113 protein-coding genes, 1 other RNA gene and 1 pseudogene (2 of these 115 cut by a window edge) are annotated in these 115,343 nt (G+C 33.4%); 78 read left to right on the forward strand and 37 right to left on the reverse strand.

What is annotated here, in order from left to right:
• From ACM39_RS10855 to ACM39_RS10910, 12 genes are all read left to right on the forward strand, one after another.
• Window positions 1-265: the 3' portion of a Fur family transcriptional regulator gene (locus ACM39_RS10855; RefSeq protein ID WP_048511068.1), read on the forward strand. 209 nt of this gene lie to the left of the window's left edge; only the last 265 of its 474 coding nucleotides appear in the window; its start codon lies off the left edge, out of view; the stop codon is at window positions 263-265.
• Window positions 266-268: 3 nt separating this feature from the next.
• Window positions 269-2,014: an OstA-like protein gene (locus ACM39_RS10860; RefSeq protein ID WP_048511069.1), complete on the forward strand. Its 1,746-nt coding sequence runs from the start codon at window positions 269-271 to the stop codon at window positions 2,012-2,014.
• 355 nt (window positions 2,015-2,369) lie between these two features.
• Complete coding sequence (locus ACM39_RS10865; RefSeq protein ID WP_048511070.1) at window positions 2,370-3,272, forward strand: hypothetical protein; 903 nt, start codon at window positions 2,370-2,372, stop codon at window positions 3,270-3,272.
• On the forward strand, window positions 3,272-4,102 hold the full coding sequence (locus tag ACM39_RS10870) for a hypothetical protein (RefSeq protein ID WP_048511071.1): 831 nt from the start codon (window positions 3,272-3,274) through the stop codon (window positions 4,100-4,102). Before ACM39_RS10865 ends, ACM39_RS10870 begins: the two co-directional genes overlap by 1 nt.
• Window positions 4,103-4,104: 2 nt before the next feature.
• Window positions 4,105-4,881, forward strand: a complete 777-nt coding sequence (locus tag ACM39_RS10875) for a hypothetical protein (protein WP_131701445.1) — start codon at window positions 4,105-4,107, stop codon at window positions 4,879-4,881.
• A 610-nt stretch (window positions 4,882-5,491) separates the two neighbouring features.
• Window positions 5,492-5,734, forward strand: coding sequence for a hypothetical protein (locus ACM39_RS10880; protein ID WP_131701446.1), 243 nt, complete (start codon window positions 5,492-5,494; stop codon window positions 5,732-5,734).
• A gap of 90 nt (window positions 5,735-5,824) precedes the next feature.
• Window positions 5,825-6,088 carry a hypothetical protein gene (locus tag ACM39_RS10885; RefSeq protein WP_228377102.1) on the forward strand — a complete coding sequence of 88 codons (264 nt, stop codon included), beginning with the start codon at window positions 5,825-5,827 and terminating at the stop codon, window positions 6,086-6,088.
• A 54-nt stretch (window positions 6,089-6,142) separates the two neighbouring features.
• The gene (locus tag ACM39_RS10890) at window positions 6,143-6,913 is read left to right on the forward strand and encodes a GLPGLI family protein (RefSeq protein WP_048511075.1); all 771 of its coding nucleotides are present in this window, start codon (window positions 6,143-6,145) and stop codon (window positions 6,911-6,913) included.
• Window positions 6,914-6,918: 5 nt separating this feature from the next.
• Window positions 6,919-9,549, forward strand: a complete 2,631-nt coding sequence (locus tag ACM39_RS10895; RefSeq protein ID WP_048511076.1) for a hypothetical protein — start codon at window positions 6,919-6,921, stop codon at window positions 9,547-9,549.
• A gap of 105 nt (window positions 9,550-9,654) precedes the next feature.
• Window positions 9,655-10,830 carry an aspartate aminotransferase family protein gene (locus ACM39_RS10900; RefSeq protein WP_048511225.1) on the forward strand — a complete coding sequence of 392 codons (1,176 nt, stop codon included), beginning with the start codon at window positions 9,655-9,657 and terminating at the stop codon, window positions 10,828-10,830.
• A 188-nt stretch (window positions 10,831-11,018) separates the two neighbouring features.
• On the forward strand, window positions 11,019-11,405 hold the full coding sequence (locus tag ACM39_RS10905; protein WP_048511077.1) for an START-like domain-containing protein: 387 nt from the start codon (window positions 11,019-11,021) through the stop codon (window positions 11,403-11,405).
• 78 nt (window positions 11,406-11,483) lie between these two features.
• Complete coding sequence (locus tag ACM39_RS10910; protein WP_048511078.1) at window positions 11,484-12,293, forward strand: aminotransferase class IV; 810 nt, start codon at window positions 11,484-11,486, stop codon at window positions 12,291-12,293.
• A gap of 331 nt (window positions 12,294-12,624) precedes the next feature.
• On the opposite strand, the gene ACM39_RS10920 is transcribed toward ACM39_RS10910, so the two are convergent.
• Window positions 12,625-13,173 (reverse strand): YqgE/AlgH family protein, encoded by a 549-nt coding sequence (locus tag ACM39_RS10920; protein WP_048511080.1) that lies wholly within the window; start codon window positions 13,171-13,173, stop codon window positions 12,625-12,627.
• A 24-nt stretch (window positions 13,174-13,197) separates the two neighbouring features.
• On the opposite strand from ACM39_RS10920, the gene pdxH reads away from it, so the two are divergent.
• Complete coding sequence (pdxH, locus tag ACM39_RS10925) at window positions 13,198-13,839, forward strand: pyridoxamine 5'-phosphate oxidase (RefSeq protein ID WP_048511081.1); 642 nt, start codon at window positions 13,198-13,200, stop codon at window positions 13,837-13,839.
• 70 nt (window positions 13,840-13,909) lie between these two features.
• On the opposite strand, the gene ACM39_RS10930 is transcribed toward pdxH, so the two are convergent.
• Entirely contained in the window at window positions 13,910-14,221 is a 312-nt protein-coding gene (locus tag ACM39_RS10930) for an HU family DNA-binding protein (RefSeq protein ID WP_048511082.1), read from the reverse strand.
• A 399-nt stretch (window positions 14,222-14,620) separates the two neighbouring features.
• Here ACM39_RS10930 and panD point away from each other — a divergent pair, with 399 nt between their 5' ends.
• The gene (gene panD / locus ACM39_RS10935; protein WP_048511083.1) at window positions 14,621-14,971 is read left to right on the forward strand and encodes an aspartate 1-decarboxylase; all 351 of its coding nucleotides are present in this window, start codon (window positions 14,621-14,623) and stop codon (window positions 14,969-14,971) included.
• A 3-nt stretch (window positions 14,972-14,974) separates the two neighbouring features.
• Complete coding sequence (locus ACM39_RS10940) at window positions 14,975-16,057, forward strand: lysylphosphatidylglycerol synthase transmembrane domain-containing protein (RefSeq protein WP_048511084.1); 1,083 nt, start codon at window positions 14,975-14,977, stop codon at window positions 16,055-16,057.
• A 111-nt stretch (window positions 16,058-16,168) separates the two neighbouring features.
• Here ACM39_RS10940 and ACM39_RS10945 read toward each other — a convergent pair whose 3' ends face one another.
• The 5 genes from ACM39_RS10945 to ACM39_RS10965 form a co-directional block, all read right to left on the reverse strand.
• Window positions 16,169-16,786 (reverse strand): hypothetical protein, encoded by a 618-nt coding sequence (locus ACM39_RS10945; RefSeq protein WP_048511085.1) that lies wholly within the window; start codon window positions 16,784-16,786, stop codon window positions 16,169-16,171.
• Window positions 16,787-17,100: 314 nt separating this feature from the next.
• The gene (locus ACM39_RS10950) at window positions 17,101-18,063 is read right to left on the reverse strand and encodes a helix-turn-helix domain-containing GNAT family N-acetyltransferase (RefSeq protein ID WP_048511086.1); all 963 of its coding nucleotides are present in this window, start codon (window positions 18,061-18,063) and stop codon (window positions 17,101-17,103) included.
• Between the two features lie 588 nt (window positions 18,064-18,651).
• The gene (locus ACM39_RS10955; RefSeq protein ID WP_048511087.1) at window positions 18,652-18,852 is read right to left on the reverse strand and encodes a YqaE/Pmp3 family membrane protein; all 201 of its coding nucleotides are present in this window, start codon (window positions 18,850-18,852) and stop codon (window positions 18,652-18,654) included.
• Window positions 18,853-18,890: 38 nt separating this feature from the next.
• Complete coding sequence (locus ACM39_RS10960) at window positions 18,891-19,274, reverse strand: tetratricopeptide repeat protein (protein ID WP_048511088.1); 384 nt, start codon at window positions 19,272-19,274, stop codon at window positions 18,891-18,893.
• A 125-nt stretch (window positions 19,275-19,399) separates the two neighbouring features.
• Window positions 19,400-21,418, reverse strand: coding sequence for a M3 family metallopeptidase (locus ACM39_RS10965; protein WP_048511089.1), 2,019 nt, complete (start codon window positions 21,416-21,418; stop codon window positions 19,400-19,402).
• A gap of 218 nt (window positions 21,419-21,636) precedes the next feature.
• On the opposite strand from ACM39_RS10965, the gene ACM39_RS10970 reads away from it, so the two are divergent.
• The 5 genes from ACM39_RS10970 (at window position 21,637) to rimM (ending at window position 24,678) form a co-directional block, all read left to right on the forward strand.
• Window positions 21,637-22,170: an SRPBCC family protein gene (locus ACM39_RS10970; protein WP_228377103.1), complete on the forward strand. Its 534-nt coding sequence runs from the start codon at window positions 21,637-21,639 to the stop codon at window positions 22,168-22,170.
• A 144-nt stretch (window positions 22,171-22,314) separates the two neighbouring features.
• Entirely contained in the window at window positions 22,315-22,764 is a 450-nt protein-coding gene (locus ACM39_RS10975; RefSeq protein WP_048511090.1) for a hypothetical protein, read from the forward strand.
• 116 nt (window positions 22,765-22,880) lie between these two features.
• Entirely contained in the window at window positions 22,881-23,396 is a 516-nt protein-coding gene (locus ACM39_RS10980) for a nitroreductase (protein WP_048511091.1), read from the forward strand.
• Window positions 23,397-23,557: 161 nt separating this feature from the next.
• Window positions 23,558-24,121, forward strand: coding sequence for a 30S ribosomal protein S16 (locus ACM39_RS10985; protein WP_048511092.1), 564 nt, complete (start codon window positions 23,558-23,560; stop codon window positions 24,119-24,121).
• Window positions 24,122-24,135: 14 nt separating this feature from the next.
• Window positions 24,136-24,678: a ribosome maturation factor RimM gene (gene rimM / locus ACM39_RS10990; RefSeq protein ID WP_048511093.1), complete on the forward strand. Its 543-nt coding sequence runs from the start codon at window positions 24,136-24,138 to the stop codon at window positions 24,676-24,678.
• A gap of 30 nt (window positions 24,679-24,708) precedes the next feature.
• Here rimM and ACM39_RS10995 read toward each other — a convergent pair whose 3' ends face one another.
• Window positions 24,709-25,635, reverse strand: coding sequence for a hypothetical protein (locus tag ACM39_RS10995; protein WP_048511094.1), 927 nt, complete (start codon window positions 25,633-25,635; stop codon window positions 24,709-24,711).
• Window positions 25,636-25,741: 106 nt separating this feature from the next.
• Between ACM39_RS10995 and ACM39_RS11000 the strand changes: the two genes are divergently transcribed.
• From ACM39_RS11000 to rpoN, 4 genes are all read left to right on the forward strand, one after another.
• Complete coding sequence (locus tag ACM39_RS11000; RefSeq protein ID WP_131701447.1) at window positions 25,742-26,296, forward strand: hypothetical protein; 555 nt, start codon at window positions 25,742-25,744, stop codon at window positions 26,294-26,296.
• On the forward strand, window positions 26,293-26,892 hold the full coding sequence (locus ACM39_RS11005) for a CDP-alcohol phosphatidyltransferase family protein (RefSeq protein ID WP_048511096.1): 600 nt from the start codon (window positions 26,293-26,295) through the stop codon (window positions 26,890-26,892). Before ACM39_RS11000 ends, ACM39_RS11005 begins: the two co-directional genes overlap by 4 nt.
• A 135-nt stretch (window positions 26,893-27,027) precedes the next feature.
• Entirely contained in the window at window positions 27,028-28,476 is a 1,449-nt protein-coding gene (gene asnS / locus ACM39_RS11010) for an asparagine--tRNA ligase (RefSeq protein ID WP_048511227.1), read from the forward strand.
• 157 nt (window positions 28,477-28,633) lie between these two features.
• Complete coding sequence (gene rpoN / locus ACM39_RS11015; protein WP_048511097.1) at window positions 28,634-30,097, forward strand: RNA polymerase factor sigma-54; 1,464 nt, start codon at window positions 28,634-28,636, stop codon at window positions 30,095-30,097.
• A 57-nt stretch (window positions 30,098-30,154) separates the two neighbouring features.
• Here the strand turns inward: rpoN and ACM39_RS11020 are convergent, their stop codons facing one another.
• From ACM39_RS11020 to ACM39_RS11030, 3 genes are all read right to left on the reverse strand, one after another.
• On the reverse strand, window positions 30,155-31,780 hold the full coding sequence (locus ACM39_RS11020) for an AMP-binding protein (protein WP_048511098.1): 1,626 nt from the start codon (window positions 31,778-31,780) through the stop codon (window positions 30,155-30,157).
• Window positions 31,781-31,841: 61 nt separating this feature from the next.
• The gene (locus ACM39_RS11025) at window positions 31,842-32,516 is read right to left on the reverse strand and encodes a hypothetical protein (protein WP_048511099.1); all 675 of its coding nucleotides are present in this window, start codon (window positions 32,514-32,516) and stop codon (window positions 31,842-31,844) included.
• On the reverse strand, window positions 32,509-33,000 hold the full coding sequence (locus ACM39_RS11030) for an RNA polymerase sigma factor (RefSeq protein WP_048511100.1): 492 nt from the start codon (window positions 32,998-33,000) through the stop codon (window positions 32,509-32,511). Before ACM39_RS11030 ends, ACM39_RS11025 begins: the two co-directional genes overlap by 8 nt.
• A gap of 159 nt (window positions 33,001-33,159) precedes the next feature.
• Here ACM39_RS11030 and rnpB point away from each other — a divergent pair.
• An RNA gene (rnpB, locus tag ACM39_RS18725) (RNase P RNA component class A) lies at window positions 33,160-33,482 on the forward strand.
• An 85-nt stretch (window positions 33,483-33,567) separates the two neighbouring features.
• Here the strand turns inward: rnpB and ACM39_RS11035 are convergent.
• The 6 genes from ACM39_RS11035 to ACM39_RS11060 form a co-directional block, all read right to left on the reverse strand.
• Window positions 33,568-34,110, reverse strand: coding sequence for a hypothetical protein (locus ACM39_RS11035; RefSeq protein WP_048511101.1), 543 nt, complete (start codon window positions 34,108-34,110; stop codon window positions 33,568-33,570).
• Window positions 34,111-34,146: 36 nt separating this feature from the next.
• Window positions 34,147-34,521, reverse strand: coding sequence for a hypothetical protein (locus ACM39_RS11040; RefSeq protein ID WP_048511102.1), 375 nt, complete (start codon window positions 34,519-34,521; stop codon window positions 34,147-34,149).
• Between the two features lie 27 nt (window positions 34,522-34,548).
• Complete coding sequence (locus tag ACM39_RS11045) at window positions 34,549-35,094, reverse strand: hypothetical protein (protein WP_048511103.1); 546 nt, start codon at window positions 35,092-35,094, stop codon at window positions 34,549-34,551.
• Window positions 35,095-35,134: 40 nt separating this feature from the next.
• Entirely contained in the window at window positions 35,135-35,509 is a 375-nt protein-coding gene (locus tag ACM39_RS11050) for a hypothetical protein (RefSeq protein WP_048511104.1), read from the reverse strand.
• Window positions 35,510-35,657: 148 nt separating this feature from the next.
• On the reverse strand, window positions 35,658-36,527 hold the full coding sequence (locus tag ACM39_RS11055) for a PPK2 family polyphosphate kinase (RefSeq protein ID WP_048511105.1): 870 nt from the start codon (window positions 36,525-36,527) through the stop codon (window positions 35,658-35,660).
• Between the two features lie 133 nt (window positions 36,528-36,660).
• Window positions 36,661-37,122: a DUF1573 domain-containing protein gene (locus tag ACM39_RS11060; protein WP_048511106.1), complete on the reverse strand. Its 462-nt coding sequence runs from the start codon at window positions 37,120-37,122 to the stop codon at window positions 36,661-36,663.
• A gap of 128 nt (window positions 37,123-37,250) precedes the next feature.
• On the opposite strand from ACM39_RS11060, the gene ACM39_RS11065 reads away from it, so the two are divergent.
• The 6 genes from ACM39_RS11065 (at window position 37,251) to ACM39_RS11090 (ending at window position 43,745) form a co-directional block, all read left to right on the forward strand.
• Window positions 37,251-39,863 (forward strand): valine--tRNA ligase, encoded by a 2,613-nt coding sequence (locus ACM39_RS11065; protein WP_048511107.1) that lies wholly within the window; start codon window positions 37,251-37,253, stop codon window positions 39,861-39,863.
• A gap of 57 nt (window positions 39,864-39,920) precedes the next feature.
• Window positions 39,921-40,556, forward strand: a complete 636-nt coding sequence (locus tag ACM39_RS11070) for a DUF4241 domain-containing protein (protein WP_048511108.1) — start codon at window positions 39,921-39,923, stop codon at window positions 40,554-40,556.
• A gap of 90 nt (window positions 40,557-40,646) precedes the next feature.
• Window positions 40,647-41,537: a ribokinase gene (locus ACM39_RS11075; protein WP_048511109.1), complete on the forward strand. Its 891-nt coding sequence runs from the start codon at window positions 40,647-40,649 to the stop codon at window positions 41,535-41,537.
• Between the two features lie 89 nt (window positions 41,538-41,626).
• A complete protein-coding gene (locus tag ACM39_RS11080) occupies window positions 41,627-42,466 on the forward strand; it encodes an alpha/beta fold hydrolase (RefSeq protein ID WP_048511110.1) in 840 nt (279 codons plus the stop codon).
• Between the two features lies 1 nt (window position 42,467).
• Entirely contained in the window at window positions 42,468-43,112 is a 645-nt protein-coding gene (locus ACM39_RS11085) for an HD domain-containing protein (protein ID WP_048511111.1), read from the forward strand.
• Window positions 43,113-43,211: 99 nt separating this feature from the next.
• On the forward strand, window positions 43,212-43,745 hold the full coding sequence (locus ACM39_RS11090) for a hypothetical protein (protein WP_048511228.1): 534 nt from the start codon (window positions 43,212-43,214) through the stop codon (window positions 43,743-43,745).
• Between the two features lie 44 nt (window positions 43,746-43,789).
• On the opposite strand, the gene ACM39_RS11095 is transcribed toward ACM39_RS11090, so the two are convergent.
• The 7 genes from ACM39_RS11095 to ACM39_RS11125 form a co-directional block, all read right to left on the reverse strand.
• Window positions 43,790-44,680, reverse strand: a complete 891-nt coding sequence (locus ACM39_RS11095; protein WP_048511112.1) for a DUF72 domain-containing protein — start codon at window positions 44,678-44,680, stop codon at window positions 43,790-43,792.
• A 93-nt stretch (window positions 44,681-44,773) separates the two neighbouring features.
• Window positions 44,774-46,342 (reverse strand): hypothetical protein, encoded by a 1,569-nt coding sequence (locus tag ACM39_RS11100; protein ID WP_048511113.1) that lies wholly within the window; start codon window positions 46,340-46,342, stop codon window positions 44,774-44,776.
• A gap of 10 nt (window positions 46,343-46,352) precedes the next feature.
• The gene (locus ACM39_RS11105; RefSeq protein ID WP_048511114.1) at window positions 46,353-46,925 is read right to left on the reverse strand and encodes a hypothetical protein; all 573 of its coding nucleotides are present in this window, start codon (window positions 46,923-46,925) and stop codon (window positions 46,353-46,355) included.
• Window positions 46,926-47,108: 183 nt separating this feature from the next.
• Window positions 47,109-47,315 carry a hypothetical protein gene (locus ACM39_RS11110; RefSeq protein WP_048511115.1) on the reverse strand — a complete coding sequence of 69 codons (207 nt, stop codon included), beginning with the start codon at window positions 47,313-47,315 and terminating at the stop codon, window positions 47,109-47,111.
• Window positions 47,316-47,569: 254 nt separating this feature from the next.
• The gene (locus ACM39_RS11115; protein WP_048511116.1) at window positions 47,570-49,228 is read right to left on the reverse strand and encodes a ribonucleoside-diphosphate reductase subunit alpha; all 1,659 of its coding nucleotides are present in this window, start codon (window positions 49,226-49,228) and stop codon (window positions 47,570-47,572) included.
• A 54-nt stretch (window positions 49,229-49,282) separates the two neighbouring features.
• On the reverse strand, window positions 49,283-49,570 hold the full coding sequence (locus ACM39_RS11120) for a hypothetical protein (RefSeq protein WP_048511117.1): 288 nt from the start codon (window positions 49,568-49,570) through the stop codon (window positions 49,283-49,285).
• Between the two features lie 167 nt (window positions 49,571-49,737).
• Window positions 49,738-50,712, reverse strand: a complete 975-nt coding sequence (locus tag ACM39_RS11125) for a ribonucleotide-diphosphate reductase subunit beta (RefSeq protein WP_048511118.1) — start codon at window positions 50,710-50,712, stop codon at window positions 49,738-49,740.
• A gap of 427 nt (window positions 50,713-51,139) precedes the next feature.
• Here ACM39_RS11125 and ACM39_RS11130 point away from each other — a divergent pair, with 427 nt between their 5' ends.
• The 5 genes from ACM39_RS11130 (at window position 51,140) to bla (ending at window position 57,037) form a co-directional block, all read left to right on the forward strand.
• A complete protein-coding gene (locus ACM39_RS11130) occupies window positions 51,140-51,829 on the forward strand; it encodes an ABC transporter ATP-binding protein (RefSeq protein ID WP_048511119.1) in 690 nt (229 codons plus the stop codon).
• Window positions 51,830-51,918: 89 nt separating this feature from the next.
• The gene (locus tag ACM39_RS11135; protein ID WP_048511120.1) at window positions 51,919-53,148 is read left to right on the forward strand and encodes an ABC transporter permease; all 1,230 of its coding nucleotides are present in this window, start codon (window positions 51,919-51,921) and stop codon (window positions 53,146-53,148) included.
• A 92-nt stretch (window positions 53,149-53,240) separates the two neighbouring features.
• Window positions 53,241-54,512: an ABC transporter permease gene (locus tag ACM39_RS11140; RefSeq protein WP_048511121.1), complete on the forward strand. Its 1,272-nt coding sequence runs from the start codon at window positions 53,241-53,243 to the stop codon at window positions 54,510-54,512.
• Window positions 54,513-54,608: 96 nt separating this feature from the next.
• Window positions 54,609-55,805 carry an efflux RND transporter periplasmic adaptor subunit gene (locus ACM39_RS11145; RefSeq protein ID WP_048511122.1) on the forward strand — a complete coding sequence of 399 codons (1,197 nt, stop codon included), beginning with the start codon at window positions 54,609-54,611 and terminating at the stop codon, window positions 55,803-55,805.
• Between the two features lie 476 nt (window positions 55,806-56,281).
• The gene (bla, locus tag ACM39_RS11150) at window positions 56,282-57,037 is read left to right on the forward strand and encodes a subclass B1 metallo-beta-lactamase (RefSeq protein WP_048511123.1); all 756 of its coding nucleotides are present in this window, start codon (window positions 56,282-56,284) and stop codon (window positions 57,035-57,037) included.
• Here the strand turns inward: bla and ACM39_RS11155 are convergent, their stop codons facing one another.
• Window positions 57,038-57,412, reverse strand: coding sequence for a Fur family transcriptional regulator (locus tag ACM39_RS11155; protein WP_048511124.1), 375 nt, complete (start codon window positions 57,410-57,412; stop codon window positions 57,038-57,040).
• 89 nt (window positions 57,413-57,501) lie between these two features.
• Between ACM39_RS11155 and ACM39_RS11160 the strand changes: the two genes are divergently transcribed.
• From ACM39_RS11160 to ACM39_RS11260, 21 genes are all read left to right on the forward strand, one after another.
• On the forward strand, window positions 57,502-58,401 hold the full coding sequence (locus ACM39_RS11160; RefSeq protein ID WP_048511125.1) for an NAD(P)/FAD-dependent oxidoreductase: 900 nt from the start codon (window positions 57,502-57,504) through the stop codon (window positions 58,399-58,401).
• 153 nt (window positions 58,402-58,554) lie between these two features.
• Window positions 58,555-59,820 carry a serine hydroxymethyltransferase gene (gene glyA, locus ACM39_RS11165; protein ID WP_048511126.1) on the forward strand — a complete coding sequence of 422 codons (1,266 nt, stop codon included), beginning with the start codon at window positions 58,555-58,557 and terminating at the stop codon, window positions 59,818-59,820.
• 58 nt (window positions 59,821-59,878) lie between these two features.
• Entirely contained in the window at window positions 59,879-60,337 is a 459-nt protein-coding gene (locus tag ACM39_RS11170; RefSeq protein ID WP_082140572.1) for a regulatory protein RecX, read from the forward strand.
• Between the two features lie 29 nt (window positions 60,338-60,366).
• Complete coding sequence (locus ACM39_RS11175) at window positions 60,367-61,497, forward strand: DegT/DnrJ/EryC1/StrS family aminotransferase (protein ID WP_316932891.1); 1,131 nt, start codon at window positions 60,367-60,369, stop codon at window positions 61,495-61,497.
• Window positions 61,498-61,619: 122 nt separating this feature from the next.
• Complete coding sequence (locus ACM39_RS11180) at window positions 61,620-63,548, forward strand: polysaccharide biosynthesis protein (RefSeq protein ID WP_048511127.1); 1,929 nt, start codon at window positions 61,620-61,622, stop codon at window positions 63,546-63,548.
• Window positions 63,549-63,584: 36 nt separating this feature from the next.
• Window positions 63,585-64,403 (forward strand): polysaccharide biosynthesis/export family protein, encoded by an 819-nt coding sequence (locus ACM39_RS11185; RefSeq protein ID WP_048511128.1) that lies wholly within the window; start codon window positions 63,585-63,587, stop codon window positions 64,401-64,403.
• A gap of 55 nt (window positions 64,404-64,458) precedes the next feature.
• A complete protein-coding gene (locus tag ACM39_RS11190; RefSeq protein WP_048511129.1) occupies window positions 64,459-65,751 on the forward strand; it encodes a nucleotide sugar dehydrogenase in 1,293 nt (430 codons plus the stop codon).
• Between the two features lie 63 nt (window positions 65,752-65,814).
• A complete protein-coding gene (locus ACM39_RS11195; RefSeq protein WP_048511130.1) occupies window positions 65,815-68,181 on the forward strand; it encodes a GumC family protein in 2,367 nt (788 codons plus the stop codon).
• Between the two features lie 152 nt (window positions 68,182-68,333).
• Complete coding sequence (locus tag ACM39_RS11200; protein ID WP_165585114.1) at window positions 68,334-69,626, forward strand: oligosaccharide flippase family protein; 1,293 nt, start codon at window positions 68,334-68,336, stop codon at window positions 69,624-69,626.
• Between the two features lie 2 nt (window positions 69,627-69,628).
• Window positions 69,629-70,789, forward strand: coding sequence for a non-hydrolyzing UDP-N-acetylglucosamine 2-epimerase (gene wecB, locus ACM39_RS11205; RefSeq protein WP_048511132.1), 1,161 nt, complete (start codon window positions 69,629-69,631; stop codon window positions 70,787-70,789).
• Between the two features lie 92 nt (window positions 70,790-70,881).
• Window positions 70,882-72,144, forward strand: coding sequence for a hypothetical protein (locus ACM39_RS11210; RefSeq protein WP_131701448.1), 1,263 nt, complete (start codon window positions 70,882-70,884; stop codon window positions 72,142-72,144).
• An 88-nt stretch (window positions 72,145-72,232) separates the two neighbouring features.
• Window positions 72,233-73,354, forward strand: coding sequence for a glycosyltransferase family 1 protein (locus ACM39_RS11215; protein ID WP_048511134.1), 1,122 nt, complete (start codon window positions 72,233-72,235; stop codon window positions 73,352-73,354).
• A 40-nt stretch (window positions 73,355-73,394) separates the two neighbouring features.
• Window positions 73,395-74,522 (forward strand): glycosyltransferase, encoded by a 1,128-nt coding sequence (locus ACM39_RS11220; RefSeq protein ID WP_048511135.1) that lies wholly within the window; start codon window positions 73,395-73,397, stop codon window positions 74,520-74,522.
• A gap of 16 nt (window positions 74,523-74,538) precedes the next feature.
• Window positions 74,539-75,363, forward strand: a complete 825-nt coding sequence (locus tag ACM39_RS11225) for a glycosyltransferase family 2 protein (RefSeq protein ID WP_048511136.1) — start codon at window positions 74,539-74,541, stop codon at window positions 75,361-75,363.
• Window positions 75,360-76,265, forward strand: coding sequence for an NAD-dependent epimerase/dehydratase family protein (locus tag ACM39_RS11230; protein ID WP_048511137.1), 906 nt, complete (start codon window positions 75,360-75,362; stop codon window positions 76,263-76,265). Before ACM39_RS11225 ends, ACM39_RS11230 begins: the two co-directional genes overlap by 4 nt.
• Window positions 76,265-77,227, forward strand: coding sequence for an MraY family glycosyltransferase (locus ACM39_RS11235; RefSeq protein ID WP_048511138.1), 963 nt, complete (start codon window positions 76,265-76,267; stop codon window positions 77,225-77,227). The genes ACM39_RS11230 and ACM39_RS11235 overlap by 1 nt, the downstream gene beginning before the upstream one ends.
• Before the next feature lie 19 nt (window positions 77,228-77,246).
• Window positions 77,247-77,792, forward strand: a complete 546-nt coding sequence (gene rfbC / locus ACM39_RS11240) for a dTDP-4-dehydrorhamnose 3,5-epimerase (RefSeq protein WP_048511139.1) — start codon at window positions 77,247-77,249, stop codon at window positions 77,790-77,792.
• Between the two features lie 93 nt (window positions 77,793-77,885).
• Window positions 77,886-79,187 (forward strand): 30S ribosomal protein S12 methylthiotransferase RimO, encoded by a 1,302-nt coding sequence (rimO, locus tag ACM39_RS11245; RefSeq protein ID WP_048511140.1) that lies wholly within the window; start codon window positions 77,886-77,888, stop codon window positions 79,185-79,187.
• Between the two features lie 410 nt (window positions 79,188-79,597).
• The gene (locus tag ACM39_RS11250; RefSeq protein ID WP_048511141.1) at window positions 79,598-80,245 is read left to right on the forward strand and encodes a hypothetical protein; all 648 of its coding nucleotides are present in this window, start codon (window positions 79,598-79,600) and stop codon (window positions 80,243-80,245) included.
• 36 nt (window positions 80,246-80,281) lie between these two features.
• Window positions 80,282-81,016, forward strand: coding sequence for a hypothetical protein (locus ACM39_RS11255; RefSeq protein ID WP_048511142.1), 735 nt, complete (start codon window positions 80,282-80,284; stop codon window positions 81,014-81,016).
• A 354-nt stretch (window positions 81,017-81,370) separates the two neighbouring features.
• Entirely contained in the window at window positions 81,371-81,742 is a 372-nt protein-coding gene (locus ACM39_RS11260; RefSeq protein ID WP_048511143.1) for a septal ring lytic transglycosylase RlpA family protein, read from the forward strand.
• 48 nt (window positions 81,743-81,790) lie between these two features.
• On the opposite strand, the gene ACM39_RS11265 is transcribed toward ACM39_RS11260, so the two are convergent.
• The 3 genes from ACM39_RS11265 to ACM39_RS11275 all read right to left on the reverse strand — a co-directional run bounded on the left by ACM39_RS11265 (window position 81,791) and on the right by ACM39_RS11275 (window position 85,956).
• Window positions 81,791-82,555 (reverse strand): exodeoxyribonuclease III, encoded by a 765-nt coding sequence (locus ACM39_RS11265; protein WP_048511144.1) that lies wholly within the window; start codon window positions 82,553-82,555, stop codon window positions 81,791-81,793.
• A gap of 82 nt (window positions 82,556-82,637) precedes the next feature.
• Window positions 82,638-84,182 (reverse strand): PglZ domain-containing protein, encoded by a 1,545-nt coding sequence (locus ACM39_RS11270; RefSeq protein WP_048511145.1) that lies wholly within the window; start codon window positions 84,180-84,182, stop codon window positions 82,638-82,640.
• A 133-nt stretch (window positions 84,183-84,315) separates the two neighbouring features.
• The gene (locus ACM39_RS11275) at window positions 84,316-85,956 is read right to left on the reverse strand and encodes a S41 family peptidase (RefSeq protein WP_048511146.1); all 1,641 of its coding nucleotides are present in this window, start codon (window positions 85,954-85,956) and stop codon (window positions 84,316-84,318) included.
• Window positions 85,957-86,248: 292 nt separating this feature from the next.
• Between ACM39_RS11275 and ACM39_RS11280 the strand changes: the two genes are divergently transcribed.
• From ACM39_RS11280 to ACM39_RS11320, 9 genes are all read left to right on the forward strand, one after another.
• Complete coding sequence (locus ACM39_RS11280; protein ID WP_048511147.1) at window positions 86,249-87,475, forward strand: HD domain-containing protein; 1,227 nt, start codon at window positions 86,249-86,251, stop codon at window positions 87,473-87,475.
• Between the two features lie 72 nt (window positions 87,476-87,547).
• Window positions 87,548-88,579, forward strand: coding sequence for a UDP-3-O-(3-hydroxymyristoyl)glucosamine N-acyltransferase (lpxD, locus tag ACM39_RS11285; RefSeq protein WP_048511148.1), 1,032 nt, complete (start codon window positions 87,548-87,550; stop codon window positions 88,577-88,579).
• On the forward strand, window positions 88,572-89,969 hold the full coding sequence (locus ACM39_RS11290) for a bifunctional UDP-3-O-[3-hydroxymyristoyl] N-acetylglucosamine deacetylase/3-hydroxyacyl-ACP dehydratase (RefSeq protein WP_048511149.1): 1,398 nt from the start codon (window positions 88,572-88,574) through the stop codon (window positions 89,967-89,969). The genes lpxD and ACM39_RS11290 overlap by 8 nt, the downstream gene beginning before the upstream one ends.
• Window positions 89,970-90,758, forward strand: coding sequence for an acyl-ACP--UDP-N-acetylglucosamine O-acyltransferase (gene lpxA / locus ACM39_RS11295; protein ID WP_048511150.1), 789 nt, complete (start codon window positions 89,970-89,972; stop codon window positions 90,756-90,758).
• 17 nt (window positions 90,759-90,775) lie between these two features.
• Window positions 90,776-91,102, forward strand: a complete 327-nt coding sequence (locus ACM39_RS11300) for a hypothetical protein (RefSeq protein WP_228377104.1) — start codon at window positions 90,776-90,778, stop codon at window positions 91,100-91,102.
• Between the two features lie 9 nt (window positions 91,103-91,111).
• Window positions 91,112-91,675, forward strand: coding sequence for an elongation factor P (gene efp, locus ACM39_RS11305; protein WP_048511152.1), 564 nt, complete (start codon window positions 91,112-91,114; stop codon window positions 91,673-91,675).
• A gap of 69 nt (window positions 91,676-91,744) precedes the next feature.
• Window positions 91,745-92,647 (forward strand): LpxD N-terminal domain-containing protein, encoded by a 903-nt coding sequence (locus ACM39_RS11310; RefSeq protein WP_048511153.1) that lies wholly within the window; start codon window positions 91,745-91,747, stop codon window positions 92,645-92,647.
• 90 nt (window positions 92,648-92,737) lie between these two features.
• The gene (gene sucD / locus ACM39_RS11315) at window positions 92,738-93,610 is read left to right on the forward strand and encodes a succinate--CoA ligase subunit alpha (RefSeq protein WP_048511154.1); all 873 of its coding nucleotides are present in this window, start codon (window positions 92,738-92,740) and stop codon (window positions 93,608-93,610) included.
• Window positions 93,611-93,625: 15 nt separating this feature from the next.
• Window positions 93,626-94,294, forward strand: a complete 669-nt coding sequence (locus ACM39_RS11320) for a porin family protein (protein WP_048511155.1) — start codon at window positions 93,626-93,628, stop codon at window positions 94,292-94,294.
• Window positions 94,295-94,373: 79 nt separating this feature from the next.
• Here ACM39_RS11320 and ACM39_RS11325 read toward each other — a convergent pair whose 3' ends face one another.
• The 3 genes from ACM39_RS11325 to ACM39_RS11335 form a co-directional block, all read right to left on the reverse strand.
• Window positions 94,374-95,684, reverse strand: coding sequence for an ABC transporter permease (locus tag ACM39_RS11325; RefSeq protein ID WP_048511156.1), 1,311 nt, complete (start codon window positions 95,682-95,684; stop codon window positions 94,374-94,376).
• Between the two features lie 2 nt (window positions 95,685-95,686).
• A complete protein-coding gene (locus ACM39_RS11330) occupies window positions 95,687-96,598 on the reverse strand; it encodes an ABC transporter ATP-binding protein (RefSeq protein WP_048511157.1) in 912 nt (303 codons plus the stop codon).
• A gap of 104 nt (window positions 96,599-96,702) precedes the next feature.
• Window positions 96,703-97,053 (reverse strand): T9SS type A sorting domain-containing protein, encoded by a 351-nt coding sequence (locus ACM39_RS11335; RefSeq protein WP_048511158.1) that lies wholly within the window; start codon window positions 97,051-97,053, stop codon window positions 96,703-96,705.
• 118 nt (window positions 97,054-97,171) lie between these two features.
• Between ACM39_RS11335 and hemB the strand changes: the two genes are divergently transcribed.
• Window positions 97,172-98,161 carry a porphobilinogen synthase gene (gene hemB / locus ACM39_RS11340; RefSeq protein WP_048511159.1) on the forward strand — a complete coding sequence of 330 codons (990 nt, stop codon included), beginning with the start codon at window positions 97,172-97,174 and terminating at the stop codon, window positions 98,159-98,161.
• 87 nt (window positions 98,162-98,248) lie between these two features.
• Here the strand turns inward: hemB and ACM39_RS11345 are convergent, their stop codons facing one another.
• Window positions 98,249-98,977, reverse strand: a complete 729-nt coding sequence (locus tag ACM39_RS11345) for a hypothetical protein (RefSeq protein ID WP_048511160.1) — start codon at window positions 98,975-98,977, stop codon at window positions 98,249-98,251.
• A 77-nt stretch (window positions 98,978-99,054) separates the two neighbouring features.
• Window positions 99,055-99,348 (reverse strand): TM2 domain-containing protein, encoded by a 294-nt coding sequence (locus tag ACM39_RS11350; protein ID WP_048511161.1) that lies wholly within the window; start codon window positions 99,346-99,348, stop codon window positions 99,055-99,057.
• A gap of 199 nt (window positions 99,349-99,547) precedes the next feature.
• Between ACM39_RS11350 and lptB the strand changes: the two are divergent.
• The 3 genes and pseudogenes from lptB to ACM39_RS11365 form a co-directional block, all read left to right on the forward strand.
• A pseudogene (gene lptB / locus ACM39_RS11355) lies at window positions 99,548-100,273 on the forward strand (LPS export ABC transporter ATP-binding protein); the annotation flags it as partial.
• Window positions 100,274-100,781: 508 nt separating this feature from the next.
• Complete coding sequence (locus tag ACM39_RS11360) at window positions 100,782-102,509, forward strand: ABC transporter ATP-binding protein (RefSeq protein ID WP_048511232.1); 1,728 nt, start codon at window positions 100,782-100,784, stop codon at window positions 102,507-102,509.
• Window positions 102,510-102,551: 42 nt separating this feature from the next.
• Window positions 102,552-103,502 (forward strand): helix-turn-helix transcriptional regulator, encoded by a 951-nt coding sequence (locus ACM39_RS11365; protein WP_048511162.1) that lies wholly within the window; start codon window positions 102,552-102,554, stop codon window positions 103,500-103,502.
• 128 nt (window positions 103,503-103,630) lie between these two features.
• Here the strand turns inward: ACM39_RS11365 and ACM39_RS11370 are convergent, their stop codons facing one another.
• On the reverse strand, window positions 103,631-104,122 hold the full coding sequence (locus tag ACM39_RS11370; protein ID WP_048511163.1) for a DinB family protein: 492 nt from the start codon (window positions 104,120-104,122) through the stop codon (window positions 103,631-103,633).
• 183 nt (window positions 104,123-104,305) lie between these two features.
• Between ACM39_RS11370 and ACM39_RS11375 the strand changes: the two genes are divergently transcribed.
• The 5 genes from ACM39_RS11375 to ACM39_RS11395 all read left to right on the forward strand — a co-directional run bounded on the left by ACM39_RS11375 (window position 104,306) and on the right by ACM39_RS11395 (window position 108,667).
• Window positions 104,306-104,890 carry a hypothetical protein gene (locus ACM39_RS11375; RefSeq protein WP_048511164.1) on the forward strand — a complete coding sequence of 195 codons (585 nt, stop codon included), beginning with the start codon at window positions 104,306-104,308 and terminating at the stop codon, window positions 104,888-104,890.
• 135 nt (window positions 104,891-105,025) lie between these two features.
• Window positions 105,026-105,595 carry a cob(I)yrinic acid a,c-diamide adenosyltransferase gene (locus ACM39_RS11380; RefSeq protein ID WP_048511165.1) on the forward strand — a complete coding sequence of 190 codons (570 nt, stop codon included), beginning with the start codon at window positions 105,026-105,028 and terminating at the stop codon, window positions 105,593-105,595.
• Window positions 105,585-106,214, forward strand: a complete 630-nt coding sequence (locus ACM39_RS11385; RefSeq protein ID WP_048511166.1) for a thiamine diphosphokinase — start codon at window positions 105,585-105,587, stop codon at window positions 106,212-106,214. Before ACM39_RS11380 ends, ACM39_RS11385 begins: the two co-directional genes overlap by 11 nt.
• 73 nt (window positions 106,215-106,287) lie before the next feature.
• Window positions 106,288-107,163, forward strand: a complete 876-nt coding sequence (locus tag ACM39_RS11390) for a tyrosine-protein phosphatase (protein WP_117590744.1) — start codon at window positions 106,288-106,290, stop codon at window positions 107,161-107,163.
• Between the two features lie 109 nt (window positions 107,164-107,272).
• Entirely contained in the window at window positions 107,273-108,667 is a 1,395-nt protein-coding gene (locus tag ACM39_RS11395; protein ID WP_048511168.1) for a decarboxylase, read from the forward strand.
• A 125-nt stretch (window positions 108,668-108,792) separates the two neighbouring features.
• Here ACM39_RS11395 and ACM39_RS11400 read toward each other — a convergent pair whose 3' ends face one another.
• Window positions 108,793-109,452, reverse strand: a complete 660-nt coding sequence (locus tag ACM39_RS11400; RefSeq protein ID WP_048511169.1) for an HAD family hydrolase — start codon at window positions 109,450-109,452, stop codon at window positions 108,793-108,795.
• A 126-nt stretch (window positions 109,453-109,578) separates the two neighbouring features.
• On the opposite strand from ACM39_RS11400, the gene speB reads away from it, so the two are divergent.
• From speB to ACM39_RS11415, 3 genes are all read left to right on the forward strand, one after another.
• The gene (speB, locus tag ACM39_RS11405; RefSeq protein ID WP_048511170.1) at window positions 109,579-110,433 is read left to right on the forward strand and encodes an agmatinase; all 855 of its coding nucleotides are present in this window, start codon (window positions 109,579-109,581) and stop codon (window positions 110,431-110,433) included.
• Window positions 110,434-110,501: 68 nt separating this feature from the next.
• A complete protein-coding gene (locus tag ACM39_RS11410) occupies window positions 110,502-111,362 on the forward strand; it encodes a bifunctional helix-turn-helix domain-containing protein/methylated-DNA--[protein]-cysteine S-methyltransferase (protein ID WP_048511171.1) in 861 nt (286 codons plus the stop codon).
• A gap of 62 nt (window positions 111,363-111,424) precedes the next feature.
• Window positions 111,425-112,033: an alpha-ketoglutarate-dependent dioxygenase AlkB family protein gene (locus ACM39_RS11415; protein WP_048511172.1), complete on the forward strand. Its 609-nt coding sequence runs from the start codon at window positions 111,425-111,427 to the stop codon at window positions 112,031-112,033.
• A 221-nt stretch (window positions 112,034-112,254) separates the two neighbouring features.
• Here ACM39_RS11415 and ACM39_RS11420 read toward each other — a convergent pair whose 3' ends face one another.
• Complete coding sequence (locus tag ACM39_RS11420) at window positions 112,255-114,117, reverse strand: CocE/NonD family hydrolase (RefSeq protein WP_048511173.1); 1,863 nt, start codon at window positions 114,115-114,117, stop codon at window positions 112,255-112,257.
• A gap of 185 nt (window positions 114,118-114,302) precedes the next feature.
• Window positions 114,303-115,343, reverse strand: the end of a protein-coding gene (locus ACM39_RS11425) for an outer membrane beta-barrel protein (RefSeq protein WP_048511174.1). It continues 1,668 nt past the right edge of the window; 1,041 of the gene's 2,709 nt are visible here — the last part of the coding sequence; its start codon lies off the right edge, out of view; its stop codon occupies window positions 114,303-114,305.

Consider the following 115,343-nt stretch of genomic DNA (forward strand, 5'->3'; position numbering starts at 1 on the left):
TATTGAAATTTTCCTTGATGCAGGTCTGATTCGTAAGCATCAGTTTGGTGAGAAAACATTGACTTCTTCATCATATGAAAAATCTTATTTTGATAAACAGCATGATCATTTGGTGATTTACAAAAAAGATTCGGACAAAGAGATTGAAGAGATTATTGAGTTTTGTGATCCAAGAATTCAAGGAATTAAGGAAGCAATTGAAGACGCATTTGGCGTAAAAATTGATTCTCATTCGCTATATTTTTATGGCACTAAGAATGACTAATCAATGAGACTAATTTTTTTCCTATTAGTTTTTATTTCAACGATTACTTTTGCGCAAGACAGACAAAAACCTGCGCAAAGGGATCCTTATTTGCAGAATCCGGTTAAAAATGTTCAGCCGCAGAAAGCAAAACCTGGTGATAGAGTGAAGATTCTGAATGCTGATGAAATCATCAAAGATCCTCTTAAATATGAAGGAAACCGCTATTTGACAGGCAATGTAAAAATTGAGCATCAAGGTTCTATTCTTACTGCGGATGAAGTGGTATTGTATGATGAGGAAAACTTTGTAAAAGCAATTGGAAATACAAAACTTCAAAATGCAGACGGTTCGGTTATCACAGCAGCTGAAATGGAGTATGACGGGAATACTCAAAAAGGGGTTGCCAGAAAAAATGTAGTTCTTACAGATCCCAAGCAGACTATCAGGACAGATATTATGTATTATGACAGGCTTGCCAATCAGGCTTACTTTAATACAGGAGGAACAATTACTGACGGTCAGAATACTATGTATACTAAATCTGCAACCTATTTTCTGGATACAAAAATGATAGATTTTGTTGGAGATGTAAAAATCGACAGTCCGGATTATATCATCCAGGGAAAAAATATTAAGCAAAATCAGAATACAAAAGTTGCTGATTTCTTTGGCCCCACAACAATTACGAACAGAAAAAATCCTAAAAATTATGTATATACCGAAAGAGGAACATACAAAATGAATACAAAGGAGGCTTTTCTTAATAAAAATTCCAGCATATATTATAATGATAAGATTCTGACCGGAGATGATATGTATTTTAATCAGTTATCTGGTTTTGGAAAAGCAACTGGAAACGTAACTTTAGATGATCCCAAAGAAAAGAGATATATGAAGGGAGGTTATGGTGAGATTTTTGAAAAACAGGATTCTTCTATGATGACTAAAAGCCCGTATGCTGTGAAAATTCTTGAAAAGGATTCTATTTATTTCGCTTCTGAAAAAATTATTTCTTATCAAAAACCTGATTCCCTTGATCCTACCAAGAAGAAAAGCTTTATGAGAGCTTTCAGAAAAGGAAGGTTTTACAAATCGAATGCGCAGGGCAGAGCAGATTCCCTGGCTTTCAATGAAACAGACGGGATATTGCATATGTACAGAGAACCTATTCTTTGGAGTGGCGAAAAGCAGGTGACCGGCGATAAGGTTGAGGCATATTTTAATACGGAAACTGAAGATTTAGACTCGGTACGGGTAATAGGCAATGCTTTTGCGATCAGTAAGGTAGATTCATTAAATCTGAAAGATGAATTCAATCAAGTTAAAGGAAAACTGATGAATGCTTATTACGAAAATAATGATATCAAAGAAGTCAAAGTCATTGGAAATGCACAGGCAATCACCTATGCAGATGATTTTAATGAAAAGACAAAAGAAAATGAAAGAATTGGTATTTCCCTTTCTTCTTGCGGGATTATAGGCTCATTATTTGACAATAAAACATTACAAATTATTTCTTGTAGCATTGGTGCGACTTCTGATACCTATCCTATGAGTAAAATAGAGCCTTCAAAAAGAAAATTTCCTGATTTTAACTGGAATACAAAAGACAGAATCCGGAAATGGCAGGATATACTTGTTGATTCTCCGAATAATGAGGAAATAAAGTATGAACCGGATGATGCACTGTATAATCAGGCTCAGGATGCGGTGGAAAAGGAGAGAGCAAAAGAAGAGGCTAAAAGACCAAAACGGACAAGAAAATAACTTTAATTTAAATAGTAATTTAGCTTAAAAAATTACTTAAAAGTTAAAGAAAATATAAAATTCGCTGTTTTCAATGGAGAAAACAGTGAATTTTTTTTGTTTAGGACGTTAGAAATTCTGTTTTTCTTGTCCTTTTTAAGTCCTTTTTGTGACTAAAAAGTGAAATCTTTTTTCAAATAATAGTGAAAGTATTTTGTTTACTACAAAAGGGTTTAAATTATTAGTTTGGTATCTCACTTCAATTTGATTTAAATTATTTTCAATAAATTAAATGTTTTTTTAATAATTATATATTTTTATTGGTGGTATTTTATATATTTAACACACCAAGAAACACATTATTAAAAAATAAGGGATGAACACAAAAATTATTTTCTTGATTTTTTTGATCTACGGTCTTAAAATCAGCGCTCAAGCTGGGATTTCAAAAAATCCGTCTTTTGAGCTTGACTCCAGAGCACTATTGCATGTAAAGCAGGATAATTTTGCTGCCCGAATGCCCAGAGCTGACTTGACATCTTTGTTGCCGGCTTCGGCTTCGGGAACAACAGGAAACGGGACACAGGGTTCTATTATTTTTAACAGAGAAACAGGAAGTATCGTTCAAAATGATGGCACAGCGTGGAAAATTTCAGATCCAATAGTAACAACAATGAAAAGTAACAAAATGGCTCGTTTCATAAGAACTGGTACGGTTACTTCTTCTTGCGGAACCTGCGGGATTGCGTGTGGTCTTACGGTAAGAACCTGCTCTACAACCAATATCACTTTTACCAACAGCAGTCCGGTACTTAATGATATTTCTTCAAGCGTTTCGTTAGCTGCTGCAAACAGTAATGTGATTAATATTAATCAAAAAGGATTGTATAAAGTTTCTTTTAAAAGTGGTGCAATTGATATAAGCAGTCCGCTTTGTTTAGGAGTCGTTATTAATCTCCAATCCAGGCTTAATCTTGAACTAAGCACTTCTTCTGATGCAACGTGGAGACCTATCAATAATACGGCGAGTAATTCTACAGCAGGAGCTTTGTCTGTCAGTACTTTGGCACCGGGTTCGATTGATGTTGGGCAGTCTTTGACGTTTACTTATGTAGGAGTTTTCAATGTTGGGGATAAATTGAGATTAACATTGAATGGAACCCAGAATATAGGAACAGGAGCCTGTACGGGGCTATTGGGCGGAAATGATATGTATTTCGCAATGAATAAGACGGGAAATGCCGTTTCTGAAATAATAATCGAAAAAATAAATATGTAATGATGAAAAAAAATTTATTAATTGCAATGTTGTTTTTTCAATATTGCGGTTACAGTCAGGTTGTTATAGGGAGTAGTGCAGCCAGTTCAAAAAATATTTTGAAAATACAGGACGGGACTAAAGGAGTGTTGCTTTCATATGCAAATATCTATACTTCTTTTCCTAAATATAATGCTTCCGCTCCGGATGTTTTTGATGATTACCCGAATCTTATCGGTGGACTTATTTATAATAAAAATGATGATCAATATTATAAGTATGATGGTTATTCCTGGAATCCTTCAAGACAAATTCAGGGGATTTATCAGCCTAAAGCTTCAAGATTGGGTGTTTCTTCAGGAATTACAATTCCCTGTATCTCATTCGGGATAGGTTTTTGTTTTGCAGGCAGTACTCCTACTTATCTTGCAGCGGATAACAGAAGCCAGGTGCTTGTAGATAACTTAGCCCTTAAAAACACAAGTAATGTAACGATAAAACAATCAGGAATTTATGATGTAGGTGTTGCGTTAGGCTTTACGGGGGGCAGTTTGGGCTTCCAGGTAGGAATTACTGAGTTTAAATTGACCTTACAGGTGAAATATACTTCATCTTCAGATTGGGAAACAGTGGTTTCGAAAACCAATTACTCTATTGTTTTTGTTGTTGATACGCAGGGGAATAAAACATCAAGTTTTTCACAGACTATTTCTCTACCGGCAGGAGCAGAGCTGAGGGTAGTTCCGGAAATCAGCTCAAATGCTATCTCTGGTGGTGCTTTGGCTGCCTATGGAACAGATACGAATTCTATCAATTCTTATATCGCAGCACGTTTAATTAAAAATTATTAATGATGAAAAAATATATATTCTGTCTGTTTTTGTTTTTAATAAACATTTACAGCGCTCAGGTAAATTTTACCGGTATTCCCAATCCTGATTCAAATGCCAGCGGAGCTGATCAGGTGATGATGTATATTACAAATACAAGTGAAGCGACGGGAGTAAAAGGTTTCGGTCTTCCTGCGGTAGAAACAGATTCTGATTTACCTTATACAGGAGCAAGCGCACCGTCGACTAGGATTGAGGCTTTGCGGGGGATGCTTTTATTTGTGAAAAATACAGGTCAGACAATGGTTTTTGATGGCTTGGTTTGGAGTAAAGCTTTTGAGGTGGAATCTGATAATATCTCAAGATTTCAGATAAATTCTGTGGCTACCACCTCGGGTTCTGCTGTATTGCCGATAAATTCATTGATTGATAAACCTAATTTTTTGGCTGATCCTTTACGGCTTAAAACAAATGTAGCAACTACGGGAGCAAATCTCAACAGATTATATATCCGGCAAAGCGGATTGTATAGAATTAATTTAAATCTCAACTTCACGGGACCTGCGGGGTCATTTAGTAACAGATTGGGCGCAAGTTTATATGTAAATGATGTTCTGAGATGTCAGTTGTTGGAAAATACTGTGAATTATGACGGAACCAATAGGAAAATTAATCTTGATTTTTCGGTATATGCAGTTCAGGGGCAGTATATTTCTTTAGAAACAATTTCTGAAATAGGGGGAACAACATCTTATACGGTGACTAATAACAGTTATGTAACGGTAGAAAAAGTTTTGTAAAAACACAAAGTAAATATATATTTTATGATTTGGTGATGTCGCTCTCATTTTTATTGAGAGCGATTTTTTATTTGGCATTAATATCTAAGATTTAATGGATTTTTTTAACCATATGATTATAAACGAAAATTTTTATTAAAACATTTGTACAAAGTAGATGAATTCATTCATCTGCGGCTAAAATTATTTAAAAAAATCTTTTTATTGTGAAAAAAAATATTTAACATTGTCTCATAAAAATAGATACTAATTTTATTTATTAAAATATAAAGCATTAGCTTTTTCTTGTCTCGGTAAAACTGGTAATTTTCAAAAGTAACAAGAAATATGCGATGCTCACGCTTCGGCGTGGGCTATTGTTTATTTGTTGCTTGGGTATACCAGTACCTCCGAGACAGTAAACATAGTTCCACGCTGTTTTTTTTCACAAAATAGAACAGCTTGGGAATAAATTACAATTTAAACATTAAGTATTTTGTAGTACGTAATGCAAAAAAAAGATGTATAAATATGCTTGCAAGCAAACACCAATAGGAATTTAATGTGTTTTAAACTTTAATTCGTTGTTTAATAATAATTTATACACAACATGAAAAAATTAATTTTCGGTATGTTCCTTTTTGCAGGAACTACTTTGGGATTCGCAAACAATACAGAAAGCACAAACATTTTAACTGTTAATAATAATGTGGCTGAGATCACTGCTGTCAATTATTCTGAAGACGGAGAAAAATGTACTGTAACAGCAACATACGACAATGGTAATGGCAACTATGGTACAATAACAGTAACAGCCTCCACCTGTATGAAGGCGGCTGCATTTATTACTAGTATGCTTGCTGCGGGAGAATAATATTATTCAACCCTGACAAGAACTGAGAAGTTTCCACTTCTTTCAATAATAATTAAAATTTTACACAACATGAAAAAACTAATTATTGGTATGTTCCTTTTTACCGGAACATTCATATTTGCAAATAATGCAAACTGCTCTACTACAGCACTCAATAAAATCTCATTTGAAAAGTTACTAAAGCTTAATGGAGTAAACATAAGGTCTATAAGCTATGATGACAATGGTAAATGTACCGTAAAAGCTAGTTATCATGACACCAATGGTAATCATGGTACAATTACTGTAACATCAGGAACTTGTGCTCAAGCTATGGCGAATATTACTATAATATTAGGAGAAGGAGGATTGTAATAGAATGAGTTTGCTCTATCCCGTATAGAGCAAACTTTTATTAATTTTATTAAAATGAGAAAAAAAATTATACTTCTACTTCTTCTATGTAGCCTATCACTTTTTGGACAAAACAAGGGGATAATTATTGAATATGACTTTTACGAATCATATAATTTGGAATTACATCTACATTCATCATTAAAAAATGATGGAAATAATTCATTATTTGAAATCAGTGATACAAAGGGTACAGAAGATTCAAATACAACAAGTTATGATAGTAATGGTAATGCCATTTACTCTTCACAAAAAAAGAGAAAAGAAAACAGAAATGTTTACAAGGATTTTTCAAATAACACCATAATTTCTTTAATGAATGGCTATAACCCTCATAATTACTTTATTGTGGAGGAACAATTTCCTGCTTTCAATTGGAAAATAGAAAACGAAATTAGAGAAATTTTAGGGTATAGTTGCAAAAAAGCCAGTATGAGTTTCAAAGGGAGGAATTATACAGCTTGGTTTACAACTAAAATACCCATTTCCGATGGCCCATGGAAATTTGGAGGTTTGCCTGGTCTTATTTTAGAACTTGTCGATGATCATTCACTAATAAAGATTGAAGCAATTAAAATAATTTTAAATGCTGAAAATGTAAATATTTCATTAAAAAAAGATGAGAAATACCCTAAAGTTAGTTGGGATAAATATATAGAAAGTATAGATAAAGACTTTGAAAACAGATTAAAGTATCTTAAATCCAAAGGGACAGAAATGGGAGCTGAAGTTGAATTTGATTCTTTTTATGACTCAATAGAATATTCTAAACATATAAAAATGTGATGTAGGTGATAAAATATTTTTGTGCTATATTCTCTATTTTTATTTTCCATTTTAGTTTTTCCCAAATAATTACAGGAAGTGTAAAAGAATCAGTATCTAAAAGAAATATATTTGCTAATATCATCATCAAACAAGCAGATAAGCCAGATGATATTAGTGAATATGCTATTGCTAAAAACGGTGATTATACGGTTAGTCTTTCAGGAACTTATAAAAAAATTATCATTGAAGCTAGTGCTTTAAACTATAATACGGTAACACAAACTATCGAAAATCCTCAAAAAAACACTACCTATCATATAGATTTTATATTATCAAAAGAACAGGTAAAAGATATTAAAGAAGTTATTATCACTTCGCCTAAAAAACCTTTTGTAATAGAAAAAGACACTGTTAAATATAATGTTTTAGCATATCGTGACGGTTCCGAAAGAAAAATAGAAGATATTATAAAAAAATTACCCGGCATAGAAGTAAATGAAAAATCAGGTGAAATAAAATATAAGGGTAAATCTGTTGAAACTGTACAATTGGAGGGAGATGATTTGTTTGGTTCAAATTATTCTTTAGGAACAAAAAATATTAACGTTGATATGGTAGAACAAGTTCAAGCGATTGAAAATTATTCTGCCAATCCTTTACTTAAAGGAATAGAAAATGGAGATAAAGTGGCTTTAAATCTGAAATTGAAAAAGGGGAAAATAGATTTTTCGGGAAATTTAGATTATGGGAGCGGGTTTTTCTCGGATAATAGGCAGGTATACAATATAGGAACTAATATTTTAGGGATTTCTAAAAATTACAAATCTTTCGGATCATTATCCTACAATAATGTGGGGGTAAATAATACCCCTTTTGATTATTTTGGATTTAATCTTAGTAATGAGCAAATAAAAGAGGGAAATTTTCTTGCAAAAAAACTTATTCCCGAAACGATATTCACTAGCTCCTTAGATGATAGCCGGGCAAATATTAATAATTCTATTTTTGGGAATTATAATAGCATTTTCAAGTTAGGAAAAAAAATAAGCGTAAAAACAAATCTCTACTATATTCAAGATAAAATATTACAGACACAAGCTTCAGAAAACAATATTCTTACTGAAGAAAATTCTTTTACAACGTCAGATTTATATGAAACGAAAAAGAAACCTGTTTTATATAGGGCAGATATTGAGTCTAAAATAAACACTTCTAAACAGTCACTTTTAGAATACAAAATAAAAGTAAGTCAAGAAAATATAAATACACTTTCTTCTGTATTACAAAATAATTCTACACCTTTTGACACCGAATTGAATTCTGAGTCATTCTTATTGCGCCAGGATTTGACGTACACTCAAAAGATTTCTGAGAAAAAAGCCATTCAAATACAGCTTTTTCAAAGTTATAACAGAACACCAGAAAATTTATCTATTTCACCTTTCTTTCAAATAGATTCGATAACTAATTTTAACAGGCAGTACAGCACATATACAAAAAATATAATCTCTGCTCAAAGTATTTTTTTAGGCAGTACAGCTAAAACAAAGTATGCTTTTTCTTTAGGTGCTGATATAGAGAAGAATCCTTTTATTTCATATTTGAATAATAATTCTGATAACAATTTTTATAACGACTTTCTCTATAATAAAAACAGCTTTTGGTTTAAGGGAGCTTATCATTTACAATATGGTAATTTTAAAATATCGCCATCTTTTAATGTAAGTTTTCTGAATCAGAATTTAAATAGTATTTCAGAGAAGAGCAGTGATCTCCTTATAGAGCCAGAATTAGCTTTAAAATATAAGCTAGGTGAAATTTCCTCATTGTTTTCATCTTTAAGTCTTACTCAAAAATCTTTTTCAGAAGAATATTTTATTATAAAGCCAATTTTTATATCACCTCGAAATGTAATTAGCAGTATACCGTCATTAGAGATAAAAAAAACATTGTCATATAGCTTATATTATTCTGTTAACGACTTCTATCGGCAAATTCAATGTAGATTAGGTTTTCTGTATAATAAAGATAATGGCAGTTATTTTTCTAATTTCAACATTTCGGAAAATTCAACGGTTCTAAATTACTTTTATCTTCCAAGGTCTAATGAAAGCATGACCTTTAGTTTTTTTGCACAAAAATATCTCCCAATTATAGAAAGTACTGTAAGACTATCTTCTGATTTGTCAATCTCAAACTATAAAAACATTGTAAATAATTCTGATTTAAGAAACAACAGATTTCAAAATCTTACATCTGAATTTTTCTTTAAAACAGCTTTTGATATAAAGGTCAATTTTGAAAATCAATTTAAAATTTTTCAAAATGTTTCTAAAAGTGAAGGAGTTGAACAATTCCGAAATAATTCGCTTCAAAATACTTTTAAGATTACATTGAAACCTCGCAGGAAGTGGTTTGTTTTACTTTCGTCGGATTACTATATTCCAAATTTAGATAAGAAAGACAGTTATTTATTTTTAGATGCTGCTATTAGATTTACACCGAATAAGATTTATGAGGTTAACTTTTACGCTAAAAATATTTTGAATAAAAAAATGTTCTCACAAGTCGAAACTACTGATTTTATTACAACAATATTTCAAAGTAATCTTATTCAACGATATTATATGTTGAATATTTCATATATTTTTTAATAATAACCATGTATGAAATTAATGATATGAATTATTATGAGCTAAATAATTCTATAATTTGGCTAATGTTTTTTAGTTTTGCTAAAATTTTTCACGAAAATGGAAATGCAAAAAGATTTTTTTATATATCAGGCGCAGACGACAAAATTTGCGGCAGGTTTTGAAGTTGAAAAAGCGGAAGGAAGCTATATTTATGGCACGGACGGAAGAAAGTATCTGGATTTTGTAGCAGGAGTTTCTGCCAACACGTTAGGGCACTCACATCCGAAAATTGTTAATGCAATCAAAGAACAGGCAGAAAAATATCTTCATGTGATGGTTTATGGTGAATATGCTCAGGAAAAACCTATTGCTTTATGTAAATTATTAGCCGAAGCTACGCCGGATCCTTTAGAAATTACTTATTTGGTTAACAGTGGAGCGGAAGCAATTGATGGAAGCTTAAAACTAGCAAAAAGATACACGGGAAGAGAGGAAATTGTCTCTTTTAAAAACTCTTATCACGGAAATACACACGGAGCATTAAGTGTTTCCGGAAATGAAACTCACAAAAGAGAATTTCGCCCATTGTTACCCATGGTAAGTTTTATTGAATTTAATAATGAAAATGATTTCGATAAAATCACGGAAAAAACAGCCTGCGTTATCCTGGAAACGATTCAGGGGGCCGCGGGGTTTTTAGTTCCTGATGATGATTACTTGATTAAACTTAAAAAAAGATGCGAAGACGTTGGAGCTTTATTGATTCTTGATGAAATTCAACCCGGATTTGGAAGAACCGGAAAATTATTTTCTTTTGAGCATTTTGGGATTGTTCCCGATATTTTGGTGATGGGTAAAGGAATGGGAGGCGGTGTTCCGGTAGGAGCTTTCATGAGCTCAAGAAAAATTATGGAAACACTGGCTCATTCTCCAAAATTAGGCCACATTACCACTTTTGGAGGAAATCCTTTAATTGCAGCCTCCAGCCATGCTACATTAAAAGAAGTATTGGAAAGTGGTTTGATGAATGAAGTAGATGAAAAAGAAAAATTATTCAGAGAATTATTGGTGCATCCGAAAATAAAAAATATTAACGGGAGAGGTTTAATGCTGGCTGTCAACCTGGATTCACCGGAATATACTTTGGACGTTGCGAAAAGATGTATGGAAAAAGGCTTAATTGTTTTCTGGCAGTTATACAGGAATGAATACCTTAGAATTTCACCACCATTGACGCTTTCTCTTGATGAAATTCGAGAAGGATGTCAGATAATTCTGGATGTTTTAAATGAAAAATAAAGTATAAAGCTCTTCAATTTGGAGAGTTTTTTTATGCTTAAATTGGAGTTATTTTGTTAAAATTAATATTAAACGCTTATTTAAAAATCTCTGACAAATATCATGAAGATTATGTAAAAAAGTAAACACAATTTTGTGTAATAAAAAAATTAATTTATATATTGCGGGACGATTAAAACAAAGATTATATGGCGAAACATAAAGTCCATTACGAATTTCCAATGCACTGTTTATCAGAGATTTTGTATGAATATCTGGCAACTGCAGAGGGATTATCTGAATGGTTTGCGGATGAGGTAACAGAGAAAGGCGACGACTTCTTTTTTAGTTGGGGTGGAGGTCCTGCGGAAAGAGCGACTTTGATTAGATATAAGCCTGAAGGTTTCGTACGTTTTAGATGGGAAGAGGATGAAGGAACTAAGCACTTCTTCGAAATGACTATTACAATTGACGATATTACAGAAGATTTAGCATTAAATATTACAGATTTCTGCGAAGAAGGAGATGAGGAGGAAAATGCAATGTATTGGGAGAATCTTATTGAAAACCTTAGAATAAAATTAGGTGCGGCATAATGTCGGCTATACTAAAGTGGTAAAACTGATGAACGATTTATCGTTCATTATTTTTTTATAAATAAATCAAATCAAAAATTGGAAAATCAATATTTCACATCAGAAGGGTTGAATGTTAAGAACAGGGCATTTCTTTTTGGAGATGCGGTAAAGGTTTCTTTCTTTATCAGGGAGGGAGAGCTTATCATGGATGAAGAATGTTATTTTTTCCTGATGGCTTCCATGAGAAAGATGAGGATGAATATTCCGTTAGCTTATACATTGGAATTTTTTCAGTTGCTTTTTCAGAAAGAAATTATCGAAGGGAAAGATATCAAAAACGGAATCATCAATTTCCAGGTTTACAGAAATCAGGATGAATTGACGTTGGCTAAATCATCAATTTCTTATTTTTATGAGGTACAGGAAATGGATGATGTCCTTGCAGTTCACCAAAGACCTTTAGAGTTGGATTTAATTAAGGAAATTAATGTAAATAATAACCTTTTAAGCAATATCCGGGTACATAGCCCGGAAAATATTTACGGGGGGATTTACGCACAGGAAAATGATTTGGATGATGTTATTCTGTTGAATCCAAATAAGAGGATTGCCCGGACAACTTCTGGAAACCTTTTGTTTTTAGAGGGAGGCATAATCAAAGTTCCGAAACAAACCGAAGGTTCATATATTTCACCTTTAATGGAAAACTTTGTAACTTTTTTACATAAAAATAACCTTGCAGATATCCAGGAACACGAGATTATTGCATTTGAATCTCAAAAATCTGAAGAGATATTATTAATTTCAGACGAGAAAGGCATATTTTCTGTAGGTAAAATAAGAAATAAGACTTTTGAAAATTCCCGTTTTCTGGAAATGGTGGAAAGTTGGAAAAAAAGTTTTTAAATTGACAAACCCGGTAAACAACAAGTTCCAGAGTCCTTTACCGGGTTTTATTCTGAATACATCAGAAATTGTATTTTTATTCGCAGAACCTGTCCACGAAAGTATACGCAATTTTATTTTTATCGCTTTTTGTAATTGTTACGGTAAATATAAACAGGCTGTAAAGTTGAAAATGATGTCGGAAAGAATTGTAAAATAAATAATCTAAGCCCTTTCATTTTTTATTGATTTTGGTTTAACAAATAACGTGAATTCTTCCTTAAAAATTGGTTAAGAAAATCTTAAAGTTTGTTAATTTTTTAAATCACTTTCAATTGAATAAGAATGTGATTTAATTCAATGAAATATCTTCAGGAGAATTTGCCCAAAGAAGATATTCACCACCAAGATTTTGCATGATAGATTTCCAGAGCGTCTGATCATTCGGCAGTGTATAATCCAGATTATAGACATCAACTACAGTCCACACTTTTCGTTGAATCTCACTATCGAGCTGCATCGCAGTCCATCCGGAATAACCCGAGAAAATTTTAATGTCTTCAATGCCCAGTTCATTATTAAGGACGGCACTGATAATATTTTCAATGTCTTCAGTTAAGTAAAATTCATTTGTGATTTCAGTGAAGTTTTCCGTCACTTTTTTACCTTTCACAATAAAAAATACTTTGTCATTTTCCACAGGGCCGCCATCATAGACTTCAATTTTAAAATCAAAGAAATTTTTGAACTTACTACTCATCTGGCTGTTTTTCTTATTTAATATTAAACCAAATGCCCCCTGCTCGTTATGCTCAATAATAAGCACTACCGATCTGGAAAAAATATCACCGGAAATGTCTGGTGTGGAAATTAATATTTTACCTTTGTATGAGTAATTCATACTCAAATTTAATAAAAAATATTTATGGAAAACCTGCACGACAAAAGAAAAGTGTATGAGAAATCCCAACTTATTGAAAGTGAGATAAAACAAAATCCTATCGAACAATTCAGAGATTGGTTTCTGGAAGCAAGCGAAAATCCGAATATTTCTGAGGCGAATGCGATGGCAATTTCTACAGTGGAAGACGACGGCTGTCCGCGCACGAGAATGGTTTTACTGAAAGCATATACACATGAGGGTTTTATTTTTTATACTAATTATGACAGTAGAAAAGGAAAAGCCATAGAAAAAAATCACAAAGCCTGTCTGCATTTCTTCTGGCCAAATTTAGAAAGACAGATTATCATTAAAGCAGATTTGGAGTATATTGCTGAAAATTTGAGTGATGGCTATTTTCATTCAAGACCAAAGGGAAGTCAGCTTGGCGCGGTAGTTTCTCCGCAAAGTCAGATAATCCCAAATAGGGGATTTTTAGAGGAAAAATTAAAAGAGCTGGAAAGAGAATATGAAAACTCTGAAATTCCCAGACCGAAAAATTGGGGTGGATATCTTGCGAAACCTTATGAAATTGAATTTTGGCAGGGAAGGCCAAACCGGCTTCATGACAGAATTATCTATACCTTAGAGGGGGTAGACTGGAAAATTTTTCGATTAGCTCCATAAAATATTATAATTGTAAAATAAAAAAACCTCATCAACTGATGAGGTTTGATTTTTTCTATAATCTGAATGATTATTTTTTCTTTTTACCGGCAGCAGGTGCATTAGCAGTAGCAACAGCAGTAGATAAATCAGCACCAGCTTTAAACTTAGCAACAGTTTTAGCTTCAATGTTGATTGGCTTTTTAGTTGCAGGGTTGATACCTTGTCTAGCTGCTCTCTCAGCAACTGAGAAAGTACCGAATCCTACTAGAGAAACTTTACCGTCTTTTTTCTTCAAAGTAGAAGTTACGTTAGAAATGAAAGATTCTAGAGCCGCTTTAGCTGCAACTTTAGTGATACCTGCATCTTTTGCGATCGCGTCGATTAATTCAGACTTGTTCATAATTTTTAATATTAAAGTTAGTTCGTAATTATAGCAAATATAATACTATTTTCTAATTGTGCAATTTTTTTATAAAAATATATATAATTTTTTTACTTTTTAGTGAAAATGGTTAAAATATGATAATTTAAGTTTTCACGTAAAAACTACGTTACGGGCTGCTAAAATCATGCCAAATGCTTATGTGTATTGACTTTAGCAAAAATGGTAAATTATTTCCTGTATTTATTAAATCCTGAATTCTATATAAAGTATTAATAGTTTTCAGGATATGATTGTAGATTTTGTAAGTAAAAATCAAAAAAAATGCTTATAATAAAATTAATGAGCTGTGTATCTGTTAGTTTTAAAATCATTTTAAAAGCCCATTTTATAAATTTTTATTAATAAATTTGCACCATGTTAATAGAAGTTTTTAAGTCTAAGATTCACAGGGTGAGAGTTACGGCTTCTGACCTGAATTATATTGGAAGTATTACAATAGATGAAGACCTTATTGAGGCTGCCGGTTTGGTGGTTGGCGAAAGGGTTTATATTGTGAATGTGAATAACGGTGAGCGCTTTGATACCTATGTTATCAAAGGAAAAAGAAAGTCTGGAGAAGTATGTCTGAACGGGCCTGCTGCGAGAAAAGTACAGAGAGATGATATCATTATTATCATTGCCTATGCACAGATGACTCCTGAAGAAGCACAAAATTTCCAGCCGAAAATCGTTTTCCCTGACGAAAAAACAAACCTTTTGACATAATTCATGGAGAAAAAATCATCAAATCCTATAAAATCAATTCTTACAATAGTAATCTCGCTTGCTTTTGCAGGCTTTTTTTTGTGGTTTGCTCTTAAAGGTCTGGATTTTAATGTAATACAGAAGTCTTTGGCAAGAGCCAATTACTGGTGGGTTTTATTTGCTGCATGTTTTGGGATTTCCGCCTATTGGTTCAGGGCGATTCGTTGGAACCTGATGCTGGAACCAATGGGACATTCTATTTCAAACTCAAATTCACTTTGGTCAATTTCTTTTGGATACCTGATGAATCTTACGATTCCCAGAAGTGGGGAAGTGGCGAGAGCAACGGCTTTGTATGGAGTAGAAAAAGTGCCTGTTGACCAGTCTTTCGGAACAATTATTCTGGAAAGGGTAGTAGATTTGGTTTGTATGCTTGGATTTCTGCTTCTCACGCTGATATTTAAATTCAATGCAATTCTTTCTTTCTATGATTTTGTAGTAAATAAGAAAGATGAAAAAGAGCAATTTGTACCTAATTTTTTTGAGCGTCAGATGATGAAACTGGGTGTAAATGATTTTGATTCATTTTATTTTTATTTTAAAGCGGGCATCTGTTTATTGATAGTATTAGGTTTAGCTCTTTTCTATAAATATAAAAAAGAAATGCTTATTAACTTTGGGAAAGGTATTCTTCAGGGACTGACTTCCATATTTAAATTAAAGCAAAAAGGGAAATTCATTTTTTATACGATCGGGATCTGGGTTTCCTATTATTTTGCGGCCTATCTGGTGTGTTTTGCTTTGCCGGAAACATCCACCTTTACTGTTGCTGACGGTTTCTTTATTATTGTTGTGGGAACTTTAGGGATGATGATTCCAGCGAGTGGGGGAATTGGAGCGTTTAATTTAGCAATGAAATATGGCTTTATGGCGTTATTTCTCTCAGTTGGAAAAAGTGCTGAATTGGGCGGTGAAATGGGGCTTACCTATTCTTTCATCTCTTTACCTCTGCAAATTGTGATTATGCTTATAATGGGACTTATTTCAATTCCTATGTTGGCAAAAGCCAGAAATAATATTGGTTTTGATCAGGAAGTTCAAAAATAAATTTCACAGGCTTTTATTTAAAAATTTAAAAGGCGAATGTTATTTTGATCAATAGTTTCAAAAATTTATAAAATTACATCTTCCGGCTTAAAACCGTTACATTAAATAACATTATTTATCAAGCTTTATAATCGTTCCTTTATAAAATTTTGTTGCGTCGTATAAATCAGAAAAATATTTACTTAAAGCAGGATCGGCTTCAAAGGTTTTTGCATTAAACTGATTTTCAGCAAGAGAATATAGTGTTTTATTATCAGATTTAAGATAATCAGAGAGGATGGTTTCTTCTCTTTTTTCTTTTTGGATTAAGCTTGTGTAAAATATTCCATAAATGAGAAATTGATTAAAACTTTCGGCATTTAAAATGTAATTCAAATTCTTTTGTGAAATTTTTTCGTAGTCTGAAAGTATTTGTTGAAATTTTTTAACATCAGCATTTGCAGGAATTTCATAAAAAAGATCCAAACCATTAATGAAAAGCTGGTTTTTAATTTCTTCATTATTGGGCTGATACTGATTATTAAACCAAGAAAAAAGGCATAATAATTCTTCTTTAGTCAGGCTTTCAATTGAGGATTCCTGCACTTTTTTTTTGATGAGTTCCAGACTGGTTTTTTGATCATCATTCATAAAAGTGAGTGCACTTTGTTCTTCACGGCAAAGCTTATTGTACAAGTTGATTTTGGCAATTACTGGATTGGTTTTTAAGAAATAAAGTTCTTCTGCCATGTCTGTATACGCTTGTTTTTAATTCTTAAACTAAGGTAAAGAAAAATCTATCATTATGGATGAAATTTTTAATGAGTTCTGTCAAGAATAGGATAATTATTTACTTTAAATTAAGTGTTTCATTCAATTATTCTCTATTGTTTTTTATTGCGGGCGTTTATCATACTTATCGCAACTCCTGCATAAGAGAATCCGTAGATCATCCGAGAAATCGCGCGTAATTTTTACTTCTCTTTTCTGCACTTATGAGTTCTGCACCTAAAATTTTAATTAAATCTTGTCTGTCAACACTTTGCGGTATTTTCTCTCGCATTTCATTTGTTTTTTAAGTTAAGTTCCATTTGGATATTGCAGCGTTTGTAAGGCGTAGAATGTCCTGCAACTTTTTCAAAACCAAGCTTATAGTAAAGACTGACAGCAGGTTTTAAAATGGTATTGCTTTCGAGATATAAGGTAGAAGCTCCCAGCTTTTTTGCCTCTTTTACAATGGTCTGACCAAGAAGCCAACCGATACTTTTTCCCTGAACCTTTGGTGAAACTGCCATTTTTGCCATTTCATATTCATAATGGGGATCATTCATTTTTATCAAAGCGCAAACTCCAACCGGCTCATTATTATAAAGTGCAACAAAAATTTTCCCTCCCTTATCGAGAATATATTCTTTTGGGTTGTTTAGTGCTTTATAATCGGCTTCTTCCATTTCGAAATAAGTTGAAATCCATTCTTCGTTTAAAGATTTAAAAGCTTCCTGATATTTTCCGTCATATTCTACGATTTCTACATCTTTGCTTTCACGGTTTTTTTTCTGATCCTGAACTCTTTTAAACAAAGATTTCTTTTCCAGCAAATGTTCCCATTCTCTGATGGCTTCCCAAATGTCATGGCTTGCTTCGTTGAGCATAAGTTCCACTGCGTTGTCAATATCGTTACATTGAGTTTTTATAGTAGCCGAAAGAGCCATTCCTTTTTGGGAAAGTGCTACAATATTTCTGCGTTTGTCCTGGGATTGGATGGTATCGTTAATCAATCCTGCAACCACCATTTCTTTAACAATCTTGGTAACAGAAGGTTGGGAATGACCGATTTCTTCTGCGATTTCCGTGATGGTTTTCTCTCCTTCTTCAGATAATAAAAAGTATACAGGAAACCATTTCGGAACAAACCCTTCTACATTATACATTTCATATATTTTGGCTGCATCTTCAGTCATTTTGGCTGTTAGGGCTCTCATTCTGCTTCCTAAAGCCATTTTTCCGGTTTTCTCAAAAACATTCATTGTTTTATAATTTATTATATAACTAATTATGTAAATATATATAGTTTAAATCTTATGACAAAATCTTTTACGAAATTTATTTTTCGTAATTATAAAAATGTTGCATTCTGATCATCTGAAATGTTTTGAAAGAATTTTGAAACGGATTACATATCACCATAATCACCATTAAACCCGTAAATGATAATAAATTCATCATATTACTTATACCTTTTCTGATTTTTTAAAATCAAATTTTTATATTAAGTCAATCGCTGAACTACATGTACGGATAGCACTGTTGCAGTTTTGACGGCGGATATTATTCAAATTATAAACAGGGTGTCGTTTAGCATTTTTGCTGAGATATTTTGAGCATGAGGAATACCTCCACAACAATCACCTTTCCAATATCCAAGCCTTAAAATAGCAGTATCTCCCTTTTTTTTGCCAACTATTTTGTCGTTGTTTTCAGACCAATTATTTTTTGATATTTCAAAATAAAAGTCAAATTTATCTTTTCGTGCAGTTTGAGATTTGCAGGTGATTGAGAATAATAAAAATGTAAATATGGTAAAAAACTTTATTTCATAAAAGCATTAATTTTGATTACTTTTGACTTTCTTTCACTGCTCGAATCAATTTTTTGTTTCTTTTCTCTGCTCTTTCATTGTTTAAAGATAAAGCCGCCCAAATTGCCGCAGGAAGCCACCCGATTAATGTAATTTGTAAAATCAGGCAAATAATTCCCGTGATAATTTTTCCGCGAAGAATGAAAGATAAAAAGGGGAGTAAAATTGCTATTAACATGGCTGTAGAATTTTAATATTATATTGGGAAATAGTTTTTTAATGAGATTGAGGATCGAAATAAGCTTTAAAAGTGAGGGAATTTTCAGTTTTATCTTCTGCTTCTTCAAGGTATTCTAAATACTCTTCCTGATGTTTTTCCATATAAATCATGACGATTGCCAGATTTATAAAGAGATTCTTATCATCCGACCCAAGGCTCAGAGCTGTTTTTAAATAACGCAAAGCTGTTTCATTTTCTCCCATATCAGAATAAATCGCTCCGATATTGATTAAAGCCGAAGTATTTTCAGGCTCAATAAGAAGAATCTCATCTAATTCTTTGATCAACAGATCGTTTAAAGTATCCCAATGATCTTCATTTTCCCATCTTTTTGCCTGGAGTTTTTTTACATTTTCTAATCTTTGTGTGATAGTATTCATGGGTTGAATTTATTTGAAAAGTTTGGGATAATGATAATCTGCCAGCTCGGAGTAACAGTCAACCAATCCAAATTTCCATTAGGTTTTATGATAGAGCAGTTGATATTTTTAGAATTTTTTTTATTTTACCCAAACGCTCTCTTCAACAAACTCTCCACTTTCGGTTCACTACCTCTGAAATTCTTATACAATTCCATCGGATCTGTTGTTCCTCCTGAAGAAAGAAGGATTTTATATTTTGCAGCAATTTCAGGATTGAAAATTCCGTTTTCTTTAAAATATTGGAAAGCATCAGCATCCAGAACTTCCGCCCATTTGTAAGAATAATATCCCGCAGAATATCCACCCTGAAAAATATGGGAAAAACTTGGACTCATTGCTGTTTCAGGATTTACCGGATATAGTTGAGTCGCTTTAGTATAAGAATCCTCAAACTCCTTTACGCTCTTATTCTCCAACTCTCCAACTCTCGTATGGTAATTCATATCCAACAATCCGAAACCTAGTTGTCTCAACGTCTGATAACCTTCCATAAAGTTTTTAGACTGAGCTATTTTCTCAATTTTTTCGTTCGGAAGAACTTCTCCTGTTTTATAATGTCTGGCGAAAGTTTTTAGGAATTCCGGTTCATAACAGAAATTTTCCAAAAACTGGGAAGGTAATTCCACAAAATCCCATTTCACAGAAGTTCCTGAAAGAGTAGGGTATTGTGTGTTCGCCAGCATTCCGTGAAGAGCGTGGCCAAATTCGTGGAACAAAGTTGTCACTTCCTGAAACGTTAATAAACTCGGTGTATCTTTTGTCGGTTTGCTGAAATTGCAAACAATAGAAATATGCGGACGGGAATTTTCGCCATCTTTTTTATACTGATTTTTGTAGCTCGTCATCCAGGCTCCGGCTCTTTTGCCTTTTCTCGGAAAATAATCAACATAAAGTAAAGATTTATACTCACCGTTTTCTTTAACTTCATAAACTTTTACGTCTTCATGATATTTCGGAATGTCATCTCTTTCTTCAAAAGTCAATCCGAATAATGTATCTGCTAATCCGAAAACAGCATCCTGGACCTGACTCAAAGGGAAGTAAGGTTTTAATTCTTCATCATTTAAATCATATTTTGCTTTACGAAGTTTTTCTGCATAAAATGCGTGGTCATAACCCTGTATTTCATCTATTCCGTCGGCTTTTGCCAAAGATTTCAATTCTTCGATTTCTTTTTCTGCATAAGGTTTTGCTTTAGTTAAAAGTTCATTCAAAAAGTCAATAACCTTTGTTGGAGATTTTGCCATTCTTTCCTCCAAAACATAGTCTGCATAATCTTTATAACCTAATAGTTCCGCTTTTTGTTGTTTTAAAGTAAGAAGTTCTTTGATCAAATTCTGATTGTCAAATTCACCACCATCAAAAGATTTTTTACCGTTTGCCAATGCAAGCTCTCTTCTTAATTCCCGATTTTCAGCATACGTCATGAACGGAATGTAGCTTGGATATTGCAATGTCACAACCCAGCCTTCCAGGTTTCTTTCTTTCGCTTCTTCGGCATATTGTTCCAAAATAGCATCAGGAATTCCTGCCAAATCTTCTTTATTGGTGATGTGTTTAAAATAATTATTCGTTGAAGCCAATACATTTTGCCCGAACTGAAGTGACTTTAAAGATAAATCCATGCTGATTTTCTTTAGTTTTTCCTTGTCTTCTTCATTCAATAAAGCGCCGCTTCTCACAAAACCTTTATATGTTTCATTCAGAAGCATTTGTTGCTCTTCATTCAGATTATATTTCTCTTTTTCATCATATACTTTTTTGATTTTGTTGAAAAGAGCTTCGTTTTGAGAAATTTTTGAAGAATATTCCGTCAAAATCGGGGAAACTTCCTGAGCAAGTTGTTGTAGTTCGTCGCTTGTTTCTGCCGAATTTAAGTTGAAAAATATATTAGAAACCACATCAAGTTGCTCTCCTGAGTATGCCAGTGCCTCAATCACATTTTCGAAAGTCGGTTCTTCCGGATTGTTGACGATGGCATCTATTTCTTCTTCAGATTTTTGAATTAATTCCTTAAAAGCAGGAAGGTAATCTTCATTTTTAATATTGTTAAATGGTGCAGAATGATATGGTGTATTAAATTTTTCAGTTAAAATATTCATATTCTAATTTTTAATTAATGTAAATTTAATGATTCTGATGAACCGACAGCGAAAATGCTCAAAAATAATGCCTGAATGAGAAGCTGTGACAAAAATGCTTTATCTTTAATATCTTGTCATATGCAAAGTTGAAATGTGGAGGGAATGACTAATTTTGACAACAAGTTTTACACTTATAATGTATAATGTTAAAAATTAAAACTCTAAATATTTAAACTATGAAAACAATTTTGAAGATTCTTGGCGTAATTATTCTCTTAATTATTGCTTACGTTGTGATTGCAATGCTGGTTTTCGGTAAAGATTATCATTATGAAAAATCAATGGTAATCAATGCTCCTAAAGAAAAAGTTTGGCAGCAGATAAGCTCAATGAAAGCTTTTAACCAATGGAACCCCTGGATGAAACTAGATAAAACGATGAAAATTACCTATACCGGAAATTCAGGAGAAGTAGGTGATAAATATTGTTGGGATAGCAAAAATAATGATGCAGGAGCTGGCTGTCAGGAAATTAAAGAATTAATTTTAAATGAAAAGCAAAAAACAGAAATGATCTTTATAAAACCTTTTGAAGGACAGGCAACTTCTGAAATCGTTTTGTCTCCTGAAGGAAATTCTACAAAAGTAACCTGGACTATGGATACCGAGCAAGATGCTATGATGAAAATAATGAGGCCAATGATGGATTTCCAAATGGGAAAATCGTACGAAGAAGGTCTTAATAATCTGAAAACACTGGTTGAAAAATAAAATAAAAGCCTTGTAAATTTTACAGGGCTTTTTTATTAAAGTCCTTTTTACCTGTTTCATTAAAAAGCATTTTGGACAATTATTTTATATTGAGTCGGATGAAAATTATTTAAAAAATATTATCTTTATGTAAAGATTCGATTTATGGAGAAGATTGTATTTGAAAAAAATGGGATAAGAAATTATGTAAAAGCAGTGATCGCAGAAAAGATCAGGAAGCTGAAAAATTTTATCGAATTTACACTGGAAGCAAGCCGTGACATCAAAAAAACTCCCAAATATGATAGCATGAGAGAAGAAATGCAGGAGGAAATTTATCAGATGCAGAGACAACTTGCCGCACTGAATGATTTGAATAAAAATATGGCAAAAGTTTTAAATAACTCAACCGAAAGAATTCAGCTGGGCTCTTTGGTAATCACTAATAAAGCCCGTTTTTACATTTCTGTTTCTTTGGGTGAGTTCTTTTATGAAGGCGACAGATTTTATGCTATTTCCCCTGAAAGCCCTATGGCTAAAAAGATGATAGGTATGAAAGCGGGTGATGATTTTACATTGAATAAAATTCATCAGGAAATTGTGGAAGTATTATAATTATTGAATGATGAGTTGTTCCTTTCAGTTTTTAAGGAAGGAGGATTCTAAATTTTTAATATCAAAAAACTATCATTAGAAAGAATTAAACATCAACTTTTTCGTAATTTCGCTTAATGAATAAAGCAGACGTTTTAAAAGAAATCATAGAGCAAAGAAGAAGTATCTTTCCAAAAGATTACAGTGAAAAAGAGATTCCTCAGGAAATTATCGGTGAAATTCTGAATTCAGCGACATTTGCTCCCAATCATAAACGTACTAAGCCTTGGCGTTTCAAAATATTCAAAGGTGAAGAAAAAGCACAATTAGCTTCAGAAATGCAGGCTATCTACAAAGCTTCACAACCCGAACTTTTTCTGGAAAAAAAATATAATGATATTGGTTTTAAAATCAATAAAGCGGATGCTGTGGTATCTATTGTCGTTAATTTCAGTGGAATGGTTCCGGAATGGGAAGAAATTGCCGCAGTTTCGATGGCTGTACAGAATATGTATCTTACCTGTACTGCAAACGGGATTGGTTGCTATTGGAGTTCTCCGAAAATTGTTGACCATCTGAAAGATTCCTTGACAATCGAAGAAAACCAAAAATGTCTTGGCCTTTTCTATATGGGAGAAGTTAAATCAATATAAGAATCTAAATTTATTGATTGAGCAATAAAATTGGGAGTAAAGATTATCAATTATCAGACTGATAAATTGTTATATTTATTTAGTTGTCAGATTAGATTTTTTGTTTATCTTTGCACTCTTAAATATTTAACTGGGACGAGTTCCCGTAAAATTCAAACATTATGTCAGTAAAAATCAGATTACAAAGACACGGTAAAAAAGGAAAACCTTTTTTCCACATCGTGGTTGCAGATTCTAGATCAAGAAGAGATGGTAGATTCATCGAGAAACTAGGAACTTACAACCCAATTACTAATCCTGCTACTATCGATTTGAACGTTGATTCTGCTGTAAAGTGGTTAAACAACGGTGCTCAGCCAACTGATACTGCAAGAGCTATCCTTTCTTACAAAGGTGCACTTTACAAAAAACACTTACAAGGTGGTGTTGCTAAAGGAGCTTTTGATGAGGCTGAAGCTGAAAAAAGATTCAATGCATGGGTAGAGGCTAAAGATTCAAAAGTACAAGGTAAAGTAGAAGGTTTATCTAAAGCTCAAGCTGACGCTAAGAAAGCTGCTTTAGAAGCTGAAGCTAAAGTAAATGAAGCTAGAGTTGCTGCTGCTGCACAAGCTGACGCAGATGCTAAAGCTGCTGAAGAAGCTGCTAACGCACCTGCTGAGGAAGTTGCTGAAGCTACAGAAGGTGAAGCTCCTGCTGCTGAAACTGAAGAAAACACTGAGGCTTAATAAAACAAATCTGTATGCGTAAAGAAGATTGCTATTTATTAGGAAAAATCACACGCAGACATGGCCTTGCGGGAAATGTTATCCTTAAATTGGATACAGATCAACCCGAGCTTTATAATAAACTGGAATCAATATTCGTTGAAATCAACGGGTTATTGGTTCCTTTTTTTATTGCAAAATCATCTTGGAGCAAATTAGATGCTCTGAACATTGCTTTTAAAAACTCTTCGGAGGCATTAGTAGATCAATCTTTAGGTAAAAATGTATATTTACCGCTTGCTACTTTACCGAAATTATCTGGAAAACAATTCTATTATCACGAAATCATAGGGTATAATATTTTTGATGAAAATGATAATGACTGCGGCGTTATAAGATCGGTAAACGATCAGACGGCCCAGGTTTATTTTATTACTAATCTTGACGGAAAAGAGGTTGTTATTCCCATGATCAAAGACTGGATTATTGAAGTAGACAGAGAAGAAAGAGTTATCAAAATGCAACTTCCGGAAGGCCTTATTGATGTCTTTTTAGTTCCTTCTAAAAAAGACGAATAATAAAGGCTAAAATTTGTTTTTTTGTTTTTTTTAAAGCGTTTCCTTTACATTTTCAATCTGTTTGTACATTTTATTAAAGAAAATTTTTCTTTCTCGGTTTCCTGATGTGTTCAATGATTTTGAATTCTTAATTTGATGTTCAAAATAGCTCAGAGAATCCTGACAAGTCATCTCATCATTTGTCATCATATATCCAAACATACTGAAAGGGATAAAAAATGAATTTTGGTATTCATTTTTAAATAAAATACTATTATTTAAAATGACCAAATCATTTACAAATATCTGGAAATTAGGCTTTTCCAAAGTTTTATTTTCTAAATCTTTTAATAATTCCTTTAAGTTTTCCAAAATTAAATCAGCATCATTTCTTTTTAATAATCCTATTTCAAAGTAAAAATTTATTTGTCTTAAAGCACTTAAAATTGTGGTATCATTCCAGATTTCCGTAACGTTTTGTTTTTCATATAATTGAACAAGCATATCATTCTTCGGAGAGTGATATGCTAAATTAAATTCATGAAACGGGCTTAAAAATTTATCCTGGTTCAATAAATTCATCCAGACATAAAATTTGAAGCGTGACAAAATAGAATCTGAAATGGTATAAAAGAATGGAATATCCTTAGCTGAATAAAATACTTGAGAATGAGTAATATCCTGAAAAACATTTAAAATTTTCAATGAACTTTCAAAATAGCTCAAAAGATCTTTTGTTGTTCTTACGGGTTGTGTCCTTTTTACGACCAATTGATTTTCTGTTCCTAAAAATTGGTCTAAGGAAATTTGATAGTATTTTGCCAGCTCCAATGCTTCTTCAAAACTGAATTTTGCTTTTAGAGAGGTTCTTCTGTGAGCGGCATCATAGCTGATATTGAGAATATTGGCAATCTCATCATTTAATGATTTAACACCGATTTTTCTGCGGATTTCTTTAAGCAAAGCTTCCTGATACATGTTTTGTGATTTTCACAAATGTACTCATTTATTTTAATTTTTTTTCGCATTCACTTTTGTGTTTTTTGCAAATAATTTTGAATCATAAATTTTAAAATAATGAATTATGAGAAAAATATTTTTTTGCCTATGTTGTATTTTAACGATGATTAATTGTGCTGGTTTTAGAAATGTTAAAAACAATAATGAAGGATTAAACATAAATAATTTAGGATCTATAGACGGAAATTACGATAATTATCCTATTGAGGGCCAGTCGGTTTACATTAATAGTCTTGCTGATGTTTTTGACAGAAATACGAATATGTTCGTTTTTAAGAGTAAGTATGATATAAGAGCTGTAAATCTGAAGCTGAAAATTATTAATGAAAAAAAACTAAATGTAAAAATTTATAAAAAAGAAAAATTATTATTTGATAAAGATTTGAGCGTAAAACTTAAAAATGACGGTTTTTTATATTTAAAAGAGAAAAGGTTTATGATAGAAGCAATTCCCTTAGTTTTTGGCGGATGGAATTTTCAGAAATCTCGTTTTACTGTTGATAAAGATAATAATCTTCATGTTCAAACCAACTACTTTTTCTGTAATGGAATGTTTTTAATAATGAATGATTGGAAAACATTTCATTATAATTTAATATTTAAAAGATTGCAACCATGAAAGCTATACCATATTTATTAGTCGCCACGAGGTTTATTTTTGCGCCGATTATTCTTTCTTTAGCTTATTTCAAAGGTGAAGAATCACGGTTTTTAATTCTGATATTGATGTATATAGGATTATTCACAGATATTTTTGATGGAATTATTGCTCGAAAGGCTGGAGGTTCCTCAGAAAAATTAAGAAGATTAGACAGTCAGACGGATTTGGTTTTCTGGCTTTCATTAGGTTTTGCTTCTTACCTTTTAAACCCTGAGTTAATAAAAGATGAATGGGAAGGAATTCTTTTAATTTTCGTAATGGAAGCACTTTGCTATATTGTCAGTATTTGGAAATTTGGTAAAGAAACCTGTACGCATGCTTTTCTGGCGAAAATGTGGGGGCTAAGTTTACTGATTGCTTTTACGTATCTGATAGGATTTCAGGAAGCAGGCTGGGCATTTTATCTTGCTGTGGGATTAGGGTTTATTTCTCACATCGATGTTATCCTGATTGTTTTACTTCTTCCAAAATGGCAATTTGATGTCCCAAGCTGTTATCATGCATGGAAAATAAGAAACGGAAAACGTCATAAAAAATCAATATTCTTTAATTAAATGATATTTTAAGCATAGTTTTTAGTTAAATAATTGATAAATGATTTTGTAAAAAGGCAGCGTAATCATCAAATTGCGCTGTTTTTTTGTAACTTTGCAGACATTAATTTTTATACGAAAATTTATAATCAACAAATGAAAAAGCAGACAATTAAGGAAATCCTACAGGATTACAAGAAAGTATTACATCATGATATTACGGTTTACGGTTGGGTAAGAACATTCCGTGCAAATCGCTTTATAGCACTAAATGATGGTTCTACGATTAATAATTTGCAGATAGTTGTTGATTTCGAAAATTTCGACGAAGAAATTATTAGTAAAATCAGTACGGCAGCATCTTTAAAGATTGTTGGTGAAGTTGTAGAAAGCCAGGGAGCGGGACAAAGTGTTGAAATTGTAGCTAAAAAAATTACAATTCTAGGAGATAACTTTACAGAAGAAAGGGATAAAACAATTCTTCAGCCTAAAAAACACTCATTGGAAACTCTGAGAGACCAGGCACATTTGAGATTCAGGACCAATTTATTTGGAGCTGTTTTCAGAGTACGTCATGCGGTGAGTTTTGCAGTACATTCTTTCTTTAACCAAAATCAGTTCTTTTATATCAACACACCGGTAATCACGGGAGCTGATGCAGAAGGAGCGGGAGAAATGTTTGGCGTGACAAATTTTGATCTGAACAATATTCCAAGAGATGAGCAGGGAGATATTGATTTTGCACAGGATTTCTTTGGTAAAAAGACAAATTTAACGGTTTCCGGACAGCTTGAAGGTGAGACTGCAGCAATGGGGTTGGGAAGAATATATACTTTCGGACCTACTTTCCGTGCCGAAAACTCAAATACAACACGTCACTTGGCGGAATTCTGGATGATAGAACCGGAAGTTGCTTTCAATAATCTTGAAGACAACATCGATTTGGCAGAAGATTTCCTGAAATATGTAATTCAGTATGTTTTGGATAACTGTAAAGATGATTTGGACTTCTTAGATAAACGTTTTGCGGAAGAACAGAAAGGAAAAGCTGAAAAAGACAGAGCAAAAGAAGGACTTATCGAAAAGCTTCAGAATGTTATTGCTAAACGTTTTAAGCGTGTAAGCTATACAGAAGCAATTGAGATCTTAATGAACTCAAAAGAAAATAAAAAAGGAAAATTCCAGTATCCGGTTGAAAGCTGGGGAACTGATCTTCAGTCTGAACATGAAAGATATTTGGTTGAAAAGCATTTTGAAAGCCCGGTAGTTTTATTTGATTATCCGAAGGAAATCAAAGCATTCTATATGAAACTGAATGACGATGACAAAACTGTTGCTGCCATGGATGTGCTTTTCCCGGGAATCGGAGAAATCATCGGAGGTTCTGAAAGAGAAGCAAGATTGGATGTTTTAAAACAAAAAATGGCAGACATGCATGTTGATGAGCATGAACTTTGGTGGTATCTTGATACGAGAAAGTTTGGTTCTGTACCACATGCAGGATTTGGATTAGGATTGGAGAGGCTGGTGCTTTTCGTAACAGGAATGACCAATATCAGAGATGTGATTCCTTTCCCGAGAACACCGAAAAATGCAGAGTTTTAGACAATAAAAAAGCCTTAAAGTAATATTTAAGGCTTTTTGTTTATTTAAATAGTTTATTATGTACCACAAGTACTGCAAAAATCGTGCTAAAAGCTGTTTTGTATCAAAAAAATCATTAAATTCGTAGAATATGTTATGTTAAAACACAAAAAGGAATATGCTTAAACAACATTTACAACTCAAATTAGGACAGAAGTTGGCTCCCCAGCAAATTCAATTGATGAAGCTAATCCAGCTTCACACTTTGGAATTTGAAGAGGAATTGGAAAGAGAGTTAGAAGAAAATCCTGCTTTGGAAATCGCTAAAGAAGAATCTAAGGAGGATGATTATTCTTCTTTGGAAGATTCTTATGAAAATGAAGGCACAGAAAGCATTGAGACTGATTTTGATGTAAACGAGTATCTTTACGACGACGAACCTACCTATAAAACCGCATCCAGCAACTATTCTCCGGATGATGAAGAATTTGACAATGAAAGCCTGCTGACGGAAGGACAGTCTCTTTATGATTATCTTTTGGAGCAGATTCACCTTGTGAATATCAATCCGGAAGACGTGAAAATCGCAGAATATATCATTGGAAATCTTGATACAGACGGATATTTAAGAAGAGAAATCAAGTCTATTGTTGATGATTTGGCGTTTTCTCAGGGAATTTATACTACAAAAGAAAAAGTAGATGATATTCTGGAAAACTATATTCAGAAACTTGATCCACCCGGAGTAGGGGCAAGAGGGCTTCAGGAATGTCTTCTTTTACAGATTGAAAAAAAGGTCAGTTCTGATAAAGCAGTTTCGTTGGCTGCCAATATTCTGAGACATCAGTTTGATGCCTTGACGAATAAGCATTACAACAAAATCATTCAGAAATATGATATTGAAGAAGAAGATCTTAAAGATGCTTTAGATGAAATATCGAAACTATCTCCAAAAGTAGGCGGAAATTTTGATACACAGACGATTACAATTAATCAGGAAATTATTCCTGATTTTGTGATTCAGGTAAAAGACGGGATGGTAATTCCTATGCTTAACAGCAAAAATGCACCTACTTTAAGAGTTTCAGAAGAATACAAAGATATTCTGACAACTTATTCTCACGATAAAAATTCGTCTGAGCATAAACAGGCTGCTTTATTTATTAAACAAAAGCTTGATGCTGCAAAATGGTATATAGATGCTATTAATCAGCGCCAGAATACTTTATTGCAAACGATTACGGCTATTGTAAAATTTCAGAAAGATTATTTTATTACAGGAGATGAAAAATCCCTGCGGCCAATGATTTTGAAAGATATTGCAGATATTACAGGTTTTGATATTTCTACTATTTCTAGGGTGGTAAAAAGTAAATATGCCGATACTTCAAACGGTATCATATATCTTAAAGATTTATTCTCTGACAGTCTTACAAATGATGATGGAGAGGAAGTTTCTACAAAAGAAATTAAAAATCATCTTCAGGAAGTTATCAGTAAAGAAAATAAGAGAAAACCACTTACAGATGATGCTTTGGTAGTGATCCTGAAAGAGCAAGGATATAATATTGCAAGGAGAACAATTGCCAAATATAGAGAACAGCTTAATATTCCTGTAGCGAGATTAAGAAAAGAACTTTAAAATAAAAAAGCATTTCACTTTTGAAATGCTTTTTTATTATATGTTGTAAAATTAATTTTAATAATCACTCATTTTTTCTAATCCAAGCTCTTTTACAGATACTTCCCGCATTTCGACTTTACGTATTTTTCCTGAAATCGTCATTGGAAATTCATCCACAAATTTCCAGAATCTCGGAACTTTATAATGAGCAATTTTGCCTTTGCAATAATCTAAAAGTTCTTCTTCAGTAACATCAAAACCTTGTCTCACTTTCACCCAAGCCATAACTTCTTCACCAAACTTTTCACTTGGAACTCCGATAATCTGAACATCCAGAATATTAGGATAGGTATATAAAAAATCTTCAATTTCTTTTGGCGAAATATTTTCCCCTCCACGAATAATTAAATCTTTTATTCTTCCTGAAATGGTTATATAGCCATTTTCATCCATCATAGCAAGATCCCCTGTATGCATCCATCTTCCTTCATCGATTACTTTTTTTGTATTTTCAGGATCGTTCCAATATTTTAACATCACAGAATAACCTCTTGTGCAAAGCTCACCGTGTTCGCCTCGCTCAACAATTCTTCCGTTTTCATCAATTATTTTTATTTCAAGATGATCCTGGACAGTTCCTACTGTACTTACCTGTTTTTCTAATGGTGTGCCAATCAGGGTTTGAGTGGATACGGGCGATGTTTCGGTCATTCCGTAGCAGATGCTCATTTCCTTAATATTCATTAGATTTTCTACTTTTTTCATGATTTCAGGCGGGCAGACAGAACCTGCCATCACACCGGTTCTTAAACTGGAAAAATCAAAAGTATTAAAATCTTTTACAGCAAGCTCGGCAATAAACATGGTTGGGACGCCATATAATGACGTACATTTTTCGTCAGAAACTACTTTTAAGGTAATATCCGGGTCGAAACTGTCATTAGGAATAACCATACAAGCACCGTGAGCCGTGCAACACATATTCCCGATTACCATTCCAAAACAATGATAAAACGGGACAGGAATACAAACTCTATCTCTTTCCGAATACTTTAAACGTATGCCTATAAAATATCCGTTATTGAGAATATTGTGATGTGAAAGTGTCACCCCTTTCGGGAAACCGGTTGTTCCCGATGTATATTGGATATTTACAGGATCGTCAAACTGTACATGTTCTTCAAAACTGTGTAAAGTATCGTCAGAAATTTCCTGTCCGTTGTTTAAAAATTCATCCCAATTGTCGTCAAAGAAAATTTCTGATTTTAATGTTGTACAGAATTCTCTAGCATCGGCAATCATTTTTTTATAATCACTTGATTTGAAAGCGAGGGATGAGAAAATGTACGTCATTTCAGACTGGTTGAGTACAAAAATCAGTTCACTGGTTCTGTAAGCAGGATTGATATTGACTAAAATAGTTCCAATTCTTGCTGTTGCGTATTGTAAAAGAACCCATTCGTAGCGGTTTGTAGACCAGATTCCTATTCTATCACCGGTTTTTGCACCTAAGAATATCAGAGCTTTTGCTACGGCAGTTGTTTGATTATAAAACTCCTGATAGGTTGCCCTGTAATTTTGATGGACAGAAATGAGCGCTTCGTGATTTGGAAATTTTTCAACTGTATTTTTTAAGTTGCTTCCAATAGTTTGTCCTAATAATGGGATGTCAGAAGCACCATAAACATAAGATAAAAGCATAGAGTGAAAGATTTGGTTAAATAAAATTAACGAATAAATCTTAAACCGGATATATTTTATGTTAAATTTCCTTAGAATCGATGTCTTTCAGCTGAGTCAGGTTTTTGTCAAGCTTTCTCATGATGATACCGTATACCAGCCTGTAATAAAGCCAAATAAGCGCAACTGTTAACCCTGTACTTAATATGATTCCGATAATGAAGATAGTCAATGCGGAATTTGCGGGCTCAATATTTTGAGAATTTAAGGCATAAAATATGAAAACTGTAAAAATTGAAGTGAAAGCAACCAGCAAGGCAATGCTGATTAATATAAATGCGTTGACCGTTTTTTTAAATTTAATGATTCTTGTGATGAGAGCTTTCAGATTTTCCTCAATTTTTATCTTACGGTAATTCTGATAAAATTTAAATACAAAATAAGCGGTAACAAGCAAACTTAAAATTTTTAAACCTAAGTAAATATTATCAAAATTATTTTCTAATTCAGTGGTTCTTTTAGCTCCTAACTTTTCTAAAACATTCAAAAAAGTAGTGGTTTCTTCACCTTGCAGGAAATAAAACAGCCCCATTACAGAAAAGAAAAGGAATTCAAAAACGCTGATCCAGAAAATATATTTTACGTAATTGCGTGACTTTTTATTCAACATCTGAAGAATCTCATTATTGTCATACTTCTGCTGAACAGGCTGTTCCTGCCATGTTTTCTTAAAACGGTCTAAATCAAATTCAGGCATATTTTTCCATCTGTTCTTTTAGGGTTTTCTTTAATCTGTTCATTTTCACACGCGCATTTACTTCGGTGATTCCGAGGTTTTCTGCAATATCCTTGTAAGGCAAATCATCCAGATACATCATTACGATAGCTCTTTCCACGTTGGGGAGAGTCTTTATTACAGTATACAAAAGTGATACCTGCTGCTGTTTTTCATCATCATCTTCGATATAATCGGCATGGTTGATATCTAATTCGTTGGTAGGCAGACTTTTGCTTTTTTTTCTGAAAAGAGTAATTGCTGTATTGAGGGCAACACGATACATCCACGTGGAAATTTTGGAATTTCCTTTAAAAGAATCATAGCTTCTCCAAAGTTGTAAGACAATTTCCTGGAAAAGATCTTCTTCATCTTCAAGAGAATTGGTATAAAGACGCGAAACCTTGATAATCAATCCCTGATTATCTTTTATAAGCTGCGCAAATTCTTTTTCTCTAGAAGCCAATGTAGATATATAAATATAAGTTGCACGAAGATAACGACAAAATATCAATTTAACAATTTTAATAATCTAACAATGCAGCAATTCGTAGAATAGTAGATTTTTATATTGTTAAATTATTACATGGGGAAATTGTTACATTAAATTGTATCTTTGCGGCCACGAGAAAATCGGCTTGTTGATTCCTGTTTTTCAGGGGTAGGAAAGTCCGGACACCGTAGAGCATCAAAGCGGATAACATCCGTCGCCCGTGAGGGTAGGACAAGTGCAACAGAAAGTATGTACAGTTCGGCTGTAGTGAAACCAGGTAAACTCTTTGTGGTGCAATGATAAGTATATCGGTTCTTTTCAGTAATGAAAATAGGAGTTGCTCGCTCTGAAAGCCGAGGGGTAATCAGCTCAAGTTTTGCAGCAATGTAAAACGCAGATAAATAACAGGCACTTCTTCGGAAGTACAAAATCCGGCTTACAGATTTTCTCGTGATTTTGATTTGAATATTTATTGTTATAAAAAAACAGCGGAGAAATTTTCTCCGCTGTTTTTTATTTTTAATATTGCTTTATTTACGGTTAATTGATCAATAAATAAAGAACTGTATCTACATAAAACCATTGTACATAGATTCCGGAATTAGCTCCTGTTTGATCTGAATTAACCTGGAAACCTGCATTGGCTGCAATTGCAGGATTTCCGATTTGATAGCTGTCAATTGTAGTCGCTGCTGCAACATCATTTAGGGTGAAAATAAATCCAGCCCATTCATTTAATGATGTCATTGAAGTCACTGCCGGAGAATTGTAAGCCTGAGCCCCGTTGTAAGCAGGGTTAGGATTGTTTACAATATTCCATGTTGCTATAGGAAACATTACAAAAGGATCTGCAGTGGTATTAAAACTAGTATATTTTGCAGTTTGCCCGGCAGGGACCGTATAAGTACCATAAGGCAAGTTTGGACTTGCAAACATAAGCGGCCCACCCGGAATAGTGCGGCTGCCTGCGAATAATCTTCCTACAGCGTCATATCCTGTATTATTTATGATAACTAATGTATGACTTTGTGAAAATGTGAAAATTCCTAAAAATAGAAGTATAAATAGCGCTAATTTTTTCATGGTGAATAAATTTGTTTGGATTAAATAATAGATTAATTAGTTTTCAAGCTTCATGTTTTTATTAATCTGCATTTCTTTTTCAAAATAAATCTTATTTGCCCAGACAATTATTTTTGTTTTATCACCTCCTGTTTGACGCATAAGCTCTTTTTCTGATACACCCGTTGAAAGAATTAAATCTTTAGAAGCAGGCACCAAAATTTCTTTTCTTCTGTCGCTTAATTCTAAAGAGTTTTGTCTTCTCTCCTCTTCATTAGGACGGTTTTTAGGTTCGCCTAAACTTCTCAGAGCTTTATTGAAACTTTTCATTTCTGTGGTTTTCATGTTTTCCACATTGTCTATTGCAGTTTTTTCGTTACTGCAAGACGTTAAGCTTAAAACAATAAAGGATGCTAATAAGTGTTTTTTCATATCTAAAGTTTAATGGTTATGTTATTTTTAATCTACTTGAAAGAAGGTGATATTTCCTATGGTATACCATTGTGCATAATAACCTGTGTTTGCACCTATTTGGCTGGTGGGAACTGAAAATCCTAAATTGGCAGACACAGTAGGATCTCCCACTTCGTAACTGTCAGCCGTTGCTCCAGTTGTGGTATCTGCTAGTCTGAATGCCATCAATCCCCACTCGTTAAGAGGTACCATAGAAGTGATAATAGGATCGGTAGGTGGATAAACTCCTGAAATTGCTGGATTTGTTGGATCAATAAGATACCAGGTGTTCATTGGGAGATTGTTTGCAGGATCCCATACACTGTCAAATTTTTCATATTTTGTATAAAACATGGGCGGAATTGTAAATGTTGGGAAAGATGCAGTAGGCCCGGCATACATATAGCGGGTTGTGATGGAAGTAGACTGAGGACCTGTTAAAAACCGGGCTTCGATATTGTAAGGAGTATTATTGGTCATTACAAAAATTGTGCTTTGAGAAAAAGCTGTAACTCCTAAAAGCATTACTATAGATGTGATTATTTTTTTCATGTTAAATTATTTTTGGATTGAAAAGATGTGATTTGTGAAATTAGTTTTGACCAAGGTTTTTTCTGATTTCATCTTTCTTTTTCAGGTTGATTTCTACTGCCCAAACAATAATTTTTGTGATATCACCGCCGGTTTTGGTTATCATTTCTTTTTCAGAAACGCCGGTTGAAAGGATTAGAGCTTTGGATGCGGGGACCAGAAGTTCTTTTCTTCTGTCACTTAGTTCAGTAGAACCACTTCTTTTTTCTTCTTCGGTTGCTCTGTTTTTAGGATCCCCCAAACTTTTAAAAGCTTTATCCAAAGCCTGCATCTCAGGAGTTTTCATGTTTTCAAGTGTGTTCACTGCATTTCCTTCATTAGCACAGGAAAGTAAGCCTAATATTACAAAGGCTGATAACAATAAATGTTTTTTCATGATTAAAATTTAATGATTTGGTATTTTAAATTAATTTTTGATAAATATAAATAAAAAAAATACACCAAAAAATAGTTATTCACTTTTTGGTGTATTTTTAATGAGAAATTTTTATTGTTAACCCGTTGAAGGGTAATGTTTTTAATAATTATTCGCTTTCCAGTTGTTTTTTTGCTTCCTGCAAATCTTTTCTATCTTTTTCTGAGAGTTTAGGGTATTTCAGCTTCATTTTCTCCAGAGTATCTATAATAATTTGGATGGCGGCAACTCTTGCAAACCATTTATCGTCTGCGGGAAGTACATACCACGGTGCATATTCCTTCGAGGTTTCATTAATGGCGGTTTCGTATGCCTGCATATATTCATCAAATGCTGCCCTTTCAGGCAAATCGCCCATGGAAAATTTCCAGTTTTTTTCCTGCTCGTTAATCCTGTCTAAAAACCTTTGTTTTTGCTCCTTTTTAGAAACATTTAAAAAGATTTTCACGATGGATGTTCCGTTTTGAGACAGATGTTTTTCAAAATTTCTGATACTTTCGTAGCGGTTTTCCCAGAATTTATTATCAAAATCTTTTACCGAGTTCCATGTTTTTTCGCTAAAGTTATATTCAGGGTGAACTTTGCAAACCAGTACACTTTCATAGTGTGAACGGTTGAAAATACCAATCATTCCTTTCTGAGGCAAAGCCAGATAATGTCTCCATAGAAAATCGTGTGAATATTCTTTGGAACTTGGAGTTTTAAAGCTAGTAACATGGCATCCTTGTGGATTGACACCTCCGAAAACATGTTCAATCAAGCTGTCTTTTCCTGCTGCATCCATTGCCTGAAGCACAACCAGAAGAGATTTGCTTCCATCTGCATATAATCTTTCCTGAAGCTCACGAAGCTTTTCTTTTTCCTGAATTAATAATTGTGTGCCTTCTTCTTTGGTTAGTTTTCCTTCATATTTTGTAGAAACTTTCTTGATTGAAAATTTTCCTCTAACATCGAAATCATCTGAGAAATTGGTGTCCATATATAGATTATTAAATTAATTTTTAACAGTTTAGTGTAATGTAATCTCTAAAATCTGGTTCTAACATTAAAACATAAATGTAATAAAAAAAACCGTCTCAACTGAGACGGTTTTTTTTATTTTTGAGTAGAGCTTACTTTGCGGCAGCTACTTTTTTTGCAGCTTTAGCAGCTTTCTTAGCAGTTTTAGCGTCTACCGGTGCAGCAGGAGCAGCAGCAACTTCCGGTGCATTAGCATCAACGTTACCTTTGATATAGATTACTGTTCTGCTGTTTGCAGCGTCGTTAGAAAATACCTCAATCATTTTGTTGAATGGTCCGTTGATAGCAGTGTTGTACCCGACTTTGATTTTAGCAGTTTTTCCTGGCATAATAGGATCTGTGTTGAATTCAGGAGTTGTACATCCACAAGAAGCTTTCACATTAGAAATTACCAAAGGCTTATCACCTGTGTTAGTTACTGTGAAAAATCTTGTACCGTCAGAACTAGGCTTGATTGTACCATAATCAAAAGTAGTTTGATCGAATGTAATAGTTTGTGCAGATGCTAAAGCAAATGTCCCGAATAATGCAATACCTGCGATTAATTTTTTCATATTCTTGAATGTTAATATGTTTGTTAGATAAATTTTGAGAAACAAAGTTAAAAATTATTTTAATTCATACTTAAAATTTTTTTTCTTTGGACTATTTTTGCAAATTGTAAGCTAAAGAAATAGAATTTATGCAGATTTCAGAAAAATATAATCCACAGGAAACAGAACAAAAATGGTACAGCTATTGGTTGGAAAACAAATACTTCCATTCAGAGCCTAATGACAAGCCTCCCTATACTATTGTAATTCCTCCGCCAAATGTCACGGGAATCTTACACATGGGGCATATGCTGAATAATACCATTCAGGATGTTTTGGTTCGCCGTGCAAGAATGCAGGGTTTTAATGCTTGTTGGATTCCGGGAACAGATCACGCTTCAATTGCTACGGAAGCGAAAGTTGTTGCTAAACTGAAATCTGAGGGGATCAATAAATCGGATATTACCCGCGAAGAATTTTTAAAACACGCTTGGGAATGGACAGACAAATATGGAGGAACAATTCTTGAGCAGCTGAAAAAATTAGGCTGTTCATGTGATTGGGACAGAACCCGTTTCACTATGGAAGAAAAACTTTCTAAGCAGGTAATCAAAAGTTTTGTTGATTTATATAATAAAGGTCTTATCTACAGAGGATACAGAATGGTAAACTGGGATCCGGAAGCGAAGACTAATATTTCTGATGAAGAAGTAATATTTAAAGAGCAAAACGGAAAATTATATTTCCTTAAATATAAAATCGAAGGTTCGGAAGAATTTCTTTCAGTAGCTACAACACGTCCCGAAACTATTTTTGGAGATACTGCGGTTTGTATCAATCCAAATGATGAGAGATATGCTCATTTGAAGGGTAAAAAAGTGATTGTACCTATCGTAGACAGAGTGGTTCCCATTATTGAAGATGAATATGTTGATATTGAATTCGGAACCGGGGCGTTGAAAATTACGCCTGCCCATGATATAAATGACTATGAAATCGGACAAAAGCATAATCTTCAAATGATTGATGCTCTTGACGATGATGGCAATGTAAATGATTACGGTTTACATTATGCCGGGAAAAACAGATTTGACGTAAGAAAACAAATCGCAAAAGAATTAGAAGAAAAAAATCTTTTGTTGAAAGCAGAAGATTATGTAAATAAAGTAGGGACTTCCGAAAGAACAGGTGCGGTTATCGAGCCTAAAGTTTCGGTTCAGTGGTTTCTGAAAATGTCAGAAATTGCTAAACCGGCTTTGGATGTGGTGATGGACGATGAGGTAAAATTCTATCCTGAGAAGTTTAAAAATACTTACAAACATTGGATGGAAAACATTCGTGACTGGAACATTTCCCGTCAGCTCTGGTGGGGACAGCAAATTCCTGCGTTCTATTATGGTGAGGGAGAAAATGATTTCGTAGTTGCTGAAGATAAATATCAGGCTCTTGTCGTATTAGAAGAACAAAAAGGAATTGTAGCTGATCTTGAAGATTTAAGACAGGATGAGGATGCTCTTGATACTTGGTTTTCATCTTGGTTGTGGCCAATGTCCGTATTCGATGGCTTGATAGATCCTGAAAATAAAGATATCAGTTATTATTATCCTACTTCTGATTTGGTAACAGGTCCGGATATTATTTTCTTCTGGGTTGCCAGAATGATTATGGCCGGATTGGAATACAGAAAAGAAGTTCCATTTAAAAATGTTTATTTTACAGGAATTGTAAGAGATAAGCAGAGAAGAAAGATGTCAAAATCTTTAGGGAATTCACCGGATCCGTTGGAATTAATGGATAAATATGGGGCAGATGGAGTTCGTGTCGGTATTTTATTAAGTTCCGCAGCTGGAAATGACCTGCTTTTTGATGAAGATTTGATGCTTCAGGGACGAAATTTCATGACGAAAATCTGGAGTGCCTTCCGTTTGATTAATATGTGGAATCATGAGGATAAACCGGCTAATGAAACAGAAATACAGACAATAGAATGGTTTGAAAATAAATTAAATAAAACGGTTGTTGAGATTAATGATCAGTTTGAAAAATTCAGAATTTCTGATGCGCTTCATTTAATCTATAAATTAATTTGGGATGACTTCTGTTCTTGGTATCTGGAAGCTGTAAAACCAAATTATGGAGAAGGTATCTCTAAGGAGGTGTATGAAAAAACAATTGGATTCTTCGAAGAATTAATGAAGCTACTTCATCCGTTTATGCCTTTCCTGACAGAAGAAGTATGGCAAACTATTTCGGAAAGAAGTATAGAAGAGGCGTTAATTATTTCTCAGCAGAAAAAAGCAGAAGGCTTCAACGGGGATGTTATTAAGAATTTTGAAACTGCTCAAGAATTAATTTCAGGAGTTAGAAATTACCGTCAGACAAAAGGTATTTCTCCAAAAGAGGTTGCTGAAATTTATACTAATGCTTCAAGTTTTGAAAATGAAGCGGTTATTAGAAAATTAGCAAATGTTTCTGAAATTAATTTTGGAATAAAAACAGATAAACCGAGCTTTACTTTCTTGGTAGGATCAACGGAAGTTTCGATTCCTTTGAGTGAAAACCTGGATTTGGGAGAAGAAAAAATTAAGACAGAAGAAGAATTAAAATATTTAAAAGGATTTTTAGTTTCTGTTGATAGAAAACTTTCCAACGAAAAGTTTGTTGCCAATGCAAAACCTGAAATAGTAGAAGTTGAGCGAAAAAAACAAAAAGATGCTCTTGATAAGATTGCTATTTTGGAAGAGAAGCTGAAAAGTTTATAATTTAAAATTAAATATGAATTGTCAGGCTTTATAAGTCTGGCAATTTTCAAATAAAAAATGACACACATAGAAAACATAAAAAGACTTTTCTCCAGAGACTTTGTAGAAAGTCCTTTATTGGAAAGTTTTGAAGTTGGAAAAATCTATCTTTCCAGCGGGAAACTGGTTGCTTGCGATCCTTTGATTACGAATGATATGCAGCCTTTTACCGCTGAATTTCCTACAGGTAATTTTTCTGTTTTGTTACATAAAGAAAGAGAAAGTAATTGTGTAGCATATGCTGAGATTATTTTCAATAATTCGGAGATTTCCAAATGGAAATTGGCGACTACAGCCGGGCAAGATATTAAAGATTTAGCCGAAGGGGAAATTTTCGGGTATCCTGTAGAAAGCGGAATGGGCTGTTTTATGGATGTTGATACTCAGAATAATCTTAACGAATTAGAGCAACAATTATATAAAAGTAAAGGAGCAGACTTCACAGGAATTTACGAAGAATTTTTCCATGAACATTTTTTTGATGATAACGGGGCGATAGATCAATACGCATTCTTAAAACCTTCAGAAGAACATCCCGGAACTATTTTTGCCTTTGAAACCGGATATGGAGAAGGTTTTTATGCAACGTATATTGCATATGATAAAAATAATTCACCTGTAAAGGCAGTAACAGAGTTTATTGAAATTAGTTAATTAAAGTTAATTATTTTAAAAATAATTTTCCGTTCTTTAATTTTGTTAAAAAACTAATAAATCATAATTTAAAATTAAATAAAAAGCACAATGAATTTCTCTTCAGAACAACCCCAAATTATAGTTGTAGGCAGCTCCTCAATTGATTTGGTTTTAGAAACCGAAAAACTTCCAGCAGCTAATGAAACCGTTTTAGCTGTCAATTCTGATAGCTATTTTGGGGGGAAAGGTGCAAATCAGGCAGTAGGAACGGCAAGGCTTGGAGCAAGCGTTTATTTTGTCGGTTGTGTAGGTATGGATCCTCTTGGTCAGCAGATTATGAGAAACCTGGTGGGTGAAAATGTAAATGTAGGATTTGTACACGAAACTGACAAAGAAGCCACAGGCACTGCATACGTTACGACGTGTGACGGAAATGCAGCCATTGTTGTAGTTCCTGCCGCTAATAATTATTTGACTAAAGATCATGTGGAAGCTGCTGATAAGTATTTTCATACAGCAGATTTGATATTGATACAGCTTGAGGTTCCTATGGATGTTATTGAGCATACCGTAAAAAAAGCCAAACGATTAGGTAAAAAAATAGGTTTATATGCCTCACCGGGAGCTCCTTTGAAGGCTGAAGTTTTAGAAAATGTAGATTTTATTATAGCTAAAAGCAGCGAGCTGCATATTGTTTTTGGAGAAGAGCAGCGAGAAGATGTGCTTAAGAAATATTTTAATAAATTATTCTTGAGAGATGATACCAATTCTACCATTTATTTCGATGGAACTGAAATGAAGTATTACAGAAATAATTATGATAAAACAGTCTATAAAATGGGCATGGGAGATGCTTTTACGTCAGGATTTGCGATTGCTTTGTGCCATAAGAATTCTATTGAAGATTGCGTGAAGTTTGGTAATGAAGTTTCTGCCAGAGTTTCTGTGAAAAAAGGTTCACAAACAGGTCTTCCTAGAATTTCAGATTTCTTTTCATAAACTATTTGCTACATATCGAAAGTTTACAACTTAACATAAAAATTATCGGGAAAATATCCACTTTTATAGGTGGATATTTCTTTTAAAATATGGAAAAGCTGATTCTTACAACTCAGGATAATATTTTGATCAACGGACATCTTTTTTTACCCGGAGAAAGTAACGGTAAACTTTTGCTGATTAATTCAGCCACGGGAGTGAAACAGCAGGTGTATTTTTCTTTTGCGCAATTTTTTTCGGATAAAGGTTTTACGGTCATTACCTATGATTATCGTGGGATCGGGCTTTCAAAGCCTAAAAATATGAGGGGTTACAATGCTTCCATGAGAATTTGGGGATCAAAAGATTTTAAAACCTTGACGGAATATGTCAAATCTCAATTTCCAGACTATGAAAAATATTGTTTAGGACATTCTGTAGGCGCTTTGATTTTAGGAATGAATAATGACTCTGAAATGTTTAAAGAATTTATTTTTGTGGGAACCCAGAACGCTTTTGTCGGAAATCTAAAATTTAAAACAAAAATTGAAGCTTATCTCGGTTTTGGAATTGTCCAGCCTTTAACTACCGGATTGTTGGGTTATTTTCCTGCTCACTGGTTTGGGCTCGGAGAAAGTCTTCCAAAAAATTGTGCATATGACTGGAGAACCTTAATTTTAAACAAGAAATCAACCAACGGGTTGTTGGACAAAATTGATGATTATTCTAAAAAATTAACTCAAAAAGTTTTTGTCATTCGGGCGGAAGATGATGTCTGGCTGACTGAAAAAGGTGTAAAAAGCCTTCTGGATGATATATATCCAAATTTACGGCCCACTTACAGACTGGTAAAAACTTCCGAATCCGAAAAAGGAGAGATAGGACATGTGAATTTTTTTAGAAGTTATAATAAAAAGCTTTGGAATATTATTTTAAATGAATTGATATAAAATGAAGAGTCTGATAGAAAACACGGTAAAATTTGTAAAGGACAAACTAGAAGGCGCAGAAGCGGGACATGACTGGTCTCACATCGAAAGAGTATGGAAGCTTTCAAAAAAGATAGCTGAAACCGAAGATTGTAATGAGGATGTAGTGGAACTTTCCGCATTACTTCATGATATTGCAGATCCTAAATTTCATAATGGAGATGAAACAATTGCTCTGAAAGTTTCCCGTGAATTTCTGGAAAATCAAAATGCTACGGAAGATATTATTGAGAAAGTTCTATATATTATTAAAAATATTTCGTTTAAAAACAGAGGTGATGCACCTGTAAATCCGCCGATTGAACTTCAGATTGTGCAGGATGCTGATCGTATCGATGCGATTGGTGCCATAGGAATTGCAAGAACTTTCAATTTCGGAGGTTTTAAAAATAACCTGATGTACGATCCTGCTTTAGAACCGAAATTGAATATGTCTAAAGAAGAGTATAAAAAGTCAAACGGAACAACGATCAATCATTTTTACGAAAAACTCCTGCTTTTGAAAGACTTAATGAACACTGAAAAAGGTAAAAAAATAGCTGAGGAAAGACATAATTATATGCTGAATTTCCTCGACCAGTTTTATAAAGAGTGGAATGTTGATTAACATTCCCTCGAAAACTTCATAAATCAGTATCTTTGCCATATGGTATTCATCATATTTCTAATCTTTTGGGCTTCAATCCTTTCTTTGTTTTTGTCGAAAGTGAAAACAGGAAGAGGGGCAGAATGGGCAAAGTTATTTCGTATTGTTACGCTTGTTTTCTCGATTTCAATTTTTACGTATTGGTTTATAAAGAAAAGTGCAATTGGGATTGTAAAAGATTCTGTAGCATTGCAGGTTATCAATAAATTGCCTCAGACTATTGATTTTTATGTAATTACTTTAGATGATTCGGATAAAAACGGGACTTTTGATACCAAACATATCGGAAAGGTGCGTCCCGAATATTACAGGACAGAATACCTTAAAATGGATAAATCTGATGAATACTGGATTGTAGGATATCTTGGTAAAAAAAATCTGGTGTATTTTTCACAACACTCAGTTCCTAATAAAAATATTGACCAGATTATTGAGGTACAAAATTATATCAATCAGAGTTTTAAGCTTTCCAATAATGCAAAGAAGCAGGTGGAAGCTTATAACTATGAAAACACTAAACTAGGAATTTGGGTTTCCCTTGATTTTCTTTTACTGTTTCTAAATTTAGCTTTATTGGTTAGAAGAAAAAAATAAGTCCGGATTATTCAAGTTTCTTTGTAAAACAGACTTTATTCCATTTAAAATAAAGTGCCCGTATTTTCTATTGCCATTTCAGGTATTTTTAAATCAGTTTTCCATTCTTTGTTCATTTTTTCAATGAAATATGCAGAAAGTAGTGGTGACGCTTTCTCCACATTCTGATGTACAAAAAAATATAAATTTTGAAGCCCCTCTTTTTTCCATTTTGTAAGATGTTGCATCCAGTCATCCAGCCTCGCATAATCGCTCTCTGCATTGGCACCTACGTATCGGATAAATGCATTCGGTGTGGTAAGCCGCATGTGAAGCATATCTCTTCTTCCTGCTGTGTCTACAATGATATTGGTGATATTGTGTTCTTCAAAAAGATTGCAGGTTGTATTTAAAATTTCTTCATTGGTAAACCATTCTGTGTTTCTGAGTTCGATTGCCAGAGGTACTTCTTTTGGCCACTCTTTTACGAATTTTTTTAATCTGTTGTAATCCTTCGGTTTAAAATTATCATGTAACTGTAAGAAAGCCATTCCTAATTTTTCATCAAAATTCATCACGGAAGCGGCAAATTGAGTTACAGGATCGGTAACATCAATTAATCTTCTGAAATGTGAAACGGTATTTGTGATTTTTGGGAAAAATTTAAAATCTGCCGGTGTTTTTTCTTTCCATGTCTGCACCTGTTCCGGAGTGGGCATCCCGTAAAATGTAGCATTCAATTCAATAGAATTAAACTGAGTAGCATAATATGTCAATTCGTCTTTTGTTCCCTTTGGGTAAAAGCCTTTAAGGTCGGTTTTATTCCATTTTGCACATCCGATAGAAATATTTTCCAACCCCTTTTTGTTTTGATTTAAAATTTCCTTAGTCTTTGGATGATCTTTTGGCAGGGTAAAATCTATTTTTGAAGGATCTTCTACTTGTCCGAATTTCATATTTGAATTTTTTAGGATTACTAAAACAAATATAAAACAAAAACCATAGAAATTTCTATGGTTTGTTTGGGCTATATGTAATTTAATAAGGTTTTATTTCACTCCTTGAGTTACCATTTTGTTTGATACAACGCCGTAAATGCAACCTGTTGTCTTTAAATTAACAGTAATTGTCGCAGGTACAGAACGATATGCAGTATCCCCATACGGCTCTATGATTTTTCCGTTAGAATCTTTTACAGTTTTACCTTTTACAGTGTAGGTCATTGTTGCAGTTCCGGTAAACCCGTTTGAGGGAGCAAATGTTACGATTCCTGTATTTTTATTGTAGGTCCATATTCCTTGAGGGGTTACTTTTTTACGATATAAAGTAAGGTCTGTATCACTGTTTTTTGTAAAGCTAAACGTAGACTTATCGATGTTATCCTTGCTTGCCACAGGTGGAGTTGTAATACTGATTGGTCCTTTATAAGCTATATCGTTGTCAAAAACTGAGATTGAAACCGGCTGAAGTTTACATGTGGAAGTGACGTCGTTATTGGTAACAGCAGAATAAGGTAATGTTAATTTTACATTTCTAATAATGTGCTGTTGATATGCTGCTCCTGTTGATGCCGCAAAGCCTAATTTTAAAACAGAGGGAACCGTAGCGTTTAAAGTCTGGTTTGTGGCTGCCCCTTCCGTATCTGCGCTATTGAAGTCAGTGGATGAAGGATTGGCATTTTCACTGTAAGGAACCGAAGTTTTATAATGATAATAGTTGATTACATTGATCGGAGTTCCGTTTTGTGTGGTTTGAATATCAACTTTTACATCAAAACCATCTGTTGTAGTGGTTGTTACAAAGTGAGGGATCAGATCCAGATAAACTTTTCTAAATTCACCATTTCCATTTCTCAAATCAAATGTTGAAGCCAAAGTATTGGTTGTAGTGACATAAGATCTATCGGTTTGTAATATTCTTCCAACTGTTCCTGAATTGCTCAAAGTAGAACGGGTTACTAAAACAGGATATCCTGTAAAACCATCTCCTAAACCATTTGTATTGATGGCGACTCCTTTTGCCCCTCTTAATGTCACATGGCTCGCTCCCTGGCTCCAAGTTACTCCTGCGATACCGTTTACCCTGGATTCACCTTGAAAGCGTTTGGATTTAAAATTTCCAAATTCATCCAAAGCAATACCCAGATACGCTCCTGATAAACCAGCTTTTCTAAATGAGGAATAATTATTTTTTGCTCTGTTATATGAATATCCCAAGCCGGCCCCCGGAGATCCTATTGTGGGGTTGGCTACAGAGCCGTCGTATAAGAAAAAAGATAATCCGTCACCATAAGCTCCACTGAATAAAGTCCCGGCTTTCATATCATATTCGAATTCCACGTGTAAACCGTTTACAGAAGTAAAAGTTCTTCCGTTAATAAACAGTCCTCCGAACTGGCTTGCACTTGCGGGTGTCAATTGTACTCCTGTTGAAGTGTGTGAAGCATTTCCCTGTATTGAAAGTTCAGATGCCGTGGAGGCGTTCATCAAAGAACTTGAATAGGAGTAAAACCCATAAATGCTGGCTACTTCCGTACTGTCTGTCTGTGCATACATGCAATTTGTAAGCAATGTAAAGATAAGGCTTATCAATGACAGCCCTCTGAAATTCTTTTTCATGGTTCTTTACTTATTTTACTACAAAAACAATGTTGATGAAAGAAGCAGGTGTAGCGTTTGCCAGAATGTCGTAATTTAAAACTCCTGTATTACTAATGCTATTGATTTTGAATACAGTAGAATCATAGCCTGTTACATAATAATATAAGTCTGTTGCATTAGGAAAAAACGGAATCGTTGCCGGAGCAGAAGCACTTCTTGCATTGGATGGAACATTTGAAAATTGATTTTTATACAAGGTATATAAATCTTTTGTTTGTCCTGTTGCCGGAGTCGTAGTATCAAAAACTACGCTAGGCATGTAGAAGAACTTAGCTACATAAGGAGAAAGACATGTCCAGTCTGGCGCTGCAGGTGTTCCTACGTTTTGGCTGATACATTTTTTAGCAGTGTCAAAAATAACCAATCCTGTTGCGGGATTCGTAATGGAAGAAGTGTTGCTTATTCTTGGAAGTAAGACTCCTTTTGAAGTACTGGTAACATCTAAAGCTGAGCTAGAATCTGGTGAGGTTGTGTTTATACCTACTTGAGCATACATGGTGCCATAAACCATTATTACCATTAAAGTGATAATTTTGTTCATTCCGAAATAATTTTTTAGTGTTTGAGTTGTTATGTTTTTTTATTAATTAAAATATCAGTATTTGTGATTTTGATGATTTTTATTTAAAATTTTGAATTGGTTGTCTTTATATTGAAAATATTATTTATTTAATACCCTATTAAGCATATATATCATGTGTTTAATAAGTATTTGGATTGTAATTTATAGTGATTTCCCAGACCTTGTTGTTGTGTGATTACCTGAACTGTTTGTGATAATATTCAAAAGGTTTGTTTGCGTAACAACTGAAGTTTCTTCTCCAGTGTTTTTTAATGTTTCTGAACCTGTTTTTGTTCTTAAATAGGTATTTGTGTTTGTAAAGGACGGCATCAATAAAAAAATATTATTGGTGCTTACTATTTTTCTCATAAAAGCGTGTGTTTGAAATAATTTTTTACAAATATATTAATTTTTTATAAAAAATTTTCATTGAGAATCAGTAATATAACATTGTTATGCCGCTATTTAGAGGATGGAAGTTAAATATTTTCAGTATTAATGAATAATTGATGAAAAATAAACGTTTATGATTAATAAATTAAATTTTTTTTATTTTTTTAGTATAAAAAAAACACGCTAAAAAGCGTGCTTTGATGAATATGCTGATATTTATTATTTGAATCTTATGCTTCGCAAGCAGAGCAGGTAACGAAATTTACCATCATCTCTTTTGAAACAGAAGAACTTCTTTGATAATAAAGTGTTTTTACGCCTTTTTTCCATGCTTCAATATAAAGATAGTTTACATCTTTTACTGGCATTGTTGATGGAATCTGTAGGTTTAAAGATTGTGCCTGATCAATATATTGCTGTCTTTGTGCAGCCTGAGAAATAATTTCCATCGGAGAAATTTCCTTGAAAGTTTTGAATACTGCTTTTTCTTCGTCAGTTAATTCTTTCAAATGCTGTACAGAACCATGATTCAGCATAATTGTTCTCCATGTTTCTTCATTATCAAGACCTTTTTCTTCCAATAATTTTGCTAAATACTTGTTTTTACGCATAAAGTTTCCTTTTGCTAAACCGGCTTTGTAATAATTGGAAGCGAATGGCTCAATTCCGGGAGACGTTTGTCCTAAAATTGCTGAACTTGAAGTCGTAGGAGCGATGGCCATCGTTGTGGTATTTCTTAATCCGTAACCTTTTAATAATTCCGGTTCTCCGTAGATATTTGCCAATTCTCTTGACGCCTGATCTGCCTGTTCTTTGATACGTCTGAAAGCTCTTGCATTAAACTGAGTTGCCTCAAAACTTTCAAACGGAATCATATTTTTCTGTAAATAAGAGTGATATCCTAAAACTCCCAATCCAAGTGCTCTGTGGCGCATTGCGAAGTTTCTGGCTCCCTGTAGATAATAGTTTCCTTCCGTTTTTTCGATGAATTCTGATAAAACAGCATCTAAAAAGTAGATAGCTAATTTTACAGCATCTGTATCTTTCCATTCATCATACAATTCCAAGTTCATTGATGACAAACAGCAGATGAAAGACTCTTCTCTTGTGGAAGGAAGCATGATTTCAGAACATAGGTTACTTGCATTTACTGTAAGTCCTAAATCTTTGTAAACCTGTGGTTTATTTCTATTCACGTTATCTGTAAAGAAAATGTATGGAAGACCTTTTTGCTGACGGCTTTCTAAAACTCTTGCCCAGATTTTACGTTTTTCCATATCACCATCAATCATGTCCTGCATCCAGTAGTCAGGAACACAAATTCCTGTAAATAAGTTCTGGATTGGGCTTCCGATATCTTTGATTGATAAAAACTCTTCAATATCTCCGTGGTCAATATCAAGATAAGCCGCAAAAGCACCTCTTCTTACACCACCTTGAGAAACTACGTCCATCGCAGTATCAAATAGCTTCATGAAAGAAACTGCTCCTGAAGATTTACCGTTGTCTGTCACCGCAGTACCTCTGTTGCGAAGTTCCCCGAAATATCCTGAAGTTCCCCCTCCGATTTTTGTCTGCATAATCACTTCACCCATTTTGTGGGTAATGCCCTCAATGCTGTCCGGAATGTGAACATTGAAGCAAGAAATTGGAAGACCTCTTTGTGTTCCCATATTTGCCCAAACAGGAGAAGAGAAACTGATCCAGCCTTTTGTGATCATTTCCTTGAAAGCAGGTTGAAGTTCCGGTTTGTATAATCTTCTTGCCGCTGCGGTAGTGATTCTGTCGATAGCGCCGTCTACAGTTTCACCTTTTAGCAAATAGCCTCTGTTTAGCATTTGCTCAGACTCTTCATTGAGCCACCATATATTAGAATTTTGTTCTTCCATAGTTGTTGTATATTTTCGAATTCCGGAGCATTTTATGCTTTAGAATTTTGTTGTTTAAATTGATTGTAAAATTTCTACTTTGTGGGAACCATTCAATCCGCTTTCATCTCTTAATCTTTGAAATTCTTTAAAAGATGGAACATTTAAAACTTCATGCTGCACCTCTTCATTGATGTAATTTGAATAATGTAAAAACGTAATGCCGTCTTCTTTCAGATAGACTTTGTACTCGAAAGTGGTATGGTCTAATTGTTTGAAATCATCCAAAAACTTTTGAATATTCGCTTTGTTTTCTGAAACGAATTCCGGTTTTACGGTGTAAGTTACAATTACATTGATCATATTTTGTGTTTGATGTTATTATCAAAACGTGTTGTCGTTCTGAGGAACAAAGAATCTTGATTAAGTAAAAAATAGATTCTTTATTACGTCTGTTTCAATCAGAATGACAAAAACGCTAATACTATCTGTTTTGACGCTCGCTCCGCTCGCGCTTTACCAATCAAAATTTAGAAAAGATCGTTTGCGGTAATACTCTTATCGTGTTTTGTATAATCTACCGGTCTTTTAGCAAAGAAGTCATCCATAGAATTAGCAAAAACTTCCTCTTCGAACCACATCATCGGTCTGTATTGTTCAGGGGAGACGTTGTAACGGGTATTCATGTTGATTTTCTTTAAACTGTCATCAACACGGTATTTCATAAAGTTCAATAAATCTTCTTTTGAGAAAACATTTAGCTCACCCAATTCGAAAATCCAGTCAAGAATTTCACTTTCCAATTCGATTGACTGGTCTACCAAAGTATAAATATCTTCGATATCGGAATCCGTTAATAAATCAGGTTGTTCCTCACGAATTTTGTTGATTAAATAAATTCCGCCGTTTGCATGAATTTGTTCATCAATGGAAGTCCAAGCGATGATATTGGAAACATTTTTCATGAATCCTTTAAATCTTGTGAAAGAAAGGATAATTGCAAACTGAGAGAAAAGCGATACGTTTTCAATCAGAATACTGAATAATAAAAGAGAAGAAACATATTCTTTTGGTGTTGTAGAATTAGCATGTTTCAAAACGTTTGATAAAAAGTCGATTCTCTTTTTGATAGCAGGAATTTCTACTACGCTTGTAAATTCTTCATTATATCCTAATACTTCCAATAAACGGGAATATGCTTCAGAATGACGGAATTCGCATTCTGCAAAAGTAGCTCCAAGACCATTCAGCTCAGGTTTTGGCATGTGGTGATATAGGTTTCCCCAGAATGTCTTTACAGACACCTCGATCTGTGCAATTGCTAAAAGTGCATTTTTCACAGCATGTTTTTCGTGCGGCTCTAACTGCGAATGAAAATCCTGAACATCTGCAGTAAAGTCCACTTCCGAATGCACCCAAAACGATTTATTGATAGCTTCTACAAACTGAAGAACTTCAGGGTATTCAAATGGCTTATAACTTACTCTTTTATCAAAAATTCCCATATTAAAATGTCTTTAAAATTAAAATAATTAGATCACTGTGGATAATATTCAAAAAACATATAACATATTGATTTGTTGAAACTTAAATTATAAAGTTTTTCACAGAAGAATTGTTTTTGTTTCTTGTGTAGTGCGAAGCACAAAGGTCGAAAAAAAGAACTGTATTTAAAAGGGCTAAAGACTAATTGGCTGAATTTTAACGGTAAAAGTTTTCCACATTTACATGAAACTGCCACAGATATTGGCTTATATACAATAATTATCAACAAATAAACGAAATTGTAAAGTTACAATTAAACACTTGTTTCTAAAATACTGTAAACAAAGGTGTTTTTTATTAAACAATAAAATTTTATTGAAAAATTTTATTCTTGTAACAAATCGAAAGTATCATCTACTTATTAGCTATAAAAACATACATCACTTAATGTTAGTAATTCACGATCTACATAAATCATACGATACGGGTAAAAGTAAGTTGCACGTTCTCAAGGGTATTAATCTTAATATTTCTGAAGGCGAGTTTGTTTCTATTATGGGGAGTTCGGGCTCCGGGAAATCTACACTCCTTAATATTATAGGTATTCTGGACGAAAAGGATTCCGGAACGTATGAGTTAGACGGAGTTCCCATTGAGCATTTATCTGAGATAAAAGCTGCGGAATACAGAAGTAAGTTTTTGGGTTTTATTTTCCAGTCTTTTAATCTGATCGGATATAAAACAGCTTTGGATAATGTAGCACTTCCTTTATATTATCAAAATGTTCCGAGAAAAGAACGCAATCAAAGAGCAATGGAATATTTGGAGAAAGTAGGTCTTGCACAATGGGCGAATCACCTTCCGAATGAACTTTCCGGGGGACAGAAGCAAAGAGTGGCTATTGCAAGAGCTTTGATTACAGATCCTAAAGTTGTTTTGGCAGATGAGCCAACAGGAGCATTAGACTCTAAAACAACACATGATATTATGAAGCTTCTTCAGGATATCAATAACGAAGGAAAGACAATCATTGTTGTAACCCATGAGCCCGACGTTGCCGCACAGACAAAGAGAAATGTTATTTTGCGCGACGGAATCATCGAAAGTGATGAGTTTATAAAACAGATTGTTTTGTAAAGTGTGAAATGAAATTTGATAATGATATAATTTGAAAATTTAGAGAATTTGAATCTTTTAATTTTTCAATCTTTTAAATATTGATAAAAATGTTTGACCTAGATCGTTGGCAGGAAATATTCAGCTCTATTCGCAGTAATGTATTGCGGACGGTACTTTCCGGCTTTACTGTGGCTTTGGGATTATTTATTTTCATTGTCCTTTTCGGAATAGGGAAGGGTTTGCAAAATGCATTTACAGAAGGTTTTACCAGAGACGCACAAAACCTGATTTCCATTTTTACAGGAAAAACTACGATTGCATATAATGGTTTGCAGTCTGACCGGCAGGTGACGATGAATAATGATGATTATGACTTCTTGGTAAATTCAGATAAAGAAAAAGTGGGCTATGCTACCCCCAGATATCAAACGAGTTTGTTGGTGAAATATGGTAAAGAAAGTGGAACTTATCAGATAAACGGCGCGGATCCTCAGGAAAAGTTTATTGAAAACCGAAAACTTCTCGATGGGCGTTACCTTACTCCTGGAGATTTGGATAGAAAGCAAAATGTGGCAGTTATCGGGAGAATGGTTCAGCGGGATTTGATTAAAAACGGAAGTCCTGTTGGAAAAGAATTGGATATCAATGGAACGATATTTAAAGTTGTCGGGGTGTTTTCTGATGACGGGGGTGACTGGGACGAAAGGCATATTACCGTTCCTATTACTACTTTGCAGCAGATGAAAAAAGGTTCTGATACGGTAAGTACAGTGTATATTGCTTATAATGATAAACTGACTCCGCAGGAAGCGATTAAATATGGAGATGAATTAAAAAGTAAACTAAAATCGAGAAAGAATGTCTCTCCTGATGACGAAAACGGGGTAAGAATCTGGAATAATGCCAAAAATATGAACGATACTTTTATGTTTATGGCGGTACTTACGGCAATTGTCGGGTTTATCGGAATGGGAACTTTGCTTGCTGGAATTATCGGGATCAGCAACATTATGGTGTATATCGTGAAAGAAAGAACGAAAGAAATCGGAGTGAGAAAAGCAATTGGTGCCAAACCAAGAAGTATTGTTGCTCTGATTGTTCAGGAAAGTGTCGTAATTACGGTCGTTTCAGGATTTGTAGGGGTAGGATTGGGAGTTTTGGCTTTAAATTTAATAGGAGACAGCTTGGAAGAATTTTTCATCAAAAACCCAAGCGTGGGATGGGGAACTATTTTTTCAGCGTTTATCGCTTTGGTTTTTTCAGGGTTGATTGCGGGTTTTGTTCCTGCATACAGAGCATCGAGAATTAAACCAATCGAAGCATTGAGAACGGAATAAATTTTAAAAAGCTGGGAAAATAAGTAAATAAAAACGGCTTAATGATTTTATAAAACCCGTAACTCATAATTTTTAACTTATAACTCAAAAAGGTGAACATTATATTTAAAAAAGACACTTGGCAGGAGATTTATTATTCATTGAGGAATAATAAACTCCGAACATTCCTTACCATGATTGGGGTAGGATGGGGTATGTTTTTATATGTAAGTCTTCTTGGTGCTGCAAAAGGAATGGAGAACGGTTTTGATAAGTTGTTTTCAGGTTTTGCCACCAATTCTATTTTCCTTTGGGCACAAAATACATCAATTCCTTATGAAGGATTTCCTAAAGGAAGACAGGTGCATCTGAATTTACCTGATATGGAAATGCTGAAGAGGAAAATACCGGAAATAGATTATATTTCTCCACAAAATGCAAGAGGAAGCTTTACAGGAACACCCGGTGAATCTATGTCAAGAAATGGTAAAAACGGGACGTATTCTCTTACGGGCGATTATCCTGTCGGAAATAAAATTTCAGAGAAAAAATTAATTTTCGGCAGATATATTAATGATGCTGATGTTTCAGGAAACAAAAATGTTGCAGTAATCGGTGAGGAAGTTTATAAAAACTTTTTTGATTCAAAAAAACAGGAAAATCCGCTTGGAAAATCTATTAATGTAAAAGGAATTTTCTTTAATGTAATTGGAGTTTTCAGAGTAAAAAAAGGCGGTGGTTTTGAAAATGACCAAACTATTTTTATTCCGCTTTCCACCTATACAAAAATGTATAATGCAGGAGATCAGATTGATATGTTTGCAATTGTAAGTAAGCCGAATGCGAATGTAAATGTTGTGGAAGAGAGGGTAAAACAGGTATTAAAATCAAAAAACAAAGTTTCACCGGAAGATACAAATGCTTTTGGTAGCTTCAATTTAGGTAAGGAATTTAAAAAACTGACAGGTTTCCTTACGGGAATGCAGCTTTTAACAATCATTGTAGGAACGCTTACGATTCTTGCAGGAGTAATCGCCATTTCTAATATTCTATTGATTACAGTAAAGGAAAGAACGAAAGAAATAGGTATCAGAAGAGCTTTGGGAGCAAAACCATCTGAAGTAAGAAATCAAATTTTGTTAGAAAGTGTAGTTATTACACTCTCTTCGGGATTGCTCGGATTCATTTCAGGAATTTTTGTTTTAATGATTTTAAATATGTTGACACAGAATCAGGATGCATTTCCATTCTATAATCCAACAGTAAATTACGGAAATGTTTTTGCTGCAATGGGAGTTATGGTGCTTTTAGGATTAATCATCGGGATGATTCCTGCGCAAAGGGCGGTAAAAATCAGGCCTATTGAAGCATTGAGAACGGAATAAAGTTTTGAATTATAAATTATAAGCGTTGAATTTTTAGGAAGAAGTATTTCTAAATCTCTGAATATTTAATTTTAAAGTAAAAAATAAACTATACATATGAAAAAGAAATTCACTTGGAAAAAAGCCATTTATATTTTGCTGGGGCTTTTATTTGCAGTGGCGTTGTTCTCCGGAATCGGATATCTTATAAAATCAAACTCCAAACAGGGGGAGGCTTTCCTTACCAGAAAACCAACCATTCAGAATATGGATGATAAGGTGATGGCTACGGGAAAAATTGTACCAAAAGAAGAAATTGAGATCAAACCAAATATCGCGGGAATTATTGATAAAATTTTAGTGGATGAAGGAGATAGAGTAACTGCCGGACAGTTAATCGCAACCGTAAGAATTGTCCCTAATCTTGCAGAAGTAAACAGCGCTCAACAAAATGTTGATAACCAACAGCTTCAAATCAGCAACGCAAAACTGAATGTTGAAAATATGCGTAAGCAGTTTGAAATGCAGGATAAACTGTACAAACAGGGAGTTGCTTCAAAGCAGGAATTCCTGAACGCCCAACAGCAGTTGTATTCTACGCAGCAGGCTTTAAAAAATGCTCAGCAGCAATTGATCACTGCTCAAAAAACGTTACAAATTGCAAAAACAGGTTCAACTCCTGAATTGCAGGGTTTGGCAACGACTCAGATCCGGTCTAAAGCTTCCGGAACAGTACTTGAAGTTCCTGTAAAAGTAGGAAGCCAGGTTATTGAGGCAAATTCATTCAATGCAGGGACCACAATCTGTTCAATTGCAGATCTTAATTCTTTAATTTTCCAGGGGGAAATCGATGAAGCTCAAGCCGGAAAACTGAAACAGGGAATGGGGATGAATATTGTAATCGGTGCTCTTCAGAATAAGACTTTTCCCGGAAAACTGACAATGATAGCTCCAAAAGGAAAAGATACCAACGGGACGATAAAATTTCCTGTAGAAGGTGATGTAAACAATCCGAATAACGAGTACATCAGAGCCGGTTTCTCTGCAAACGGAGAAATTGTTTTGAGCTCTCAGAAAAATGCTTTGTTATTGGATGAATCATTGATTCAGTATGAAAAAAATAAAGGGAAAGATGTTCCTTTTGTTGAGGTAAAACAACCGGATGGAAAATTCAAGAAAGTGTATGTAAAACTGGGAGCAAGTGATGGAATCAACGTTCAGGTCCTTTCAGGATTGACAAAAGATTCTGAGGTAAAAGTCTGGAACCCTTCCGATAAAGATAAAGAAGAGCTGAAAGAAAAGACCAAGAAATAATAAACTAGCACTATAAATTGTAAGTGTAAATCCTGAGGAGTTTTCTCAGGATTTTTTATTTTATGTCATTGCGAGGAACGAAGCGCCGAAGCAATCTCCAAAAAAATGATAAATTTGATTTTTAGAACCTGAAACCATACGCAAGAGAAACATACCAATCTCATTATGCTTGTTTTAAGTACAGAAAATCATGTAAACAAGCTGAGCCAGATGATATTAGGACGGGATTGGATATATTCTTCAAAATCAAAATGATTATAAAAATTATTTGGTAAATATTTTAGAAAAATATAAAGGTATTTTTATCAAAGTAAAAATGATCTGAATATTTAGATAGAATTGAAAGTGTGAATTACTGGACAGGAATAGTTTCAAGAATAAAAGCAAAAATAGGAATTAACACTTAATTAACTTTCACCGATAATTATCAATGGTAAGAAATTTTCTATTTTAGTTAAAATGAAAATGTCTAATTTATGAAGCCAACATCAAGAAATCTGGTTCTTTTTTTAGCGTTAATTGTGTTTAGTTTAAATTTCCAAAAAGTTTTACCTGATAAGGGAAAAGTAGTATATAAGACAGATAATTTAGTTATCGTTCAGCTGTCAAAAAATGTTTATCAGCATATTTCATTTTTAAATACTGATTCATTCGGTAGAGTTGAGTGCAATGGAATGATAGCGAAAGACGGAAATGAAACTATTATTTTTGATACTCCGACAGATGATAAAAGCTCTGAAGAATTGATTGCGTGGGTTAAAAATAGTTTACATGAAACCATCAATGCCGTTGTTGCTACCCATTTTCATGAAGACTGTGTAGGGGGGCTGAAAGAATTTGATAAAAATAATATCCCTTCATACTCAAATAATAAAACCATTGAATTTGCCAGAGAGAAGGGTTTTAATATCCCTGCACATGGTTTTGATAATGAATTAACCTTAAATGTGGGTAATCAAAAAGTATATGCTAAATTTTTTGGCGAAGGTCACACCAAAGATAATATTGTTGGTTACTATCCAAAGGAAAATGCCATGTTTGGCGGTTGTCTGATTAAGGAAGTTGATGCCACAAAAGGATATCTCGGTGATGCCAATGTTGAAGCTTGGCCGGTGACGGTTGAAAAAGTAAAGAAATCTTACCCGAACGTGAAAATAATCATTCCGGGACACGGGGAAATAGGTGGCAAAGAATTATTGGATTATACTATTAAATTATTTAAAAACAATTAGCTAAGAGCATTCTGCACAATGTCCGGAAATAAATCCGTTAAAATTGACCGACTTGTATCCTTCAGGTAATTTTAAGTGCAGTTCATTAGGAAGGCATTCTATTTTTCCACATATTAAGCATTTGAAATGAAAATGGTTATGTTTATGTTTTTTTTCGGAACACTTAATGCAAAAGGCGAAGTAATATTTCCCGTCATCACCCAGAATCTTGTGCACGATGCCATCTTCACAAAAACTGTTTAAAACCCTGTAAATCGTAGCCCTATCTACAGCTTTTCCCAATTCCTTCTGTAAAATATCCTGACTGACAGCTGATTTTGAATTCTTTAGTGAATCCAGAATCAGCTGTTTCGTTATGGTATTTCTCTTTGCCATGCCACAAAGATAAAATTATTATTGCGATTTGGTCGCATTAATAGAAATTTATTTTAACTTTGGAATAAATAAGCAACTAAATCTCAACAATGGAAAATAATTTCGACGTAATCATAATAGGAGGGAGCTATGCAGGACTTTCGGCGGGGATGTCTTTAGGCAGATCTTTAAGAAATGTTTTAATGATAGACAGTGGAAAGCCATGTAACAGGCAAACCCCTTATTCGCATAATTTTTTGACACATGACGGAAGAACTCCGGAGGAAATAAGCACAATTGCGAAAGCACAGGTACAAAAATATAATACCGTAAAATTTCATGACGAAGTAGTCGTAAAAACAGCTAAAAATTCTGACGGTTTTGAAGTTGAAACAATATCCGGTAAAAAATTTTATGCTGAAAAATTGGTTCTCGCTTCAGGAGTTAGAGATGTAATGCCCAATATTCAGGGATTTGCGGAATGTTGGGGTATTTCTGTTTTACATTGCCCATATTGTCACGGCTATGAGGTAAAAAATACATTGACAGGAATTTTATCTAATGGTGATATCGCGTTTGATTTTTCAAAAATAGTTTTCAATTTGACAAAAGACTTAATATTATTTACCAATGGAAAATCAACTTTAAATGCCGAACAGGTTGAAAAATTGAATAAAAATAAAATTCATGTAATTGAAGATGAGATTGTAAAGTTAGAACATGAAAACGGACAGATTCAAAAGATAATTTTAAAAAACGGAAGTGAAGTTCCGTTAAAAGCTTTATATGCCAAAATTCCTTTTGAGCAGAACGTGGATGTTGAAAATTTAGGACTGGAGCTTACTGATCACGGTTTCATTAAGATTGATTCTATGCATAAAGCGAATATTCACGGTGTCTTTGCCTGTGGAGATAATGTCACGATGATGAGGTCAGTTGCCAATGCAATCGCGCAGGGAAATTTTACAGGAGCTATTGTGAATAAAGAACTTTCTGAAGAAAGATTTTAGAAAGCATTTTGATAAAACCATAAGAGGGTAGAATTGCTGATTTGCTTTTTTAATTTACTGATTTGGAGTTTCACCTTTTTACCGTTTGAGGATTTCACCTTTGACGGAAATTCCGTACATTTGGGCTGATAAATTTCAAAAACTAAAAGTAAAATGGACATTATTTTCGACCTGATTGAAAAAGAAAGACAAAGACAATCTCATGGATTAGAGCTTATTGCGTCAGAAAATTTCGTTTCTGAAAACGTAATGAAAGCAATGGGAAGTGTGTTGACAAACAAATATGCTGAAGGATATCCCGGAAAAAGATATTACGGAGGTTGTGAAGTAGTAGATGAGGTTGAAACGTTAGCTATTAACAGAGCAAAAGAGCTTTTTGGAGTTGATTATGTAAATGTTCAGCCACATTCTGGTTCTCAGGCAAATGCGGCAATTTACTTGGCGGTTTTGAAACCCGGAGACAAAATTATGGGGATGGATCTTTCGATGGGAGGTCACCTTACTCACGGTTCTGCAGTAAACTTTTCAGGAATTCAGTATAATGTAGTTTCTTATGGAGTGCAGCAGGAAACCGGCCTTATTGATTATGATCAGATGAGAGAAGTAGCGTTGAGAGAAAAACCAAAAATGCTTATCGCTGGTTTCTCGGCGTATTCAAGGGATTTGGATTATGCTAAGTTCAGAGAGGTTGCAGATGAAATTGGGGCTACGCTTTGGGCAGATATTGCCCATCCTGCAGGTCTTGTTGCAAAAGGGTTATTAAACTCACCATTCGAGCACTGCCACGTTGTAACCACTACCACTCACAAGACATTAAGAGGTCCGAGAGGGGGTATGATTATGATGGGAAAAGATTTCGAAAATACTTATGGTCACAAAACACCAAAAGGTGAAACGAAAATGATGAGCCAGGTTCTTGACGGAGCTGTTTTCCCGGGAATTCAGGGTGGTCCGCTAGAGCATGTTATAGCTGGTAAAGCTGTTGCTTTTGGTGAAGCTTTGGATACTCATTTTGAAGTATATGCCAAACAGGTGAAATCTAACGCCCAAGCATTGTCAAAAGCAATGATTGACAGAGGATTTGATATTGTAAGCGGAGGTACAGACAATCACCTTATGCTTGTTGACCTTAGAAATAAAAATGTAAACGGTAAAGAAACTGAAAAGGCTTTAGTTCTTGCTGATATTACTTGTAATAAAAATATGGTTCCTTTTGATGATAAATCACCTTTCACAACTTCTGGTATCAGGCTGGGAACTGCTGCGATCACAACAAGGGGATTAAAAGAAAATGATATGGATACCATTGCTGGATTAATTTCGGATGTTGTTGATAATATCAAAAATGAGGAAGTTATCACTTCTGTAAGAAAGAAAGTTAATGAATTAATGGAAGGTAAAGCGCTATTCAATTATTAATAATTTACCTAAATCAAAATATAAAGAATGGGCTTGTGCTCATTCTTTTTTTATAATTATGGAAAAGAAATCTTTCACTTTTGATGAGATAAAACTAAAACTGGTTAACTATTGTGTTTATCAGGATCGTTGTCATTATGAAGTTGAGCAGAAAATGAAGGAGTTTTTATTAATTGATGAGGCTAAAGAGGATATTATGCTCTATCTTTTAAAGGAAAACTATTTAAATGAAGAAAGATTCACCAGAAGTTATATAAGAGGAAAATTTTATATAAAACATTGGGGGAAGAATAAAATCAAAATAAATTTGAAACAAAAACAAGTTCCGGAAAAGCTTATAAATTCTTGTTTTAATGAAATTGATGAAGAAGATTACGAAAAAATTATCAAAAAAATCTATGAAGATTACTATTCAAAACAAAAAGGAATAAAAGAATATCAGCGTAAATCTAAAACGATAAAATATTTAATGAGCCGCGGTTTTGAATATGAGAAAATAAATGATATTTTTGATTAGATATAAATAAAACAGCAAACACATAAAGATTGAAAAAACAGAAAATTTGGCTTTCACCTCCTCATATGGGCGGAAATGAGCTTAAGTATATACAAAATGCATTTGATACCAACTGGATTTCCCAATATGGCCATAATATAGATGAATTTGAAAAAAAACTTGAAAATTATTTAGGAAAAGACTTACAGGTTGCTGCTTTATCGTCCGGGACTGCGGCTATTCATTTAGCATTGAGGATGTTGGGTGTTGGTAAAGATGATTTTGTAATTTGCCAGTCTTTTACTTTTGTGGCAACAGCCAATCCCATTCTTTATCAGAAAGCGATTCCTGTTTTTGTTGATAGTGAGAGCTTAACGTGGAATTTATGTCCGAACGCTCTGGAAGATGCTGTTAAATATTGTTTAAGCCAAGGTAGGAAACCTAAGGCTATTATTGCTGTTTCTTTGTATGGAATGCCTTTTATGGTTGATGAGATTCTTGAAATTGCCAGGAAATATGAAATTCCTATCGTTGAAGATAGTGCGGAAGCTTTAGGAAGTAAGTATAAAAATGAATTTTGCGGAACTTTTGGAAACTTATCAATTATAAGTTTTAACGGGAATAAAATAATTACGACTTCGGGAGGAGGAGTTTTAGTCTTAAATAGCAAAGCAGATAAAAAAAGAGCAATTTATTTGGCTACTCAGGCTAAAGAAGATAAGATTTATTATAGCCATTCTGAAATAGGGTATAACTATAGGATGAGTAATATTTCCGCAGGAATCGGGAGAGGGCAAATGGAAATTTTAGAAGAAAGGGTAAAACAGAGAAGGGAAAATCATGATTTTTATCAAAAATCAATTGCTGAAGTTCATAATATCCAGCTTTTTTCTGAACCTAATGAAAATTTTTATTCAAATTATTGGTTGAATACTATTTTAGTGAATGAAAACGTTTTTCCTATAGAAAGAATTAAAAATTTGTTTTCTGAAAGCAATATAGAAACCAGGTACTTATGGAAACCTATGCATCTGCAGCCTTTGTATAAAGGATATGTGTTTTTTGGAAATAACCTTTCTGGTACAATTTTTGAAAGCGGTTTATGTTTGCCGTCGGGAAGTAATTTAACTAACAATTGTAAGAGTAGAATTAGTGAGATCTTTCATAAACTTAAAGTTTAAATTTATTTTTTAAATTTAAAGTATAGATGAAATTTTATTTTAATTTTGCATGATACATCACTTTTTTTGTCAATTGATGAATTTTTATACCTTAATTAATAATATGAACACAAATAAAGACAATGTATAATTCTCTGAGAAAAAAAATATTTGCAGGGGATAACGTTGTCAACCTATCAGACGTAAGATATCTTCCTAGATGGATAATACTTGTAATAGATATTATTATCTTGGTTATATCCCTATTTTTTTCAACGTACATCATAGAAAAAATTACACAGAGAGAATTTATTTATCATGATGATAAAAGTCTAGTGTTTGCATTTATCATTTTGATAAATGCCCTGTTCATGTACATCTTCAAGACCTATGCCGGAATTATAAGACATTCTACTTTTATAGATTTGTTTAAGCTTTTAATGGCATGTTTCTGTACTATGTTTGTTGTAGCAACAGGAAATATAGTTTATTTCTGGATGAGCGGAGAAAAGTTTATTCTTACCCCCTATCTGGTATTGTATTTTATTATTTCCTTTATGGGATTATTTCTTTTCAGATTATATGTTAAGGAATTTTTTCATATCGTAAGAGAATACAGAAGAAGTACGTTGAAAAAAAGGATTTTGGTTTTAGGAATTGACGAGCAGTCTATTGCTATTGCAAGAGCTATTTTGGATAATCCCAGTTTGCCTTATCAGGTTGTAGGTTTCCTTACCCAAAGAACAGATTCCAAAAGGGCATCATTACTTGGGAAGCCTATTTTCGGAAAAGAAAAAATTGAAAAGAATTCTAAAGAAGAACTTGTTATAGATGGAGTTTTAATTGTAAAAGAAATGATGTCTAAAGATGAAATGAATTCTTGGGTGAATTTATTTCTGGAAAAGGATTTGCACATTTTTAAAGCTCCGTCGGTACAAAAGCTAAGAGACAGCGATTTAGGAGGATCAATCAGAAATCTTCAGATTGAAGACCTGCTTAATAGAAAACCTATCAAAATAGAAAATGAAGATATAAAAAGCCGGCATTTCAACAAAAATATATTAGTAACGGGCGGCGCTGGCTCTATCGGAAGTGAAATTGTAAGACAAGTTGCTCAATTTAATCCCTCCCTTATCGTTGTCTTAGACCAGGCCGAAACTCCGTTGTATGATATTGAATTGGAAATGAAAGATAAGTTTCCTCACATTAGGTTTAAGTTTGTATTGGCGGATGTTTCTAACAAACATAGAATTGAACCGTTATTTCAAATGTATAATTTTTCAATGGTTTATCATGCTGCAGCTTATAAGCATGTACCTTTAGTGGAAGAAAACCCCCACGAAGCAATTCTGGTAAACGTATTAGGCTCAAAAAATATCGCTACATTATCCAGTCAATATAATGTTAATAGATTTGTGATGATTTCTACTGACAAAGCTGTAAATCCCACCAACGTAATGGGAGCTTCTAAGAGAGCAGCCGAATTGTTTGTACAATCATTGCAGGATGTGGAAGGAAATACTACTAAGTTTATCACAACAAGATTTGGGAATGTTTTAGGCTCAAACGGTTCAGTGATACCACATTTTAAAAAACAAATTGAAGCAGGAGGACCTGTGACAATCACACATCCTGAAATTGTAAGATATTTTATGACCATCCCTGAAGCTTGTGAATTGGTTTTACAGGCGGGAACAATGGGAAAAGGAGGTGAAATTTTCGTTTTTGATATGGGAGAGCCTGTCAAAATTCTGGATTTGGCAAAAAGAATGATTAAATTATCAGGCTTCGAACCTAATATTGATATTAAAATCATTTACACAGGGCTAAGACCGGGTGAAAAATTATATGAAGAACTATTAAGTGATAATGCCAAAACACTTCCTACTCACAACGAAAAAATTATGATTTCCAAAGATCCATCAGCAGGGTTTGATGAGATTAATAACCTAATTAATATAGTAACCAAAGCTTCTATCAGAAGAGATAAAGTGGAAGTTGTGAAAATTTTAAAAACAATTGTGCCGGAATTTAGGAGTAATAATTCTGTCTACGAGGCACTAGACAAATAGTAAAATATAAATGTATATTTGTACAATTTTAAATCTATGAAGGGTAAATTTTTAACTATATTTTGTGCATTAGTGTTGGTTTCTTGTAAAGTTAACCAGAATGCTAAGAACGATTTGAACTATATGCAGAATATTGAGCAGATTGCTGTAGATAATTCCTTGAGAAATTCTAGATCTGCAATCCAGCCTGGAGATCAGCTGGTTATCCTCATAACAGCAAAAGATATGGATGTTGTAAAGCCATTCAATCAAAATTATTCGTCATCAGAGATGATACAAAGTAATATTACTGCTGGTGGAAACACACCAAACCAAGGTATGACTTCGATAGTGGGACCTACCTACATTGTAGATTCAAATGGGAATATTGATTTTCCAATTTTAGGTAGTATCAATACAAACGGTAAAACCTTAGTTGAATTAAAGGAGGAGATGAAAGAGAAAATGCAGCAATATGTAATTAATCCAACTGTAAATATTAGACTTGCAAATTTTAAAGTTACAGTTTTAGGTGAGGTGAACAGACAGGGTGATTACACTATTTCAAATGGGCAGGGAACTATTTTAAATGCTTTGGGAATGGCTGGTGACCTAACAATGTATGGCAAAAGAGAAGATGTCTTAGTTATCAGAACGGAAAATGGAATTGTTTCACATGGAAAAGTAAATTTACAAGATGCTAACCTTATAAACTCTCCTTATTATAATCTGAAACAAGGAGATGCAATTATTGTATCTACAAATAATACAAAAGATATACAAGCAAAACAGCATCCTAATACCGGAATATATCTGACTGCAGCATCTATTGCAATAACCGCAGCCGCAGTGATAGTAAGTTTAATCAGAAAATAGGGTACTAATATGAAACTCTTGCCAAAGTTGAAATCAGTAATATCAATAAAAGAGAATGAAGTTTTATAAAATAGCAATCATAGGTCAGGGATATGTAGGTCTTCCATTGGCACTCGAATTTGCGAAACAATATTCTGTATTGGGGTTTGATATTAATTCAGAAAGAATTAAACAGCTCAATGAGGGTTATGACATTACCCGTGAAGCGGATAATGGGAAGCTTGCTGAGAGTTTGGAAATTTATAAGACATCACAGGGAAAAAAAGGTTATAAAGCAACAAATGATTTGACGGAAATTTCTACTTCAAACATTTTTATTGTAACGGTACCTACGCCTATTGATCAATATAATGCACCGGACTTGAGGCCATTACTCTCTGCATCAAAAATGCTGGGGGAAATTATTAAAAAAGACGATATCATCATATATGAATCTACTGTTTATCCAGGCTGTACAGAAGAAGAATGTGTTCCGATACTAGAAAAATATTCTAATCTAAAATTCAATAAAGATTTTTTTATAGGTTATTCCCCGGAGAGAATAAATCCTGGAGACAAAATTCATACATTAACGTCTGTTATGAAGGTAACTTCCGGCTCTACTCCTGAAATTGCTATAGAAGTTGATAATTTATATAAAAAAATAATTACTGCCGGGACTCATCTTGCTCCGAATATTAAAGTAGCAGAAGCTTCGAAAGCAATAGAAAATGCACAGAGAGATGTCAATATTTCATTTGTAAATGAATTGGCGTTAATATTTGATAAAATCGGAATTGATACTACCGATGTATTGGAAGCAGCAGGCACAAAATACAATTTTTTAAAATATAAACCGGGATTAGTAGGTGGTCATTGTATTTCTGTTGATCCTTATTATCTTGCGCATAAGGCAGAGTATCTGGGATATCATCCGGATGTGATTTTATCGGGTCGCAGAGTTAATGATTCGATTGCTAAATTTATTGCTTCCAAAGTGGTAAAATTATTAATTGCAAAAGGCGGAATTATAAAAAATTCTAAAGCTCTTATCTTGGGTGTGACTTTTAAAGAAAATTGCCCGGATATCAGAAATACAAAAGTTTTTGATATATATAAAGAACTTCTTGATTATGGTATTCATGTAGAACTCTATGATCCGTGGGCAAATAGTAATGAAGTAAAAGAAGAATATGGTATTAATTTACTGAATAACTTAAATAACAATACTAAATATGATTCAATTATTATTGCTGTTTCCCATAAAGAATTTCTTACAATAAACCTGGAAGATTTAAGGAATGACAACACAGTAGTGTTTGATACCAAATCATGTTTAGATAGAAATATGGTGGATGCCAGATTATAAATTAATATAAATCTGTTTTTACATTAATTGTCATTTTCAAACTACAATACAATATTATTTTAAATGAATAATTCAACAATAGACGAATCATCAACTAAAGAAATACATATTCAGGAAATTATTAAACCTTATCTTAGAAATTGGATATGGTTTATTATTATCCCTATTCTTACACTTTTTTTTACTTATTTATATTTAAAATATGTTACTCCGGTTTATAATATAAAATCATCCGTACTTATTAAAGATGCCAAAAGTACACCTTCGGTAGGAGGAGAATTTGCCGCTTTACAAGATTTATCCGGATTTGGAGGAATGGGTACTAACAGCATTGAAAATGAAATTGAAATTTTCAAATCTAAAAAACTTATCCAGGATGTTGTAAAAACTTTAAATCTACAAACTTCTATTTTTGCTAAGCAAGGGGTAACATTAAAAGAACTGTATACTGATACGTCACCTTTTAACATTAAAGTAGTTAATGAAAAACCATTTGTACAGTTACCCAATAAACCTATCCATATCAAGCTTTCACAAAATACTTTTACAATAAGTTCAGAGGAATTGGCAAAGGATATTACTGCAACATATGGAAAAACAATAAGTTTACCTTATGCAAATATTATCATATTAAAGAATAAAAATTTTAATAGAATCAAAGCGGGTAATCTGGAAGATTTTTCTTTTACATATTCTACTAAGGAAGGGACTGTAAATGCATTACAAAAAATACTAAATGTAAGTTTAGTTAATAAGGATGCAACAGTTATTGGTTTATCGTTAAATTATGAAAATACAGATAAAGCTAAAGATATTCTTGATAATCTGGTAAAAGTCTACAATAATGAAGCAATTAAAGATAAAAATTCAGAATCAGAAATTACACGTGAGTTTATTGATGAGAGAATAAATATAATTGCTAATGATTTAGGAGAAGTTGAAAACCGTAAAGAACGTTTTAAAAGCTCGAATCAGATCACTGATCTTGCTACTGAGGCTAAAATTGGTCTAGAAAGTTCTGCAGAAGCACGTGCAAAACAAATCGAGGTAGATTCTCAATTGGATCTTACCAATGCGTTAATAGGATTTATGTCTAAGCAGGGGAACGGGCAGGTGCTTCCCACAAATGTTGGGCTTCAGAGTTCTGAAGCGTCAAGCAGCATTTCTGCATACAATCAGTTGGTGATTGAGCGTAATAGACTGTTGGAAAATGCAACGCCTCAGAATCCTTTAATTATTGATCTCAACAACCAGATTTCGGCTATGCGCTCTTCCGTTGTTGAGAGTCTTAATAAAAACAGAACGGGGCTTCAATTTGCTAAAAATCAATATCTTGCAGAACAAAATAAAGTTTCTTCACGAATACTGAAAATTCCAAGCCAAGAGAAAATCTTTAGAGATATAGAAAGACAGCAACAGATTAAAGAAAGTCTGTACCTGCTATTGTTACAGAAAAGAGAAGAAACCGCTATTTCACTAGCAGTAACCGCAGATAAAGCCAGAATAGTTGATTACGCGTATGCTTCTCCAAAGCCGGTGGCTCCCAAAAAAATGATGTTTTACCTGAGTGCACTTATATGTGGTCTGCTCTTGCCGTTTGTAATTATTTATCTTAAAGAATTATTAAATAATAAAGTTAAGACAAAACATGATCTTGAAATATTAGCAGGTGATAAACCAGTCATTGGGGAAATTCCAAGATTAGTAAAAGGACAGCCTGAACTAATACAAGTCAATGACTTGTCACCAATGGCAGAAGCATTCAGAATATTGATTACGAATATGAATTTTATGCTTCCGAAAAAGAAAGCAAAAGTAGTATTTGTTACGTCAACAGTAAAAGGTGAAGGAAAGACTTTTGTATCTGTTAATTTAGCACTTGCCATGGCAACAACGAGTAAAAAAGTAATTATTATTGGATCCGATATTAGAAACCCGCAATTGCAGAGATATAATCCGGCGAGAAAAGGTTTAACAGGACTTACTGAATTCCTCTATGATAACCAGACTAAAATACAGGATATTGTTCATGCTTCTACATTTAATCCACACTTAGATGTGATTTATTCAGGAAGTATTCCGCCAAATCCAACTGAACTGTTAACAAACGGGCGTTATGAAATATTATTGGAACAATTAAAAAACCAATACGATTATATTATTTTGGATACAGCTCCATTGATGCTGGTAACAGATACATTCCTATTTGCTGAAATGGCTGATGCTACACTGTATGTGACACGTTCTCAATACACGGAAAAAACGCTGATCGATTTCGCTAATAGTAATATAGAAAGTGGTAAAATTAAAAATGTTGGATTTGTCTTAAATGATGTGGACAGGGATTATTTTGGATATGGCAATAAATATGGCTATGGATATGCAGCAGAGGAAAAAAGCTGGTTTGATAGAATAAGGGATAGATTTTAAACATAATATTTACAAAATCTAAGACATAAGGAATAGAACTGAATGATATATTATTTTTATTATTGTCTAAGGAGCTATCATTAAATAATTTATGTTATAAATGCTTAAGCACGAAAATATAAAGCAAAAAAATTGCTAAATAAATAAACACATTGAAGAATAAAATAAATAGTATCCTAGTTTTACCGCATGTTCAGAGGTTTATTAAGAGTGCTTCCTGGTCTTTAATAGGAACGGTATCTGGAAAGCTACTGATGCTAGTTGCTTTTATAATTGTTGCCAGAATTATTGGAAAAGAGGAATATGGCAAAATAGGAGTGTTACGTTCTACAATTACTATGTTTATGGTATTTTCCAGTATGGGAATGGGACTTACGGCGGCACGGTATGTTGCATATTACAGAAATACCAATAAGAAAAAGGCTTATCAGGTTCATAAAGCATCTAATCAGATTGCATTAATTTTTGGATTAATTATATCTGCTGCTATATTTATTTTCAACAGCCAGATTTCAAAATACTCTTTTGGAACTCCGGAATTATCATTTTCTTTAAAACTCAGTATTATTGCATTGTTCTTCAGTACGCTTGCCAGTGCGCAGAGCGGAACCTTAACTGGTTTTGAAGATTTTAAAAGATTAGGTATTAATAATTTAATTTATGGAATAGGACAATTTTTATTTATAATATTGGGAGCCCTTTTTTGGGGAGCAAACGGGGTAATTATTTCTTTAGGAATTTCTGCCGGTTTATTTGTCATTCTTAATCAAATCTCAATCAACAGACATTTTGGTTCTACGTTTCAAAGTATTAAAGCTTTTACCCCGGAAATAAAAAGTATTTTTATCAAATTCTCTTTTCCGGCAATGTTGTCAACTTTTGTTGCAATGCCCGCAATTTGGTTAGGGAAAGCTTTATTAGTAAGGACTAACGGGTTTTCGGAAATGGCTATCTTTGATGTTTCAGAACAATGGTATTTGATGGTGTTATTTATTCCAAACTCAATTGGAGCAATCATTCTGCCTATGCTTTCAAATAGCTTATCAGAAGAATCAGGAATGCAATATAATAAATTATTAAAACTGAACCTTTTAGTAAATTGTGCTATAGTAACAATTTTGACATTGGTTATAATATTTTTAGCACCTTTTATCCTTAAATTATATGGAAGTAATTTCACCAGTTATCTACCCTTAAGAATTTTGTTGCTCGCAGCGATATTACAAACAATTAATAGTGTATTAGGACAGGTTATTGCAAGCAAAGCCAAAATGTGGCTTGGTTTCGCTGTCAATTTATTTTGGGGAATCAGTTTTCTTATAATAACTTATATATTTGTAGAATATTTACATTTAGGTGCTTTGGGATTGAGTTATGCATTTTTGTTAAGCTATCTTTTACATTCAATTTTACAAGGATTTATAACCTTTAAAATTACAATTTAATTATGAAAAAAGTTCTTATAGTATTTGGTACTCGTCCGGAAGCAATAAAAATGGCACCGTTGGTAAATAAATTTCAACAATACGTTGATACCTTTGAAACCTCTGTTTGTGTTACAGGCCAACATAGGGAGATGCTTGATCAGGTTTTAAGATTATTCGAAATTATACCGGATTTTGATTTGGATATTATGAAAGAAGGGCAGGATTTGTATGATGTTACATCCACAGTACTCACCAAAATGCGGGATATACTTCATACTGTCAAACCTGATTTGGTTCTTGTACATGGAGACACAACCACTTCTACGGCTGTAGCATTGGCTGCATTCTACCAAAAAATACCTGTTGCGCATATTGAAGCGGGTTTGAGAACCCATAATATATATAGTCCTTGGCCTGAAGAAATCAATCGCCAAATAACCGGGCGAATTGCTGCATATCACTTTGCTCCAACTCAGCTTAGCCGTCAAAATTTACTGGATGAGAATGTACCGGATAATAATATAGTTGTCACAGGCAATACTGTTATAGATGCACTACAGTGGGTTGTTGAAAAAATAGAAGGAAACAATCAACTGTCAACAGAAATTGGAGAGATGTTAAATAATTTTGGCTATGATTATTTACGTTTAAATAATGATAAACGTTTAGTTCTGATAACCGGTCATCGACGTGAAAATTTCGGAGAAGGATTTATAAATATATGTAAAGCATTAAAGGCTTTAGCTAATTTGTATCCTTCAGTAGATTTTATATATCCGATGCATCTAAATCCTAATGTCAGAAAACCTATAAATGATATTTTTGGAGATGGGAAGCCCGACAATATCTTTTTCATTGAGCCTTTAGACTATTTACCTTTTATTTTTTTGATGAAGAAAAGTTATTTAGTGCTCACCGACAGTGGGGGAATACAGGAAGAAGCACCCGGATTAGGAAAACCAGTTTTGGTTATGCGTGATAATACTGAGCGTCCAGAAGCTGTAGAAGCTGGTACAGTGCAGCTTGTTGGGACGGAGTATGATAAAATTATTGCAGGAGTTTCTTTATTGTTAGATGACGAGAATCACTACAATTCTATGTCAAAAGCAAATAACCCTTATGGAGACGGTGAATCCAGTGATAGAATATTAGAATTTCTTATTAAAAAACTAAACAATTAATAATGACATTTGCAGGATATTTTGCAATATTTTTTTTATTGGCGATAATTTTTAACAAAGGATTTAAATCTATTATAGATCCGTTGTTTTATATGAACGTTATATTTTTATTTTTTTTCGGAATCAAACAGGATTTGGAACTTAGTGAGACTTCAGAATTATTATTGTTGTTGTCATTTATTATTTTTGTCTCAACAGCATATATAACTCGTAAGATGAGGCATAAAACGATTCTTGGTTTTATTAACAATAAAAATGCAGTTTTCCATAAATTTTCCATAAAACCACTAAAAACAAAGCAGCAGCTTTACCTTTTTTTAGTAGTTCTACTATATGTTATTCTGGATTTTTCATTTAATACATGGCTGTATGGCTCTTTTGACAAGGCTGTCACCCGATTTTATTATAGGCAACCTGAAAGAGAGGATATTCCGTCATTTTTAACTATTATTCTCTTTTCATTATATTCCTTGTCATCTTTGATAATATTTGTATTAAGCTATAATAATGCAAGATTCAAAACAAATTCTCTATACCTTAATCTCAGTTTTTTTGCTTTAGCACTTGCTGCTTTTCCTAGGGGAACAAGAGGAGCCATTATTTCATTATTAATCATTATCATATTAGCCAATATAATTGTAAGTATTAAAAATAATAAGTTTATTATTAAAAGCTTATTTTTCAATATAAAACTTCTATTTCCTGCATGTATTGTTCTATTATCTTTTTTAGCTTTATCATCTATCAGAAATAAAGAAATTGATAATTTAGAGATGCTTCAGAATACAATTGCTGAAATGGATTTTTCGCAGTCACAGAAGGAATATAATTCTACAGAAGGAGATTTGCTGCTAATCGATTACAATAAATGTATTGAAACCTTTGGCTCATCAGTTGATTTTTTACCTCTTGATTATACTTTAAGGGCTGTTTTATTTAACCCGATTCCAAGAAGTTTGTGGAAAAATAAACCTGTTGGTTTTGGAGTAGCATTAACAGAAATCAAATTTGGAGGACAAAATTTTGATTATGAACATTTGGCTGAATATAAATGGTCAAATGCAGCCGGAATTGCGGGAGAAGGATGGGCAAATGAAGGTATTTTTGGTCTGATATTATATTCACTTTTAATGGGATTATATGCGGGAATTCTCATAAAAGTAGTAGATGTTTTTTTATTATCTGATAATTATGTATCACTTTTAATAGCACTGTTATGCTTCCTTGCATCCTTACTTACCGTTAGAGGAGATATTCTGTCTGGTATTACCCAAGGATTTTATCCTATACTTTTTTTCATCATGATATTATTTATAGTCCAGCCATTCGTACGGTATAAATTTAGAATTAGATAAATGCTATAATTTTGGTTACTACACAAATGGCTGGAGAAATTTAGCAAGCAATATTTCAGGCAGAAACAAATGATAAAAAAGATTAGATATGAAAAAAGTTTTAATAATTCACAAAAATACTATTGAAAAAGAACCGCCAACACAAATGGTAATTCAGCATTTACTGGACTTAGGTATTTCTGTTAAACTGATAACGTTAGGTGTAAATGACTATTGGAAGAAAAATTTTGAAAGTAAAGGTGTTGAGTTTAGAGATTTGGGATTAGGCTCTTTTGTAGACTTAAATAAAAGATCATTTTCAAAAAAAATAAGAACATGGCTGAAATATAGGAAAGACGTTTTAAAAGAATTGTCTCAGCCTGAGAACCAAAACAGTATTATCTGGTTTGTAGATGCAGACAGTATTGCTCCCTTATTGTTCAGCAATATTTTTAACAAGATAGACTATGTAATGCATATTTTGGAAATGTATGATCATTCGTCCTTTTATAAATATGTTTTAAATAAATATATAAATAAGTCTAAAAGGTTGATCGTTTGTGAAGAAAACAGAGCTGCTATTTTTAATCTGTGGTTTAAGCCCAAAAAATATCCGGTTGTGTTACCTAACAAACCTTATAAATTATTAGATGATACAGTATCACACCAGTTTTTAAAGGAAAATTATCCTGATTTTTATGATAATTTGACAAAAAATAACAGTAAGATAATATTGTATCAAGGTTTAATTGCTCCGGAAAGAGATTTGTCGTTTATTTTAAAAGCTATTAATGAATTAGGCGAAGATTTTATACCGGTGATTATGGGCAGAGACTTTGGTATGCTGGAGCATTACCAGGAAATATGCCCGCGTCTGGTACATATTTCTTATATACCTTCGCCACAGCATTTGTACATAACATCACTGGCAAGAATTGGGATTTTGATATACGATCCCATATCATTAAATCAAATTTTCTGTGCACCAAATAAAATTTTTGAATATGCAGGATATGGCGTACCTATGATTGGTAATAATATACCGGGATTATCCATACCTTTTCAGAAGTTTGGCTGTGGAAAAGTTTTCGGTACTAATGATACCACAGAGATAAAAGAAATAATATTGGAAATTGATAGAAATTTCGAACAATTTTCACAAAATTCTCAAATATTATTTGATGCTGTAGACAATAAAACAGTTATCAAAAAGATTCTGGAAGAGTTTTAATACTTTTATTCGTTTATATTCTTAAATTTTAGTACTTAAAATGAAACTGATTATTAATACAACCACATTAAGCGGAACCGGAGTAACACAGGTTGCTGTTTCATTTATTTATGAATGTATTGCTTTTCCGGAAAATACCTATCATGTTTTTTTAAGTAAAACAGTATCAAAAGAAATTAAGATACTTGATTTTCCAGATAATTTTCATTTTTATCAGTTTGAAAACCACCCCTTATACGGATTAAAAGGTTTTTTTACAAGAAAACAGTTGAGAAATCTGGAGAGTACAATTAATCCGGATATTGTTTTTTCAGTTTTTGGACCTTCTTGCTGGACCCCAAAATCTAAACATATCACGGGTTTTGCAAACTCATATTATGTCTATCCTGAATCTCCCTTTTTCAAAAGAATTTCATCTAAAGATTTTCTCAGGATTAATTTGATGAAGATCGCTCACCGTTTTTTTTTAAAAAGAAACGGCAAATATTTCATTTGTGAAACTGATGATATGTCAAAAAGATTAGCTGTTTTTTTACACATTGATCCATCCCATATTTTTACTGTTAGTAATACGTATAACAGATATTTTGAAATAAACAGTACCTCTGCAAAAGAACGTTTATTACCTGAACCTGATAAAAACGAATATAGACTTCTTTCTTTGGCATCTTTTGATATCCATAAAAATCTTACGATAATAAACGAAATTATACCGATTTGGGATAAAAAAAATATAGGAAAAGATATAAAGTTTATATTGACAATTGATCCTGTGAAATATGAACAATATTTCACTGATGAAGCAAAGTCAAGAATAATTAACCTTGGAAGAGTAGATGTTAAAGATTGCCCGCAGTTATATTCAGAATCAGACGCTCTTTTTTTGCCAACTCTTATTGAGTCATTTTCGGCAAATTATCCGGAGGCAATGAAAATGGAAATTCCTATTCTGACATCGCATTATTCTTTCGCGAAGTCTATTTGTGAAAATGCTGCGCTTTATTTTGATCCCCTTGATCCTGAAGATATTGTATCAAAAATCATACAGATAATAACTGATAAAAAACTTTCTGAGCAGCTGGTCTACAATGGTAAGGAAAGGATTAAAGCATTTGGAAATGCAGGAATTAGAGCCAAGAGATATTTGGATGTATTTAAGTCTATTTAAATTTTAAATTAGTAAAATGTTTGTAACCGCTAGTATAGTTTGCTATAAAAATGATACAGAAATTCTTTTGGATGCAATTAACAGCTTCCTTAATTCAGATACAGGCTTTCCTATATTTTTATATTTGGTAGACAACTCTCCAACAGATGATTTGAAAACTATCATTAATCATCCGAATGTAGAATATATTTTTAACCCCTCAAACCCCGGCTTTGGAGCGGCACATAATATTGCTATCAAAAGGGCAATGGAAAAAAAGAGTGTATATCACCTGGTGCTAAATCCTGATGCCTATTTTGATGAAAAGATACTGAAAAACCTGACTGATTATCTAAAAAAATATCCTGAGATAGGAAATATAATGCCTAAGGTGCTTTATCCTGACGGTAAAATACAGCGTTTATGTAAGCTTCTTCCTACCCCTTATGACTGGATTGGCAGGAGATTCAATCCATTTAAAGGAATGGTTGAAAAAAGAAATGAAATCTTCGAAATGAGATTTACAGGATATGATAAAGTAATGGACGTGCCATATCTTTCCGGATGTTTTATGTTTTTGAAACTTGAAGCCTTGCGTAAAGTTGGCTTTTTTGATGAAAAAATTTTTATGTACGGCGAGGAGACCGATTTATGCAGAAGGCTCATAAACGGCGGGTACAGGACTGTCTATTATCCTGAGGTGTATATTTATCATCATTTCGAAAAAGGATCTCATAAGTCTTGGAGGCTTACAAAAATTGGAATGCAGTCAGCTATCTATTATTTTAATAAATGGGGATGGTTTTTTGATAATGGAAGGAGAAAAATTAATAAAGAGACACTTAAAGCATTAGGAAGATGAAAATAGCTGTTTTTGGAAGTTCAGGTTTTATTGGCAAAAATTTGGTAAAATCTTTACAGCAGAGCTCGAGAGTTCAGGAAATTTCTTTGCGTAATCCCTTGTGGAAAAATGATCTGAATGAAGAAACAGCAGTTTTCATTAATCTTGTAGGAAAAGCACATGACCATAAAGGTTCTGCGACGGAAAAAGAATATTATTTTGCCAACGTTGAATTGGCTCAGCAAATATTCGAAACCTTCCAAAAAACTGATGCTAAAGTGTTTATTCATATCAGTTCATTGGCTGCTTTAGAAGAATATGAATCTGCTAAACCTTTAAAAGAAACCGATCATTGCAATCCTGTTTCATTCTATGGAAAAAGTAAAAGAGAAGCAGAAAAATGGCTTCTAAAACAAAAATTATCCAATGATAAAAAACTGATCATTATTCGTCCGCCAATGGTTCATGGTCCTGGTGATAAAGGGAATTTAGGCTTGCTTTATAAAATTATTTCAAAAGGTATTCCTTATCCTTTGGCTTCATTTAATAACGAAAGATCATTTATTTCTATCAATAATTTTATTTTTTATATTCAGAGAATAATTCAGGATAATAATAATTTAGAGAATAGTATTTATCATATTGCGGATAATGAAACCGTTGCTACAAGCGAAATTATTGAAATTATTAAAAAAGTTGAAAATTTAAAAACTCCGAATATCAGTTTTCCCAAATTTCTGATAAAAGGGTTAGCGTGGATTGGAGATTTTCTACCACTTCCGTTAAATACTCAAAAACTAAAGAAATTAACCAGTAATTTAGTCGTATCAAATCAAAAAATAAAAACCATCCTAAAAATTGATACATTGCCTTTAACGGCAAAAGAAGGGTTAGAACTCACCATAAAAAGTTTCAAAAAATAATGGAATATATTATCACAATCATTTTACTTTTTGCATTATTATTGGTGTATTTCAAAATAGCCGATAAATACAATATTATAGATAAACCCAACCATAGAAGTGCCCATACTCAAATTACTTTGCGTGGGGGGGGGGTTATTTTCCCTGTTGCATTTATTGTATTCTGTTTATTTAATTTAAATGAAGCTGTTGAAAATTATTGGTCATTCGGTTTGGGGTTGCTTGCAATCTGTACTGTCAGCTTTATTGATGATATAAAAACGTTGTCAAATAAAATAAGATTATCTTTTCATCTTATTTCTGTAATTCTGCTGTTATACTTTGCGGAGGCATTTACGCTAATGCCATTCTGGGTTTGGCCCATATTATTTATTTTGGCTATCGGTACCTTAAACGCATATAATTTTATGGATGGTATCAATGGAATGACAGGGCTTTACAGCTTAATTACGCTTGGTTCTCTAATATATATCAATAACGAAGTTATTCAGTTCACAGACAATGATTTTATACTTTATCCCATCCTTGCTTGTTTAGTATTTCTATTTTTTAATTTTAGAACAAAAGCAAAGTGTTTCGCCGGAGATGTGGGAAGTATGGGAATCGGATTTTGGGTGATTGGGCTGATTACTCTTCTTATCATGAGAACTGGGGAGTATAAATTTATTCTTTTATTAACCATTTATGGAGTGGAAGTGGTACTGACGATTATTGAAAGAATAGCGTTAAAAGAAAATATCTTTGAAGCACATAGAAGACATTTATACCAGCTTTTTGCTAATGAAAAAAAGGTTTCGCATTTAGTAATAAGTTGCATTTATTCATTTTGTCAAATATTTGTCAATATATTTTTAATAAATTCGCAGCTTCCAATTTGGGCTACTATTTTAATGATTTTCATTCCGATTGGTGGAATTTATTTAGGATTAAAATGGAGACTGAAAAAAGAGTACAATTTATAGAAACTAAAAAAACTAAAAAATGAAAATAAAAGAAACACCACTTAAAGATTGCTGTATAATTGAGCCTACTGTTTTTGAGGATGAGAGAGGTTATTTCTATGAAAAATTTAATGAGAAAAAATTTGAAGAGCTTACAGGGATGAACGGGCATTTCGTCCAGGATAATATTTCTAAGTCTTCGTATGGTGTTTTGCGTGGAATTCATTTACAAAAGGGAGAGCATGCACAGGCAAAACTTGTTTCCTGCTTAGAAGGTAAAGTTTGGGATATTGCTGTTGATTTAAGAAAAGATTCTCCAACTTTTGGGAAATGGTTCGGAATTGAGCTTACCCCGGAAAATAAACTTCAATTATATGTGCCGAGAGGCTTTGGTCACGGCTTTTCAGTTTTAAGCGAGACAGCTGTTTTTGCTTACAAATGTGATAATTTTTATGATAAAGATTCGGAAGGAAGCGTTATTTGGAATGATCCTGATTTAAATATCGATTGGAAATTACCTTTAGAGGTAGTTCAGCTTTCAGGCAAGGATAAGTCTTTACCTAAGTTTTCAGAGCGAAATTTTTAATATTATATTGAAAACCACTTTATTAAAGTGGTTTTTATTTTTTAAGGCAGGCTTTTTATTATTTCGTATCTTTGCAACCTCAAAATCAAAAAGATGCGCACAAAATCTGTAGGTAAAAAGAAAATTAATGTTGTAACGCTTGGTTGCTCAAAGAATGTTTATGATTCTGAAGTATTAATGAGCCAATTGAAAGCTAACGGAAAAGAAGTGGTTCATGAAGACAGAGGTGATATCGTTGTTATCAATACCTGCGGGTTTATAGACAATGCAAAAGAGGAGTCAATTAATACAATTCTTGATTATGTAGATGCTAAAAACAGAGGGGAAGTAGAAAAAGTTTTCGTTACAGGCTGTCTTTCTGAGAGGTACAAGCCAGATTTGATTAAAGAAATTCCTGACGTTGATCAATATTTCGGTACTAGAGATTTACCTATTCTTTTAAAACATTTGGGTGCAGACTACAAACATGAGCTTGTAGGTGAAAGGCTTACAACCACTCCGAAACATTATGCCTATTTGAAAATTTCTGAAGGTTGCGACAGGCCTTGCTCTTTTTGTGCAATTCCTTTAATGAGAGGCGGCCATGTTTCCACTCCGATAGAAAAGTTGATTACTGAAGCGCAAAAACTTGCTAAAAAAGGAACGAAAGAATTAATTCTGATTGCTCAGGATTTAACATATTACGGATTAGATCTTTATAAAAAACGCGCGCTCGGAGATTTACTGAAAGAGTTGGTAAAAGTGGAAGGAATTGAATGGATTCGTCTGCATTATGCTTTTCCAAGTGGTTTTCCGGAATATGTTTTAGATATCATCAGAGAAGAACCGAAAGTTTGCAATTATATAGATATTCCTCTTCAACATATCAATTCAGACTTGTTGAAATCTATGAAAAGAGGGACAACTCATGAAAAAACTGATGCTCTTTTAGGGAAATTCAGAGAAAAAGTTCCGGATATGGCAATCAGAACAACTCTTATTGTCGGTTATCCCGGAGAAACTGAAGAAAGATTTCAGGAATTAAAAGATTGGGTAAGAGCGCAAAAGTTTGACAGATTGGGGTGTTTCACATATTCTCATGAAGAAAATACCGGAGCATATGTTTTGGAAGATGATATTCCACAAGAGATAAAAGAAGCGCGAGTAGAGGAAATCATGGAATTGCAGTCTCAGATTTCTTGGGAAAAGAATCAACAGAAAATAGGTAATATATATAAATGTATGTTTGACAGAAAAGAGGGTAATTATTTCATTGGAAGAACAGAATATGATTCTCCTGATGTAGATAATACTGTTTTAGTCTCTGCAGAAGATACTTATATTTCCATTGGTGAATTTGCAGAAGTAAAAATTACATCTGCTGAAGAATTCGACCTTTACGGTGAATTAATTTAATAAATAATTATAATATGAAGAATTTTAAAGCATTTTGAATTAAATTAACTTTAGATTGTTAAAATATTAATAAAATTTAACATATTGTAAATTATTATTAAGTGTTGGTTAATATGTTGTAAATCAATGTTTTGTATTTTTTTAACGAAAATCCTATAAATTTATTGTAATATAATTTAGAAATTAAAAAATTAAATCATAACTTTGCGCCAAAGAATAATTTTTTATAGGCCGCCATTTGCTGGAATTTAAATATTTAGGGTGCATAATCAAAAAAATATCATATTTTTGGATATAGTCATGTGATTTTGAATGTTTAATTAAAGGCACAAGTTGGGATAAATTTATCCTGCTGGCATAATAAAAAATTATTTGGTGAAAAAAATGTAATTTAAAATCTTTAAAAACTTATGAAAAAATTTTTATTCACAGCAAGCATGCTTGTTTGTTTCTCAGCGCTTTCTCAGGCTCAGCAAGGACGTGTGGGTATTAACACTACTACACCTGCTGCGACTTTAGATGTTGTAGCAAATACTACTGATCCAGCTAGACCGGACGCGTTGTTAGTCCCTCGTATGACAAGAGCCCAATTGGAAGCTAAGGATTTAGCTTATACTCCTCTTCAAAATGGTGCTCTGGCGTTTGTTTCCTCTGTTGCTGATGGTACAGGAACTGGTAAAACTGCTAATGTAACAGCAACAGGATTCTATTATTATGATGCTCCAAATTCTGTTTGGGTTGCTGTAGGTGGTGGCGGTTCTGCTACTCCTCCTCAAAGATACGAAGGTATTAGAGGTAATACTAAGACTATTACTGCAGCAAATTACGATATAGCAGCTGATGATTACTATATCATTACTAATGCTGGTGTAGGAGTTACAATCAATTTTCCTAATTTAACGGCTGCTGATGCTGGTAGAGTAGTATATGTATTTAATAATAATACAGCTGCACTAGGTAATAACATAACAAATGTTGCCGGAATTGTTACGATGACTCAGTTCAGAGGTTATCCAATTGTTTGGTCTGGTACAGGATGGTTTGCTCTAACAAAATAATCAGTAGTTTAATTAATAAATAATAATAATAATAAGATGAAAAAAATACTTTATTTAATCATACTAGGTGCATCTGGTCTTTCACTTAATGCACAGGTTCTTTCGAATTTCCCAGTTAATCCAGGGCTTAACAATTCAAATGTAATGTTTGATGGAAGTACTTCTTTTAGTGCTGAAGCTGGTGCTGGCCCAAATGTTGGTAAAGGTGTTGTTATTCCAAGTGTTGACTTGGTTAATTTTGAATTTGATTTAACATATGCTGATGGGTTTACTTTTCCTACCTATTTTGATGGTATGATAGTATATAACAGAGCTAATGGAACAACTCTTACAGCTGGTAATAGATCTTCAACGGCTACTGCGGTTACACCTGGTTACTATTTCTTCTATAACCCAAATGGTGCGGCAAATGGTGCAGTACAACAAGGTGTTTGGAGACCATTAGGAGGAGATCCGAAAGTGAATATTGCAAATACAGAAACTACTACAAATACGTTAATTAACAATAGTCAGGTATACGCTAGAAGAGGGCAGTTTACTGTTAATGGAACTTCAACTGCACCTACATCTTATACAGGAGCTGTAACAATTCCTGGAGCAGGAAGTTTGTATAGAATTACTATTTTCCAGCCGGGAACTAATAATGTTTATGCAAATGGAGTATATTCTTATGATAAAGCTACAGGAAATCTTATAACAGGTTCTCCAAGTATATCAGTAGTTTACCCTAACGGTACTTACGATTATATTGTAGAATATACTAAGAATTAAGGTAAAGATTCTTTAGGAATAATATAAATAAAAACCAATGAGTTTATCTCATTGGTTTTTTATTTTTTAAAAGCTTAAAACAAATTGATAATTTTACAGGTTTATTAAAACGTTGATAATCAGTAAGTTTTAAAATTGTGTTTTTAAAATCATGCTTTAATTAGTTAATTTCATTAACTTTCTTCATTCTTTTTTAACACTTTTTAACAGTGTGCTTTAAAACCCCTATTAATAGGGCGTTACAAGATTGGTTAACATATAATTTAGATTTTGTTAACGTATTTTAACATTTGGACTGTGGACTTTAGAACTTTCATGATACTTTTGCTGAGTCAAAACCAATAAAAGTTCAACATGATGAAAAGATTCATTCTCGTAATCATAATGATGATTTCAACCTTTGGTGTTTATTCTTTCAAGAATAATGCCACAGATGCGAAAAAAACAAGTTATGCATCGTACTACCACGATAAATTTAACGGTAGAAAAACCGCTAGCGGAGAAATTTTTGATAATGGAAAATTTACTGCAGCAAACAGAACGCTTCCTTTTGGTACTAGTATTAAAGTAACCAATCTGAACAATGGAAAAGAGGTAATAGTAAGAGTAAATGATAGAGGGCCTTTCCATTCATCAAGAGCATTAGATATGTCTAAAGCCGCGTTCGATGAAATCGGAGATACCGGCAGAGGTACAATTCCGGTGGAATATGAAATTGTCGATTAAATTTATGATTTAAATTAATAAAGCCAACTAAAAAGTTGGCTTTATTTTTTACACGTCTATTTCAAGCAAAGCAGGGCAGTGATCAGAATGTAGGGCCTCTTTTAAAATAACAGCCCTCGAAAGTTTATCCTTTAAAGAATAGGAGGCAAAATTATAATCCAGTCTCCAGCCTTTATTTTTCTCTCTGGAATTTTGTCTGTAACTCCACCAGGTATAATTGTCAGGCTCGTTATTAAATAGCCTGAAAGAATCAATCAATTCGCATTCTTCGATAAAATTAGTCATCCATTCTCTTTCCATAGGTAAGAAGCCGGATACATTTTTTAAACGAACAGGATCGTGGATGTCAATTGCCTGATGGCAGATATTAAAATCTCCTGAAATCAATAAATTAGGTATCGTTTTTTTTAATTCTTTGATATATTCAAGAAAGTCATGGCAAAACTGCATTTTGAAATCTAATCTTTCAATATTGGAAGCAGATGGTACATATACAGAAATCGCTGAAAAACCATCAAAGTCTGCACGGATAATCCTACCTTCATTATCATAGCTTTCAATACCACAACCATACTCTATATGATTCGGTTGTATTTTTGAAGCTATTCCTACGCCGCTATAGCCTTTTCTCTGTGCAGAATGCCAGTAACTGTAATAGCCTAATTTTTCAAGACTTTCGATATCTATCTGGTCGTTTCCTGCTTTGCTCTCCTGAATACAGATAACATCAGGGTCAGCGGATCGTAGCCAACCTAAAAAATCTTTAGTAAATGCGGCTCTAATTCCGTTTACGTTATAAGTAATTAATCTCATGTTTCAAAAATATAAAAAGAGGCGGAAAAAATCAATTGATTTTTTCCGCCTAAACCCAAAATTAAATAAACTATGAAAAAAACTACTTGGGTTCTAAAATACTGATAGGTATAATACATTCTTCGAGAGAAATACCACCGTGCTGATAAGTTTCTTTATAATAGTTTACAAAATGATTATAGTTCTTAGGATATGCAAGGAAAATATTGTTTTTGGCAAAAATATACTTTGAGCTTAAATTGCCTTTTGGTAAAAACAGCTTTTCAGGATTTGTAACAGCCCAAACATCACTGCTGTCGTACGTTAAGCTTTTACCGGTTTTATAACGAATATTAGTAGATGTTTCTCTGTCACCCACTACTTTGCTTGGTTTTTTTACATAGACTGTACCGTGGTCGGTTGTAATGACTAATTTGAAACCACTCTCTGCTGCTAATTTAATAATCTTTAGTATGGAAGAATTTTCAAACCAATTATACGTTAATGAGCGGAAAGTTTTATCATCCCGAATCAGTTGGTCAACAATATGATTATCTGTTTTCGCATGAGAAAGAATATCGATAAAGTTATAAACAATTACCAATAAATCATTGTTTTTATGCTGATTAAAATCATCGTAGATTTTTCTTTCAAAATCAGCATTTAAAACTTTTAAATATTTCATTGATTTTGAACCCAGACCAATTCTCTTCATCTGATCCTCCAAAAAATCACGCTCAAATTCATTTTTATTTCCGTCCTCATTATCATTAAACCATTTATCCGGAAAACGTTTTTCGATTTCGGAAGGCATTAAACCTGCAAAAAAAGAGTTTCTGGCATATTGAGTGGCAGTCGGAAGGATACTGTAATAATAGTCTTCTGAAACCTTGTTGTAATATTTTGTAAATAATGGTTCGATTACTTTCCACTGATCATAACGCAGATTGTCAACCATTAATAAAAATACTTTCTCTTTTTCAACTTCAGGTTTTATTTTTTCTTTGAAAAGAGTATGGCTCATGATTGGCTTATCAGAATTTTGTAACCAGTCTTCATAATTGTTTTCAATGAATTTTGCGAACTGTATATTGGCCTCTTCTTTCTGTGATTGCAAAAGGTCTGCAAATTCATTATCTGTTACTTTGTCAAATTTAAGCTCCCAGTTGACAATTTTCTTATAATAATCCGCCCATTCCTGATATGTTTTCAAATAAGAAAGCTCCATAGACAGGTTTCTGAATTCCTGTTGATATTGTAAGATGGTTTTTTGTTCAACTAAATTATCTTCCTGAAGGTTTTTCTTTAGCGAAAGTAAAATCTGGTTGGGATTTACCGGTTTCAAAATATAATCTGCAATCTGAGACCCGATTGCCTCTTCCATAATATGTTCTTCTTCACTTTTCGTTACCATCACTATTTTTAAAGAATTGTCTTTTTCTTTAATCATGGGTATAGCTTCTAATCCGGAAATTCCCGGCATATTTTCATCAATAAGTGTTAATGCAAATTTTTCAGAATCCATCAATTCTAAGGCCTCATTAACGTTGTTAACAGGAGTTACCTGATAACCTTTTTTTTCTAAGAATACGATATGAGGTTTAAGTAAATCTATTTCATCATCGATCCATAATATCTTTTCCGACATAATTTATTTTTTTACATGGTTATAGTATCAAATTGTTGACCAAATCTTTTTAAAATCAGCAAAAGAGGTCAATAAAAAAGTTAAATATTAGTTAAATGAAAACTATATAAATATATGTATAAATTTTTCAATTTTACAGCCCTGTTTTTAAATATTCCAAAGCTCTTTCCAAGAGTTCATCCTTACCTTTTATTATTCCTTGAAGGGTAGGTTTTATAATAATATCAGGAATTATCCCAATCCTTTGTGTTTCTTTTCCGTCAGGATAATATGCTCCGATTCCTGTGAAGCTCGTTGCTAATCCTGCAATTCTGAAACTGATAATATCACCATTTGCCCCGGCGGTATTACTGCCGATAATTTTCGCTTTTGGATGTTGTTTAAACATCATTGCTGTAGTTTCAGCTTGACTTTGGGTATTTTCATCAACTAAAACAATGACATTTCCTTTATAATAATCGGGATTATGCGTTCCAATATGATTTTTCCTGCTGTAAAACTTGCTTAAATATCTCGTTTCAGGAAAATTAAACTGATAGTAAATAGTATTTTCGGGTAAAAGTATTTTGCTTAATGGTAAAATAGTCTGTTTGGGATAGTTTCTTAAATCAAAAATAATAGATTCGGTTGATTGCAGACTTTTATACATTTCATCCAAATCTTTCCTTTCAATAATTCCCATATTGACATATCCTATTTTCCTTCCATCATCAATCAATTTCCATTTTTCTGAAACGATCGGCTTTTCATTAATAATATCCTTTAAAAGATAGGTTTTAACTTTTAATTCCAAGTTTTCCCCATCTCTTTCCAGCCTGATATTAATTGAATCATTATTCGAAAAAAGAAAAAGATTTTTCACCTTCTTAATTTTCCCCCAAGTGTTGGAAGCGGGAATATATTTTCCAAAAGCATTTACCTTTTGTGAAATGGTCAAACCATCAACATCATAAATTACATCACCGGTTTTTAATAAATTTGCTTCATTGAATTTAGTTGCGTTAATTTTGGTAACAATCAATTTTCCTTCTGCATAAGAATATTCCACGGGGACTTTTCTCTTTCCGTACTGATTTAAAGTGATCAAAGGAGAAAATAAATAAGCATGAGAATCATCAGTTTTTGTAACCAATTCAGCTAAAGCGAGATGATAATTTTCATCGGTATTAACAGAAAGAAATTTTGGAATCATTTGCGTTAAAACGTTATTCCAGTTTTCATCAGTTTTATATTTGTAAGGAAAAAAATATTCCACATAATTCCAATATCTGAATAATTCTAAAAGGCAAATCTGCGTTGATGTAAATTTAGAACCATAAGAATTTTCATTTCTAAAAAAAACTTTTCTGTCATCTTTTCCGAAATAATTATTTTCGCCAATGTTTCTGTTGTTTTGAATATATTTAAGTTTCTCTGAAGTATTTTCAAAAAATAAACTTTTATCGTTTATCCAATTTAAATCAAAGTTTTTTAAAAAATAGGTTTTGTTTTCTTCTTGTAAACATTCTTTACATTTATCAACTTTTCCTAAGCTTTCAATCCAGCTTGAATATAATTCGTTCAATTGGCTTTTATCGTTGATTTTTTTAAGTTCACTGATTTTTTGAAACAGTTGTTCATCCCAATTGAAGTTTCCTTTTGAAACATTCGGATGGTAGTATTTTAAAAATCCCCAGACTTTACAAAGCGATTCCAATTTTTGAGTCTCCGAAACTGCCTGAGCAGAAAAATTTAAACTTAAAATGAATATGATTAAAAGTGAGAGTTTTCTCATTGAAAGATGATGGTTTTAATACAAAGATAATCAAAACGACCTATGAAATAGAGACATTAAAAAAATGAATAGAATGAAGTATAGAAAACCATTTGGCTTGACAGCTCCCAATAAAATAGAAAAGAAAATAAAAATTGCACTGGTTGAATGCTAAGGAAAATTGAATAATAAGAATTTCACGAGTGTAGAACTTTTGTTTTAAGATGAAAGGAAAATGTTAATCTTTAATAGTAATTTAATCAAACCTAACATTAAAATTCCCTAAATTTGTTTACTAATACTGAACTTTTCAATGCAGAATAAGCTAAAAATCATCAACGATCCTGTTCACGGCTTTATCAAGATTCCACACGAAATTTTATTTGATATTATCGAGCATCCTTATTTTCAAAGATTGAGAAGGATAGGACAGACCGGGCTTTTGAATCTTATTTTTCCGGGAGCGACACATACGAGATTTCATCATGCCATTGGTGCGATGCATTTGATGTTTACAGCATTGGAAACATTGAAGCAAAAAGGAGTAGAAATTTCCATAGAAGAAGAAAAAGGGGCAATGTTGGCGATTTTAATGCATGACATTGGCCATGGTCCTTTTTCTCATGCCTTGGAAAATATGCTGATGGATGATTGGCATCATGAAAAACTTTCACTTTTATTAATGAATAGATTAAATGATGAGTTTGGAGGTGAATTATCAACTGCCATTGAGATGTTTCAGGGGAAATATCATAGAAAGTTTTTTAATCAGCTTATTTCTTCTCAATTAGATGTTGACAGGCTTGATTATTTAAACAGAGACAGTTTTTTTACGGGAGTTTCTGAAGGAAATATTAATACACAGAGAATTATTTCCATGATGAATGTTTGTGAAGAAGGAGAATTGGTAATTGATGCAAAAGGAGTCTATTCTATTGAAAATTTCCTGACGGCCAGAATGTTTATGTATTGGCAGGTGTACTATCACAAAACATCTGCATTGGCTGAGTTTATTTTAGTTAAGATTTTAGAGAGAGCAAAATATCTTGTTTCTAAGGGAATTGATTTACCAGCTTCTGAAAACCTAAAATATTTTTTACAGAGAGGTAAAGCAGCAGCTTCGGATGAAGACGTTGAGAGATTTACTCAGCTTGATGATAATGATGTGATTCAGGCAATGAAAAATTGGCAAAATTCTGAGGACTTTATTTTATCTTATTGGTGTAAATGCGTGATTCAGCGAAATTTACCTAAAACAATTATTTCTTCGCATCCTTTTGAAGAAAAATTCATTGAGGAAAAAATAAAAATCACCAACGAAATTTTAGGAATTAATAATGGACATGAACTGGTACATGAGATTAAAAGAAAACTTTTGCCTTATGATACAGAAAAACAACCTATTTATTTGCTTCAGAAAAACGGCGCAAAACTGAGACTCGAAGAATCGGAAGATCAGCTTCTGTCAGGGCTTATCGTAAATAAAACAACCAGGTATATTTTGACATTTCCCAGAGAATTTGATGATATAAAATCTTAAAGTATATTAAAATTCACTATCCGAAAACTAAAAAATGTTTGCGAATTATAGAATTTCTTATCTTTGCAGAATATGGAATTTACAGCTTCGCAAATTGCAAGTTTTATTGACGGAAAAATAATAGGTGACGACAATGCACTTATTACTGGGGTTTCACCAATTGAAAATGGGGAGTCAGGACATCTTTCTTTTATAGCTCAAGATAGATTTTCTCATTTTTTGGACACTTCAAGATGTTCTGTACTTATTGTTTCTGAAAATCTTATAGTAAAAGATAATTATAATCCTACCATAATTGCCGTAAAAGATGCTTATCTTTCTTTTCAGGTTTTAATGAATCTGTATCAGGAAATGCAGGGAAGAAAAGATGGGATAGAAGATGGTTCTTCTATTCATTCTACTGCAACGATAGGCGAACAAGTCTACATAGGTGCATTTACTTATGTTTCTGAAAAGGCTAAAATAGGTGATGGAACACAGATTTACCCACAGGTATATATTGGAAAAGGGGTAAAGATTGGTAAAAACTGTAAAATTGATAGTGGAGCCAGAATCTATGACTACTGTATCATTGGTGATAATTGTGTGATTCATTCTAACACCGTTGTAGGTGGTGACGGATTTGGTTTTCAGCCGACAGCAGAAGGTTTCAAAAAGATACCTCAGCTAGGAAATGTTATTATTGAAGATGATGTTGAAATTGGCTCAAACTGTAGTATTGACAGAGCGACTATTGGTTCTACAATCATAGGGAAAGGAACAAAAATAGATAATCTTATCCAGATTGCACACAATGTGAAAATCGGCCAGAATAATGTGATTGCAGCCCAGGCGGGAATTGCAGGTTCTACTGTTATTGGTGACTGGAATCAGATTGGCGGTCAGGTAGGAGTTGTAGGACATATTAAAATAGGTAATCAGGTGAAAATTCAGGCTCAGAGTGGTGTGAATTCCAGCGTAAGTGACAAAGAAACATTATACGGTTCGCCGGCGATAAGCTATAATGATTACCTTAGAAGTTATGTCCATTTCAGAAATTTTACTGAAATCGTAAACAGAATAAATAATCTTGAGAATAACTCAAAAGATAAAACTAATGAGTGATATGCAAAAAACACTTCAGGAGGAGGTTACTCTTTCCGGAATTGGCCTTCACACTGGTAAAGAAGTAAAACTTACCATTAAACCTGCAAAGGAAAATACAGGTTTTGTATTTGTAAGAACAGACTTAGAGGGTCATCCTCAGGTAGAAGCGGATGTAAATTATGTTGTAGCAACTGAAAGAGGGACGACATTGGAAAAATTAGGAGTAAAAATTACTACTTGTGAGCATCTTTTAGCAGCCTTAGTGGGTTGTGATATTGACAATGCAATGTTGGAAATGGATGCTTCTGAACCTCCAATTTTAGATGGTTCTTCAAAATTCTTTGTTGAAGCCATCGAAAGTGTGGGAGTGGTAGATCAAAATGTTGCCAGAGAATATCTGGTGATAAAGGAAGTCCTTTCCTATAGTGATCCGGCTACCGGTTCAGAGATTACAATTATTCCTTCAGATAATTACGAAATTACAACGATGGTAGATTTTGGGACTAAAGTTTTAGGGACTCAAAATGCTACTCTTAAAAATATTTCTGAGTTTAAAGAAGAAATTTCATCTGCAAGAACATTCAGTTTTTTACATGAATTGGAGATGCTTTTGGATCACGGCTTGATTAAAGGCGGTGATATTTCTAATGCAATTGTGTATGTAGATAAAGATCTGACTCCGGATACGACAGAAAAACTGAAGAAAGCCTTTGGTAAAGACAATGTGTCTATCAGACCGAATGGTATTCTTGATAACTTGAATTTAAACTATCCAAACGAAGCTGCGAGGCACAAATTACTTGACGTAATCGGGGATCTCGCTTTGGCTGGAGTGAAAATAAAAGGTAAGGTAATTGCTAACAAACCAGGGCATTACGTAAATACTCAATTTGCTAAAAAGCTGAATCGCCAGTGGAAATTGCAGAAAAAGAAAAATGTTCCTGATTTTGATTTGACAAAAGAACCTGTTTTCGATATCAACGGAATTATGAAGTTGATGCCACACAGACCTCCGTTTTTATTAATCGATAAAATTCTTGAGCTTTCAGACTCTCATGTTGTAGGTTTAAAAAATGTAACAATGAACGAACCTTTCTTCGTGGGACATTTTCCTAAAGAACCTGTAATGCCGGGCGTTTTACAAGTAGAAGCTTTAGCACAGACAGGAGGTATTTTGGTATTGGCAAGCGTTCCGGATCCTGAAAACTATTCTACGTATTTCATTAAGATTGATAAGGTGAAATTCAAAAGAAAAGTTGTTCCGGGAGATACTATTATTTTCAAAATTGAGCTTATAGAGCCTATCAGAAGAGGTATCGTGCATATGCAAGGATACGGATATGTAGGAGATGCCGTAGCGGTAGAAGCAGAGCTAATGGCTCAAGTTGCAAAAAATAAAATTGATTAAATGATTCATCAATTAGCAGCCGTAGATAAACGTGCGAAAATTAGCAAAAACGTTATTGTAGAACCTTTTACTACAATTGCAGCAGATGTGGAAATCGGGGAAGGAACGTGGATTGGTTCTAATGTAACCATTATGGATGGTGCAAGAATTGGGAAAAATTGCAAAATATTCCCTGGAACTGTCATCTCTGCAATTCCTCAGGATCTTAAATTTGATGGAGAAGATACACAGACAATCATTGGTGATAATACAACGTTAAGAGAATGTGTTACTGTAAATAAAGGAACAAAAGCCCTTGGGTATACTAAAGTAGGTGATAATTGTTTAATTATGGCAACTTCCCATGTGGCACACGATTGTATTATCGGGAACAATGTCATTATTGCAAATGGTTGTGGTATAGCAGGGCACGTAGAAATAGGTGATTTTACTGTAATGGGAGGATTATCTGCGGTTCAGCAATTCGGAAAAATAGGGAAGCATGCCATGATTTCGGGAGGATCTTTAATTAGAAAAGATATTCCACCCTATATAAAAGTAGGTAGAGAGCCCATTTCTTATGCAGGTATTAATTCTGTGGGTCTTAGAAGAAGAGGGTTTACAAACGAGAAAATTTTCGAAATTCAAAAGGTTTACAGAGCTATCTTTCAAATGAAAATGAACGTTTCACAGGCTTTAACATATATTGAAAAGGAAATGCTTCCGACTGCAGAAAGAGATGAAATTCTTCAGTTTATTCAAAATTCTCCAAGAGGTATTGTAAAAGGATACGGAACGGGTAAAGAATAATAATAAAATTGGCATAAATGAAAAATATAATCTTTCTAATAATGCTTTTTCATGCTCGTTTAGTAATGGGGCAGCAAGTGGAAGGTTTAAAAATTGAGAAAAAAAATACCGTTTCGTCTATTGAAAGAAGAGTGGATAAGGTTAATGATACTATTGCTAAGAAAAATCTTAACAGTGTTTTGAAGCTAAAAGATAACAATATCAATTCAACTTTTGGGAGTGCCAATCAATACAATTCTGAAGTCCAAAATAATGTAAACAGTCTTCAGAATAATATGAATACAACTAATTCATTCAATAAAGTATGGCAAGGTCAGGGAATAAAATTAAACAAAAGAAAATAAATAAAATTAATGGCAACAAGTAACGATATCAGAAAAGGACTTTGCATCGAATATAGCAATGATATTTTCAAAGTAATCGAATTCTTACACGTAAAACCGGGTAAAGGTCCTGCTTTCGTTAGAACAAAATTAAAATCTGTAACCAACGGAAAAGTAATTGATAATACTTTCTCTGCAGGTCACAAAATTGATGAAGTAAAAGTAATCACAAGAAAGTTCCAGTATCTTTATGATGATGAGAACGGTTTTCACTTCATGAATAATGATGATTTCTCTCAATTATACCTAAACAAAGAAATGATTGAAAATTCAAATCTGATGAAAGCGGGTGAAGAAGTTACAATCATTTTGAAAGAAGCTGATGAGACTCCGCTTTCTGCCGAGTTACCACAGTCTGTTTATTTAGAGGTGGTGGAAGCTGATCCGGGTGTGAAAGGAAACACGGCTACAAATGCTCTTAAAAACGCTATCGTTGAGACAGGAGCAAGAGTAATGGTACCTCTGTTCATTGAGCCGGGAGACAAAATCAAAGTGAGCACAGAAGACGGTTCTTACTTAGAAAGGGTAAAATAACAATACAATTTACATAAATTCGGTTTGCTTTCGCAGTCCGAATTTTGTTTTATAAGAAAATAGATTTTTATGAAATTTCATTCTCCGCAAAAACTTAAAACTATTGCCGGTATTATCGGAGCAAAATTTGTTGGTGCTGAAGATTTTGAGGTATTAGGAACTAACGAAATCCATATGGTAAAACCGGGAGATATAGTTTTTGTTAATCATCCGAAATATTACGATAAAGCTTTACATTCTGCAGCAACGATTATTTTAATTGATAAAGAAGTAGACTGTCCGGAGGGAAAAGCACTTTTGGTTTCTGATGATCCTTTCAGGGATTTTAATAAAATCAATACTCATTTTACGAGAATATATAATTTTACGGAAGAACTTCATGATGTCGAAATTGGAGAAGGAACAAAAATCCATCGTACTGCCGTCATTGGGAATAATGTAGTAATCGGAAAAAACACAATAATTTTTCCGAATGTTGTGATCGGTGACAGAACAGTGATTGGTGATAATGTAGTTATTCAGTCTAATACGGTTTTAGGAGGGGATGCATTTTATTATAGAAAACTGAATGGCAATTTTGACCGTCTGATTTCCGTGGGAAATGTTGTTATCGAAAATAATGTAGAAATCGGAAATGGCTGCACCATAGACAGGGGAGTAACAGATTCTACCGTGATTGGTGAAGGTTCTGTTTTGGATAATCAGATTCAGATAGGTCATGATACCATTATCGGAAAAAAATGTTTAATTGCTTCTCAGGTAGGAGTTGCGGGATGCTGTGTGATTGGTCATGAAGTGACTTTATGGGGACAAGTAGGTATTGCTTCAGGAAATAAAATTGAAAGCGGATCTGTACTTTTAGGAAAAACCGGAGTCAACAGAGATCTTGAAAAAGGAACTTACATCGGAATGTTTGCAGAAGATTTTAAAACATATCTGAAAAAAGAAGTGAAGCTGAGAAATCTCAAATAAACAAATCGAAAGTTTTATCTTAAATCAAAGAAAAATAAGTAAATTTGTGAGCATTAATAAAAATAATAAATAAATTAAAATTATAATAAAATGTCAATTTTAGTAAACAAAGACTCTAAAGTAATTGTACAAGGATTTACAGGGAACGAAGGGACTTTCCATGCAAGCCAGATGATCGAATACGGAACAAACGTAGTAGGTGGTGTTACTCCGGGAAAAGGAGGTAGCGAGCACTTAGGTAAGCCTGTATTCAATACTGTAGCAGATGCTGTAGAAAAAGCTGGAGCAAACGTAAGTATCATTTTCGTACCACCTGCATTTGCTGCAGATGCTATTATGGAGGCTGCTGAAGCAGGTATCAAGGTTATTGTATGTATTACTGAGGGTATTCCAGTTGCGGATATGGTGAAAGTAAAATCTTACATTGCTGACAGAGACTGCAGATTAATCGGTCCAAACTGTCCTGGAATTATTACTTCTGAAGAAGCTAAAATTGGTATTATGCCAGGTTTCGTTTTCAAAAAAGGTAAAGTAGGTATCGTTTCTAAATCTGGTACTCTTACTTATGAAGCTGCAGACCAGGTTGTAAGAGCTGGTTACGGTATTTCTACAGCTATCGGTATCGGTGGTGACCCAATCATTGGAACGACAACTAAAGAAGCATTAGAATTATTTATCAATGATCCCGAAACAGAAGCTGTTGTCATGATTGGTGAAATTGGTGGGGGTCTTGAGGCGGAAGCTGCAAGATGGTACAAAGCTAGTGGCTCTACTAAGCCTGTTGTTGGTTTCATTGCTGGACAAACTGCTCCTAAAGGAAGAACAATGGGACATGCTGGTGCTATCGTAGGCGGTGCAGAAGATACAGCTCAGGCTAAAATGGAAATCATGAGAGAAAACGGTATTAACGTTGTAGATTCTCCTGCTGACATTGGCGTGACTGTAGCAAAAGTTTTAGGATAATTTAAAAACAAACATATGAAAAAATTTTTATTAGCCTCGGCTATAGCCTTTTCTACTTTATCATTCGCACAAATTGATTTTAGTAGTACAAGATTTGGGGTTACAGCAGGAGGTAACTATTCCAGAGTGAAAAATGCACACAATCCTTCGGGACCAAGATTTACTTTTCAGGCAGGTGCCTTGGCCTTAATTCCAATGGGAAAAGAAAATCAATTTTTCCTTCAGCCTGAGGTTTTATATTATGGCGCTGGAGAAACAGGAAAGGATAAAGATGCTAAAGGAATTGATGGTTATAATGCAGTTTATGCCAATGATTATTTAAGTGTTCCTATTTATTTCAAAGGATATTTTTCTGAAGCAGAATCAGAATTCTTTGGATTAGTAGGTCCCAGATTCAATTTCTTATTGAGCCAAAATGTAAAAAATGCTCCTTTAAAAAGAGCTTATTATGATCCTGATTTAGTAGATCCTGCTAATCCGGGAGTGAATGGTAAAGCAAAAAGTTTTAACTGGGGAATAGGTTTAGGTATAGGATATAGCTACAAAAGACAGCTTGAGCTTGCTTTAAAATATGATTTAGGAATTTCAGATACATATCCTGGTCTTAAAAGAGAACCAAACGGGTCTGACAAGAATAAATCTGAGCAGGTCATCAGTTTAGGCCTTTCTTATATCTTTCAATAAAGATTTTATTCATTTAAGAACAAAAAAATTCCCGGGGATAATTTTCCCGGGAATTTTTTTATTTTATAGTTGGTTTTATTTAACCCCTGATCCATTTCCAAAGCTCTTTTACGGTGGCTTTGTTTCCATACATTAAAATTCCTACACGGTATATTTTTCCGGCTACAAATATCATAAAAGCGGTTGTTCCTAATAGTAGCAAAATCGACAGGACAAGCTGCCAAATAGGGACTCCGAAAGGAATTCTCGCAATCATTGCAACGGGAGATGTGAAAGGAATCATCGACAGCCAGAAACCAAGCGGGCCATCGGGGTTATTCATTAATGAAAAACTTCCGTACATTCCTAACATTAACGGCAAAATAGCAAATAAAGTGAATTGCTGTGTTTCTGTTTCATTGTCAACTGCAGAACCAATAGCTGCATAAATCGAACTGTAAAAAATATATCCCAAAAGGAAATAGATAATAAATACACAAATAATCAACGGAAAATTAAGCTCTAATAAACTATGGGAAACCTGAGTGGCAATCTGGGCAATATCTAGTTTATTCATTATTTCTTCATTTCCACCGGGAATATTTTTTTGGATTGATGAAAATCCTGTGTTTAAAACTAAAGCTCCGATTACAGACATTGCTATCCAGATGATAAACTGAGTCAAAGCGACCATCGTTACCCCCAGAATTTTTCCCATCATGAGCTCAAAAGGCTTTACGGAAGATATAATAATCTCAACAACACGGTTGTTTTTTTCCTCTAAGACACTTCGCATTACCCTTACGCCATAAATAATGATAAACATGAAAGTTACATACATTAAAACCATACTTAGGCCTGTTTTTACACCAAAAGTGAGGTCTGAATCTTCTTTATTATTTTCGGAAACATTAATTGTCTTTAAAGCAAAACCTTTGTCAAGATTGATCAATTGAGTTTCAGCAATGCCTAATTGTTTGATCTTTTCTTTTTTAACAACGTTTGTAATGTCGGAAACAATTCTTTGTTTTGTATCAAAACCAATTTTAGAATTGATAATTAATCTTGTATTATTTTCTAAATCATCAAAATTTTGGCTCTTCAATTCAGGTAAAATCAAAATACCATTTAAAGATTCGTTTCCTTTTAAATTATTGATTTTAGACTTCTCGTCAGCATTGTCAACAAAAACATAATTTAGTTTGTCGTCAGATTTTAGTTGATTTTTAAACAAGCCGCTTTTATCTACCACTTCAATGATATTGTGAGATTCATTAGCTTTAAACATTAAACCCACTACCGCTCCGAAAGCAATAATCATTAAAGGTGCCAATAATGTCAATATAATGAAGGATTTTTTCTTAACCTGTGTAAGAAATTCTCTTTTTGTAATTAAAAAAATATTATTCATGATTAAGAGTGATTGCTTACAGCGTTAATAAATACTTCGTTCATACTCGGAATTCTTTCATCGAATGATCGTACTTTTCCTACGTTTACCAAATCTACCAGGATATTATTTTGGTCGGTTTCATTTTTCAGATCAAATGAAGTCAGATTATTGTCATTTGAAAAATTGAAAATTTCATATTTATTTTTAAAACTTTCAAACCGATCGGTATTTATATCGGTAAGAGTAATTCCAAAAATATTTTTCTTGAATTTTTCTCTTACATCGAAAACTCTTCCGTCAAGAACCTTTTTAGAATTATTAATCAAAGCCACATAATCACACATCTCTTCAACGCTTTCCATTCTGTGAGTAGAAAGAATAATAGTAGTCCCATTATTTTTAAGGTCAATGATTTGATCTTTGATAAGGTTAGCATTTACAGGATCAAAACCTGAAAATGGTTCATCCAATATTAAAAGATGAGGTCTGTGTAGAACCGTTACCACAAACTGAATTTTCTGAGCCATCCCTTTGGATAATTCGGAAAGCTTTTTTTTCCACCATTGATCGATATTCAGTTTTTCAAACCATTTCTTGGCTTCATTCAGAGCATCATTTTTGCTCATCCCTTTCAGTTCCCCAAAATAAAGAAGTTGATCGCCTACAGTCATGTTTTTATACAATCCTCTTTCTTCCGGCATATAGCCAATGTCTTTAATATGATTTGGGTTGAGCTTTTCTCCGTTGATAAGCACATTTCCTGAGTCAGCCTGTGTGATTTGATTGATGATACGGATAAAAGAAGTTTTCCCTGCTCCGTTAGGGCCTAAAAGACCATAAATGCTGCCTTTTGGTACATGGATGCTGAAGTCATCCAAAGCTACTTTTTTTCCGGCATTATAGGTCTTCCTGATATGTTCAGCTTTTAGCATTAAAATGTTTTTTTACTATTAGTACAAAATATTCCGAAAGTTACGGAATAATTGAAACAGATCTTACTAAAAGAAAAAATCCTGATGATTATCAGGATTTAATTTTATTGTTTTACGATTTGAGTAACCTTCATCGTGTTGTCACTTAAAATGTATCGAATCAAATATTTTCCGGGTTTTAATTTTTCAATATTTACTTCCCCTGAGTTCATATTTACCGAATAGTTGGCAACCTGAGTACCCAAAATAGAATAAAAAGTTACACTCTTAATCTTCAGCGAAGTATCCTTAGCCTTAAAGATAAGAAAGTCCTTCGCAGGATTCGGATAAGCCACAAGAACACCATCGTCAGACTTCTGGGAGAAGGCTCCGGGTTCTTTTATCTGCGCCTTTAAATTGTTGGAAAAACCAACAAAAGTGCCCAAAAATATAAATAAAAGTAAAAGTTTTTTCATCAAATTATAATTTCTCGAATATATTAAAACAAATGTATATAATTCTATAATTCCACGCAATAGTTTTTTGTAGAACTTGTAGTAAATTTGCAGAAACTTATTCAAAAAGTATTCCAAAATGATACATTCAAGAAATAGAAGGCTTAGAGTAAATGAATCTGTAAGAAGTTTGGTAAGAGAAAACATTCTTACTACTAATGATTTTGTAATGCCGATCTTCGTAATGGAGGGAAAAAACAAGCAGGAACCGATCGCGTCAATGCCGGGGATTTTCAGAAGGAGTATAGATTTAACGGTGAAAGAATGTAAGGAATTATTTTCTTTGGGAGTAAAGGCTGTAAATCTTTACATGAAAGTTTCAGAACATTTAAAAGACAATACCGGAAAAGAAGCCTGGAACAAAGACGGTTTAATGCAAAATACCATCAGAGCGATAAAAGATGCTGTTCCGGAGATGGTTATCATGCCGGATGTAGCGTTGGATCCTTATTCAATGTATGGTCATGACGGTATTATCGAAAACGGTAAAATTGTGAATGATGCTACCAATGATGCTTTGGCAAGAATGTCTGTTTCACATGCAGAAGCAGGAGCTGACATTGTGGCACCAAGTGACATGATGGACGGTAGGGTACAGGCAATTCGTGAAGCATTGGAAAACAGCGGATTTACGGATGTTGGTATTTTAAGTTATGCTGCAAAATACGCAAGCTCTTTCTATGGACCTTTCAGAAGTGCTTTAGACAGTGCCCCGAAAGACAATATAGAGATTCCGAAAGATAAAAAGACCTATCAGATGGATTTTCATAATTCACGCGAAGCTTTAAATGAAGTTTTTAAGGATATTGATGAGGGGGCGGATATCATTATGATCAAACCGGGGCTTCCATATTTAGATATTGTCTCTAAAGTGCGTGAAGCAATTGATTTACCAATTGCTGTATACAACGTGAGTGGAGAATATGCCATGGTAAAAGCAGCTGCTCAAAACGGATGGCTGGATAATGACAAAACTGTTATCGAAAGTTTAACTTGTTTCAAAAGAGCTGGAGCAGATATGATTTTTACCTATTTCGCAAAAGAAGCAGCGATGATTTTAAACAGATAATTTTTAGTTTAGGTTATGAATTATGAGTTGTTTTAAAAATGTGAATCCTTTGTGGCATTTTAAACTCATAATTCATAACTTATAATTTTAAGAAATATCAAAATCTTTTCCTTTTGTAAACTTTGCAGCAAAAGGTGACTGATTTCCTGAATATTTCAATATAAAATTCTTTTTCATATCAGTATCAATTTTTACGTCAACTTCTACATCTGCTGTTTGAAAGCTTACATCCAGCGCGGCACCAGATTCTTTTTCAAGATAAACTTCCACGCTTTCCGCATAGAATAATGAAGTGCTTAAAAAATTGAACTTTACATTTTTTCTGTACGTTTTAGATTTACTTTGCGTAAATTCTGAATAGTTTCTTAAAATTTCAATTCCTGGCGAGTCAATATTAGTAATCCTGGATTTTGTCACACCGTTTACTTTTACCGAAAAATCTTTTGCGCTTTTAATATTTCCGTTGACTCCGATATTGAAAAGTGAAGGTAATGAAAGGCCATATTCAATCATGCTGTCTTTGGTAAATTCAAAATCAGGAATCAAAGCCGGATTTTTCGGAACATTGATGAGTTGGTTTTTTATTTGGTTTAAATTTTCCCCCGAAAACAAAAAACCAATTAAATTATTCCCTGTAGTTCGCCAGTTTCTTCCATTCCATTCAAAAATTTCACAAAGCAACGTATCAGTTGATGAATGAGGAAGAAGATCAATATCCTGCCATTTGAAAACTTCTTTTGCATAAGGTCGCCTGTTAACAATATTAAGACCAAGGTCTAAAGCCATCAAGTCAGTCAATTCTTTATTTGTAGCCATAATAATATGATTTGGTATGCTAAATTTATGGAAATAACAGCATAAGGCGACTATATTTTTACACTTATGATAAAGTTTTAAAACCAGCCTTTTTTGTTGTTTACATATGTGTTATCAAAGACTCTGTCGTCCATGGTCAAATAAATTATTCCTTCAATAAACGGAATAATAGTTGCAATTCCGCAAGTCACAATATTTAATACAATTTGAATAACACCCTCCTTTGTATAACCTAAGTAGAATTTATTTAAAGCAAAGCATCCTACAAGAATTCCCAGTAAAGCAGCGGGAATCTTCTTTTCTGAACGATAAGGTATATTGCTGGGTAAATTTTTATTGTATTCCGGATTGGTGTAGCCGTAATTTTCCATTTTTGGGTGTTTTAGATTAATAATAATGTTACTGAATATGTAGGTTAAAAAAGGGAGTTGTTACAAATAATTTAAAGGATAAATAAAAATATCTTGGTTCATTCAGCTTCAGCCAAAACATATCTAAAAATATCATAAAACTTTTATGTGCAATCCTTAATCTAAAATTTGAATTCAAAAAAACTTTATCTTTGTCGCTATGATTTTACGAGGAGAAAACTTAATCAAGGAATACGGTCCTAAAAAAGTTGTAAAAGGCGTTTCTGTACAGGTTCAGCAGGGAGAAATTGTTGGTTTGCTTGGTCCGAACGGAGCAGGAAAAACCACATCGTTTTATATGATTGTAGGTTTGGTTAAGCCCACTTCAGGAAAAATTTTCCTGGATAAGCAGGAAATCACCACCGATGCGATGTACCGAAGAGCACAAAAAGGTATCGGGTATCTGGCTCAGGAAGCTTCTGTTTTCAGAAAGCTTTCTGTGGAGGAAAATATTATGGGAGTTTTGCAGTTAACAAAACTTTCGAAACGTGAACAACAGATTAAATGTGATGAACTTATTGAAGAGTTTTCATTGCAGCACGTTCGTAAAAACCGTGGAGATCTTCTTTCAGGAGGAGAAAGACGTAGAACGGAAATTGCCCGCTGTTTGGCTACAAACCCGAATTTTATTCTTTTGGATGAGCCCTTTGCAGGAGTTGACCCAATTGCGGTAGAAGATATTCAGAAAATCATAAGAAGTTTGGTGGATAAGAATATCGGAATCTTGATTACCGATCACAATGTTCAGCAGACTTTGGCGATTACCAATAAAACCTATATTATGTTTGAAGGGCGAATCTTGAAAGAAGGTCTTCCGGAAGACTTGGCAAATGATCCGCAGGTAAGGGAGGCATATTTAGGTGATAATTTTGTCTACCAGAGTATCTTAGACAAACCAAAAACGAAAACTTATGCTTACAATATTTGGGCAGGGAATTTTGACTCAAAATCTCAATTACAGGGTTTTGTTGAAGAAAATTTTTCGCAGTATGATGATTTGAGGTTAATGTACAGCTTTGAAGATATCAGTTTTGCATCATTGGCAAACTCTGAAATAGAACATATTTTCAATGATGTAGTAGATAAAAATGCAAATAATTCTTTTGTATTCCAGAAAAAAGAAATTAATTCTCAATATTCTCTGGAGCAGGCAGAAGCAGAGTCAAAAGCTGCCAGTAAACCCGAGTTGCATTATTTAACAACCTATCATTACGAAGGATAAAATTAAATTAAAGCAAAATATTTGCTGAAAAATATAATAAAACGTACCTTTTCTCTCAGAAACGGTACGTTTTTTAGTTAAAATAATTCCTATGGCAAAACCTTTCAACAGAACAGTCACTTTATTTGGAATTTATAAACAGCTTGTTCCCTTTATAAGACCTTATCGTCTGATGATTTACGGGACTTTACTGCTTACTTTTTTGGGTGCCCTTGCAGCACAGGTAAATCCTCTCGTATTAAAGTATACAGTAGATGAGGTTACCAAACTTACCCACCTTCCATATCCTATGTCTGAAGGAATACATATTTTGGTAATTATTTCCGTTATTTTATTAGGAAAGGAATTACTGAATATTTTTATCAATTTCGGACAGAAGTTTTATGGAGAAAAGATTAGGATTAATGTAAGTTCTGTTTTGGCGCAATCAGCAATTGATAAGATTTTAATGTATAGAGTTGCTTATTTTAATGATGAAAATCACGAATCCGGAAAACTTCAAATCAGGATCGATCGTGGAATTGAAAGTCTGACAAAATTGGTTCAGAACTTTTTCATCGATATGCTTCCTTTGTTTTCGAACGCTCTTATTGCTTTGATTATCATGTATATGCAGAACGTTTATGTCGGAATGGTTTCTACAATAATTGTCCCGATTTATTTTTACATAAGTGCATTGCAGGCAAAAAAATTAGGTGGGGTTCGTCGTCAACTGAGAAATCAGCGGGAGCAGAAAACTTCGGGGCTTTTGAATTTGATTAACTCTATAATGGTAATTAAGAGCTTTGTCCGTGAAAAATTTGAAGGGAAAAAACAATATGATTTGCAGATGCAGTTGATGGAAAGTCAGATGTTTACCAGAAAAACGAATTTTATTTATGATGGGTTAAAGACTTTTATTGAGCAGTTTGGCGTTGTTTTAATTATTCTTTTGACGGTTTATCTGGTTCTTGACCAGCAAATGACAATTGGTGCAATCATGCTTCATATTATGCTGTTCAATAATGTTTCTGCTCCCATTCGTCAGCTTCACAGAATCTATGATGATATGAATGACGCTATGATTTATGCGGAAGGATATTTCGATATTTTAAATGCTGATAATGAAAAAGAGCCGAACGGAACTTTCGTGGAAAAAGAAATCAAAGGAAATTTTGAATTGAAAAATGTTAATTTTTCATATCCAAATGGGACTCAGGCTTTGCATGATGTTTCTATGAAAATTGAAAATGGTAAGACTACGGCTCTGGTTGGGTTGAGTGGTGCCGGAAAATCAACAATAATTAATCTTTTATGTAAATTTTACCTTCCGGATTCTGGTGAAATCTTGTTAGACAATGTTAATTTAAATGATTTTGACAATACTTTTTTAAGAGACGATTTAGGTTTGGTTCTTCAAAAAAATCATATTTTTCAGGGAAGTATTGAAGATAACATCCGCTACGGAAATATGAATGCAAGCTTTGAAGAAATTCAGGAAGCGGCAAAAAAGGCATACTTACATGAGCAAATTTTAGATTTACCCGAAAAATATAAACATGATGCAACGCAGCTTTCTGGAGGTCAGCAACAACGGATTGCTATTGCAAGATTATTCTTAAAAGATCCACCAATTATTTTTCTGGATGAGCCAACAGCAAGTCTTGATGCAATTGCAACTGAACAAATTAAAAATTCTTTAGATGCAATAAAAGAAGGCAGAACCGTAATTATTATTTCCCATTCTTTGTCGCAGATTTTAGATTCAGATAAAATTTATGTGATGAAAAAAGGCAGAGTAGTGGAAAGCGGGACTCATGATGAGCTGGTTCAAACCAACGGAACATATCGTGAAATTTTTGATGCTTCCGCAAGAAGTCTGAATCTTGATAAATTGGTTAACACTTTTAAAGACAATTAATTTTTTAAAGAATTAAAAAACAGCTAGATTTGTCGAACTGAAATGAACGACCATTATCTAAAAAAACTCGACAGAGTAACGGCTATTCTTACGCAACTGCAATCAAAACCGATTGTGAGGGCTCAGGATTTGGCTGCAAAATTTGATGTCAGTATCAGAACAATTTACCGTGATGTGAAAACATTAGAAAATGCCGGAATTCCTATCGTTGGGGAAGCGGGAAGCGGATATTCCCTGATGGACGGTTACAGACTTCCACCTGTAATGTTCACAAAAGAAGAAGTATTGAGTTTTATCACTGCCGAAAAACTTATGCAGAAGTTTTTACATCAAAGTTTAGGAAATCATTATCAGTCGGCAATGGAAAAGGTACGTTCTGTATTAAAATATTCGGATAAGAATCTAATTCAGAATATTGAAAAACAGATCGATGTTTACAATTATCATCCTAAAACAGAAGATAATATACAGAATATCATTCCCATTATCCTCGAAAGTATTGCAGAAAAGAAACAGTTACATATTGAATATAAAACCATTGATGCAAAAATTTCTACAAGAATCATTGAAGTTGTTGGTGTATTTTTTGAATTTAATTATTGGTATATCATGGCTTTTTGTATGATGAGGAAAGATTTCAGGCAATTTCGGATAGATAGAATCCTTCAGATTTTTAAGACTCAAAATCCTTTTTTGCAGGAATATGGGCAAATCAATGATTACAGGCAAAATCCCAACGGAAATAAAACTAAAGTCAGACTTTTGGTGGAGAAAAAAATCATCGGACATCTTGTTAATTCAAAGAAATATTATGGTTTGATTGAAGAAATTGAAAGAGAAGATGGTTTCGAATTAATCTTTGAAACAGATTGGATCAAAGAAGGATTTCCACGCTGGTTAATTACTTTTGCTGATTTTGCTGAGGTTCTGGAACCCCAATCTTTAAAAGATAGTCTCAGAAGTTTGCTTGAAACTATATCAAAGAAGTACTGAGAAATATTCTTCAAACTGAATACAAAACGAAAGCTTTCAGAAATTCTGAAAGCTTTTTTGTTTGGAAATGATTGAGTTTGTGTTATTTTGAATCAGAAATTTTAGTCTCCATAAAGGCATTAAAGATCCTAAAATCTCTCCCAAAAAAAAGGGGGCTCGATTCCTAAAGCTCTTAAATAAACGTATCCCTGCCCACGATGATGTATTTCATTATCAACGAAATACAGAATATTCTGATAAACAGGAAATTCATATTGACCGAATAAATTGAAGGTTTCCTGCAAACGCTCTTCAGAAATTTGACTAAAATAATCGTTAATTGTTTTTGTTTCTTCATCCCATTTTTTTAGGATGTCTTCTTTTGTTTTTGGGTTAAAAGCCTCTTCGTTGTAAGCTTCCATATTCCTGTCCACAATTCCTTTCAAAGCAGGACCTCCGATGCTGATTAACTCAATGGCCAATTTTGCAAAAGGTCTCATTCCGCCCACGGAAAAATCGAATAATTGTTTCTCAGGAAAAGCTTCAATTACTCTTCTTGTCAGATTTCTATGGCCTTGCCAATGTTCTAATAATTGTTCAGAGCTCATGAATTGTTTTGTGATTGTTGCTGTTGTTGACATAACTTATATGTTTTAAGTGTTATTGTTGATACAAAGATATAACAGGGTTATGACAACAGTTTGTCAGCAGTATTTTCAAGTTGAAAAAAATATTTTATTTCTTTACCAAAATATCTGGGAGTATTTTTCCGTTAGAGTATGGAATGAATTAATAAAAACTGTAAATTGTCTAGAAATTACCTCATGAAGAAGATTATATTGCCGATTGTTACTATATTTTTATTGATATCATGTAATAAAATTGAAGAAAAAATAGACCAGACTGTTCAGAAAACTGCCGAAACTGTTCAAAAGAAAGCTCAGGAAGTGGCAGAAGAAACCGTCACAAAAGCAGTCAGTGAATCAATAAATTCCCTTACCAATTCTGAGGATGTACAGTTTAATCAGGTTTTCCCGGGTTCGGTTAAAAATATAATTACTGAAGAAAAAGGGAAAAAATTTAAGTTTCCGAATGGCTCAGAGGGCTTTATTTTCAAATATAAAGCTGATAAAACGGTTTTAATTCCTTTTCTGGAAAGCCTGGCTTCAAGTGATGAAAGCAAATCAGATAAATCTGCCCGGAAAATTAACGGTCAAAGCATTATTGACAAAATAAGTTTCATAGAAAAATTTCTTCCTGAAAATATAGTGGATTCCAGCTTTCTGGAAGATGTTAAAAATGATAAAAGTATTGAATATTACAAATTGAAAAGATTTCCAAATAACAGTACAATTATCTACAATCCCAAGAACCAGACCGTATTACAGTACGTGGAGGTAAATAAATAATTTGAGAAGATGACTGGTTTTTACCGGTCATTTTTTGTTTTTTACCGGACTGCTCATCATTAGCAAAGTTTCTCAGAACAGTTACCCACATCTAAAAGATTTGTAAACCTTATGAGAAAAAAGTATTTTAGTAGTATGAAAATTTATACTAAAACAGGAGATAAAGGTCAAACTGCATTATATGGAGGAACAAGGGTTTCGAAAGCAAGTGCAAGAGTTGACAGCTACGGAAATATAGATGAGCTCAACTCGTTTATAGGAATTTCAAAAAGTCATATTGAGGATGAGGAAGTTTTAAAACAATTAAAAAAAATTCAGTTTGATTTATTCACAGTAGGTTCGGAAGCCGCGACTCCGGTTGATAAATTAATGTTGGCAAACGGAAAATCCCGTCTTCCATTAGTTATTTCCGAAACTGAAATCGAGGAATTAGAACATTGGATGGATGCTTTTGATGAAAAATTAGAGCCTCTTCAATATTTTATCCTTCCAGGGGGCGGAAAACCGGCAACTTTTTTACATGCAGCAAGAACAATTTGCAGAAGAGCAGAACGTTCTTTGGTTTTCCTAAATGAATCAGAAGAAGTTCGCCCTGAGTTGATTAAATATCTAAACAGGCTTTCAGATTATCTTTTTGTTTTGGCAAGATACATTTCTAAAATCAACGACGAACCGGAAGAATACTGGAATCCTAATGAAAGATAAAGCATTACTTTTTATCAATGGTGATCCCCCCACATCTTTTCCAAATCTTGAAAATTATGGTTTGATCGCCTGTACAGACGGCGCCTTTCATTACCTGAAACATCTTGATTTTCCTTTGAATAAACTGGATTTTATTTCCGGTGATTTTGATTCGCATTCTGGTAAGGATGAAAATATTTATGATGAAAAATTCATTTATACTCCTGATCAGGACAAAACAGACTTTCATAAGGCTCTGGAAATTATTGTAGAAAAAGGGTTTAAAAGCGTTGATGTTTTAGGAGGAAGTGGGGGTGAGCAGGATCACTTTTTAGGAAACCTTACCGTGGCTTTTGGTTTTAAAAATAAATTAGGCATAAAGTTTTATGATGAATTTTCTGAATATTATTTTGTTCCGAAAAATATTATTGTAAAAAATGTAAAAGATAAAATGGTTTCATTATATCCATTTCCTTTGGTTGAAAATATTACAACGAAAGGTTTAAACTGGTCATTAACTAATGGGAATTTAAGTATTACTTCAAGAATTGGAACCAGAAATTTTGCCGTTGAAGATAAGATTTCTATTGCATATGAAAAAGGAGATTTACTGATTTTTGTTGGAAAAAAATATCTGTAAATTGAGAGGGAGAATAACAAAGTTAAAGGCAGATATATATATAAATTAGTAAAACCTGTAGGAAATAAAAAAATTGAAAAACTTAATTAAAATATCATTACTTTTCATCTCATTACTCTGTATGTTCTCCTGCAGAATACAGAGTTTTTCCACACCTGAATATGGTAAAAATGAATCAGAAGAACAGCTTAAAATAAGAAAAGTTCATAATTTCCGAGCTGTTGAAAATATTAAAAATATTGACGGAAGAATTTTAAAAAAAGGCAGATTTTACAGAAGCGGACATCTTCATAAGCTTAAGGAGAAATCTTTTGATAAACTGGAAAAATTAGGGATCAGAGAAGTTATTGATTTGAGGAACTCAAAGGAAATTTCTCAAAAACCGGATCATCTTCCGGTTGATATTATTTATAAAAATTATTCTGCATTTGAGGATGAAGGCGACCAATTGGATCAGGCTAAAAAGCTGGTTTTAAAAGGAAAAGTAACCGGTTCTGATGCCAATAAACGGATGCTGGATTTTTATAAGGATTATGTAACGGAAAATCCCGGAATCATCAAGAAAATTATCACTGAAATTTTAGAGTCAGACCAGCCTGTTTTATATCATTGCACTGCCGGAAAAGACAGGACGGGAATCACAACAGCATTGATTTTAACGATTTTAAAATTTGATAAAGAGACTATTTATAATGATTATCTTTTATCAAATAATTATCGAGAAAAATTAGTTGGTAAAAGACTTAATCTTGCCCATAATTTGCATTTTGTTTATCCTAAAATGGATATAAAAGTACTGGAAAAATTGAGTTGGATAGAAACAGCGTATCTTGATGCCGCTTTTGATGAAATCAATAAAAAATATGGTTCAACTGATACTTATATTCAAGAGGTTTTGGGTATTTCTGAGGATAAAAGACAAGAATATATTGAGAAGTTCACGTATTGATAATCTCAATGTATTTTTACTGGAAAACACTTGAAAATTTATAATAAATTTAACGCTAAAAAATCAAACTTTTTTAGCAATTTTGCATTCTTAATTCACTTGTTTAGAAATGAAAATAAAATACTCGGAACTTATTGATCAGACATTATATTTTCCTACTGAGGAATTTAATGTTTCTGAGAACAATTTGTTATTTCACGACATTCCGTTGATGGATGTTGTTGAAAAGTTTGGCACCCCGCTAAAAATCAGCTACCTGCCAAGAATTTCTCAAAATATCCAGAAAGCCAAAAGCTGGTTTAAGGAAGCATTTGAGAAAACCGAATATAAGAAGAATTATAGATATTGCTATTGTACAAAATCAAGTCATTTTAAATTTGTACTTGAAGAAGCGCTAAAAAATGATATTTCTATAGAAACTTCTTCTGCTTATGATATGGATATCGTAAAATCTCTTTATGAAAGCGGAAAAGTAGATAAAGATATTGAGGTAATCTGTAATGGTTTCAAAACTGATGATTATTTGGCCAACATTTCAGATATGATAAATAATGGTTTTGAAAATATTACTCCGATTCTGGATAATTACCGTGAATTGGATAAACTTACCGAAAGCATTGATACCACTTTTGACATCGGAATCAGAATCGCATCTGAAGAAGAGCCAAAATTCGAATTTTATACTTCAAGATTAGGAATCGGATATAAAGATATTATTCCCTATTACAGCCAAAAAATTGCTGAGCACCCGAATGCAAGATTGAAGATGCTTCACTTCTTCATAAATACGGGGATAAAAGACACAGCGTATTACTGGAATGAATTATACAAATGTCTTCGCGTATACGCCCGTTTGAAAAAAATTGCCCCCGAAGTAAATTCTTTGAATATCGGTGGTGGTTTTCCTATCAAAACGTCTTTACAGTTTGATTATGATTATCAATATATGGTTGAGGAAATTGTTTCTCAAATCAAAAAATTCTGCGAAGAAGAAGGAGTAGAAGAGCCTAATATCTATACTGAATTTGGGAGCTTCACTGTAGGTGAGAGTGGTGCAAATATTTATAAAATTATTTCTCAAAAACGTCAGAATGACAGAGAAAAGTGGAACATGATTGATTCTTCTTTCATGACTACGCTGCCTGATACCTGGGCGATTTCAAGACACTTCATCATGCTCCCGTTGAACCGTTGGGATGATACTTACGAAAGAGTTTTCCTGGGTGGCCTGACTTGTGATTCAGATGATTACTATAATTCTGAGCAACATACGAATGCCATTTATCTGCCGGTTTTCAGTGATACAAAACCTTTATATATCGGTTTTTTTCATACAGGTGCTTATCAGGAAACCATCAGTGGATTTGGTGGTATTCATCACTGTCTGATGCCTCAGCCGAGACACGTATTAATTCAGAAAGATGAAAACGGGGAACTGCAATATGAGATTTTCCGTGAAAAACAGGAAGCGGAAGATGTATTGAAACTTTTGGGTTATAAATAAAAAAATGTCATTGCGAGGAGCGAAGCGACGAAGCAATCTCAAAATAAAATAGATATTCTTCATTTCATTTTGTTTCATTAATAAAATACAAAATAAAAGCTCTCAAATTTTGAGAGCTTTTCTATTTAAAAATATTTTGAAACTTTATCTAATTCAAGTTCGGTATAATCTGAAACCACAGTGTCTGCTAAGGTATAATCCTGATTCTCAGAATGAAGACTTCTGTATGCCGCGCAGAAAATATTCGCCCTGTATGCCGCCAAAATTCCATTCGTTGAATCTTCTATAACCATGCAGTTTTCAACAGGCTCGTCGGCCATTTCTGCAGCTAACAAAAAAACTTCAGGATGAGGTTTTGATTCTTTTAAATCTGCACCGCTTATTTTTCCGCTGAAATATTTTTCTAATCCGAACTTTTCAAAGACCATATTGATTGTAGTCATAGTAGCGGAAGAAGCCAGAATTAATGTAATTCCATTTTCATGATAATGCTGAATCAGTTCTCTCACTCCCGGTATCAAATCAAATTCTTCATCATTATAAAAGTAATCCTTAAAGTGAGATCTTTTGATAGTTGCGATGTCTTCATGAGTTTTGTTTAAATTAAATTCACTAATCAAAGTGTCGCAAACTCTTTTAGTAGAAGCACCGGTAAAAGATGTATATAAATCTTCGGAAACCGCAATTTCCAGTTCGTTGAATGTTTTGAAATAGGCTTTTCTGTGTAATGGTTCTGTATCTACAATTACTCCATCCATATCGAAAAGAACAGCTTTTAAAGGCATATTTGAGAGATTTTTATGCAAAATTAAGAAACATTAATTGAAACCCATATTAAAGTAATCATAAAATATTTTTAATGACATTAAATTCAACTATCTTTGAACCATCAATTTTTTATCATTTAAAACATGAAAACATACGCAGGAATTCCTGAAGAAAATGCATCATTAGAGAACTCGAAAGTAATGTTGGTAACAGTTCCTTACGATGGAACCTCAACTTGGGGAAAAGGAGCTGACAAAGGTCCTGAATTATTCCTTGATGCTTCTGAAAATATGGAGCTTTATGATATCGAAACCCAAACTGAACCTTATCTTGAAGGGGTGTATTTAGCGGGAGAAATTTCCGAAAATTCTTCACCTGAAGCCATGACGGAAGCGGTTTACCAGAAAACAAAAGAACTTCTGAATAATGATGGGAAATTATTTACCCTTTTCGGTGGTGAACATTCTGTTTCTATTGGTTCGATTCGTGCGGTTGGTGAGAAATTTGAGAATTTGACCGTTCTTCAATTAGATGCTCACACAGATTTACGTCCTGAATTCCACGGTTCTACTTCTAACCACGCTTGTGCGGTTTTTGAAGCCAATCAAAAGCATAACTTGGTTCAAGTGGGAATCCGTTCTATGGATATAGAGGAAGCCCAATATTTACCGGAAGGAAGAGTGTTTTTTGCTCACGAAATTGCCAATAATGAAAATTGGGTAAATGATGTGTTAGAAAAAGTTTCAGGAAACGTATATATTACCATTGACCTTGATGCTTTTGACCCTTCAATCGCTCCGTCTACAGGAACTCCTGAGCCTGGTGGTTTACAATGGTATCCGACATTAGAATTATTAAGAAAAGTATTTGAAAAATGTAATGTTGTAGCGTTTGATATTGTAGAATTAATGGATTCTCCGATGGCAAAGCCAAGTGCATTCCTGGCTGCGAAGCTATATTACAAAATGCTTGCTTATTATCATATTAATCAAGACTAAAACTTCGCAAGAATCGGATTTTTTCTGCCAAAAGTTCTTTGGAAATTTGTGAGGTAAAACAAAATGATATGTCCACACAAAATCAAATAGATTATAACCGAATTGCGAAAGCGATAGAGTATATTCAACATAATTTTAAGCTTCAGCCGAGTTTGAATGAAGTAGCAGAGAAGATCAATCTGAGCCCGGCTCATTTCCAGAAAATATTTACGGATTGGGCAGGAACAAGCCCTAAAAAGTTTTTGCAGTTCATTAGCCTTGAGCATGCTAAAAATTTGTTGAAGGAAGAAAAAGCGAGTTTATTTGATACAGCCTTCGAGACTGGTCTTTCAAGCACAAGCAGGTTGCATGATTTGTTTGTGAAAATCGAAGGCATGTCTCCGGCAGAATATAAAAACGGTGGAAAAAGCCTTATGATCAACTACAGTTTTTTCCAAAGTCCTTTTGGTAGTGTGATTACAGCTTCCACAGAAAAAGGGGTCTGTTATATGGCTTTTGAAAACAATAAGGAAACAGCATTAGGAGATTTGAAATATAAATTTCCTAATGCTTCTTTTTTTGAAAGACAGGATGAATTTCAGAAAAATGCATTGTCTATTTTTGATAAAGACTGGACAAAACTCAATACAATAAAATTACATTTAAAAGGAACCGATTTTCAGCTTAAAGTTTGGGAAAGCCTTCTTACGATTCCAATGGGAAAATTATCTACTTATGGAAATTTAGCTGGAAAAATTGGTCATTCTAAGGCATCAAGAGCCGTTGGAACAGCGATCGGAAATAATCCTGTAGCGTTTTTGATTCCTTGCCATCGTGTAATTCAGGCTTCCGGAAATATTGGGGGATACAGATGGGGAAGTGATAGAAAACAATTGATTGTGGGTTGGGAAAGCTCCAGAATTTATTCTGAAAATTCTATTTTACTTTAATTTTCTCCCAGATATTTGTGCTCATTTGTGTTAAAATTCAGCTTTAAAAATTATTAAAAATGATGAGTTTGTTTGAAGATATTTCTGATTACCCTCTAAATATTCTTCCTAATGATGGAACAGTTCATTATTACGGAAAAGTTTTCTCTAAGGAAAAATCTGATTTTTATTATGACTATTTGTTTAATCAAATCCCTTGGGAGAATGATGAAGCCGTAATTTTCGGAAAATTAATTTTGACCAAAAGGAAAGTTGCATGGTTTGGAGAAAAACCATTCGAGTATACCTATTCAAAGCGGACGAAATATGCAAAATTCTGGACTCCTGAACTATTGGAATTAAAGAAAAAATGTGAAAAAATTTCGGGAGAGACTTACAACTCCTGCCTTTTGAATTTATATCATGACGGAAGTGAGGGAATGGCTTATCACAGTGATGGAGAAAAGGATTTGAAAAAGCATGGAGCAATTGCTTCTTTAACGTTCGGGGCAGAAAGAAAATTTCTGTTTAAACATAAAATAACCAAAGAAAAAGTAGAAGTATTTCTGGAAAACGGAAGTTTATTAGTAATGAAAGGAATAACACAGGATAATTGGCTTCATCGGCTTCCGCCCACTACAAAAATAAAAACTCCCAGAGTAAATTTGACTTTCAGAACGATCGAGGAATAGTTTTCAAAGTGATATTTTATCCACAAATTTGTTATTCCTCAGGAATTGAAACAAATTTTACAGCTAATCTCTGATAAATAAACTTTCTGCAGGATGACAAACAGAATAGTTGTTTTCTCTAGCGGTTAACGCAGATTTTTAGCCCAATTATTTATCTAAACTTTGCAAATCTGTGAGAAACTTAAAACAAAAAGCTGTTCAGATAGAACAGCTTTTTAAATTTATTTTAAAATCTCAACTTCAATTGCGCTATCATCAAAAATCTTGATAAATGCTTTTGTGTAATCCTCCTTTGTTGCAAAATTCGGATTATCTAAGAATTTCTGTGGATTAACAGCAAAAAGCGGAAACCAGGTACTGCTGATTTGTATCTGGATTTTATGCCCTTTTTTAAAGGTATGAACAACGTCCTGTAATCTGAAGTTTACTGCCGTTTTCTGATTTGGAACTAAGGCTTCTGCCTTTTCTCTGGAGTTTCTGAATCTCGCAGGCATGATTTCACTTCTTACCATTTGGTGATAATTTCCGTAAATAACACCATCTTTTTTCTCAACAGGCTTAAAATCTTCAGGATAAACGTCAATTAATTTTACAGCAAAATCTGCATCTGTAGAAGTGGAAGCAATATTTAACTTAGCCATAATCTCTCCTGCAAAAGTTATATCTTCCGATAAAACATCGGTCGTAAAAGTCAAAACATCAGGTCTTCCTTCTGCAAATCTTTGATCTTCTGACATATAATTTTTTGGGGTAAATCCATTAAAATCCTTTAGATTATCAGAACTCAATACAGGATTATTCGGGTCACTGTAATATTCTGAAAAATTTTGTCCTGCTTCGTTTTTCAATGTCCCGTTTGATAAGTAGAAGTTAACTTTCTGTCCTTCTTTCGGGGGATAGGTTGCAAATTCCCGCCACTGTTTCGCGCCTGTATCATACATTAAAGCTTCAGGTAATCCTGCATCTTGCTTTGTATTTCCTTTTAAATAATGACTGAAAAATTTAGTCTCAATATTTTTCTGATAATATGTTGCAATACTGTCTCCAAAATAAATCTGATTGTGAAAATGTTTTCCCTGTTCCTGTGCCCAAGCTCCGTGAGAGAATGGTCCCATTACAATTGTATTCTTAGCTTTCGGGCTTGTTTTTTCAATGGTTTTATAAATATTCAGTGGTCCTGACAAATCTTCTGCATCAAACCAGCCTCCGACTGTCATTACCGCATGATTCACATTTTTAAGATGAGGCAAAAGGCTTCTTTTTTGCCAAAACTCGTCGTAGTTGGTATGGTTCATAATTTCTGTCATGAAGAAATTATCTTTATAATATTTTTCATAACCCTCTTTCAAAGTTCCCATATCCCGGTAAAATTTCAGACCATCTTCCGAAGTAGTTTTAATCATAGAATCCGTGTACCATGCTTTATTTTCAGGTTTTGTTTTCTGGATTCCGAATACAGGGAAAGTTCTGAAATAACCTAACATAAATCTTCCGTTGTGAAGAAAGTCGTCATTCCAGAAATCTGAAATAGGTGCTTGAGGAGAAGATGCCACCAAAGCAGGATGTTGAGCCAAGATTCCTACGGCAGTATAAAACCCCGGATATGAAGTTCCGTATTGACCAACTTTACCGTTGTTATCTTTAATATTTTTGATTAGCCAATCGATAGTGTCATAAGTATCTGTACTTTCATCCACATCTTTCTTGGTTTTACGATCAACCTGCGGTGTCATATTGGTGAAAGTCCCTTCACTCATATATCTACCGCGAACGTCCTGTAATACGAAAATATACTTCTCTTTCATTAAATACTGGTTCGGGCCAAGTTTTGTTCTGTATTCATTTTCACCGTAGGGAGCGATGCTGTAGCAAGTCCTTTGCATTAAAAAAGGATACTTATTCTTATTAGAAATATCTTTCGGAATATAGGCGATAGTAAAAAGCTTTACGCCGTCTCGCATGGTAATGTAGAATTCTTTTTTTGTAAAATTGTCTTTCACAAAAGTGTCCTCAGGTTGTTTTTGAGTCTGCGAAATTCCAAAAATGAAACAAAAAACCAATACAATTGAAACAGGAATCTTCATATATAAAATTTGTTGCTAATTTAATCATAAAATATTTTTAACCACAAAATTTTAACAGGGTGCTTGTCCTTCTGACGATGGAAGAAATCTAATGTACCATTTTTTTAAGATTTTTCATTTCGTTTTACTTCATTTAAAATGACAATGTAATACAAAAGATTATAAATGAAAATTCAAATAAATATCTACATTTTCCTACCTGCAAATTTATTCAGTTTTAGTGTTAGAGAAAACATTAAATAACGTCTCAAAATTAAATCCTCACGGTCTTCAACATAAGAAGCGGAAATTGTTCTTCGTACACTTTGGTTTTGATTTAAAATATCGTAAACCCTTACTTTTGCAGTTAATTGTTTTTTGTAAAAAGTATAACCGATGCTTGTATTCCAAAAGTAAAAATCTCTTTTGAAACCGGGAGAAATGTTGGAACTTGTATTGTACTCAAAATCGTTTTCAAAAATTAAGTTAGTTTTGAGAAAATAATTTGTTAGTTCCAATCTGAATGTTTGATACGTATTTTTTATACTTTCAATATTGTAATTTTCATAATTTGAAAAAGTATAGTTTACGTTATAGGAAGGTTTTATATTGACTTTGTCCTTTTTGTCATAAATGAAACTGATTCCCGGAGTGAATGTGTAAGAATTTCCCGTAAACTGTTGTCCATCGATAAAACCTTTGTTATATCTATAGTTCAAATTAGCTTTTGGTCTGATGGTTAATCTGTTATCATTCCACTTGTAGGTTTTTCCGAGACTTCCTCCTAATGTAACAGTTTTATTTCCACTGATATTCGTATACGTTACAAATTGTTTCCCTGATTCATCATAAAAAGAGAAATTTGTAATGTCATTGTTGTTATAAGTAAAACTTAAGTTAATATTATAATTAAGGCTTGTCTTTACATTAAAATTATTAAAGTAAACACTTGTTCTGTTGCTCCAGGTATTTTTAAGGTCGGGATTTCCTTCATAAGTAATCAGCGGATTGGATTCGTCTCTGTAAGGGATTACATTTTCCGGCGTAGGAACGGTGTAATTTGCTGAATTGTGAATGCTTAATTTTGAATTTTCCGAAATACGGTATTGAAGCCCGGCGTTATAGTCCGGCAACATGCAATTTCTCTGAAGCTCATAATGTTCACCATTGAAAATAGCATTGTATTTTAGATCTGAGATATTGACAGTCGTTGATGCCCAAACACTGTATTTCTTTTTGTTAAGCTC

Origin of the sequence: Chryseobacterium sp. FH2 (genome assembly GCF_001045455.1) — a bacterium.
Classification (GTDB): Bacteria; Bacteroidota; Bacteroidia; order Flavobacteriales; family Weeksellaceae; genus Chryseobacterium.

What these genes read in the sequence shown, in the direction of transcription:
- ACM39_RS10980 (WP_048511091.1), top strand. Translation starts at nt 22,881, where the DNA reads ATGAATAAAGCAGACGTTTTAAAAGAAATCATAGAGCAAAGAAGAAGT.
- ACM39_RS11040 (WP_048511102.1), bottom strand. Translation starts at nt 34,521, where the DNA reads ATGAAAAAACACTTATTAGCATCCTTTATTGTTTTAAGCTTAACGTCT.
- ACM39_RS10890 (WP_048511075.1), top strand. Translation starts at nt 6,143, where the DNA reads ATGAGAAAAAAAATTATACTTCTACTTCTTCTATGTAGCCTATCACTT.
- ACM39_RS10985 (WP_048511092.1), top strand. Translation starts at nt 23,558, where the DNA reads ATGTCAGTAAAAATCAGATTACAAAGACACGGTAAAAAAGGAAAACCT.
- ACM39_RS11195 (WP_048511130.1), top strand. Translation starts at nt 65,815, where the DNA reads ATGAATAATTCAACAATAGACGAATCATCAACTAAAGAAATACATATT.
- ACM39_RS11000 (WP_131701447.1), top strand. Translation starts at nt 25,742, where the DNA reads ATGAGAAAAATATTTTTTTGCCTATGTTGTATTTTAACGATGATTAAT.
- ACM39_RS11290 (WP_048511149.1), top strand. Translation starts at nt 88,572, where the DNA reads ATGAGTGATATGCAAAAAACACTTCAGGAGGAGGTTACTCTTTCCGGA.
- ACM39_RS11300 (WP_228377104.1), top strand. Translation starts at nt 90,776, where the DNA reads ATGAAAAATATAATCTTTCTAATAATGCTTTTTCATGCTCGTTTAGTA.
- ACM39_RS11350 (WP_048511161.1), bottom strand. Translation starts at nt 99,348, where the DNA reads ATGGAAAATTACGGCTACACCAATCCGGAATACAATAAAAATTTACCC.
- ACM39_RS11395 (WP_048511168.1), top strand. Translation starts at nt 107,273, where the DNA reads ATGAAAATAAAATACTCGGAACTTATTGATCAGACATTATATTTTCCT.
- ACM39_RS11065 (WP_048511107.1), top strand. Translation starts at nt 37,251, where the DNA reads ATGCAGATTTCAGAAAAATATAATCCACAGGAAACAGAACAAAAATGG.
- ACM39_RS10940 (WP_048511084.1), top strand. Translation starts at nt 14,975, where the DNA reads ATGGAGAAAAAATCATCAAATCCTATAAAATCAATTCTTACAATAGTA.
- ACM39_RS10955 (WP_048511087.1), bottom strand. Translation starts at nt 18,852, where the DNA reads ATGTTAATAGCAATTTTACTCCCCTTTTTATCTTTCATTCTTCGCGGA.
- pdxH (WP_048511081.1), top strand. Translation starts at nt 13,198, where the DNA reads ATGGAAAACCTGCACGACAAAAGAAAAGTGTATGAGAAATCCCAACTT.
- ACM39_RS11235 (WP_048511138.1), top strand. Translation starts at nt 76,265, where the DNA reads ATGGAATATATTATCACAATCATTTTACTTTTTGCATTATTATTGGTG.
- ACM39_RS11260 (WP_048511143.1), top strand. Translation starts at nt 81,371, where the DNA reads ATGATGAAAAGATTCATTCTCGTAATCATAATGATGATTTCAACCTTT.
- ACM39_RS11155 (WP_048511124.1), bottom strand. Translation starts at nt 57,412, where the DNA reads ATGGCAAAGAGAAATACCATAACGAAACAGCTGATTCTGGATTCACTA.
- ACM39_RS11220 (WP_048511135.1), top strand. Translation starts at nt 73,395, where the DNA reads ATGAAACTGATTATTAATACAACCACATTAAGCGGAACCGGAGTAACA.
- ACM39_RS11110 (WP_048511115.1), bottom strand. Translation starts at nt 47,315, where the DNA reads ATGAGAAAAATAGTAAGCACCAATAATATTTTTTTATTGATGCCGTCC.
- ACM39_RS11270 (WP_048511145.1), bottom strand. Translation starts at nt 84,182, where the DNA reads ATGTCGGAAAAGATATTATGGATCGATGATGAAATAGATTTACTTAAA.
- wecB (WP_048511132.1), top strand. Translation starts at nt 69,629, where the DNA reads ATGAAAAAAGTTCTTATAGTATTTGGTACTCGTCCGGAAGCAATAAAA.
- ACM39_RS11190 (WP_048511129.1), top strand. Translation starts at nt 64,459, where the DNA reads ATGAAGTTTTATAAAATAGCAATCATAGGTCAGGGATATGTAGGTCTT.
- ACM39_RS11255 (WP_048511142.1), top strand. Translation starts at nt 80,282, where the DNA reads ATGAAAAAAATACTTTATTTAATCATACTAGGTGCATCTGGTCTTTCA.
- sucD (WP_048511154.1), top strand. Translation starts at nt 92,738, where the DNA reads ATGTCAATTTTAGTAAACAAAGACTCTAAAGTAATTGTACAAGGATTT.
- asnS (WP_048511227.1), top strand. Translation starts at nt 27,028, where the DNA reads ATGAAAAAGCAGACAATTAAGGAAATCCTACAGGATTACAAGAAAGTA.
- ACM39_RS10860 (WP_048511069.1), top strand. Translation starts at nt 269, where the DNA reads ATGAGACTAATTTTTTTCCTATTAGTTTTTATTTCAACGATTACTTTT.
- ACM39_RS11180 (WP_048511127.1), top strand. Translation starts at nt 61,620, where the DNA reads ATGTATAATTCTCTGAGAAAAAAAATATTTGCAGGGGATAACGTTGTC.
- ACM39_RS11380 (WP_048511165.1), top strand. Translation starts at nt 105,026, where the DNA reads ATGAAAATTTATACTAAAACAGGAGATAAAGGTCAAACTGCATTATAT.
- ACM39_RS11075 (WP_048511109.1), top strand. Translation starts at nt 40,647, where the DNA reads ATGAATTTCTCTTCAGAACAACCCCAAATTATAGTTGTAGGCAGCTCC.
- ACM39_RS11045 (WP_048511103.1), bottom strand. Translation starts at nt 35,094, where the DNA reads ATGAAAAAAATAATCACATCTATAGTAATGCTTTTAGGAGTTACAGCT.
- ACM39_RS11360 (WP_048511232.1), top strand. Translation starts at nt 100,782, where the DNA reads ATGATTTACGGGACTTTACTGCTTACTTTTTTGGGTGCCCTTGCAGCA.
- speB (WP_048511170.1), top strand. Translation starts at nt 109,579, where the DNA reads ATGAAAACATACGCAGGAATTCCTGAAGAAAATGCATCATTAGAGAAC.
- ACM39_RS11020 (WP_048511098.1), bottom strand. Translation starts at nt 31,780, where the DNA reads ATGCTTTTATCTTATGTTTATGGTGCTTCTGACATCCCATTATTAGGA.
- ACM39_RS10905 (WP_048511077.1), top strand. Translation starts at nt 11,019, where the DNA reads ATGGCGAAACATAAAGTCCATTACGAATTTCCAATGCACTGTTTATCA.
- rimO (WP_048511140.1), top strand. Translation starts at nt 77,886, where the DNA reads ATGCGCACAAAATCTGTAGGTAAAAAGAAAATTAATGTTGTAACGCTT.
- ACM39_RS11035 (WP_048511101.1), bottom strand. Translation starts at nt 34,110, where the DNA reads ATGAAAAAATTAGCGCTATTTATACTTCTATTTTTAGGAATTTTCACA.
- ACM39_RS11115 (WP_048511116.1), bottom strand. Translation starts at nt 49,228, where the DNA reads ATGGAAGAACAAAATTCTAATATATGGTGGCTCAATGAAGAGTCTGAG.
- ACM39_RS11265 (WP_048511144.1), bottom strand. Translation starts at nt 82,555, where the DNA reads ATGAGATTAATTACTTATAACGTAAACGGAATTAGAGCCGCATTTACT.
- glyA (WP_048511126.1), top strand. Translation starts at nt 58,555, where the DNA reads ATGGACATTATTTTCGACCTGATTGAAAAAGAAAGACAAAGACAATCT.
- ACM39_RS11005 (WP_048511096.1), top strand. Translation starts at nt 26,293, where the DNA reads ATGAAAGCTATACCATATTTATTAGTCGCCACGAGGTTTATTTTTGCG.
- ACM39_RS11275 (WP_048511146.1), bottom strand. Translation starts at nt 85,956, where the DNA reads ATGAGAAAACTCTCACTTTTAATCATATTCATTTTAAGTTTAAATTTT.
- lpxD (WP_048511148.1), top strand. Translation starts at nt 87,548, where the DNA reads ATGGAATTTACAGCTTCGCAAATTGCAAGTTTTATTGACGGAAAAATA.
- ACM39_RS10880 (WP_131701446.1), top strand. Translation starts at nt 5,492, where the DNA reads ATGTTCCTTTTTGCAGGAACTACTTTGGGATTCGCAAACAATACAGAA.
- lpxA (WP_048511150.1), top strand. Translation starts at nt 89,970, where the DNA reads ATGATTCATCAATTAGCAGCCGTAGATAAACGTGCGAAAATTAGCAAA.
- ACM39_RS11185 (WP_048511128.1), top strand. Translation starts at nt 63,585, where the DNA reads ATGAAGGGTAAATTTTTAACTATATTTTGTGCATTAGTGTTGGTTTCT.
- bla (WP_048511123.1), top strand. Translation starts at nt 56,282, where the DNA reads ATGAAGCCAACATCAAGAAATCTGGTTCTTTTTTTAGCGTTAATTGTG.
- panD (WP_048511083.1), top strand. Translation starts at nt 14,621, where the DNA reads ATGTTAATAGAAGTTTTTAAGTCTAAGATTCACAGGGTGAGAGTTACG.
- ACM39_RS11325 (WP_048511156.1), bottom strand. Translation starts at nt 95,684, where the DNA reads ATGAATAATATTTTTTTAATTACAAAAAGAGAATTTCTTACACAGGTT.
- ACM39_RS11055 (WP_048511105.1), bottom strand. Translation starts at nt 36,527, where the DNA reads ATGGACACCAATTTCTCAGATGATTTCGATGTTAGAGGAAAATTTTCA.
- ACM39_RS11330 (WP_048511157.1), bottom strand. Translation starts at nt 96,598, where the DNA reads ATGCTAAAAGCTGAACATATCAGGAAGACCTATAATGCCGGAAAAAAA.
- ACM39_RS11215 (WP_048511134.1), top strand. Translation starts at nt 72,233, where the DNA reads ATGAAAAAAGTTTTAATAATTCACAAAAATACTATTGAAAAAGAACCG.
- ACM39_RS11345 (WP_048511160.1), bottom strand. Translation starts at nt 98,977, where the DNA reads ATGGCTACAAATAAAGAATTGACTGACTTGATGGCTTTAGACCTTGGT.
- ACM39_RS11070 (WP_048511108.1), top strand. Translation starts at nt 39,921, where the DNA reads ATGACACACATAGAAAACATAAAAAGACTTTTCTCCAGAGACTTTGTA.
- hemB (WP_048511159.1), top strand. Translation starts at nt 97,172, where the DNA reads ATGATACATTCAAGAAATAGAAGGCTTAGAGTAAATGAATCTGTAAGA.
- ACM39_RS10950 (WP_048511086.1), bottom strand. Translation starts at nt 18,063, where the DNA reads ATGAATGTTTTTGAGAAAACCGGAAAAATGGCTTTAGGAAGCAGAATG.
- ACM39_RS11025 (WP_048511099.1), bottom strand. Translation starts at nt 32,516, where the DNA reads ATGCCTGAATTTGATTTAGACCGTTTTAAGAAAACATGGCAGGAACAG.
- ACM39_RS11225 (WP_048511136.1), top strand. Translation starts at nt 74,539, where the DNA reads ATGTTTGTAACCGCTAGTATAGTTTGCTATAAAAATGATACAGAAATT.
- ACM39_RS11370 (WP_048511163.1), bottom strand. Translation starts at nt 104,122, where the DNA reads ATGTCAACAACAGCAACAATCACAAAACAATTCATGAGCTCTGAACAA.
- ACM39_RS11105 (WP_048511114.1), bottom strand. Translation starts at nt 46,925, where the DNA reads ATGAACAAAATTATCACTTTAATGGTAATAATGGTTTATGGCACCATG.
- ACM39_RS10995 (WP_048511094.1), bottom strand. Translation starts at nt 25,635, where the DNA reads ATGTATCAGGAAGCTTTGCTTAAAGAAATCCGCAGAAAAATCGGTGTT.
- ACM39_RS11125 (WP_048511118.1), bottom strand. Translation starts at nt 50,712, where the DNA reads ATGGGAATTTTTGATAAAAGAGTAAGTTATAAGCCATTTGAATACCCT.
- ACM39_RS11410 (WP_048511171.1), top strand. Translation starts at nt 110,502, where the DNA reads ATGTCCACACAAAATCAAATAGATTATAACCGAATTGCGAAAGCGATA.
- ACM39_RS11335 (WP_048511158.1), bottom strand. Translation starts at nt 97,053, where the DNA reads ATGAAAAAACTTTTACTTTTATTTATATTTTTGGGCACTTTTGTTGGT.
- efp (WP_048511152.1), top strand. Translation starts at nt 91,112, where the DNA reads ATGGCAACAAGTAACGATATCAGAAAAGGACTTTGCATCGAATATAGC.
- ACM39_RS11420 (WP_048511173.1), bottom strand. Translation starts at nt 114,117, where the DNA reads ATGAAGATTCCTGTTTCAATTGTATTGGTTTTTTGTTTCATTTTTGGA.
- ACM39_RS11050 (WP_048511104.1), bottom strand. Translation starts at nt 35,509, where the DNA reads ATGAAAAAACATTTATTGTTATCAGCCTTTGTAATATTAGGCTTACTT.
- ACM39_RS11385 (WP_048511166.1), top strand. Translation starts at nt 105,585, where the DNA reads ATGAAAGATAAAGCATTACTTTTTATCAATGGTGATCCCCCCACATCT.
- ACM39_RS11080 (WP_048511110.1), top strand. Translation starts at nt 41,627, where the DNA reads ATGGAAAAGCTGATTCTTACAACTCAGGATAATATTTTGATCAACGGA.
- ACM39_RS11145 (WP_048511122.1), top strand. Translation starts at nt 54,609, where the DNA reads ATGAAAAAGAAATTCACTTGGAAAAAAGCCATTTATATTTTGCTGGGG.
- ACM39_RS11365 (WP_048511162.1), top strand. Translation starts at nt 102,552, where the DNA reads ATGAACGACCATTATCTAAAAAAACTCGACAGAGTAACGGCTATTCTT.
- rfbC (WP_048511139.1), top strand. Translation starts at nt 77,247, where the DNA reads ATGAAAATAAAAGAAACACCACTTAAAGATTGCTGTATAATTGAGCCT.
- ACM39_RS11280 (WP_048511147.1), top strand. Translation starts at nt 86,249, where the DNA reads ATGCAGAATAAGCTAAAAATCATCAACGATCCTGTTCACGGCTTTATC.
- ACM39_RS11375 (WP_048511164.1), top strand. Translation starts at nt 104,306, where the DNA reads ATGAAGAAGATTATATTGCCGATTGTTACTATATTTTTATTGATATCA.
- ACM39_RS10970 (WP_228377103.1), top strand. Translation starts at nt 21,637, where the DNA reads ATGAAAACAATTTTGAAGATTCTTGGCGTAATTATTCTCTTAATTATT.
- ACM39_RS11415 (WP_048511172.1), top strand. Translation starts at nt 111,425, where the DNA reads ATGAGTTTGTTTGAAGATATTTCTGATTACCCTCTAAATATTCTTCCT.
- ACM39_RS11095 (WP_048511112.1), bottom strand. Translation starts at nt 44,680, where the DNA reads ATGAAATTCGGACAAGTAGAAGATCCTTCAAAAATAGATTTTACCCTG.
- ACM39_RS10965 (WP_048511089.1), bottom strand. Translation starts at nt 21,418, where the DNA reads ATGAATATTTTAACTGAAAAATTTAATACACCATATCATTCTGCACCA.
- ACM39_RS10885 (WP_228377102.1), top strand. Translation starts at nt 5,825, where the DNA reads ATGTTCCTTTTTACCGGAACATTCATATTTGCAAATAATGCAAACTGC.
- ACM39_RS11400 (WP_048511169.1), bottom strand. Translation starts at nt 109,452, where the DNA reads ATGCCTTTAAAAGCTGTTCTTTTCGATATGGATGGAGTAATTGTAGAT.
- ACM39_RS11060 (WP_048511106.1), bottom strand. Translation starts at nt 37,122, where the DNA reads ATGAAAAAATTAATCGCAGGTATTGCATTATTCGGGACATTTGCTTTA.
- ACM39_RS10875 (WP_131701445.1), top strand. Translation starts at nt 4,105, where the DNA reads ATGAAAAAATATATATTCTGTCTGTTTTTGTTTTTAATAAACATTTAC.
- ACM39_RS11130 (WP_048511119.1), top strand. Translation starts at nt 51,140, where the DNA reads ATGTTAGTAATTCACGATCTACATAAATCATACGATACGGGTAAAAGT.
- ACM39_RS10865 (WP_048511070.1), top strand. Translation starts at nt 2,370, where the DNA reads ATGAACACAAAAATTATTTTCTTGATTTTTTTGATCTACGGTCTTAAA.
- ACM39_RS11230 (WP_048511137.1), top strand. Translation starts at nt 75,360, where the DNA reads ATGAAAATAGCTGTTTTTGGAAGTTCAGGTTTTATTGGCAAAAATTTG.
- rpoN (WP_048511097.1), top strand. Translation starts at nt 28,634, where the DNA reads ATGCTTAAACAACATTTACAACTCAAATTAGGACAGAAGTTGGCTCCC.
- ACM39_RS11100 (WP_048511113.1), bottom strand. Translation starts at nt 46,342, where the DNA reads ATGAAAAAGAATTTCAGAGGGCTGTCATTGATAAGCCTTATCTTTACA.
- ACM39_RS11250 (WP_048511141.1), top strand. Translation starts at nt 79,598, where the DNA reads ATGAAAAAATTTTTATTCACAGCAAGCATGCTTGTTTGTTTCTCAGCG.
- ACM39_RS11320 (WP_048511155.1), top strand. Translation starts at nt 93,626, where the DNA reads ATGAAAAAATTTTTATTAGCCTCGGCTATAGCCTTTTCTACTTTATCA.
- ACM39_RS10960 (WP_048511088.1), bottom strand. Translation starts at nt 19,274, where the DNA reads ATGAATACTATCACACAAAGATTAGAAAATGTAAAAAAACTCCAGGCA.
- ACM39_RS11085 (WP_048511111.1), top strand. Translation starts at nt 42,468, where the DNA reads ATGAAGAGTCTGATAGAAAACACGGTAAAATTTGTAAAGGACAAACTA.
- ACM39_RS10930 (WP_048511082.1), bottom strand. Translation starts at nt 14,221, where the DNA reads ATGAACAAGTCTGAATTAATCGACGCGATCGCAAAAGATGCAGGTATC.
- ACM39_RS10900 (WP_048511225.1), top strand. Translation starts at nt 9,655, where the DNA reads ATGCAAAAAGATTTTTTTATATATCAGGCGCAGACGACAAAATTTGCG.
- ACM39_RS11210 (WP_131701448.1), top strand. Translation starts at nt 70,882, where the DNA reads ATGAACGTTATATTTTTATTTTTTTTCGGAATCAAACAGGATTTGGAA.
- ACM39_RS11120 (WP_048511117.1), bottom strand. Translation starts at nt 49,570, where the DNA reads ATGATCAATGTAATTGTAACTTACACCGTAAAACCGGAATTCGTTTCA.
- ACM39_RS10920 (WP_048511080.1), bottom strand. Translation starts at nt 13,173, where the DNA reads ATGAATTACTCATACAAAGGTAAAATATTAATTTCCACACCAGACATT.
- ACM39_RS11135 (WP_048511120.1), top strand. Translation starts at nt 51,919, where the DNA reads ATGTTTGACCTAGATCGTTGGCAGGAAATATTCAGCTCTATTCGCAGT.
- ACM39_RS11170 (WP_082140572.1), top strand. Translation starts at nt 59,879, where the DNA reads ATGGAAAAGAAATCTTTCACTTTTGATGAGATAAAACTAAAACTGGTT.
- ACM39_RS11160 (WP_048511125.1), top strand. Translation starts at nt 57,502, where the DNA reads ATGGAAAATAATTTCGACGTAATCATAATAGGAGGGAGCTATGCAGGA.
- ACM39_RS11310 (WP_048511153.1), top strand. Translation starts at nt 91,745, where the DNA reads ATGAAATTTCATTCTCCGCAAAAACTTAAAACTATTGCCGGTATTATC.
- ACM39_RS10870 (WP_048511071.1), top strand. Translation starts at nt 3,272, where the DNA reads ATGATGAAAAAAAATTTATTAATTGCAATGTTGTTTTTTCAATATTGC.
- ACM39_RS10945 (WP_048511085.1), bottom strand. Translation starts at nt 16,786, where the DNA reads ATGGCAGAAGAACTTTATTTCTTAAAAACCAATCCAGTAATTGCCAAA.
- ACM39_RS10975 (WP_048511090.1), top strand. Translation starts at nt 22,315, where the DNA reads ATGGAGAAGATTGTATTTGAAAAAAATGGGATAAGAAATTATGTAAAA.
- rimM (WP_048511093.1), top strand. Translation starts at nt 24,136, where the DNA reads ATGCGTAAAGAAGATTGCTATTTATTAGGAAAAATCACACGCAGACAT.